Annotated in this window: 100 protein-coding genes and 1 tRNA gene (1 of these 101 running past the window's edge); 31 read left to right on the top strand and 70 right to left on the bottom strand. The window is 61.5% G+C overall.

All coding sequences use genetic code 11. The features are described from left to right. Positions 1 to 876 carry the 3' portion of a D-amino acid dehydrogenase gene (locus QRN36_RS09175; RefSeq protein WP_285423770.1) on the top strand. It extends 381 nt beyond the left edge of the window, so only the last 876 of its 1,257 coding nucleotides appear in the window; its start codon lies off the left edge, out of view; its stop codon occupies positions 874 to 876. Between the two features lie 192 nt (positions 877 to 1,068). Next, the gene (locus QRN36_RS09170) at positions 1,069 to 1,743 is read left to right on the top strand and encodes a DUF3313 domain-containing protein (protein WP_285423769.1); all 675 of its coding nucleotides are present in this window, start codon (positions 1,069 to 1,071) and stop codon (positions 1,741 to 1,743) included. Between the two features lie 30 nt (positions 1,744 to 1,773). On the opposite strand, the gene QRN36_RS09165 is transcribed toward QRN36_RS09170, so the two are convergent. Together QRN36_RS09165 and QRN36_RS09160 are read right to left on the bottom strand one after the other, a co-directional pair. Further along, positions 1,774 to 2,550: a carboxymuconolactone decarboxylase family protein gene (locus QRN36_RS09165; protein WP_285423768.1), complete on the bottom strand. Its 777-nt coding sequence runs from the start codon at positions 2,548 to 2,550 to the stop codon at positions 1,774 to 1,776. A gap of 105 nt (positions 2,551 to 2,655) precedes the next feature. Then, the gene (locus QRN36_RS09160; RefSeq protein ID WP_285423767.1) at positions 2,656 to 3,639 is read right to left on the bottom strand and encodes an aldo/keto reductase; all 984 of its coding nucleotides are present in this window, start codon (positions 3,637 to 3,639) and stop codon (positions 2,656 to 2,658) included. 98 nt (positions 3,640 to 3,737) lie between these two features. Here QRN36_RS09160 and QRN36_RS09155 point away from each other — a divergent pair, with 98 nt between their 5' ends. After that, positions 3,738 to 4,646, top strand: coding sequence for a LysR family transcriptional regulator (locus tag QRN36_RS09155; protein WP_285423766.1), 909 nt, complete (start codon positions 3,738 to 3,740; stop codon positions 4,644 to 4,646). Positions 4,647 to 4,651: 5 nt separating this feature from the next. Here QRN36_RS09155 and QRN36_RS09150 read toward each other — a convergent pair whose 3' ends face one another. Further along, positions 4,652 to 5,080 carry a cupin domain-containing protein gene (locus QRN36_RS09150; protein WP_285423765.1) on the bottom strand — a complete coding sequence of 143 codons (429 nt, stop codon included), beginning with the start codon at positions 5,078 to 5,080 and terminating at the stop codon, positions 4,652 to 4,654. A 139-nt stretch (positions 5,081 to 5,219) separates the two neighbouring features. Between QRN36_RS09150 and QRN36_RS09145 the strand changes: the two genes are divergently transcribed. Further along, complete coding sequence (locus QRN36_RS09145; RefSeq protein WP_285423764.1) at positions 5,220 to 6,113, top strand: LysR substrate-binding domain-containing protein; 894 nt, start codon at positions 5,220 to 5,222, stop codon at positions 6,111 to 6,113. 11 nt (positions 6,114 to 6,124) lie between these two features. Here the strand turns inward: QRN36_RS09145 and QRN36_RS09140 are convergent, their stop codons facing one another. From QRN36_RS09140 to galB, 3 genes are read right to left on the bottom strand one after another with little or no spacing between them, the layout of a single operon-like run. Continuing rightward, entirely contained in the window at positions 6,125 to 7,210 is a 1,086-nt protein-coding gene (locus QRN36_RS09140; RefSeq protein ID WP_285423763.1) for a 4-oxalomesaconate tautomerase, read from the bottom strand. 3 nt (positions 7,211 to 7,213) lie between these two features. Beyond that, on the bottom strand, positions 7,214 to 7,930 hold the full coding sequence (locus tag QRN36_RS09135) for a 4-carboxy-4-hydroxy-2-oxoadipate aldolase/oxaloacetate decarboxylase (protein ID WP_285423762.1): 717 nt from the start codon (positions 7,928 to 7,930) through the stop codon (positions 7,214 to 7,216). Then, the gene (gene galB / locus QRN36_RS09130; RefSeq protein WP_285423761.1) at positions 7,927 to 8,667 is read right to left on the bottom strand and encodes a 4-oxalmesaconate hydratase; all 741 of its coding nucleotides are present in this window, start codon (positions 8,665 to 8,667) and stop codon (positions 7,927 to 7,929) included. Before galB ends, QRN36_RS09135 begins: the two co-directional genes overlap by 4 nt. A 123-nt stretch (positions 8,668 to 8,790) precedes the next feature. Between galB and QRN36_RS09125 the strand changes: the two genes are divergently transcribed. After that, a complete protein-coding gene (locus tag QRN36_RS09125) occupies positions 8,791 to 9,993 on the top strand; it encodes a LysR family transcriptional regulator (RefSeq protein ID WP_285423760.1) in 1,203 nt (400 codons plus the stop codon). On the opposite strand, the gene QRN36_RS09120 is transcribed toward QRN36_RS09125, so the two are convergent. The 4 genes from QRN36_RS09120 to QRN36_RS09105 all read right to left on the bottom strand — a co-directional run bounded on the left by QRN36_RS09120 (position 9,990) and on the right by QRN36_RS09105 (position 16,450). After that, positions 9,990 to 11,261, bottom strand: a complete 1,272-nt coding sequence (locus QRN36_RS09120) for a gallate dioxygenase (protein ID WP_285423759.1) — start codon at positions 11,259 to 11,261, stop codon at positions 9,990 to 9,992. The genes QRN36_RS09125 and QRN36_RS09120 overlap by 4 nt on opposite strands. Positions 11,262 to 11,297: 36 nt before the next feature. After that, positions 11,298 to 12,593, bottom strand: coding sequence for an MFS transporter (locus QRN36_RS09115; protein WP_285423758.1), 1,296 nt, complete (start codon positions 12,591 to 12,593; stop codon positions 11,298 to 11,300). A 206-nt stretch (positions 12,594 to 12,799) separates the two neighbouring features. Next, the gene (locus QRN36_RS09110) at positions 12,800 to 14,104 is read right to left on the bottom strand and encodes a site-specific integrase (protein ID WP_285423757.1); all 1,305 of its coding nucleotides are present in this window, start codon (positions 14,102 to 14,104) and stop codon (positions 12,800 to 12,802) included. Between the two features lie 1,644 nt (positions 14,105 to 15,748). Then, positions 15,749 to 16,450 (bottom strand): alpha/beta hydrolase, encoded by a 702-nt coding sequence (locus tag QRN36_RS09105; RefSeq protein WP_285424068.1) that lies wholly within the window; start codon positions 16,448 to 16,450, stop codon positions 15,749 to 15,751. A gap of 931 nt (positions 16,451 to 17,381) precedes the next feature. Here QRN36_RS09105 and QRN36_RS27550 point away from each other — a divergent pair. The 4 genes from QRN36_RS27550 (at position 17,382) to QRN36_RS09085 (ending at position 21,510) form a co-directional block, all read left to right on the top strand. After that, positions 17,382 to 17,753, top strand: a complete 372-nt coding sequence (locus QRN36_RS27550) for a chorismate mutase (RefSeq protein WP_373568722.1) — start codon at positions 17,382 to 17,384, stop codon at positions 17,751 to 17,753. 315 nt (positions 17,754 to 18,068) lie between these two features. Further along, positions 18,069 to 18,710, top strand: a complete 642-nt coding sequence (locus QRN36_RS09095; RefSeq protein ID WP_285423755.1) for a hypothetical protein — start codon at positions 18,069 to 18,071, stop codon at positions 18,708 to 18,710. Between the two features lie 237 nt (positions 18,711 to 18,947). After that, positions 18,948 to 20,171, top strand: a complete 1,224-nt coding sequence (locus QRN36_RS09090; RefSeq protein WP_285423754.1) for a styrene monooxygenase/indole monooxygenase family protein — start codon at positions 18,948 to 18,950, stop codon at positions 20,169 to 20,171. A gap of 349 nt (positions 20,172 to 20,520) precedes the next feature. After that, complete coding sequence (locus QRN36_RS09085) at positions 20,521 to 21,510, top strand: M10 family metallopeptidase C-terminal domain-containing protein (protein WP_285423753.1); 990 nt, start codon at positions 20,521 to 20,523, stop codon at positions 21,508 to 21,510. 626 nt (positions 21,511 to 22,136) lie between these two features. Here QRN36_RS09085 and ggt (QRN36_RS09080) read toward each other — a convergent pair. From ggt (QRN36_RS09080) to QRN36_RS09010, 15 genes are all read right to left on the bottom strand, one after another. Then, positions 22,137 to 23,759, bottom strand: coding sequence for a gamma-glutamyltransferase (gene ggt, locus QRN36_RS09080; protein ID WP_285423752.1), 1,623 nt, complete (start codon positions 23,757 to 23,759; stop codon positions 22,137 to 22,139). Positions 23,760 to 23,770: 11 nt separating this feature from the next. Next, entirely contained in the window at positions 23,771 to 24,547 is a 777-nt protein-coding gene (locus QRN36_RS09075; RefSeq protein ID WP_285423751.1) for an ABC transporter permease, read from the bottom strand. Beyond that, entirely contained in the window at positions 24,540 to 25,298 is a 759-nt protein-coding gene (locus tag QRN36_RS09070) for an ABC transporter ATP-binding protein (RefSeq protein ID WP_285423750.1), read from the bottom strand. Before QRN36_RS09070 ends, QRN36_RS09075 begins: the two co-directional genes overlap by 8 nt. Next, positions 25,295 to 26,602 carry an acyl-CoA thioesterase/bile acid-CoA:amino acid N-acyltransferase family protein gene (locus QRN36_RS09065; RefSeq protein WP_285423749.1) on the bottom strand — a complete coding sequence of 436 codons (1,308 nt, stop codon included), beginning with the start codon at positions 26,600 to 26,602 and terminating at the stop codon, positions 25,295 to 25,297. Before QRN36_RS09065 ends, QRN36_RS09070 begins: the two co-directional genes overlap by 4 nt. Next, positions 26,599 to 27,660 (bottom strand): ABC transporter substrate-binding protein, encoded by a 1,062-nt coding sequence (locus QRN36_RS09060; RefSeq protein ID WP_285423748.1) that lies wholly within the window; start codon positions 27,658 to 27,660, stop codon positions 26,599 to 26,601. Before QRN36_RS09060 ends, QRN36_RS09065 begins: the two co-directional genes overlap by 4 nt. A 25-nt stretch (positions 27,661 to 27,685) precedes the next feature. Beyond that, the gene (locus QRN36_RS09055; protein WP_285423747.1) at positions 27,686 to 29,227 is read right to left on the bottom strand and encodes a class I adenylate-forming enzyme family protein; all 1,542 of its coding nucleotides are present in this window, start codon (positions 29,225 to 29,227) and stop codon (positions 27,686 to 27,688) included. Then, positions 29,224 to 30,012, bottom strand: a complete 789-nt coding sequence (locus QRN36_RS09050; RefSeq protein ID WP_285423746.1) for a VOC family protein — start codon at positions 30,010 to 30,012, stop codon at positions 29,224 to 29,226. The genes QRN36_RS09055 and QRN36_RS09050 overlap by 4 nt, the downstream gene beginning before the upstream one ends. 3 nt (positions 30,013 to 30,015) lie before the next feature. Further along, on the bottom strand, positions 30,016 to 30,438 hold the full coding sequence (locus QRN36_RS09045) for a PaaI family thioesterase (RefSeq protein ID WP_285423745.1): 423 nt from the start codon (positions 30,436 to 30,438) through the stop codon (positions 30,016 to 30,018). Positions 30,439 to 30,525: 87 nt separating this feature from the next. Further along, entirely contained in the window at positions 30,526 to 31,542 is a 1,017-nt protein-coding gene (locus QRN36_RS09040) for a zinc-binding dehydrogenase (RefSeq protein WP_285423744.1), read from the bottom strand. 17 nt (positions 31,543 to 31,559) lie between these two features. Then, positions 31,560 to 32,543, bottom strand: a complete 984-nt coding sequence (locus tag QRN36_RS09035; RefSeq protein ID WP_285423743.1) for an ABC transporter substrate-binding protein — start codon at positions 32,541 to 32,543, stop codon at positions 31,560 to 31,562. A gap of 18 nt (positions 32,544 to 32,561) precedes the next feature. After that, positions 32,562 to 33,332: an ABC transporter permease gene (locus tag QRN36_RS09030; protein WP_285423742.1), complete on the bottom strand. Its 771-nt coding sequence runs from the start codon at positions 33,330 to 33,332 to the stop codon at positions 32,562 to 32,564. 1 nt (position 33,333) lies between these two features. Beyond that, entirely contained in the window at positions 33,334 to 34,095 is a 762-nt protein-coding gene (locus tag QRN36_RS09025) for an ABC transporter ATP-binding protein (RefSeq protein WP_285423741.1), read from the bottom strand. Next, a complete protein-coding gene (locus QRN36_RS09020; RefSeq protein ID WP_285423740.1) occupies positions 34,092 to 34,820 on the bottom strand; it encodes a GntR family transcriptional regulator in 729 nt (242 codons plus the stop codon). Before QRN36_RS09020 ends, QRN36_RS09025 begins: the two co-directional genes overlap by 4 nt. A gap of 575 nt (positions 34,821 to 35,395) precedes the next feature. Next, entirely contained in the window at positions 35,396 to 35,947 is a 552-nt protein-coding gene (locus QRN36_RS09015) for a cupin (protein WP_373568729.1), read from the bottom strand. A gap of 78 nt (positions 35,948 to 36,025) precedes the next feature. Further along, positions 36,026 to 36,364 carry a hypothetical protein gene (locus QRN36_RS09010; protein ID WP_285423739.1) on the bottom strand — a complete coding sequence of 113 codons (339 nt, stop codon included), beginning with the start codon at positions 36,362 to 36,364 and terminating at the stop codon, positions 36,026 to 36,028. Between the two features lie 184 nt (positions 36,365 to 36,548). Between QRN36_RS09010 and QRN36_RS09005 the strand changes: the two genes are divergently transcribed. Beyond that, positions 36,549 to 38,279, top strand: a complete 1,731-nt coding sequence (locus tag QRN36_RS09005) for a PAS domain-containing hybrid sensor histidine kinase/response regulator (RefSeq protein WP_285423738.1) — start codon at positions 36,549 to 36,551, stop codon at positions 38,277 to 38,279. Positions 38,280 to 38,283: 4 nt separating this feature from the next. Here QRN36_RS09005 and QRN36_RS09000 read toward each other — a convergent pair whose 3' ends face one another. Next, a complete protein-coding gene (locus QRN36_RS09000; protein ID WP_285423737.1) occupies positions 38,284 to 39,288 on the bottom strand; it encodes a DNA-binding protein in 1,005 nt (334 codons plus the stop codon). A 216-nt stretch (positions 39,289 to 39,504) separates the two neighbouring features. Here QRN36_RS09000 and QRN36_RS08995 point away from each other — a divergent pair, with 216 nt between their 5' ends. After that, positions 39,505 to 41,367: an alpha/beta fold hydrolase gene (locus QRN36_RS08995; RefSeq protein ID WP_285423736.1), complete on the top strand. Its 1,863-nt coding sequence runs from the start codon at positions 39,505 to 39,507 to the stop codon at positions 41,365 to 41,367. Between the two features lie 149 nt (positions 41,368 to 41,516). Here QRN36_RS08995 and QRN36_RS08990 read toward each other — a convergent pair whose 3' ends face one another. Together QRN36_RS08990 and QRN36_RS08985 are read right to left on the bottom strand one after the other, a co-directional pair. Beyond that, positions 41,517 to 41,996 (bottom strand): nuclear transport factor 2 family protein, encoded by a 480-nt coding sequence (locus QRN36_RS08990; protein ID WP_285423735.1) that lies wholly within the window; start codon positions 41,994 to 41,996, stop codon positions 41,517 to 41,519. A 58-nt stretch (positions 41,997 to 42,054) separates the two neighbouring features. Further along, complete coding sequence (locus QRN36_RS08985) at positions 42,055 to 42,813, bottom strand: SDR family NAD(P)-dependent oxidoreductase (protein WP_285423734.1); 759 nt, start codon at positions 42,811 to 42,813, stop codon at positions 42,055 to 42,057. A 195-nt stretch (positions 42,814 to 43,008) separates the two neighbouring features. Between QRN36_RS08985 and QRN36_RS08980 the strand changes: the two genes are divergently transcribed. Beyond that, on the top strand, positions 43,009 to 43,608 hold the full coding sequence (locus QRN36_RS08980) for a TetR/AcrR family transcriptional regulator (protein ID WP_285423733.1): 600 nt from the start codon (positions 43,009 to 43,011) through the stop codon (positions 43,606 to 43,608). Between the two features lie 48 nt (positions 43,609 to 43,656). Then, positions 43,657 to 45,096: an MFS transporter gene (locus QRN36_RS08975; protein WP_285423732.1), complete on the top strand. Its 1,440-nt coding sequence runs from the start codon at positions 43,657 to 43,659 to the stop codon at positions 45,094 to 45,096. A gap of 45 nt (positions 45,097 to 45,141) precedes the next feature. On the opposite strand, the gene QRN36_RS08970 is transcribed toward QRN36_RS08975, so the two are convergent. Beyond that, a complete protein-coding gene (locus QRN36_RS08970) occupies positions 45,142 to 45,993 on the bottom strand; it encodes a LysR family transcriptional regulator (protein WP_285423731.1) in 852 nt (283 codons plus the stop codon). 437 nt (positions 45,994 to 46,430) lie between these two features. Between QRN36_RS08970 and QRN36_RS08965 the strand changes: the two genes are divergently transcribed. Further along, positions 46,431 to 46,811 carry a RidA family protein gene (locus tag QRN36_RS08965; RefSeq protein WP_285423730.1) on the top strand — a complete coding sequence of 127 codons (381 nt, stop codon included), beginning with the start codon at positions 46,431 to 46,433 and terminating at the stop codon, positions 46,809 to 46,811. A gap of 123 nt (positions 46,812 to 46,934) precedes the next feature. After that, the gene (locus tag QRN36_RS08960; protein WP_285424066.1) at positions 46,935 to 48,929 is read left to right on the top strand and encodes a U32 family peptidase; all 1,995 of its coding nucleotides are present in this window, start codon (positions 46,935 to 46,937) and stop codon (positions 48,927 to 48,929) included. Between the two features lie 94 nt (positions 48,930 to 49,023). Here the strand turns inward: QRN36_RS08960 and QRN36_RS08955 are convergent, their stop codons facing one another. Continuing rightward, entirely contained in the window at positions 49,024 to 49,353 is a 330-nt protein-coding gene (locus QRN36_RS08955) for a hypothetical protein (RefSeq protein ID WP_285423729.1), read from the bottom strand. A 295-nt stretch (positions 49,354 to 49,648) separates the two neighbouring features. On the opposite strand from QRN36_RS08955, the gene pcsA reads away from it, so the two are divergent. Beyond that, positions 49,649 to 50,368, top strand: coding sequence for a phosphatidylcholine synthase (pcsA, locus tag QRN36_RS08950; protein ID WP_285423728.1), 720 nt, complete (start codon positions 49,649 to 49,651; stop codon positions 50,366 to 50,368). Positions 50,369 to 50,443: 75 nt separating this feature from the next. Here pcsA and QRN36_RS08945 read toward each other — a convergent pair whose 3' ends face one another. After that, entirely contained in the window at positions 50,444 to 50,905 is a 462-nt protein-coding gene (locus QRN36_RS08945) for an Lrp/AsnC family transcriptional regulator (protein ID WP_285423727.1), read from the bottom strand. Between the two features lie 209 nt (positions 50,906 to 51,114). Between QRN36_RS08945 and QRN36_RS08940 the strand changes: the two genes are divergently transcribed. Beyond that, entirely contained in the window at positions 51,115 to 52,275 is a 1,161-nt protein-coding gene (locus QRN36_RS08940; RefSeq protein ID WP_285423726.1) for a cysteine desulfurase family protein, read from the top strand. A gap of 86 nt (positions 52,276 to 52,361) precedes the next feature. On the opposite strand, the gene QRN36_RS08935 is transcribed toward QRN36_RS08940, so the two are convergent. Next, positions 52,362 to 53,084 carry a hypothetical protein gene (locus QRN36_RS08935; RefSeq protein ID WP_285423725.1) on the bottom strand — a complete coding sequence of 241 codons (723 nt, stop codon included), beginning with the start codon at positions 53,082 to 53,084 and terminating at the stop codon, positions 52,362 to 52,364. Further along, positions 53,077 to 53,694: a hypothetical protein gene (locus tag QRN36_RS08930; RefSeq protein ID WP_285423724.1), complete on the bottom strand. Its 618-nt coding sequence runs from the start codon at positions 53,692 to 53,694 to the stop codon at positions 53,077 to 53,079. The genes QRN36_RS08935 and QRN36_RS08930 overlap by 8 nt, the downstream gene beginning before the upstream one ends. A gap of 183 nt (positions 53,695 to 53,877) precedes the next feature. Here QRN36_RS08930 and QRN36_RS08925 point away from each other — a divergent pair, with 183 nt between their 5' ends. Then, complete coding sequence (locus QRN36_RS08925) at positions 53,878 to 55,023, top strand: MalY/PatB family protein (RefSeq protein WP_285423723.1); 1,146 nt, start codon at positions 53,878 to 53,880, stop codon at positions 55,021 to 55,023. A 36-nt stretch (positions 55,024 to 55,059) separates the two neighbouring features. Here QRN36_RS08925 and ggt (QRN36_RS08920) read toward each other — a convergent pair whose 3' ends face one another. The 10 genes from ggt (QRN36_RS08920) to QRN36_RS08875 all read right to left on the bottom strand — a co-directional run bounded on the left by ggt (QRN36_RS08920) (position 55,060) and on the right by QRN36_RS08875 (position 68,496). Further along, positions 55,060 to 56,784: a gamma-glutamyltransferase gene (gene ggt, locus QRN36_RS08920; RefSeq protein ID WP_285423722.1), complete on the bottom strand. Its 1,725-nt coding sequence runs from the start codon at positions 56,782 to 56,784 to the stop codon at positions 55,060 to 55,062. Positions 56,785 to 57,105: 321 nt separating this feature from the next. Next, positions 57,106 to 57,792 carry a TIGR04211 family SH3 domain-containing protein gene (locus QRN36_RS08915; protein ID WP_285423721.1) on the bottom strand — a complete coding sequence of 229 codons (687 nt, stop codon included), beginning with the start codon at positions 57,790 to 57,792 and terminating at the stop codon, positions 57,106 to 57,108. Positions 57,793 to 58,118: 326 nt separating this feature from the next. After that, a tRNA-Sec gene (locus tag QRN36_RS08910) sits at positions 58,119 to 58,214 on the bottom strand. Positions 58,215 to 58,222: 8 nt separating this feature from the next. Next, the gene (selB, locus tag QRN36_RS08905) at positions 58,223 to 60,157 is read right to left on the bottom strand and encodes a selenocysteine-specific translation elongation factor (RefSeq protein ID WP_285423720.1); all 1,935 of its coding nucleotides are present in this window, start codon (positions 60,155 to 60,157) and stop codon (positions 58,223 to 58,225) included. After that, on the bottom strand, positions 60,154 to 61,584 hold the full coding sequence (selA, locus tag QRN36_RS08900; RefSeq protein WP_285423719.1) for an L-seryl-tRNA(Sec) selenium transferase: 1,431 nt from the start codon (positions 61,582 to 61,584) through the stop codon (positions 60,154 to 60,156). Before selA ends, selB begins: the two co-directional genes overlap by 4 nt. Positions 61,585 to 61,665: 81 nt before the next feature. After that, positions 61,666 to 62,595 carry a formate dehydrogenase accessory protein FdhE gene (fdhE, locus tag QRN36_RS08895; RefSeq protein WP_285423718.1) on the bottom strand — a complete coding sequence of 310 codons (930 nt, stop codon included), beginning with the start codon at positions 62,593 to 62,595 and terminating at the stop codon, positions 61,666 to 61,668. A gap of 4 nt (positions 62,596 to 62,599) precedes the next feature. After that, the gene (locus QRN36_RS08890) at positions 62,600 to 63,280 is read right to left on the bottom strand and encodes a formate dehydrogenase subunit gamma (protein ID WP_285423717.1); all 681 of its coding nucleotides are present in this window, start codon (positions 63,278 to 63,280) and stop codon (positions 62,600 to 62,602) included. Further along, positions 63,277 to 64,239: a formate dehydrogenase subunit beta gene (fdxH, locus tag QRN36_RS08885; protein ID WP_285423716.1), complete on the bottom strand. Its 963-nt coding sequence runs from the start codon at positions 64,237 to 64,239 to the stop codon at positions 63,277 to 63,279. Before fdxH ends, QRN36_RS08890 begins: the two co-directional genes overlap by 4 nt. Continuing rightward, on the bottom strand, positions 64,240 to 67,305 hold the full coding sequence (gene fdnG / locus QRN36_RS08880; RefSeq protein WP_285423715.1) for a formate dehydrogenase-N subunit alpha: 3,066 nt from the start codon (positions 67,303 to 67,305) through the stop codon (positions 64,240 to 64,242). Between the two features lie 156 nt (positions 67,306 to 67,461). Then, complete coding sequence (locus QRN36_RS08875) at positions 67,462 to 68,496, bottom strand: UV damage endonuclease UvsE (RefSeq protein WP_285423714.1); 1,035 nt, start codon at positions 68,494 to 68,496, stop codon at positions 67,462 to 67,464. A gap of 203 nt (positions 68,497 to 68,699) precedes the next feature. Here QRN36_RS08875 and QRN36_RS08870 point away from each other — a divergent pair, with 203 nt between their 5' ends. The 4 genes from QRN36_RS08870 (at position 68,700) to QRN36_RS08855 (ending at position 71,884) form a co-directional block, all read left to right on the top strand. Then, a complete protein-coding gene (locus QRN36_RS08870) occupies positions 68,700 to 69,764 on the top strand; it encodes a sensor histidine kinase (RefSeq protein WP_285423713.1) in 1,065 nt (354 codons plus the stop codon). Positions 69,765 to 69,926: 162 nt separating this feature from the next. After that, complete coding sequence (locus tag QRN36_RS08865; RefSeq protein WP_285423712.1) at positions 69,927 to 70,898, top strand: GlxA family transcriptional regulator; 972 nt, start codon at positions 69,927 to 69,929, stop codon at positions 70,896 to 70,898. Between the two features lie 103 nt (positions 70,899 to 71,001). Continuing rightward, a complete protein-coding gene (gene msrA, locus QRN36_RS08860; RefSeq protein WP_285423711.1) occupies positions 71,002 to 71,508 on the top strand; it encodes a peptide-methionine (S)-S-oxide reductase MsrA in 507 nt (168 codons plus the stop codon). 136 nt (positions 71,509 to 71,644) lie between these two features. Continuing rightward, complete coding sequence (locus tag QRN36_RS08855) at positions 71,645 to 71,884, top strand: hypothetical protein (protein ID WP_285423710.1); 240 nt, start codon at positions 71,645 to 71,647, stop codon at positions 71,882 to 71,884. Positions 71,885 to 72,188: 304 nt separating this feature from the next. Here QRN36_RS08855 and QRN36_RS08850 read toward each other — a convergent pair whose 3' ends face one another. The 3 genes from QRN36_RS08850 to QRN36_RS08840 are packed head-to-tail and all read right to left on the bottom strand — an operon-like array spanning position 72,189 to position 78,123. Beyond that, positions 72,189 to 73,748, bottom strand: coding sequence for an efflux transporter outer membrane subunit (locus QRN36_RS08850; protein WP_285423709.1), 1,560 nt, complete (start codon positions 73,746 to 73,748; stop codon positions 72,189 to 72,191). Continuing rightward, positions 73,748 to 76,879, bottom strand: a complete 3,132-nt coding sequence (locus QRN36_RS08845; protein WP_285423708.1) for an efflux RND transporter permease subunit — start codon at positions 76,877 to 76,879, stop codon at positions 73,748 to 73,750. The genes QRN36_RS08850 and QRN36_RS08845 overlap by 1 nt, the downstream gene beginning before the upstream one ends. Positions 76,880 to 76,884: 5 nt before the next feature. Next, positions 76,885 to 78,123, bottom strand: coding sequence for an efflux RND transporter periplasmic adaptor subunit (locus QRN36_RS08840; protein WP_285423707.1), 1,239 nt, complete (start codon positions 78,121 to 78,123; stop codon positions 76,885 to 76,887). Positions 78,124 to 78,490: 367 nt separating this feature from the next. On the opposite strand from QRN36_RS08840, the gene QRN36_RS08835 reads away from it, so the two are divergent. Beyond that, positions 78,491 to 79,069 (top strand): TetR/AcrR family transcriptional regulator, encoded by a 579-nt coding sequence (locus QRN36_RS08835; protein ID WP_285423706.1) that lies wholly within the window; start codon positions 78,491 to 78,493, stop codon positions 79,067 to 79,069. A 411-nt stretch (positions 79,070 to 79,480) separates the two neighbouring features. Here the strand turns inward: QRN36_RS08835 and QRN36_RS08830 are convergent, their stop codons facing one another. The 19 genes from QRN36_RS08830 to QRN36_RS08740 form a co-directional block, all read right to left on the bottom strand. Next, positions 79,481 to 81,415, bottom strand: coding sequence for a PAS domain-containing sensor histidine kinase (locus QRN36_RS08830; RefSeq protein ID WP_285423705.1), 1,935 nt, complete (start codon positions 81,413 to 81,415; stop codon positions 79,481 to 79,483). 128 nt (positions 81,416 to 81,543) lie between these two features. Next, entirely contained in the window at positions 81,544 to 81,906 is a 363-nt protein-coding gene (locus QRN36_RS08825; RefSeq protein WP_285423704.1) for a response regulator transcription factor, read from the bottom strand. A 27-nt stretch (positions 81,907 to 81,933) separates the two neighbouring features. Beyond that, positions 81,934 to 83,382, bottom strand: coding sequence for an ATPase domain-containing protein (locus tag QRN36_RS08820; protein ID WP_342655805.1), 1,449 nt, complete (start codon positions 83,380 to 83,382; stop codon positions 81,934 to 81,936). Positions 83,383 to 83,555: 173 nt separating this feature from the next. Continuing rightward, positions 83,556 to 83,753 carry a hypothetical protein gene (locus QRN36_RS08815; RefSeq protein WP_285423703.1) on the bottom strand — a complete coding sequence of 66 codons (198 nt, stop codon included), beginning with the start codon at positions 83,751 to 83,753 and terminating at the stop codon, positions 83,556 to 83,558. Positions 83,754 to 83,848: 95 nt separating this feature from the next. After that, entirely contained in the window at positions 83,849 to 85,096 is a 1,248-nt protein-coding gene (locus QRN36_RS08810) for an aspartate aminotransferase family protein (RefSeq protein ID WP_285423702.1), read from the bottom strand. Positions 85,097 to 85,211: 115 nt separating this feature from the next. Further along, the gene (locus tag QRN36_RS08805; protein WP_373568721.1) at positions 85,212 to 86,837 is read right to left on the bottom strand and encodes an ArnT family glycosyltransferase; all 1,626 of its coding nucleotides are present in this window, start codon (positions 86,835 to 86,837) and stop codon (positions 85,212 to 85,214) included. A 494-nt stretch (positions 86,838 to 87,331) separates the two neighbouring features. Beyond that, positions 87,332 to 88,642 (bottom strand): HAMP domain-containing sensor histidine kinase, encoded by a 1,311-nt coding sequence (locus QRN36_RS08800; RefSeq protein WP_285423701.1) that lies wholly within the window; start codon positions 88,640 to 88,642, stop codon positions 87,332 to 87,334. A gap of 125 nt (positions 88,643 to 88,767) precedes the next feature. Beyond that, positions 88,768 to 89,988: an MFS transporter gene (locus tag QRN36_RS08795; RefSeq protein ID WP_285423700.1), complete on the bottom strand. Its 1,221-nt coding sequence runs from the start codon at positions 89,986 to 89,988 to the stop codon at positions 88,768 to 88,770. 187 nt (positions 89,989 to 90,175) lie between these two features. Next, entirely contained in the window at positions 90,176 to 90,565 is a 390-nt protein-coding gene (gene pcaC, locus QRN36_RS08790; protein ID WP_285423699.1) for a 4-carboxymuconolactone decarboxylase, read from the bottom strand. A 19-nt stretch (positions 90,566 to 90,584) separates the two neighbouring features. Further along, positions 90,585 to 91,949 carry a 3-carboxy-cis,cis-muconate cycloisomerase gene (locus QRN36_RS08785; protein ID WP_285423698.1) on the bottom strand — a complete coding sequence of 455 codons (1,365 nt, stop codon included), beginning with the start codon at positions 91,947 to 91,949 and terminating at the stop codon, positions 90,585 to 90,587. A 105-nt stretch (positions 91,950 to 92,054) separates the two neighbouring features. Beyond that, positions 92,055 to 92,657 carry a protocatechuate 3,4-dioxygenase subunit alpha gene (gene pcaG, locus QRN36_RS08780; RefSeq protein WP_285423697.1) on the bottom strand — a complete coding sequence of 201 codons (603 nt, stop codon included), beginning with the start codon at positions 92,655 to 92,657 and terminating at the stop codon, positions 92,055 to 92,057. 13 nt (positions 92,658 to 92,670) lie between these two features. Further along, positions 92,671 to 93,390 (bottom strand): protocatechuate 3,4-dioxygenase subunit beta, encoded by a 720-nt coding sequence (pcaH, locus tag QRN36_RS08775; protein ID WP_285423696.1) that lies wholly within the window; start codon positions 93,388 to 93,390, stop codon positions 92,671 to 92,673. A 134-nt stretch (positions 93,391 to 93,524) separates the two neighbouring features. Further along, positions 93,525 to 94,448 (bottom strand): pca operon transcription factor PcaQ, encoded by a 924-nt coding sequence (gene pcaQ / locus QRN36_RS08770; RefSeq protein ID WP_285423695.1) that lies wholly within the window; start codon positions 94,446 to 94,448, stop codon positions 93,525 to 93,527. 91 nt (positions 94,449 to 94,539) lie between these two features. Next, positions 94,540 to 96,756, bottom strand: coding sequence for an ATP-binding protein (locus tag QRN36_RS08765; RefSeq protein WP_285423694.1), 2,217 nt, complete (start codon positions 96,754 to 96,756; stop codon positions 94,540 to 94,542). Then, on the bottom strand, positions 96,743 to 97,312 hold the full coding sequence (locus QRN36_RS08760) for a biliverdin-producing heme oxygenase (protein ID WP_285424063.1): 570 nt from the start codon (positions 97,310 to 97,312) through the stop codon (positions 96,743 to 96,745). The genes QRN36_RS08765 and QRN36_RS08760 overlap by 14 nt, the downstream gene beginning before the upstream one ends. Positions 97,313 to 97,518: 206 nt before the next feature. After that, positions 97,519 to 99,144: an NADP-dependent glyceraldehyde-3-phosphate dehydrogenase gene (locus QRN36_RS08755; RefSeq protein ID WP_285423693.1), complete on the bottom strand. Its 1,626-nt coding sequence runs from the start codon at positions 99,142 to 99,144 to the stop codon at positions 97,519 to 97,521. Between the two features lie 157 nt (positions 99,145 to 99,301). Then, a complete protein-coding gene (locus QRN36_RS08750; RefSeq protein WP_285423692.1) occupies positions 99,302 to 100,426 on the bottom strand; it encodes a diguanylate cyclase in 1,125 nt (374 codons plus the stop codon). 203 nt (positions 100,427 to 100,629) lie between these two features. Beyond that, positions 100,630 to 101,385, bottom strand: a complete 756-nt coding sequence (locus tag QRN36_RS08745) for a DUF72 domain-containing protein (protein ID WP_285423691.1) — start codon at positions 101,383 to 101,385, stop codon at positions 100,630 to 100,632. Beyond that, complete coding sequence (locus QRN36_RS08740; protein ID WP_285423690.1) at positions 101,382 to 101,813, bottom strand: DNA methylase; 432 nt, start codon at positions 101,811 to 101,813, stop codon at positions 101,382 to 101,384. Before QRN36_RS08740 ends, QRN36_RS08745 begins: the two co-directional genes overlap by 4 nt. A 202-nt stretch (positions 101,814 to 102,015) precedes the next feature. On the opposite strand from QRN36_RS08740, the gene QRN36_RS08735 reads away from it, so the two are divergent. Beyond that, positions 102,016 to 103,755 (top strand): dipeptidase, encoded by a 1,740-nt coding sequence (locus tag QRN36_RS08735; protein ID WP_285423689.1) that lies wholly within the window; start codon positions 102,016 to 102,018, stop codon positions 103,753 to 103,755. A gap of 80 nt (positions 103,756 to 103,835) precedes the next feature. Here the strand turns inward: QRN36_RS08735 and QRN36_RS08730 are convergent, their stop codons facing one another. The 3 genes from QRN36_RS08730 to gcvA form a co-directional block, all read right to left on the bottom strand. Beyond that, on the bottom strand, positions 103,836 to 104,375 hold the full coding sequence (locus QRN36_RS08730) for a thioredoxin (RefSeq protein WP_285423688.1): 540 nt from the start codon (positions 104,373 to 104,375) through the stop codon (positions 103,836 to 103,838). Positions 104,376 to 104,650: 275 nt separating this feature from the next. After that, on the bottom strand, positions 104,651 to 105,478 hold the full coding sequence (locus QRN36_RS08725; protein WP_285423687.1) for a DMT family transporter: 828 nt from the start codon (positions 105,476 to 105,478) through the stop codon (positions 104,651 to 104,653). 67 nt (positions 105,479 to 105,545) lie between these two features. Further along, a complete protein-coding gene (gene gcvA / locus QRN36_RS08720) occupies positions 105,546 to 106,460 on the bottom strand; it encodes a transcriptional regulator GcvA (RefSeq protein WP_285423686.1) in 915 nt (304 codons plus the stop codon). A gap of 249 nt (positions 106,461 to 106,709) precedes the next feature. On the opposite strand from gcvA, the gene QRN36_RS08715 reads away from it, so the two are divergent. Both QRN36_RS08715 and QRN36_RS08710 read left to right on the top strand, forming a co-directional pair. Next, positions 106,710 to 107,597, top strand: coding sequence for an alpha/beta fold hydrolase (locus QRN36_RS08715; protein ID WP_285423685.1), 888 nt, complete (start codon positions 106,710 to 106,712; stop codon positions 107,595 to 107,597). A gap of 288 nt (positions 107,598 to 107,885) precedes the next feature. Next, the gene (locus tag QRN36_RS08710; protein WP_285423684.1) at positions 107,886 to 108,755 is read left to right on the top strand and encodes an oxaloacetate decarboxylase; all 870 of its coding nucleotides are present in this window, start codon (positions 107,886 to 107,888) and stop codon (positions 108,753 to 108,755) included. Positions 108,756 to 108,794: 39 nt separating this feature from the next. Here QRN36_RS08710 and QRN36_RS08705 read toward each other — a convergent pair whose 3' ends face one another. Continuing rightward, positions 108,795 to 109,046 (bottom strand): hypothetical protein, encoded by a 252-nt coding sequence (locus tag QRN36_RS08705; protein WP_285423683.1) that lies wholly within the window; start codon positions 109,044 to 109,046, stop codon positions 108,795 to 108,797. A 257-nt stretch (positions 109,047 to 109,303) separates the two neighbouring features. Between QRN36_RS08705 and QRN36_RS08700 the strand changes: the two genes are divergently transcribed. Continuing rightward, positions 109,304 to 111,823 carry a PAS domain-containing protein gene (locus QRN36_RS08700; protein ID WP_373568720.1) on the top strand — a complete coding sequence of 840 codons (2,520 nt, stop codon included), beginning with the start codon at positions 109,304 to 109,306 and terminating at the stop codon, positions 111,821 to 111,823. Between the two features lie 51 nt (positions 111,824 to 111,874). Here QRN36_RS08700 and QRN36_RS08695 read toward each other — a convergent pair whose 3' ends face one another. Next, positions 111,875 to 112,324 (bottom strand): hypothetical protein, encoded by a 450-nt coding sequence (locus tag QRN36_RS08695; RefSeq protein ID WP_285423682.1) that lies wholly within the window; start codon positions 112,322 to 112,324, stop codon positions 111,875 to 111,877. Between the two features lie 98 nt (positions 112,325 to 112,422). Between QRN36_RS08695 and QRN36_RS08690 the strand changes: the two genes are divergently transcribed. The 4 genes from QRN36_RS08690 (at position 112,423) to QRN36_RS08675 (ending at position 114,858) form a co-directional block, all read left to right on the top strand. After that, a complete protein-coding gene (locus QRN36_RS08690; RefSeq protein ID WP_285423681.1) occupies positions 112,423 to 112,722 on the top strand; it encodes a hypothetical protein in 300 nt (99 codons plus the stop codon). Continuing rightward, positions 112,715 to 112,987 (top strand): hypothetical protein, encoded by a 273-nt coding sequence (locus QRN36_RS08685; RefSeq protein ID WP_285423680.1) that lies wholly within the window; start codon positions 112,715 to 112,717, stop codon positions 112,985 to 112,987. Before QRN36_RS08690 ends, QRN36_RS08685 begins: the two co-directional genes overlap by 8 nt. Positions 112,988 to 113,140: 153 nt before the next feature. Then, positions 113,141 to 113,569, top strand: a complete 429-nt coding sequence (locus QRN36_RS08680; protein ID WP_285423679.1) for a DUF2231 domain-containing protein — start codon at positions 113,141 to 113,143, stop codon at positions 113,567 to 113,569. Next, positions 113,566 to 114,858 carry a sorbosone dehydrogenase family protein gene (locus QRN36_RS08675; RefSeq protein ID WP_285423678.1) on the top strand — a complete coding sequence of 431 codons (1,293 nt, stop codon included), beginning with the start codon at positions 113,566 to 113,568 and terminating at the stop codon, positions 114,856 to 114,858. Before QRN36_RS08680 ends, QRN36_RS08675 begins: the two co-directional genes overlap by 4 nt. Positions 114,859 to 115,343 lie beyond the last annotated feature (485 nt).

Here is a 115,343-nt window from a genome sequence, read left to right as displayed (position 1 = left end):
TCGTTGAATTTCGACCTGGGCCGAGGCGGGTTTCTGGAAATTTTCAAAGGACCCGGTGCACGGGCCAGCGCCGAGTCGTTCGCCACGCTGCTTGAACGCATGGGCGCTCGCGTCAGACGGCTCGACCGCCTGGCGTGCGTCACGCTTGAGCCTTCGCTGCTACCGATCGAGTCGAGCATCGAAGTGGGACTCTGGCTGGAGAACGATTGCTGGGGCGATGCGCACCTGTTCACTCGCGAAATCGCCAGAGTCGCGGCGGATCAAGGCGTGCGCTTCGAATACGGCAGCGAGGTCACCGGCCTGGAGGTCAGGAACGGTAAAATCACCGGGGTGAAGCTTGCTCACGGGCGTATCGAGGCCGAGCGGGTCATCGTGTGTGGCGGGGCGGCGTCGCCGGCGCTGCTTGCACCGTGCGGCGTGAAGATCTCGGTGGCACCGGTCAAGGGTTACTCGCTCACGCTCAATCGCGATGAAGTGGGTGTCGCGCCGACGCGGCCTATCGTCGATGACCACGAGCACATTTGCGTCACGCCGCTGGGCGACCGGCTGCGAGTGGCCGGCACGGTGGAGTTCGCAGGCAATGACCGCACGCTTCGGGCGTCGCGGGTGGCCAATCTGAAACAGGCCTTGCGCAACCTGTACCCGCAGATCAGTCTGCCGGCCGAGGTCAATGCCTGGTGCGGCATGCGCCCGATGACGGTGGATGGCCTGCCGTATATCGACGCGACGCCGATCGAAAACCTGTTCGTCAATACCGGCCATGGCGCATTGGGATGGACGCTGGCCTGCGCCAGTGCCGAACGGGTGACGCAACTGGTGACAGGCACCTACGCCCCGCATGTCGGCGCTTTCAAATTGAATCGACGGCTTATCTGACTCGCCAGACCTGATCGGGGTGCTACGGTCTGCTCAACTCGATCAGTCACGCAGAGGTGAGTCGAACACTGGCGATGCGCATTCTGCGTCTATGCTTGAGCGGCACCCCAATGGTCGCGCCGCCTGACTCGACATCACGCGCCCCGCAGGCCACAGCAGCCTCATAACAACACCCGAACAGGGAGTCACGCGATGAAAACGCCGTTGCTCGTCACGCTGTTTTGCTGTGCCACTTTCGCGTTGACCGGGTGCTCCAGCGCCCGCGTCGATCCCAGCCAGTATTCCGGATTCCTCAAGGATTACAGCCGTCTCAAGCCCACCGAAAGTGCCAGCGGTGCGCCTGTCATGCGCTGGATCGATCCGGACGTGAAGCTTGAGAAATACACCCGCGTGTACATCGAACCGAGCCAGTTTTACCCCAAACCACAGCCCACGGCGGTGATCTCGGCGCAGACGCTGCAGTCGATCACCGGCTACTTCGACACCGCTCTGCGCCGCGAGCTGGGGCAGAACATGACCCTGGCGCAAGGCCCCGGTCCCGAGACGCTCATCGTTAGGCCGGCCATCACTGCGGTCTCCACCCATAACGAGGGGCTGAAACCTTATGAGGTCGTGCCGATCGCGCTGGTGGCGGCGGCTGTCAACACGGCCGCGGGTGGGCGCGACCAGAGCGTGGAAATTGCCACGGAAGCGGCTTTCCTGGATTCGGACACCAACAGTGTGCTGGCGCAGGTGGTGCGCAAGGGCAGTGGCAAATCGCTGGAAAACGACAAGGCGCAACTGACGCTGGACGACGTCAAGCCGGTGCTCGACGGTTGGGCCAGAGACATGCGACTGGCTTACGAGAAGTTGAAGAGCAAGCACTAGCGACCGGGTCAGCGGCCGCCGCGAGGCCGATCAGGTCGCGCCGCGTGAGGCGAACACCTCCTTGAGCACGGGTACCGCTGACATCGCTTTCGGCCAGCCCACATAAAACGCCAGGTGGGTGACCACTTCACCGGCCTGTTCGCGGGTCAGGCCGCTGTCCATCGCACGGTTGAGGTGAAAGGTCAGTTGCGCGGACTGATTCTGACTGATCAGCGCCGCGACGGTGATCAGGCTTCGATCTCGCGGCGCGAGGTCCGTCCGGCGCCACAGATCGCCGAACAGCACGTCATTGGTGTATCGGGCCAGTTCAGGCGCGGTGCTGCCTGTTGCCTCGTCAACCGCAGCCCGGCGTCTGGTTTCGCTCTGTGCGTCCAATTGCAGCGGTTCGCTGGGGGGAGGGGTGATCTGCGCAGGATCCAGGCCGCGTTCGGCAAACACCTGCCGGGCAACGCCGACGGCCGACATCGCGTTCGGCCATCCGCTGTAGAACGCCAGGTGGGTGATCAGCGCGCCGATTTCACTGGGCTTTACGCCGTTGTCCAGCGCCAGTCTGATGTGCCCGGTCATTTGCGCAGTCTGGCCACTGGCGACCAGCGCGGCCATGGTGATCAGACTGCGATCACGCGGCACCAGCGCCGGACGCTTCCACACTTCGCCGAACAGCAGCTCAGTGGTGTAAGCGTACAGCTGCGGCGTGACCTCGAGGACGTCCGGAGAGGGCTTGGGATCAGGGCGCGGCTTGCCTTCTTCGGCGCCGACCAGCGCGGAAAAGAACACAGTCGCCAGGGCAGTGGTCATTCGTTTCATGAGCGTCGTTCCTTTATGGCGCGCAGCACGCGCCGGTAGCGCGTGAATAAAAGATGGATCGGCGGGCGCCCTTCGCGTGGAAGAGGGCGGCGCCCGCCACAGGTGTCAGCGGTTCACGTTTTGTTGAAGATGCGCCGGATAACGGTCGCCGACGACATCGATGGCCTTGAGCGCAGATTCAATGGCATGCAGATCCGTCGCCGTCAGATCGATGGCCGCCGCGCCGTTGTTTTCCTCCAGACGGTGCAACTTGGTCGTGCCGGGGATCGGGACAATCCAGGGTTTTTGCGCCAACAGCCAGGCGATGGCGATCTGAGCGCGTGTCGCCCCCTTGCTGTCTGCCAGCGTGCCCAGCACCTCGACCAGCCCGGCGTTGGCCTTGCGGTTCTCTTCGCTGAAACGCGGCACGACATGGCGGAAGTCGTCCTGAGCAAAAGTGGTGCTGGCATCGATGGCGCCAGTGAGAAAGCCCTTGCCGAGCGGACTGAAGGGTACGAAGCCGATACCCAGCTCATCCAGCAGCGGCAGGATTTGCTTTTCCGGTTCACGCCACCACAACGAGTATTCGCTCTGCAGCGCCGCCACCGGTTGCACGGCGTGGGCGCGGCGGATCGAGTCGACACCGGCCTCGGAAAGCCCGAAGTGCTTGACCTTGCCCTCGGCGATCAGGTCTTTGACGGTACCGGCAACGTCTTCCATCGGCACGCCAGGGTCGACCCGGTGCTGATAAAACAGGTCGATGCGGTCCGTCTTCAGGCGTTTGAGCGAGGCCTCGGCGACTGCGCGAATGTTCTCCGGACGGCTGTCGAGGCCTTGTGGCACCTCGCCGTTCTTGAAGCCGAATTTGGTGGCGATCACAACCTGATCGCGAAACGGCGCCAGTGCTTCACCGAGCAAGGCTTCGTTGGTGAAAGGCCCATAGGCTTCAGCGCTGTCGAAAAATGTCACGCCTTGTTCAAACGCGGCGCGGATCAGGCGGATAGCCGCCGATCGTTCCATGGCGGGGCCGTACGCGAAGCTCATGCCCATACAGCCGAGGCCGATGGCCGATACGTCGAGTCCCGTGTTGCCGAGTGCGCGATGTTGCATGTGTGGTCTCCTGTTTCGGGGTTATATGCACCTTAAGTTGATGTACGATGCTCAACAATCCAGCGAGCGCTGCATGACCCGATGAGGAATATTCACCAATGATTCGTGCTGATCTGCCCGAACTGACCGCCTTCATCGCTATCGCGGAAAACCACAGTTTCACCGGCGCCGCTCGCCTGCTGGGTGTATCGCCCTCAGCGCTCAGCCATGCCATGCGCAATCTCGAAGCGCGGCTGGAAATGCGCCTGTTCAATCGCACCACGCGCTCGGTGGCGCTGACCGAGGCTGGCGAGCAGTTGCTCAAAGGCGTGCGTCCGCTGCTCCACGAGCTGGCCGACGTGGTCAATGAAGTCACGTCAACGCGCAACATGCCGTCAGGCTCGATCAAGATCAGCGCGTCCGAGTCCTCGATCAAATTGCTGGTGCGTCACGTTGTGCCGGGCTTCCTCAAGCAGTACCCGCAGATTCACATTGAGTTCGTCGCCGATAGCCGGCTGGTGGACATCGTGGGCGACGGCTTCGATGCCGGCGTGCGGGTGTTCGATGACGTCCCCAAAGACATGATTGCGATCCGCTTCGGTCAGGACATCCGCTTTGCTGCGGTCGCCTCACCGGAGTACCTGCGCGACCATCCGCCGCCGCAGGTGCCCCACGACCTCAAGGCACACCGTTGCATCCGCTTTCGCTTCGCCAGCGGCGCAGTGTTCCGCTGGGACTTCGAGTACCTGGGGCAGGCCACCAGTTTCGACGCCGACGGGCCGCTGACTCTGGACAACATCATCGTGATGGTCGAGGCCGCGCTGGGCGGTATCGGCATCGCCTGGGTGCCGCTGGCGCAGGTTGCTGACCTGCTCGAGCAAGGACGCCTTGTGCATCTGCTCCCCGAGTGGGGCCCGGTCTATCCGGGTGTCTGCCTGTACTATCCCGCCAATCGCCATCCACCGCTGGCCTTGCGCCTGTTCGCCGACGCGGTGCGCGCGTGGGCCAGTCAGCCGCTGGCGCCTTGAGCTTTTCAGTCGGTGACGAGCTCACCGGCCAGGTACTGTTCATCCGTCACCGCTTCCATCCAGTCAGTGTTTTTGCCGTCGATGGTCTCCGTTACTGCGACGTGCGACATCGCCGTGGTAGCGGCCGCGCCGTGCCAGTGCCGTTTCCCGCACGCGCAGGTGATGACGTCGCCGGCACGGATTTCGGTCCGCGGCCCGCCTTCGCATTGAGTCCAGCCTACGCCTGTCAGCACCACCAGCACTTGTCCGGCAGGGTGGGCATGCCAGTGCGAGCGTGCCGAGGGTTCGAAAGTGACGACAGCGCCTGTCGCCCGGCCCGGCGCTTCGAGCTGAAAGGCGTTGTCGATGCGGACATTGCCGGTGAACCACGCCTCGGGTCCTTTGACGGACGCTTTGGTTCCACTGCGAACGATGGTCTGGGCTGTGGCTGTCATGAGTGCTCCTTTTTAAATGAAGACGGTACGGTCCAATCGCCGGACCTGTATGAGGTGAAACCGATAGAGCCACAGTACGGCGTGGGCAACTCGAGCACTAGATGGCAAAATGTGCATACACTTATGCATGGGTGGATAAATGAACATCCCCGATCTGAATAATCTGGTCGCACTGCTGACCGTTGCACGCGAGCAGAGCTTCACCCGGGCGGCCGCCCGACTGGGCGTTTCGCAATCCTCGCTGAGCCGCACGGTCACGGCGCTGGAGCAGGAATTGGGCCTGCTGTTGCTCACTCGGACCACGCGCAGCGTCTCGGCGACCGAAGCGGGCCAGCGTCTTCTGGATTCGATCGGCCCCAGGCTTGATGAAATTGCCGCGGAACTGCAGGCCGTCGCCGAGCTGCGCGAACGTCCTGTCGGCACGGTGAGAATTTCGGCCACCGACTACGCCGCCAATCAGTACGTCTGGCCCAGGCTTCAATCGTTGCTGAATGAGTACCCTGAGTTACGTGTCGAGCTGATCAATGATTACAGCCTGACCAACATTGTCGCCGAGCGTTACGACGTCGGTGTGCGACTGGGTGATCAGGTGGAAAAGGACATGATTGCGGTGCGTATCGCGCCTGACGAAACCATGTCCGTGGTGGGCGCGCCTTCCTACCTTCGCGACAGGTCAGCGCCGCAAACGCCACACGACCTGACCGCGCACAACTGCATCAACCTGCGGCTGCCCACGCGCGACACGCTGATGGCCTGGGAACTGCACAAGGGGCGCAAGCAGATCGAGGTGAAGGTGAGCGGGCAACTGGTGTTCAACAATGCGTATCAGATGCTCGACGCGGCGAAAAAAGGCTTCGGCCTGGCGTATCTGCCCAAGGCGCTGGTCGAGCCTGAGGTGCAGGCCGGCCACCTGCGCCGGGTCCTTGAAGACTGGTCGCCGACTTTCACCGGCCACCATGCCTATTACGCGAGCCGGCGCCAGTCGTCACTGGCGGTGCGTCTGGTGATCGCGGCATTGCGTGGCGAAGGGTGATCCTGGCGGGATCACTGCTGCGGCAAGTCGAACGCCGACCGGCGAACGAACACGTGGCCATCGAACAATAAGCGCGCCGTTCGCACCAGACCGCAGCTTGCGAGCCGGCCGTTATCCAGGCGCAGACGCACACTGAATTCGCCCGTTGGGTGCTCGACCGACAGGTGCTGTTCATCGTGACCGGTCGTGTGGGCGATTCCGGCAGCGACAGTGCCCTGGATGAGGCAGGCGGACGCGACGCTGACGGCGGCGAAAACGCCGATAGACACATGGCATTTATGAGGGATGAAACTGCGACTGCTGATCGATCCGCCAGCGACAGGAGGCGATATCAGCACCATTTTCGGCACTGTGCGGTCAGTGACATCACCCAGATTCATCCGCGCACCTGCCTCGAGCCGAATGGCCTCGATGCGACCTTTCAGTTCAGCGTCAGCATCCAGAGACGCAACGCTTTCGTACCCGCTACAGCCCAGATCGGTCGCACGGATCAGCACCACCGGCATGCCGTTATCGATGCAGGTGACGTCCACGCCGTCCAGTCGATCGACAACGTTGCCGGTGGGGAGCAGGGTGCCGCAACTGGACCCGGCAATGTCATCGAATTCAATAATGACCGGGGCTGCAGTCCCCGGGACCCCATCGATCCTGCTGTCACCGTCGTAGTTCACCGCATTGTCCGGGGTCTGGATGATCGCGGTCGCGGTCTGGCGGGTGTTCTCCATGAAAATCCGCACCGAGGTGTGCGCCCCTTGAATGGCGACCAGCCCACGCTCGATGGCGAACGGGCCGACGCCAGCCAGAATGTTGCCGCAGTTCTGCCCGTAATCGACCCGTGCTTCGGCCACCGCCACCTGGGCGAACAGATAATCGACGTCCACGCCCGGTCGACTGGAGCGCCGGATGATCGCCACTTTGCTGGTCAGTGAATCCGCGCCGCCGATTCCATCGATCTGACGCACGTCGGGAGATCCCATGGCAGCCAGCAGCACACGGTCGCGCGACGAGGCGTCACTGGGCAAGTCTTCGGCCAGGAAATAAGCGCCTTTGGACGTGCCGCCGCGGATGAGCAGGCAGGGAATACGGGCGTGCGCCATCCATCAGTCCTCCAGTTGCTCGACACGGTCGACATAGCGCAGGCCTTTCTCGGCCAGCCTCCCGCGCATGTTGTAGATATCCAGACCGAGTTCACCCGTAGCCAGACGCAGGCGCTTTTGCTCTTCGAGATCGGCCCGTTTGCGGCTGCTGTCGATGACGTGCGGCAGCTCTTCGCGGCGTACGACGACCACTCCGTCGTCGTCGGCGAGCACCACGTCGCCCGGATTGACCAGTTGCCCGGCGCAGATCACCGGGATGTTTACCGATCCCAACGTCTCCTTGATCGTGCCCTGAGCGTGAATGGCGCGGGACCAGACGTGAAAGCCCATTTCACGCAATGTCCGGGTGTCGCGAACGCCTGCGTCGATGATCAGCCCCCGGACGCCGCGCGCCTGGAGCGAGGTCGCAAGCAGGTCTCCGAAGAAACCGTCAGTGCAAGGGGAACTCGGCGCCACCACCAGAACATCGCCCGGCTGGCACAGCTCGACGGCGACATGGAACATCCAGTTATCGCCGGGAGCGACCAGCACCGTTACGGCCGATCCACTCATGGCGATATCCCGCTGAACCGGCCGGATATCGCACGCGAGCAGGCCTTTGCGTCCTTGCGCTTCATGCACCGTGGCCACGCCATAGCGGGTCAGTTCATCGATAAGTGTGGGATCGGCGCGCTCGATGTTCCGCACAGCGATGCCGGTCTTGCCTGTCAGGTTGCTCATCCCAGATTCTCCGTTACGCGTGGGAAGATACTTTGATAGCCCTCGCCGTAGATGATGTCCTTGCTGGCGGTGATGCCGATGTTGCGCTTGGCCTGAACGCCGCGCTGCAAAGCCACTCGGGTGTAGTACTCCCACAGGTGCTCCTGGCCGGCCATGCACTGGATCGCTGCGTATTTTTTGTCCCACACCGACGTGATGTCCAGCAACACGTCGGGTTTCCACTCGCATTGCTCCGGCTGGTGCGGCTCGAAGCTGTAGACCGGAGGCGCGCCGACGATTTTCTCGCCGGGCCTGTACCCCTCGGCCTGGGCAATGATCCGCGCTTCTTGCGTCAGATGGATCGCCAGTGGATGGTCGTAGTTGTATGGGTCTTTGAGCGAGTGGCTCAGGACGAACTCGGGCTGGACCTTGCGAAATACATCGGCCAGACGGAAGAGGGTGTCTGTGTCGGCTCGCATCGGATAGTCGCCGATGTCGAAGAACTCGACGGTCGCGCCAAGGATGTCGGCTGCCGCTTGCGCTTCATCCCGCCGGGCGGCTTTGACCTTGTTTTCTGTCATCTCGGCGCCTTTGCGCCAGAGCTTGGCCGACTCGCCGCGTTCGCCGAAGGACAAGCACACGATGTGCACCGCATAACCTTGTGAGGCGTGCAGCGCGATGGCGCCCCCGGCGCGCCAGACGAAGTCGGCGGAGTGGGCGCTGACAACCAGCGCGGATTTTTGCAGTGGATGACTCATGACGGGCAGGCTCCCTTATTGACGTCACTCGATGCTGACAGGCTTGCCAAGAGCGGACTAATGCGTAAGTCTGGCAGACCCATACGTTTTGTTTATGGGGCCCTGTCCAGACGCGAGGCGGCGATGCCGGAAACAGCTCTTCCACACCTGATGCAGATTCGCGCTTTTATCCGCATCGCCGATGAGGGCAGCGTGTCACGGGCTTGCGACGGGCTGCTGCGTGCCCAGTCGGTCGTCACCCGCGCGATTCGCGACCTGGAACAGAGCCTCACGGTGCCGCTTTTTGAACGGCACGCCAGCGGCATGCTGCTCACGCCCTACGGCAAAGCCATCTTGCCGCGTGCGCGAAGGGTCATGGCTGAGCTGGAGTCGATCCCGACGTTGATCGGCCACGCGCCTCATGAGCCGCTTTACCTTCTCAATACCCGGCGTTTGCAGATATTCGTGAAGCTGTGCGAAACGCAGCACATGCAGACGGTAGCGCGCTCATTCAATCTCACGCAGCCGGCCATCAGCGCTGCACTGAAGATGCTCGAAAACGGCGCCGGTAAATCGTTGTTCGAAAGAACCGCCCGAGGCCTGCGGCCGACACGGGCCAGCACTGAAATCCTCTATCCGATACGCCGCGCCTTGAACGATCTGCGCCACATCCGGGCTGATGTGGCCAGCATCAAGGGCTCGCTGCAAGGCCTGGTCACAGTGGGCGCGCTGCCTTTGGGACGCACGCGCATTCTGCCGCAGGCTTTCGTTCGGCTGTTGGCCGACCATCCCGGTGTGCGGATCGCCACCAACGAAAGCCCGTTCAATTTGCTGGCACTGGAGTTACGCGCCGGCGATGTGGATTTCGTGTTTGGCGCGCTGCGAGGGCAGGATTACGCCAGCGACCTGCATGGAGAAAAGCTGGTGACCGAGGAAATGGTGATCCTCGCCGGCCGTGGGCACCCCTGGCTGGACCGGCCGGTCGGCCTGGATGATCTGGCCGGCGCAAGATGGGTATTGCCGCGTGCTGACACGCCGGCCAGACTGTTGCTGGACAGCCATTTCGCAGCGTTGGGCCGAAAAGCGCCCGAGCCTGTCGTCGAGACAGGTGATATGGCGATTATCAGAGGGCTGCTCATGCGTTCGGACATGCTCGCGATCGTTTCCGAACACCAACTGGAGTACGAGATCGCTTCTGGTGAACTGCAACGGCTGGATCTGCCGTTGCAGGACACCCACCGCGCCATCGGCCTCATATACCGAACCAACGGTCTGCATTCCCCGGCCGCAGAAGCGCTGATCAAGAAAATCCGCGAAGTGACGCAAGAAGTTATGGACGGCGATTAAGCAGTTGTGTCGGCCTGCTTTCCTGCCACCGAGTACGTGACCTGCTGGTTGCGGGTTTCCTGGAACTCTTCCAGGGTCATTCCTTTCATCGCCGAATAGATATGCAGATTGGAAACACCGACGACAGCCCCGAGTTTTTCCAGCAGAAAGAAAATGACGCCGTACTGGATCAAACCCCGCCAGTCGCGCGTTTGCAGCAGGTGCTGTTCTTCCTCCGTTAATTGATGCGCATCATAAAGTGGCTGAGGCGCCTGCAGGAATCGGGCGCGCCAGGCTGGATCGATAAGGTTGTGCAGGAACCGGTTCAGCCGATAGCCCTTGTGACTTCTCTCCAGCGTGAACGGGTAGGTGCCCGCCAGTTTTTCCACACCTGCCAGTTGATGATTGACGTGATCGCGGTGACGTTGCAGGACATCCACGGGCACTTCGCGAGACTGATTTTCCAGAAGCAGCGTCGCGATCCCGGTCATGGAGGGCAAGTAGTAATCCTGATGCAGGACGCTGACGTTGGCGGACAACGCTCCACGCATGATGAGCCAAGTGATGACCTCCGAGCCTTCCATGCCGCCCAGCATGGCGTATTCGGCCAGGGTGATCTCGGTCAGGCGCTCGGGATCGTTCACGAGCAGATCGACGAATTGCGCGTCCCATTCAGGGTTATTGAAACCGCAGCGTTCGCCGTGAACCTGATGCGACACGCCGCCGGTTGCGACGATCGCGACATTCAGGTCCTCCGGGTAGCTTTCGATGGCTCGGCGCAGTGCTTTGCCCAGGTTGTAGCATCGCTTCGCCGAGGGTATCGGGAACTGCAGCACGCCCACTTGCAGCGGGACGACGTCGACCGGCCAGCCTTCTTTGAACGGCATGAGCGCGGACATGGGCGAAAACAGGCCATGGTCCACCGGTTTGTCGCGAAAGAATGACATGTCGAATTCGTCAGCCATCAGACTGTTGCCAATGTGCCGCGACAGAGCGGCGTGACCGCCAATGGCCGGAAGGTCGCGCTTGCCACCGCCTTCATCGGCCACGTCATAGTGATCATCTACTCCCAGGGCAAAAGCGGAATAGTGGTCGAAAAAAAACGAGGTGACGTGGTCATTGAAAATGTAGAAAAGCACGTCCGGCTTGCGCTCGATCAACCAGTTTCTGATGGGCTTGAAACTCTCGAATATCGGCGCCCATGCCGCTTCTTCCTGCTTGTCATGATCGACGGCAAAGCCGATGGTCGGCGTATGTGAGACGGCCAGACCGCCGATGATTCGAGCCATTTCAGGCCTCCATGAGTGAATGTCGATGAAATGCGTTCAACTGGTACGGCCATACGTTTCGTTTATGCCATCGCCAGCGTGCGGAGTTTCTGCCAAGACAGCATCCACCGCCGTCAGGTCCGCACCGGTCGCATTCGGCAGACACAGCGCCGCCAGAAAACCGATCAGGTACGAGCCTATTGCGAATGAGCCCATCGCCACTGGCAAGCTCATATGAACCGAAGCAAAACCCACTGCGGCCGGCATGATCGAGCCGAAACCACGGCCAAAGCTCGTGCAGAATCCGGCGCCGTTGGCACGCATGCGGGTGGGATAAAGCTCAGAGAACGCCAATGGCAGGCCCGAGGCCAGGCCTCCCTGGAACGCGCCGAGCAGTAATCCCAATGCCAGGATGATGTTCAGATGAACGTCGGCGAACATGTAGACCGATACCACAACGGCCTGGCAGACCAGAAACAGCATGAAGGCGCGCCCCCGACCGATCCGGTCGCTGAGCAAACCATAAACGAAGGGCCCGATCAGCGAGCCGATGATGTTCACCGCCAGATAGCCTGACGTGGACGCGATGGGCAGGTTCAGCACCGTACGCATGTAGGTCGGCAACCAGGTGATCATGATGTAGGCACCGCCAAAAATGCCGCTGGCGAGCACAGTGCTGATGAGGGTGACTCGACGGTGCTCCGCAGCAAAGATGGCTTTAAGGTCGATGCCTTTGCTGCTTTTCCGGCTTTGATTGAATGCGGCCGACTCAGGCACCAGGCGGCGAATAAACCATATCAGCAGGGCGGGAAGCAGGCCGATGGCGAAGAAGGCACGCCAGGCGACGTCATCCGGCAGGAAGTTGAACAATACCGGCATGGTTGCAAGCGAAATCGCATAGCCCACGGCATACCCGCTCTGCACAGAAGCAGCAACGCGGCCGCGTAGTGCTGGCTTGATCGCCTCACTGATCAGCACCGCACCGACGACTGCTTCACCGCCGTACCCGATGCCTTGCAGAAAACGCACCGGCAAGAAGCTCCAGAATCCGGTGCAGAACGCGCCCATGCAGGTGAAGACCGCCACCCAGAGCACCGTGCCCTGCATCACCTTGATCCGGCCGTAACGGTCGGCCAGCATACCGGCACCCCATCCGCCCAAGGCGCTGCCGATAAGTGAAACGGAGCCCAGAAGGCCAGCGTCCGACTTGCTCAGACTGAGCACCGTCATCAACACAGGCATCATCAGCGCGAAGATGGTCGCGTCCATCGAGTCGAGAGTGAATCCGCCGAAACATGCCCAATAGGTACGTTTCTCGGTGGACGTCAGATCGGAATACCAACCCAGTCGCATGTGTCGATCCTTATTTTTATGGCAATAAGGAGGAGGGTAAACGGTCGCAGCCGCAGACTCGGCTTGAATGTTTTATCGAGCGAGCCGTTCTATTTATAGGCGGCCGCGAAAGGCTATGCTCGCCGACTCATCCAGACCTGGCGGGAACCGCTCTGATGAGCGTTACCCAGGACCAGGCCAGTTCGCGCAAACGTGTGATCCGCTGATCAGCTGCGTTCTTTCATCGGCAATCGTTTTATTGAATAGGCGCGCTTCTCGTCTTCGGAGTTGTAATAGACGTTCTGTGTCGTGCTGAGACTGTTATGGCGCAGGTCGACCTGCAAGTCCTTCATGTCCCGATGAGGCGCGTCAAACGTTGCGGACGTGTGCCTCAGCCAGTGCAGCGATGCTGCGCGCAAGCGTGCGACGTCTTCGTCCGACCAGCCTTCGGCCTGCATTCGCTGCAGAGCGCGGTCGAAAACCTCTTGGAGCAGCAGCCTGACATGTCGGTCGGACAGCCCGGCGCGGCCTTGCCGGGTCGTGATCAGAGGCGTGGATTCCCTGAAGCCGGGCAGGGGAGACAGCCCCAGGTGCGTGCGCCAGCGCTTGAGGTAGTGTTCGACATAGTCGTCCCGCACGCTGATTTTCCCGGCTTTGTTGCCTTTACCGACCACGTGGTACCACCAGTTTCCGGCGCCATCCTGACGAATATCGCCCATGCTCGGCGTCCAGTTGTCCCGTCCGACCAGGTCTGAAACCCGCAGATACATGGCGAAAATCGTCGCAACGATGAACAGCGTTCGTTCATACCTGGCATCCTGCCCGGCCAGTTGTTCAGCGGTCTCCAGCACAAAATCCCATTGCAGCGAGGTCAGAATGCGGGTGTCCTGATCACCCGTTGTGCGCTGCTTGTATTTGCTCTTCTGCTTGACCGCCCTGAATGGATTGTGCTCACAGAACCCTTCATCGATGGCGTGCTGAAAGAAGCTGCCGCAGACGGCAAAGACCTGCGCGATCGAGCCTTGTGCGGGTTTGTACAGTTCCTGCAGGAGAGGGCGGTTCTCCTCTGCGGCGCGCTTGCGTTCTTCCTTCGACGCCGACTGATTGAATGGCCGCCAGTCGGCATTGAGCGTGTAAGTGTCCGTGGCCAGCTTTTTACGCGCACCCACTCGGATAAAGCGGGATTTGACGACAGGCCCGATCCAGGCAGGATCCGGAGCGAGGCAGAACTCCAGGAAACTCTCGGCATGCGTACGGCGCATCTCAAGCAGGGGAGTCCTGGCTTTGATCAACGTCCACAACAGAAGCCGCTCGACGTGAGTACGATAGGAATTGAAGGTTGACTCATTGCCGGCATAGGATTTCAGGAAACTTCTGACGGCTCGATAACTTTCAACGGCCTGAATCTCGGCAGGAAAGGCTGCTAGATAGTCAGTGATGGAAGGCAGCTCCTGTTTCAATGAACTGAAGTTGAGTTCACTGAATCGGGAATAGGTTTCAAATAACGGGTGCGGAAAAGTTGGCGCAGGCATGGGAGTCGTTTGAATGAACAGTGAAGATGATTGATATGATCCGCTGTAAAAGACCCAAATGCAATATCCGGGTCTGATGATTATCGGATATTACATTTATGGATAGTGGCATACTTTTCAGGAACATCGTCATACGCCGAATTAAATGTTAGAACGGCAATAATCGAGTTGGTTGCTCGGCAGGTAATCGCTGGATGTCTGCGTCTATTGCAGTGTAGCGCTGATTCTCTAGAGGGCTCAAGCCCTTTGTTTATGGAGGTTTCAGGCGGTTTGGCGGAGGTGTTGAGGTGTTGAGGTGTTGAGGTGTAATCCTGCCGGGTCCAGTCATTATTGCTGATAGATACGCTGAACGCTTTTTTCTAGAGTTCGAGTTATTGACTCGGCTTTTGCGGCTCGTGATGCATTGGTGGTCGTTTGAACAGTTTGTTGGTTTTGTATTGAAACTGAGGCGACGGATCTGAGATTTGCACAGATATCACTTGGTTGCTTATGCAGAGTTAATGGGTCATGCAGCGATTGCGGATTGAATGAACAGCCTGATTGCTTTGAGGTTCGTACGCGCAGTGTGGGAATGTGGTTGGTGTAGATTGTGATTATGCAGCGGCCGGTTCGGTTAAGGATCGCTCGCAGTTACAGAGAGCAGCAGGAGAAAGTTGTGATAATCGTGACAGGGTCAAAGGAGTCAGCAGTCGAGGGTTTGTAAAGACTGGTCATGGTGACAGCCTGGAAGCGACTCGGGACGATGCCAGCTTTTGAAAAGCGCTGCCCGTGTGTCCGGCACTGACATATGCTGTTACGCATAATGTATATTATGTTAAATCAAGCATTTGGGTCCGATATCCTTATCCCCGTTCTCACCAGCTCCCGAAAGCCAGACTTCGCTGAATTGACCATACTCTCTCGAACCTACCCGTTACGCTCCATGCCTCCAGCACCTTCCAGCTTCGTAACCCCGCCATCGCTGATTACCCGGTTTGAACACCATAACGCTGCAGCCCGAAACCTGTCTCAAATCTCACCGTCCGGTCATCCATCGCTCTCGGTTCACGACTGAAGTTACGACGCTCCACTGAACTCAACTGAACCTGTGATCACTGAGGCGCGCGTAACAGCGTTTGGTAATCGCGGATCCTGCTGAATATGTCAGAGCGCTGATGCGAATCCAAAACCAGGTGGCGAGGATTCTCTTGCGTGAGGATATGCAAATCAGTGTAGAAAACCGCTATTCGATACCTTAATGGCAGTGACTATAAGTTTCGAATATCGGATTAATGCTCAGCATAAGGCGAGCTAGAGTCGGATAATCTACAACACAGCAGCACGGTACGCTTTCGATCACGGCCCCAAGCCCCCTTCTCTCCCGTGTATTCGCTGATACAGAATCAAGCACCGGCGGATGTACAACGCGTTGAGCGCCTCGTATTTCGGCTTCTCAACCCGCTCAGCCAAAGCGCCGTCCATTGAGTAAGTGAGCGCTCAGTCGACCTTGCGTGCCGACGACAAGAAATCGTGCACGGCAACCCATGCGACTGACCTCTGTCTCAGCCGCAATAATGATCTCTCATGCAGAGGCCAGAGTCAGAATATTTGACTTCAGCATGCAAGCTCCTCGGTACACGTCCGGCGCTAAGAGTGTTGTACTGATCAGTGCCGATCAGCCTCACTGGCTGCTTCTTCGATTAGATCGGCAATCTCGCGGGGATGGGAAATCAGAGACACATGGCTGGCAGCCAGTTCAATCGTATGGGCATTCATGCGCTTAGCCATGAACCGTTGCAGTTCAGGGTTGATGGTTCGGTCCTGCGTTGATACGGCATACCAGCTGGGTTTGCTCTGCCACGCAGCCGCATCAGTCTTGGCGGTGGCGATGGCCTTAGCGAAAGGTTGCTGGACTGAGAAGAATACGTTGGCTTCCTGCTTGGGCAAGTCCCCGGCGAAGTCTTGCAGGAAGGCTTGCTGGGACAACACACCAAAACCGTCAGCAGACCACTGGAGCCCCTTCGCAGCAGGGGCTGGGGGAAATTTAGCGGCCAAGGCTGGATAGTCTTCCCCGGCTTCCGGGGCACGAGCAGCGACATATACTAGCCCTTTGACTTTTGGGTCTACGCCAGCCTGGCTGATGACCATACCACCGTAGGAGTGAGCGACGAGAATCGTCGGGCCATCCTGCAGGGCCAGTGTGCGCTTGACGGCGTCCACGTCGGCCTCGAGCGATGTTGTGGGATTTTGCACGGCTGTCACCTGATATCCCTTGGCTTGCAGCAATGGAATGACCTTTGCCCAGCTTGATCCGTCGGCATACAGGCCATGCACCAGCACAATATTCTTGACCCCGAGCACCGCAATGGTGCCGTTGTCGGGCGCTTTCTCTGCCGCCGAAACGTTGAGCGAAAGCACTATGGCCAACAGGGTTGAACAGGCTACGACATGCTTTTTCATCGTGAACTCCATTTTAATTGAGACGCTCAGCGCCAGTGATTGATGTTGTGTCAGTTGCAAGTTCTGTCGTGCAGGCCACTCAGCCATAGCGGCGGCGGGCCTGCGTCGCCACGGCTTGTTGCCAGCACTGACTGACAAGCGTCTGTACAACTCAACTTCGGTGGCAAAGTGGTGGTGAATACTGGTTCGTTGAATCCTCACAAACTCGGAGATGCCGAAGTCACCGAAACCGCGATAGTTGGCCGCGATGATTAGTAGGCGATCACAGTGAAGCATTTCACAACAAGCATTAAGTAAATTTCCACAATTGACCCTACCTTCTAGTAGGGTGCCAGTCAAGATTTCATCCTATAAGGTTCACGCCTGATGGCAACGGCCGTGCTTTGAAACGGATGGGGCCTTGACTCGCAGTGAATGGCTGAAGTGCTGAATGATGCGGGCTTCCCCAGGGAAAGAAATGACCAGGATCGTAACTGTGTGCTTGAGTTGCGAACGTGCGGCCGACATCGTTGCTGCCGCAGCCGAAACACCTGTTTCTCGAGTCCACTCATGCCATTGCTCGTACAAATTTGTACGTTGGGATTGCAGCGATGGCAGTCCCGCAGCGATCCACTCATCCTCATAATGGTCCGAACACACCTCCCCGCTGCGCTCAAGGAAACGAACGAGCATGGCAGATGCTTTTGCATTAAAGCCTACCTTCTAGTAGGTTAAAAAGCGCCCGGGATCTGGCCTGCTCGATGATTCACTGCTGACAGCCGTGAGAACTGCGGCCAGAAGCCGACTCTCACAGTTCGGTTACGAAAATCGATCTGTTAACAAGGACTAAGTGAGGACCATGCAGGGACTTCAAAAAGTACAGCTTAAGAGAGGACATTTCGTGGACACACCAGACGTCGGCACCCAGCTTTCGACATTCCGAAAGACCATCGACAATATTGACGCCGCATTGATCCATATGCTCGCCGAGCGCTTTCGTTGCACTGACCAGGTTGGAGTGCTCAAGGCAAAACATCAACTGCCGGCGGTTGATAAGGGACGTGAACGCCGTCAATACGAACGGCTTACCCGTCTGGCTGAGGAAGCCAATCTCGATTCTGGCTTCGTTGAAAAACTGATGGAATTCGTGATTAGTGAGGTGGTACAGCGCCACCGTCAAATAGCCGCCGTCGAGCAAACCACGAGTACCAATCAGGCTAACACTCCCTAGTTCACCTGATTTGAGACTCGACTGAATTCTCCAAAAAATGTGCAGGCCATTAAACCTTTGCACCCATTGCTTTTCCGCAGATGCGCGAGGAAAAAAACATTTTCCATGATGAAGGTTTTGATGAGAGCAGCGCTGCTTCTCCTGACTTTCACCGGCCTGCCCTCTTTGGCTGATCCAGTATTGCCAAAGCTCGCCAAGAACAGACCGCACGAGATGGCACTGATTCGAGGCTCCGGAGAAGCTATCCAACTCTAAACATTCCGCTACCGCTGCAGCACGGTGATAGCTTTCAATCACGTCGATAAGGTGAAGTAGATGAATTGGCCATCTCTCAATGAGATCCGCATGTTCACGACGCTCCCGACTGGCTACAGCTGGGATTTGTTGAGGCTTGAAGAGATCGACAGCGCTATATCTTTCTTTAAAACATGGTTTCCTTCCATCTCTGCCGGGATGGGTAGCTCCTTCATGGACGAATCGTTCTATAAAGAAAAAGCCCTAGGCGCTGACCGCAGCACCACCTCAATCCTTGCCTTGGTCGTTCGCCACAGCGATGAAATCGTCGCCATCGCTACATGGGAAAAGATCGACGGCGCAGACGTCATCTTCGGCCGGGTTGGTGCGGTCGCCCGCCCGCATCGACAATCCAGTCTGGCAGTAGCCGCCCAGGAGCTTGGCGAAAAGATGGGCAGACACATGGGCGCAGGGTTGATCTACGGCATGGCGACTACCAGGACTCCCTATATGCAACAAGCTCTGGAACGGGCCGGTTACAAAGCGGTGGGTATAATGCCTGGATTCGATCTTGAAGAAACCGAGCCGGGCACCCTCCTTCGCATCTATGAAGTCATTTATGTCAAGCAGCTCGCACCAGCAGATGCCTTTCTTGTGCCTTTGAAGCAGAACTTCACTCCTACTGTCGCTAGGCTTTACGCAGAGATTTTCGAGGAGAGTTAAAAAGTTTCAATGTTCAATGATTTGTTCGTCACTTGCGAATATCCCCAGAGCAAATAGTCTGAGTCTAGAGTGGGTCAGGCTGGTAGCCAGCCTTCAGGCGCAGTGAACTCAGGTTTCGGAAAATAGTTGGCGCATGGAACGTGGTTGTAAAGGTTGACATGGTTTGAGGCCATGAAGGCCAGGCAAACACGTAATGCGTAAGGGCTTGATATAAGGCGTGCGTCGAGGAGATGAAATATGAGGAAAATACTGATTGTCGGAGCCGGCCAGTCTGGACTTTTATTAGCGCTCGGGCTGCAGTCGGCTGGCTATTCAGTGACGTTAATTACAAATCGGACTGCTGCCGAGATCAGAGATGGAAACATTCTTTCAACGCAGTGCCTTTTTGGTGCCTCGCTGAGCCATGAGCAGAATCAGGGTCTGGATTTTTGGTCAGAGGTCGCACCGAAGATTACTGGAATCGGTGTTTCCGTCGGTGACGGCCATGGAGGACGGGCAGTGAATTGGGTTGGCAGCCTGGATCGTGCTGCACAGTCTGTCGATCAGCGCTTGAAGATGTCTCAATGGCTTGCCTTATTTGCGGAGAGAGGTGGGAATGTTGTCATTCGGGAAGTCACCCGGGAAATATTATGCAAGTTCGCCCGTGATTATGATTTGACCTTAGTGGCATCTGGCAGAGGCGAATTATCTACACTGTTTAGACGTGACGAAACTCGATCAAGATTCAGTACAGCTCAAAGATCACTCGCTGCAGCTTATGTTCACGGGATGACCCCGAGCGCAGATGAGGGATTGGAGGCTGTGCGGTGTAACTTGATACCCGGAGTTGGCGAGCTGTTTGTGATGCCCTGCCATACGATTACAGGAAGTTGCGATATTCTTTTGTGGGAAGCCGTCCCGGGCGGACCCCTGAACTCGTTCTCCAAGAATATTACTGCTAGCCAGCATCTCCAGCATACGCTGGCGCTGATGAAACGTTTTACACCTTGGGAGTACGATCGCTCGAAAAACGTGCAACTGACAGATGCTAATGCCACGTTAACCGGATCGGTCACTCCAGCCGTCCGACAACCGGTAGCTGAGATTGAATCAGGACTGTTCGTATCAGCAATCGCCGACGCTGCCGTTACCAACGATCCGATCACCGGCCAAGGCGCAAATAATGCCGTTAAATGCGCGCAGATTTATTTGGAAGCTGTCATCCGGCAAGGCGATAAAGATTTTGACGCTGAATTTATGCAATGTACCTTTGAACGTTACTGGGGAGCTGTGGCCCCTTCTGTAAAGTGGACCAATGCTATGCTGACACCGCCCCCAGCACACGTTTCAGAGCTGTTGCTAGCAGCTGGCAATGAAACACGCATCGCTGACCGTTTTGCCAACAGCTTTGACAACCCCTCAGATTTAGAAAATTGGTTCTTCGATCCTGTCAAGTTTCATCAGTATTTGAGAAGCCTCTAAGCGCTTATGAGGTTAAACAACTGTGGGGGTGTGACATTTCACTTGCGCCCGCATATTTGTAGCCCGAAGCTCGCAACCTGTGAACGTGCTCCGGTAAATGCGCCCAAAGACCCGTCGACGGTGCCGTCGATGCAGAACGTTACCGTATTGAATGGTTTCACCAGATCGGTCGAGCCAAGTCAGAATGCTTCATGCAGAACCTGCAGACCTACCCTTCATCGGCGCGCGCGCCCTCTGTCAAATGACAAGGGATTTACGCGGTCTGACTCATGTTTGAAACAGTGGGTGAACGGTGCGCAAATCAAGTGGCATCGTGAGCGTCCCTGGAATCTCAACCATTGGAGTCACCATGAGCCTAGCTAAACCTGCAGCGACTGATACCAATACGCTTTCTGTAGTCGGGACTGACGGTCCAGATGTACTCGATGGCACTGCCATTGGCGAGACCATTCATGGCGCAGGCGGCGATGATCGCCTCAACGGCGGCGGCGGCGGTGACCACCTGTACGGTGACGATGGCGATGATGTCATCTCAGGTGGCCTGGGTCGCGACACGCTTTCTGGAGGGGCGGGAGCCGACACCTTCGTTTTTTCCAATATCAGCGAGAGTCATGAAGGCGGCGGCATGAGCTTTTCCGACCTGATCCTGGATTTCTCAAGCGATGACCGCATCGATGTGTCCGCCTTGGGATTCACCGGATTAGGCAATGGCCATGATCATACGCTGAGAGTTGAAGTCAACGACGCCGGCACCCGCACCTACCTCAAGTCCTACGCATACGACGAAGGCGGTGATCGCTTTCAGCTGTCTTTCGAAGGGGATGTCAGCCAGTACCTCACTCAAGATCACATCATCGGTAACGGCACGGACGACGTGATCAGCAGCGGCCCAGGCGCCAATACCCTCACGGGCGGCGCGGGTGCTGACACTTTTGTTTACGACCACCTTAATGACAGCTATCAACGGGACGGCCTTAGCCAGTCCGACTTGATCCTTGATTTTACAGCCGAGGACCGCATCGATTTGTCTGCCTTGGAATTTACGGGGTTAGGCAACGGCCATGACCATACGCTGAGGGTCGAGGTTGATGCTGCCGGCGCCCGTACCTACCTGAAGTCTTATGACGCTGACGAAAGCGGCAGCCGCTTTCAAGTGTCATTCGAGGGCGATGTCAGCCAATACCTTAAGAGCGACGGCATCGTTTTTGCCCCCAATGCATCCACTGCCGCGACAGCTTCAAGCGACCCGACAACACTGCCAGCCCCTGACCTGGCGGACGATGCGATGACCTTCCAGTTACTCGGCATGGCAGAGCAAACTCATTCTGGCATAGGCTGATCTGCGCGCGTCTTTTCAAGCGGCGTAGTCAAGCGAGGGCTGCCCTGATACCGCGGTGGCCTTCTGCTGACAGCACTTGCATCCATGGGCCACGCGACTTGAGTAGCAGGTACCGGCCGACTTTATGGCAAGTCGCCGCAAATTCTGGACCGCTGCCGCAAGGGCAAATTTACAGTTGCCCCATTCAGGCCACAGAGTACTCAGCCATCCAGTGTCAGCATGCTCTCGAATTAGGCAAACCTGTTTCGCGGCGAATCGAGGTGCTGCATGAGAAGCGGCCGCTGACTGCAGCAGTGATCCGGCTTTCGGCTCCCAATCGCACAAGCGTTCAACTCTGACTTTCCAAAGAGCAAGCTGGCTCAGCGAACGGGCGTAGCGGCTGACGTACAGGCGTTCGGGCTTGAGGGTGTCCTCTACCAGACGCTGGGCCCGGGCCAGCAGCTCGGCGAATTCGCGCAGGGCCTGAGGCCACAAGTCGGCCAACGACTCGCGGCGCAAAGCTAAACGGGGCTAAAGGCTCAATCGTCGACGCATGGAGCCTTTGAACTCTCGGCTATAAGCCAGAAGCGGAACACTCCCAAGATCACCTGCATGTTTTCCCGGAGATCTGGGAATCTCTCCAGACGCTAGAAGCCCGCCGCGTGACCATCTCGCCGGCTGTCGCTGGCAGCGACGTAACCGTGGTCGGCATCCTCTGACAAACGCCAGATGAACTGCCCCGAGCCAAAGTCCATGTAGGGGTCTTCGACGGATTTGAGTCGATGCCCCCGGCTCGCCAACCCTTCGACGGCCTGAACGTTCATGGTCGCTTCCAGGTCCACGGAGTAGTCCTGGTTTACCTTCCAGCGTGGCGCATCGCAGGCGGCCTGAGGCTGCTGCTGGTAGTCGAGCATGCGCACCAGCGTCTGCACGTGGCCCTGAGGCTGCATGTCGCCGCCCATTACCCCGAAACTCATCTGCGGCACGCCGTCTTTGGTCAGAAATGCGGGGATAATCGTGTGGAACGGTTTTTTGCCGGGGGCGACGACGTTGGCCGATGCCGGATCGCTGGAGAAACCTGCCCCGCGATTTTGCAGGCTGATGCCGTAGCCGGGTACCACGATGCCGGAGCCAAAGCCCATGTAGTTGGACTGGATGAACGACACCATCATGCCGTTTTCATCGGCGGCTGACAGGTAAACCGTCCCCCCGGACCTGGGCATCCCGTGTTCTGGGTGCGTGGATTTTGCCCGGTCGATCAGACGCGCCCTGCTCGCCAGATACGCAGGGTCGAGCATCTGCTCAGGCGTGACCTCCATGCTGCTCGGGTCCGCGACATAGCGATAGACATCGGCGAACGCCAGCTTCATGGCCTCGATCTGCAGGTGCTGGGACTGAGCCGAATCCACTGGCAGCGACGCCAGGTCGAAATGCTCCAGAATACCGAGCGCGATCAAGGCAGCGATGCCCTGGCCGTTCGGTGGAATCTCATGCACCTCATGGCCACGGTAGCGTTGTGAGATCGGCTTGACCCACTCAGGCTGATAGCCGCGCAAATCCTCCAGCGTCAACGACCCGCCGGTTTGTCTTGCGTAGTCCACGATCGCTTCGGCGATCTCGCCCTCGTAAAAGGCACGGCCTCCCTGCCGACCTAGAATGCGCAACGTCCGTGCGGCATCCTTGAAGACGAATTTCTCACCGGTTTTCGGCGCGCGTCCACCGGGCATGAAGGTGTCGGCAAAGCCAGGTTGGTCGTGCAGCGCCGGGATGGCGGCGGCCCATTTGTGCGCCACGATGGGCGCCAGGGTGATGCCACGCTCGGCGATTTCGGCGGCAGGCTCAAGCACGTCGGCAAATGGCAGCTTGCCAAAGCGCTCGTGCAGCGCGGCCCAGCCGGCCACTGCACCGGGAATGGTCACCGCATCCCAGCCCCGCACCGGGCGCTTGGCGTGACCCTGCCCGTCTTCACCATAGCGTTTGCGAAAGTGATTCAGGTCCCACGCCGTGGGTGCATGACCCGAAGCATTGAGGCCATGCAGTTGCTGGCCGTCCCAGACCAGGGCGAAGGCATCGCTGCCCAACCCGCATGAAACCGGCTCGACCACCGTCAGCGCCGCAGCGGCGGCAATCGCGGCATCCACAGCGTTGCCCCCGGCCAACAGAATGCGCACGCCCGCCTGGGCGGCAATGGGATGAGATGTGGATACCACGTTGCGTGCGAACAACGGAATGCGGGTAGTGGGATACGGATTCTGCCAATTGAAAGTCATGAAGTTCTCCATTAACGCTTGGTGTGTCGAGCCGCACCGGGCTCCCAGAAAATGACTCGCCGTTGCAGCCAGCGCATCGTTTGCGCCCCGCACAGCCCGATCAAGGCCAGCAGCACCACGCCGGCAAACATGGTGGACAGGCTCATGCTGACTGAGCTTGAGGCGATCATGTAACCGAGCCCCCGCTGGGCTGAAAGGAACTCGCCCACCACCGCGCCGATAAGCGCCAGCGAGACGCCAATCTGCAAACCGGCAAAGATTTCACCCGCCGCCGAGGGCAGTTTCACGTGGATCAGCAGGTACAGGCGTGAGGCCGAAAACGAGCGGCAAGCGTCCAGCAGTTCGGCATCGGTACGGCGAATGCCATTGACCGTATTGACGAACAAAGGAAAGAAGCAGACCAGCGCCACCAGCACGATTTTCGAGGCCATGCCAAAGCCGAACCACACCAGGATGATGGGCCCCAGCGCGACCTTGGGTGTGGCCTGCAAGCCGATGAGCAGCGGATAAACGAAGCGCTCGAAGGTTTGCGACTCGGCCAGCAGCGCACCCAGTGCCACAGCCAGCAGGCAGCCGATCAGGTAACCGCTGAGCATTTCGCCCAAGGTGGCGCCGATGTGGGGCCACAGACTGCCGCTGGCAAAACCGCTGGCCAGCGCATCGAATACGGCCGAGGGCGGAGGCAGCACGTAATCGGGGATGGCGAGCACGCTGACCGCCACGCCCCAGACCAGAACCAGCAGCGTCAGGCTGATGAGTGGGTACAGCACCGAAAGCACTTTATTCATGGCTGAAATGCCTGCGCAGGTGTTGGCACAGCGCCGTGAAGTCGGGTTGCGCCAGGGTGTCCAGGGTCCGCGGACGGGCCAGGGGGATGAGCAGTTCGTCGATGATTCGCCCAGGACGTGCCGACATCACCAGCACCCGATCGGCGAGGAACACAGCCTCCTGAATGCTGTGGGTGATGAACAGCACCGACTTGCGCTGTTGACTCCAGATACGTTGCAACTCCAGCGTCAGGGACTCCCGGGACAACGCATCCAGCGCGGCAAAAGGCTCATCCATCAGCAGCAGATCAGGATCGTGCAGGAGCATTCGGGCTATGCCGACACGCTGCTGCATGCCGCCGGACAATTCGAAGGGGTAGTCATCGGCGAACGCGGCAAGGCCCACCAGTTCGAGCAACTGCCTGGCGCGCTCGACACTGGGCTGGCTCGGCAGACCCAATGTGCGCGCTGGCAGCAGTACGTTGTCCAGCACGGTTTTCCACGGCAGCAGATTGGGTTTCTGAAACACCACGCCGGTGTGCGGACTTGGCCCATTGACGGCGCCGCCCGCCAACTCGATGTGGCCGCTGGACGCAGCCAGGAGCCCTGCCGCCAGCTTGAGCACCGTCGACTTGCCACAGCCGGATGGCCCCAGCAAGGCCACGAATTCACCGGGCCGGATGGTCAGTTCCACGGCTGCCAGTGCCTGGATTTCGCCCCGGCGCGTGGCATAGGTCAGGCCGACATCATGTAACGCCAAGGCAGCACTCATGACTCACGTCCTTTGGCGGCGACCGCAGCCTCAAGAAACCCCAACACCCTGCTCCAGCTCAGTCGATTGGCGCGGGCGTTGTCCTGCGCGCTGCCGCCGCTGCTGATGACCACGCCCGCCACCGGATGCAGCCGGGCGATGACCGTGGTCGGGACACAGGGGAAACCGATCGCGTGCCCCGCGCCTTCGTTGCGCACATGCTCCACCGGCCATGGATGGTTGGCCGCCTTGAGGTCAGCGACGATGCGTGCGCTGTACGCAGTCGACGGCCAGAACCCGTCATCGGTGCCGGAAATCAGCAGAACGGGACCGGCGATGTGCTCCACCGCAATCCTGGCCGCCACGACGAACTCGGCACTGCCCTCCACGGCACTGAACGCCGGTGCCTGACGAATCGCCGCGCCTGGCGCAGGCGGGGTGTCGAATGCCGTCCAGTCCGCGCTCGGGTTGTCGCGCCAGACATTGCGAAGGGGTTTGCCCTGCCACGTCCAGGCATCGGCATCACGAGGCTGATCAGGCCGCCCGGCACGCAGGGTGCCGTGGACCACCGCGCTGGGCACATAGCCGATGACCGCCGACACCCGCTTGGGAAAATAGGCGCCCAGCAGCAATGCCAGCTCGCCTCCGCGCGACAAGCCTGCCACGGCGATAAAGCCATGTTTGGGGTTAAGCGTCTGCGCCACCCACTCAAGGGCCGTCTGGAAATACTCAAGTGGTGTATCGGAAATATGCTCAGGCCGCCCCGGGGCCTTGAAATACCCCAGCGCCAGCCCCTGATAACCGTGAGCGGCGTACAGTGCGGCGCGCTGCTCCGGGGTGCCGCCGCCTGAGCCATTGAGCACAATCACCACCGGATGCGGGCCGTCTGCGACAGGGGTGAACAGCGTGCCCGAAAGGTTCTGCTCACGGATTTCCCGACGCCTCACGCCTTCTGCCATAAAACGCTGCACGAAAACTGTCGATGCCTGGCTGCCGGACGCGTCCTCCAGTTCCAAAGTGATCGGCAATGGCGCGACGCCGTCGGTGTGTGACGCAATGACGGGCTCGCTCAGCGGCCTGAGCGCCCACACGCAGCCCATGCCGTCGGCGATGCTCCAGTCCCCTGCTACTGGCGCCTGCTGCTCAAGATCGAGCAAGCCGTCGCCCGCTATCCGAAACTCAGCGCGACTGCGCCAGACACTGCCGTCCGGATGCGCCAGCGTCGTGGTCAGCGTCGCAATGCCCGGCGTCAGGCCTGATGCGCGGATGCGCCTTGGCTGGTCGATCAGGCCGTCGACGATATCGATGTCCAGACGCAGGCTCATTGGGCGGCCTCCGCCTTCTGACGCAGGGCTGCCTTGTCAAAATCACTGAACGAGGCGACGAATTCATTCGAGAAAATCCGCTCCACTGGCACGTCCGCAGTGGGGAACTCACCGGTCCTGGCCATGGCCGCGATGGCCTGACGAATCACCTGCAGATCATATTGGCCAGGCGTGCGCGGGCTACCATCGGCGCGGTACAAGGTGCGTTGCAGGCGACGACTCAGCAGGGTCTTGGCATCTTCCAGGCCCTTGCCCTGCGCGTCGGCAGGCTTGCTCTCGGGGTGCTGCCGCCAGAACGCCTGAACGCAGAAACCCGGATTGACCTCGCAGACGAATTGCGCCTCGGTGTACGCACGACCAAAGCGGCGGATCAGGTCGGGGTTGTCCTTGAACGTGTCTTCATGGGCAATGAACCCGTTGCCAGGGTTTTCCTGAAACACGGAGGGGTAAGCGATGCGCCGAATCGCCGTGCCTGACAGCTCAAGCATGTCGTCCCAGCTGTTGTTGAAATTCAGCGCGTCGACCTGCTTGCTGCGCAGCGCCTGAAACCCTGCACCCAACGCCCCCACGGCAACGAACTCGACGTTTTCACCCGGCGAGAGCCCAGCGACTTTCAGCGCAGCGCGACTGTTGGGCAAGGTGCCCCAGGTGAGCGCACCGACGCCGATCTTCTTGTCTTTCAAATCGGCCAGGGTCTTGATCGGCGAGTCGGCCAGCACGGCGTATTCCAGGGTCTGGCTGGGCACACCATTGTAGAAATAGCGCACCGGCAGCGGGTTCTTGCCGTTGAAATAGCTGGAGATCACCGGCTCCGCCACGGGGAAACCAAAGGTCACGCGCTTGCTGGCCACCTGGGGCAACAAAGCACCAGCCCCTTGAAAGACCACGACGTTGACCGCCAGGCCTTGCGCCTTGAACAGCCCCAGTTCCTCAGCCGCCGCAAAGGGCGCGCCATCATGAACGGCGGGCGGAATGGCCAGCGCGACGGTCACGTCGTCGAGTGCGTGGGCTGAGGTGGCGCACGTCAATGCAAGTGGCAGCAGATATAAATGACGCATGGTGGGTTCCTGACCTGGACAATTATTAAAGGTTTTCCGGGTGGCTGTTTTCCGGGGTGCGCTCTTGCAGGCGCCGGTTGGCGTCCAGCAGCAAGGCCGGTCGATCGATCTTGTTGGTGGTGGCCAGCGGCAGTGCATCGACGAACCAGATGCGCCGTGGATGCTGATAAGCCGGGGCGTGTTCGAGGGTGAAGTCTTTGAGCTGTTGTTCGCAGGCTTGAGCAGCGCGTCTGAGGACCACGAAGGCCATGGGTTTGAAGCCCTTGATGGCATCCTCCACAGGCACGACGCACGCCTGCTGGACGGCGGGATGACGTTCGAGCAGCTTCTCGATTTCGCCGGGGTAGATGTTCTCGCCACCACTGACGAACATGTCATCGCGACGGCCGACAAAGGTGTAGAACCCCTCGGCATCACGGCGGAACACATCGCCGGTGATGTAAAAGCCATCGTCAGTGAACGGATCGCGCAGGTCAGGCCGGTTGTGGTAACCGGACATCAAGCCGGGGCTTTTCAGCTCCAGCACACCTTCATCGGCCACAGCGCCCGAGTTGTCGCGCAACCGCAGTTGCACCTGGGGATGGGCATGCCCGACAGACAGCGCAGGGCTCGGCAGCCCCGCAGGATGGGGCCCGAACACCACCGGACCGCCTTCGGTGGTGCCGTAGGCGTTGATCACTCGGGCATTGGGCAGCAGCTGAGTAATCTGTTCCAGCAGGCTCGCGCTCACCGGCGCCGAACCCATTCTGACCACCCGCACTGAACTCAGATCGGCACGCGCCAGACGCGCCTGCTCACGGAGCATCATGGCGATCATCGGCGGTACCGCCGTCAGCCAGGTGCAGCGATAGCGCTCGATGGCCTCGATGTAATCCTGCGCGATGAACTGCGGCAACAACACAGCCGTCGCGCCACTGGCCAGGGTCAACAGCGCCAGGGCCAGGGCATTCATGTGGTACAGCGGCGCGGCGATCAACGCGCGCTCATTGGCCAGTGGCGTTGCTTGAAGTCGGGTGCGCACCACCCAGAGGTGCGCGGCATGGCTCAACACGACACCCTTGGGTTTGCCAGTGGAACCGGAGGTGTAGAGGATCATCGCCGGCTCATCGGCGGTCGGCGCGAACGACACGAACGCCCCCGGGTCGACGAACTGGTTCAGACCGGCTTGCAGGCCGCCGTCCAGCAGCACCCGCTCAACGTCTGTCGGGGCCTGCTCAGCGCGAGCCGAATCGCAAAAAAGCAGCCGTGCGCCACTGTCGGCGACCACATATTCGATTAACGCCTTGGGAAATCGGTAGTTGACCGGCACCGCCACCAGGCCAGCGCGCATGATGCCCAATACCACCGCGATGTACTCAACGGAGTTCGCGGCCAGAATGGCGATGCGCTCGCCCTGTTCATAACCTCGCGCACTCAAGCCTCGGGCAGTCGCATTGGCCAGGTCATTGAGCTGATCGAAGCGATATGGGGATTCGTACAGCCCGCCATCCAGGCCGATGAACGCCAGGCGATCGCTTGGACTATGTGGCCCGACCACATCCCCCAGGTTGCAAATAGCGTCATTCATGGGATGAACTCAAGCAAAGTGTCGAACGCCGCAATGGCGATCACCACCCGGCCGCTTTCGTACACATGTTGCAGACCCAGATCCGCTGCGCGCCGGGCCATGCCTGGCAGATCGGCGCCGCGCAGGGTGATGGCTGCGAATCGCTCCTCCCGTGCACTGAGCGATTGCGCGAGCTCGCCAAAACGCGCCCGCAGCGCCGTGGCATCGACGAACTCCAAGGTAAAGCGCTCGTCAAAACGGCCCAGCCTTGCGTATTGCTCACGCGCCTTTTGCGGTGTGGCACTGACGATGGTCATCCCTGCCACTGCCGTGCTGCCATTGGCGTGGCCCAGCCATTGCGGGCGCCAGACCAGTTCAGGAGTTTCGTGATGACAGAAGTACACGCGCCCGGCGGCGAACTGCCCAGGCACCAGGCGTACAGTACCGAAACGCGCATCGCGCACCGCACCGTCGAGCTCCACCGGCCGGGAAAAATGCTGCACCGGCTGCACCAGAAAACCCTGGCGTACCAGTTCGGCGTGGGTCGCCTTGGGATCGGCACTGCTGATCACCAGACCGTCGATGCCCCGTGGGCTATCGAGCACTTCCTGGCGTAACGTGTCGGTGCCCGAAGGCAAGCCGATCAGCTCCAGATAACCTTCGGCAAACATCATCAGATGATTGATCGAGCCCAACGAATGATGCCCGCGCGGGGTCAAGGTGAAGCCCAACTGCGTGAAAAGCGTCGCAGCGGCATCCATGTCGAAACGGGTGTTGATGACCAGATGGTCCAGTGCGGCGCTCATCGCTCAGGCCTTCGGCGCAGGCGTGGAGTAGACACCACGGCCACTGGCGACCAGATGGCCGTCAATGTCGAACACCTGCGCTTCAGCAACAGAAAACTGCTTGCCGAACTTGATCACCTTGCCGCTGGCGCGAAGGTCGCCTTTGGCGGGGCGGTGATAATCGACGCGCAGGTCGATGGTTGGCACACCCTTGCCGGTTTTCGACACCAGCGCCCAGTCAGCGGTGAGGTCGACCAGCGCTGCGAGAATACCGCCGTGGGTATAGCCACCTTCGACGTTGACCACCCACTCTTCACGCCAGGTGGCGCTGAGCTCGATGCTGCCCTCGCCCACCTCCAGCACTTGCAGGCCGAGCCATTGGTGGTAAGGACCCTTGAGCAAACGGGCTTGAATGTCTGCAGCGGTAGGCAGCGTAGTGTCGGTCATGACATGTTCCTTGGATAACGGCAAAAAGATGAACCGGGCCGCTCGGCGCAAAACGCGTACGACCCGGTCGCAGAGAGGATCAGCAGATCAAGGCGTGACGACGACCTTGCCCAGCACTTCACGATCACGGATCAAGGCCAGGCCTTCGGCGGCCTGTTCCAGCGGCAGGACGCGGTCGATGATCGGATCGATCTTGCCTTCGGCAATCAGGTCGAGCAGGCCCACCAGATTGTCTTCGTAGAAACTGTTGGAGCCTTTGATGTTCAGCTCGAAGCTCCACACGTAGCGCAGGTCTTCCTTCGGGTCGTGGCCCGCTGTCGCGCCACACACCAGCAAGGTGCCGCCGCGTTTGATGCACTTGAGTGACGGCAGCCAGGTGTCGCCGCCGGTAAAGTTGATCACCACATCGACGCCACCTTCGTGGGTGCGGCGCTGCGGTTTGCCGTATTTGCCGATCGCCCATTTGGAGAAGTCGGTGTCGCGGTAATTGATCACGTGATCCGCGCCAAGGGCCTTGAGCCGTTCGCCCTTCTCGTCGCTGCCCGCGCAGGCGATGACTTCAGCGCCCAACAGCTTGGCGAGAATCACGCAGGCGGTACCCACGCCACCGCTGGCGCCCAGGATCAACACGCGGTCCCCCGCCTTGACGGTGTTGTGAGTGATCAACATGCGGTGGGCGGTGCCATAGGCAACGGGCAGCGCTGCGGCCTGTTCGAAGCTCACGGCTGCGGGCAGGCGGATCAGCTGGCGAGCATCGACCAGCGCGTATTCGGCCATGCCACCGTCGACCATTTCACCCATCAGCCCGACATCAGGCTTGAGCGGGTTGATCAGTACGCGATCGCCGACCTCCCAGCCCTCGACGCCTTCGCCGATTTCACGAATGGTGCCTGCCAGATCCAGACCGATCACCACCGGCAGCGGCACCTTGATGCCCGGCATGCCGTTGACGGTAAACACGTCGTGGTAATTGAACGAGGATGCCCCCACGCGGATCAGCACATGCCCTGCACTGACTGCCGGGACCGGCTTGTCAGCGACCACGTGCAACCGGTCAAGGCCGCCGTGTTCATCGAGTACCAGGGCTTTCATTGTTTTGCTCACAGTCGTTGTCTCCGTGATTACTTGAGGTTCTTGGATTGGGCGTAGGGTTCGGTGGTAAACAGGTCAGGCTTGAGTTCGCCCTTGATCAGGCCGGCATCGGTAAACACCTGATGCTCGCGGCGCAGGGTCTCCAGGTCTTGCGGCTCGAAAGACAGCCGGTTCATGGCGCTCCATTGGCCGACGTAGACCCGTGCGTCGTTTTCCGGCAGGTTGGCGCTTTTCTTCAGGATCGCGACCACTTCATCAGGGTGGGCGTCACCCCAGGCCAGGGTGTCGCGCAGTGCAGCGATAACCCGCGCAACGGTCTGCGGCTGGCTGTCGGCGAGCTTGGCGCTGACGGTGCCAACGCCGATGTAGGGCACCGCATCAGACTGGGTCAGGGTTTTCCACTCCTCGGCAAAACTGCCCAGGCGGCGCAGCTTCAGTTCATCCCCCAACTGCGCGACCGTCACCGAGCGCAACGCGGCGGCATCGACCTGTTTCTGCGCGAGGAACTGCGCCAGGCGCGCCTCATTGCCTCCCACCAGCGAGAAGTCATTGGCCTTGATCCGGTGATTGCCTTCCAGCACCGCGCTGGCGATCACAGCCACTGACGAGCCCGCCGGGGACATGCCAACCTTTTTGCCTTTGAGTTCGTCGATCGACTGGATGGGCGAGTCTGCTGGGACAACGAATTGCACATCCGCAGGCTGGGTGGCCGCGAAGATCTTGATCGGCACGCCTTCTGCCGCCGAGCTGAACACCCCGGCCAGAGGCGCCCCGAACGCCAGGTCGATGGAACCTGCGGCCAATGCGCGGATGGGGGCGTTGACATCAGGGAAGTGCACGAACTCCGCTTCCACCCCTCGTTTGGCGAGGAAATCCTTGGCTTCCAGCACGGAGCCGTAGCCCAGGCTGACGCCGCTGGTCCAGTAACCGATTCGCACTTTGTCCGCCGAATGGGCAGCGACGGGCAGCACAGCACTCGCAGCCAGGGCCGCGGCAATGATCAATTTACGCATGGGGTGAAACCTTATGGGTTAGAGACTGTGGGTTTTCCAGCGAAACAGCCGACGCTCGAGGGGTTTGAGCACTCCGGCTTCAAGCAGCAACATCAACGCGACCAGCAACACCGTCCAGGCAAAGACTTGATCGCTCTGCACCAGATCTGCGGCTTGGCGCAGGCGATAACCGATGCCGTCCGAGGCACCCAGGGTCTCGGCCACCAGCGACACCCGCCAGCCAAAACCGAACGCCAGACGCGCACCGGAAAAAAAGTACGGCAGGATGCTGGGCAAGGAAATCTTCAGCAGGATCTGCAGCCGCGACATCCGAAATGAACGGGCCAGTTCAACGTACTGTCGCTCCACGGTCTGCGCGCCCTGCCAGACATTGGTGAGGATCAGCGGCATGGCCGTCATGAACACCACGAACACCGTGGTCGCGTCGGAAATACCGAACCAGATGATCGCGAAAATCGCCCAGATCGCTGACGACACCGTGTTGAAAACGGCCAGCAGTGGCTCGAAGAATCGGGCCAGTACTCGGCTCGTGCCCAGCGCCAGGCCCAGCGGTGTGCCCACGGCCACGGCCAGCAGGAACCCGCTGAACACCCGGCCCATGGTCGCGCCAACGTCGTGCAAAAAAGTATCGCTGTGTAATAGCGCGCCAAGGGCGGTGAACACCTTCTGCGGCCCTGGCAGTACGAACGACGGCACCTTGCCCGCCGCGTACCACCAGAGCACCGCGAAGATGGCGACGAGGACGAGGCGTTGCAGGAGCAGACCGGAGTAGCGTTTTGCGTGATCCATGTCACAGCTCCAGACGCAGTTGGCGAACGCGTTCGGTGACCGCGGCATCGGTGGGAATGCGCGGTCGCGGCAATGACAGTGACTTGACCGCTCGGATGCGACCGGGGCGCGGCTCCAGCACGATGATCCGGTCGGCCAGTACCACTGCTTCTTCCACGTCATGGGTGACAAAAATGACGGTCATGCCGCTAAGTGCGTGCAGGCGCAGCAGTTCGTCATGCATCTGACTGCGGGTGTGTGGGTCGAGCTTGGAGAAAGGCTCATCCATCAACAGAATTCGCGGCTGCACCACCAGACTGCGAGCCAGGGCCACGCGGCTGCGCATGCCGCCTGAAAGTTGGTGCGGCCAGGCGTTGGCGAACGCCTCTAGACCGACCAGTCGCAGCACTTGCTCGACACGCTGGTGGCGTTGCTGGCCACTCAATGAAGTGGCTTCCAGACCGAACGCGACGTTAGCCTGAACGCTGCGCCAAGGCAGCAAGCGGTCCTCCTGGAACATATAGGCGATGCGTTGCCAATCGCTGAACCGCTCTGCCGCGGTGCCATCGATGGTCAGGCTGCCATGATCCGGTTTGAGCAGGCCCGAGGCGACGTTGAGCAACGTGCTTTTGCCGCAGCCAGAGGTGCCCAGCAGCGCGACAATTTCCCCAGGCGCAACCTCGAACGAAATGTCACGCAGCACTTCCAGAGCACCGAACTGCTGGCGGATGCCGCTCAGGCTGATCGCTGCGACCTTGTGTTGCACTTTGGCGGCGGCATTCATCGGGCGAACCTCGCGGCAAGCATTGGTAACGAGGCACCGGTTTCGCTCAGGCTGGCGTAGACCTTTTCCAGGGTCATGGCCTGAAAGGTTTCAATGTGACGGCGGGCGATCAGCTCGACCTTCCTGGCATCGCCCTCTTCGAACGCGGCGATCATCGCGTTATGGTCATGCTTGATCTCGGGCTTGGTGCCTTGCACGTTGAAACCCAATGCTACGAGCCGACTCATCTCGTCCATCAGGCTGGACAGGGTGCGCAACAGCCGGTCGTTGCCGGTCGCCTGGGCGATCTCCAGATGGAACGCTTTGTTGGCGTCCATGAACACGTCGATCTGATCGGGCAACGGCACCAGATGCTTGACCCGGCAGGCGGCCTCCAACACTTTCAAGCGCTCGATGTCGATTCGACCGACCGCGAGCCTGGCCGCCAGCGGTTCGAGCTGGACGCGCAGGGTGAATACCTCTTCGACGTCTTTGACGGTGATCGGCGCGACCTGATAGCCCTTGCGCGGGCGTGAGGTCACCAGGTTTTCGTGGGACAGTCGGGTCAAGGCTATGCGGCAGCTGCTCTTGCCGATGTCATAGGTTTCCATCAAGCCGGGTTCGGTGAAGGTGACGCCTGGCATCAAGCGGCAGGAAAGAATATCTCGCCGAATACGCGCATAAGCGGAGTCGCCCTGACTGGCGGAGTCAAAAACGGCAGCCGGGGCGGCGCAGGACAACGACATTGCGAACCTCACTGAATGCGTGTGGGCAGCTCACAGAGTCTGTCTGTGCGGCTTACCGAAGGCCGCTAAAGTAGAGCAAATGAAGTGAATTCCGAACGAATTGTTTCCGCTATACATATGTCGCGAATGCATAATGTAGGCATCCTACGGTTATGATTTTTCATATAGCGTCATATCGACAGCCTCCTGTGTTGGTGGCCTTGTTCGATAACAATGGCGCTGATCAGACCGTGGCGCACGCGGGCTCTGGAAAAGAGCCGCACGATGCCCATCCAGCAGCTATGGCTCTATGCCTGACAGCAACCTCAAAGCGACGTTCGGCTATATGGCCCAGCAACTTGAAGCCTTGAGGATCACATGTTGACCAGGCGTCCATTGTTGAACTGATGGTCGCTCAGGATGGCCGATACCTGCCCGCAGACAGCCCTCACCTTGATATCAGCACGGTGATTGCCACTGCGCCCGCCAACCATTTGAAATGGGACGTTTCGGTGACCCTACCGGAACTGGCGGTGCAAAATTGAATACTTGCAGCCCCGACTGTCGAGCTCATTACACTCGCCTGGAGACGGCGGTCACCTCCGCCAGTACTTGCTTACACCGCCTTTGTCACCCAGCACTGGATCGGACTGCGGAAACGGCAAGCGCGCGATCTGTTCGATCTGTGCAGGCGTGGCCGGCTCACGGTTGATGTCGCCCTCTTGCCCGGGCGGATACGCGCCGACCACCATGAAGTCATCACTGGACCCGAGGTTGCGGTGCCCCGTCCCTGCGGGCAGCAACAGCACATCCCCGGCTTTGACATCGATCACGTGACCCTCCGGCCCGCCCAACATCAAGCGCGCATGACCGGCATAGACACCCAGCACTTCGTGACCATGAGTATGATAATGGTGGTAAGTAAACACCCCATAACGCCATTGCGGCGGCCAATCGTTGGCCGCAAAGGTGCGCTCGAACAACGACGCAGGATCGCTACCAGTCACTTGCAGTGCGCCCGGATAAATCAGCACAGGCAACGTCGGATTGTTGGGAATGCCGCCATTGGGCTTCAGCATCAGCGTCTGTAAGGGAGACGCAGCGAAAACAGGCTTCATCATCAAGGCTCCAATACCAAGCAGAGTCATTAAAGTCAGTCTATTGAACTGACGTCGGGCCAGCGTCATGGTTCGAACTCCTGTCGGTTGGAAGACGTGCTCAACGTCTCAGGCTGGATATGGATGGGCTGCAAACGCCTTGCGCAATAGACTGACCACCTGGGCAATGGTCCGGCCAGGGATCGTCGGTGGATGCGTCCGTTCGCCGAACTCACGCCAGATGAACAACGTCAGTTCCGCGCCATCCGTGCGAGTTTCAGATTTTGCCGGGTTGGCGAACATCTCCAGCGATCGGTAGCGGGAGTCCGCCCAAAACTGCTGCTCCAACCAGTCGTAGACAGGAATCAAGTGGAAGTGGATGGGATAACCCGCAGAGTGCCCGTAGCGGCTGATGTAGAGCCGTTCGGGCGCAAGCGTCTGCACCATCAGCGACTGAGCGCGCGCCAATAGCTACTCGCCTGGTTATCGACCTCGCCGTCGTTGTGATAGCCATTGCTGACGTACCCCTCAGACCTGCCGCCCATGCCATCAACAGCACCCCGTCTACCCAGCTCACAGCGACTACAGACCAACCAAGTGGATATGAGATACTCCGCAGCCCGACCACAACCTCGCACGCTAAGGTCTGCGCATGTCCTACGGCACTCCCCAAGACCTGGTTCTTGATCTCGCGCTGGCCTCACTGCTTGACGATCAAGTCCGTGATGGGCATTACGCTACCGTCGCGGATGCTCGGCGTGCCGTTTCGCGGATTATGCAGGCGTCCAACGCCACCGATCGTGACGTGCTGGCTGAGGCCGTGGCTGAGTCGGCGCTTCACGATTCCATGGATTTCGCGCGCCTGGCCCTGTCCGCTGTGAGCGGCGTCGGGGTCTGGACCTATGAAATATCCACTGACTGCTTCTACTGCGATGCGGGAATCAGCGAGCTGTACGGAATAGATCCGGTGCAGGCGGCAACGGGAATCAAGCGTCAGGACTTTCTTGCGAACGTGCATCCGGACGACCTTCTCGCCCTGCGCAAGACCATGGCTGGCGGTCTGGTCGACAGCGGTGACCTTGAGCTGGAATACCGCATCGTGCATCCCGACGGCGGCGTGCGGTGGGTTCTGTCCCGTGGTCACACGTATTTCAGCACCGCCGGCGAGCCGATTCGTCGTACCGGTGTCGGTATTGAAATGACGGCCCAGCGATTGTTGGAGCAACAGCTCAGGCAGAGTCAGAAAATGGAAGCAGTCGGCCAACTCACAGGCGGACTCGCCCACGACTTCAACAACATGCTCGCCGGCGTGATGGGCAGCCTGGACATGCTCAGGGCGCGGATCGAGCAGGGTCGGATAGATGAAACGGCACGCTACCTTGATGCCGCGCAAGGCGCTTCTCGTCGGGCCGCCGCGCTGACTCACCGTCTGCTGGCATTTTCACGCCGGCAAACGCTGGCGCCCACGTTCACGAATCTAAGTGTTCTTGCCAACGGCATGCTCGATCTCATTCGAAGCACCGTGGGCCCCTCGGTTGACGTCGAGATTCACAGCGAGCCAACGCAATGGCTGAGCCTGGTGGACCCCAATCAGCTGGAAAACGCCCTGCTCAATCTGTGTATCAATGCGCGGGATGCGATGGCGTCAGTGGGTACGCTGACCATCCGCACGGGCACCTGTGTTTTGAACATGGCGGCTGCGGCTGACCGTGACCTGCCCGCCGGCGACTACAACGTCCTGAGTGTCAGCGACAACGGCAGCGGCATGAGCGACGAGGTCATCGCCCACGCTTTCGAGCCTTTCTTCACCACCAAGCCAATGGGCGAAGGGACTGGACTCGGGCTTTCCATGATTCATGGATTCGTGCGCCAGTCAGGTGGCAACATCCACATCGAGTCGACTCTGGGGCTGGGCACCACGATGACCCTTTTGCTGCCTCGTTCACTGACAGACAGCGTCGCGCAGGACGTGCCCCACGCCCCGTTGCGTCAGACACCGAACGACCGCAAAGCGACCGTGCTGGTGATTGAAGATGACGCCATCATCCGAATGCTGATCACCGACGCGCTGAAAGACCTGAAATACGACGTCTATGACGCCGATGACGGCCCAAAAGGCTTGCAGTGGGTTCAGTCCGGGCAGCACTTCGACCTGCTGATCACCGACGTCGGACTGCGAGGCGGTATCAATGGCCGTCAGGTGGCCGACGCTGCGAGGTCGCTGCGTCCAGACCTCACGGTTCTTTTTATCACCGGCTACGTTCAAGACGCGCTCAGCTGGGAGAGCATGCTCGAACCGGGCATGCACTTGATGACCAAACCCTTTCAGATCGACGAGCTGACGCGCCGGGTCGCCCGCTTCGTGGCTGACATCGCCGGGTGATCATTCAAGCCGCGGGTTCATCTCCGGCCGCGCCTTCGCCCGTCTCATCCAAAGTTCTTGCAAACAGGCTCTGTACCTCATCGAGTCGCCTAACCAGATCGGCTTCGCGATGAGTTGCCAGCGCGGCGGCGAGGGTGAGCGCCTTGATCTCTTCCCGAAGCTGCACGGCCTGGTCTTGGTGATGCTCAATGATCGCTGACGCTTTCGCCTCGCTGAGCGTGAGCTTTTGAACCTGCGTGCTCAGTGAGTCAACGTGTTTGCCCTGCGCGCGCGATGCTTCGGCTTGCTGGCGAGCTTCACTCAGCAAACGCTCGTTGTCGCGGTTCAGGCGGGTCAGCTCGTCTTGCTTGATTGTCTGCGCCTGTTGCAACTCACGGAGTTCAAGCTGTAATTGCTGCAACTGCCCTTCATGCCGATGCGCTTCCTGATCGCGCTGCTCTTCGACGGCATCGCGATAATGCTGCAGCGCATCCCGCGCATGCACATGCTTCTCTTCCAGCGAACGAATCTGTTCGTCCTTGTCCAGCACGCGCACTTCAAGGTCAGCGCAGTGTTGGCTCAGCCTCGCATTTCGGGTGATCTCGGTCTGCAGACTGGAATGACACGTGTGCAGCTCGGAGGTCTGCGCCTGCAGCGCCACGTGCTGACTGTCGTACTGGCGTTGCAGCGTGGCCAGTTCACTCTGGGTCGCGGCAAGCCTGGCTTCCAGCGCCTGACGCTGCGCATCGAATTCGGCCTGAGCCAGAACGACCGCCTGCCCACCCTCTTCCACCAGCCGCGCCAGCAAGCGGCTGACAAATGTTGAAAGCTCCTCGCTCAAGCGCTCCGTCGACCCTTGTGGTCGCGGATCGGCGCTGTCGATTTCGCGCAGATAGCGATGAATCGTGGTTTTCGAGCCGGTATTGCCCAGCTCAACCCGTACCGCATCGATACTCGGATGCTCACCCCGCGCGATGATCGACTGCCGCGCCTTGTGCACGATTGTCTTATCGATTCCGCCACGTGCCATGTTCGTTATCTCGATTACGTACTGTGGTACGTATCATAGTGGTATGTAATGGTGGTGTCGAATTCTATAACTCTACAGCAACGGTCGCTTCAGCCCCTTCGCTGCCCCCCGTACAAAAGTGAACGGCCGGGGTGCAGCAATGGCAGTCCCGCCGCAGTTCCCCGCCTCGCATACTGAATTCCACATGCGACTTCAACTCACAGTGAGGGACTCAACATGCATATTGGTTTCATCGGGACAGGCAGCATGGGCCGAGCAATCATTCCACTGCTGATCAAGGCGGGTTACCGCGTCAGCGCCTGGAATCGCAGCCGTGACGCCTTGGCGAATCTGCAGGGCGTAAACGCGCTGGACTCACCGTCCGAGGCGTTCCAGGGCGATGTGGCGATCAGCATGCTGGCCGATGATCGCGCCGTTAACGACGTGCTGCTTGCTTCAGGGGCGCTGCAGCGCGCGGATCAGCGATGCATTCACATCGTCATGTCCACCCTCTCGCCGCAGCTCATGGAAACGTTACAAGCACACCATGACGAATTGGGCATCCCGTTGATCGCTGCGCCGGTGTTCGGCGTACCCGCGGTGGCCGCCCGTGGAGAGATGAACATCATGGTCGCGGGGCCACAGTCCGCTATCACGAAGGTCCAGCCGATCCTTGACGTATTGGGTAAGAAAACCTGGCCTCTGGGCACGCAGCCCGTTCAGGCATGCATCGCGAAAATCGCGGGCAACATGATGATCACGCAGGCCATCCAGTCCCTCGGCGAAGCCAGCTCGCTCGCCGAGCGTCACGGGCTGCCCAAGGCTACGTTCATTGAGCTGATGACGCAGACCCTGTTCGCCAGCCCCAGTTATCAGCGCTATGGGCAGAACATCGTCAACGGCACGTTCGAACCGGGCTTCAAGATGTCTCTGGGTCTGAAGGACATCAACCTGGCCGTCGATGCTGCTCATTGCAAAAATCTGGAACTCCCGGCTGCCGACGCGGTGCGATCAAAGATGACGGCGGCCGTGGCGCGCGGCTTCGGGGACAAGGATTGGTCCATGTTCGCACTGGAATCCGTCACTCGCTCAGCGCAGGCATCTGATCAGCCGTGGCTGACAGCCCCTGTGACACGCTCCCGCCGCGGCCACTTCTGGGTCACCGGGGCTCGCGTCACTCAGAACGGCAGGCAATACCAGAAAGGCCCCATGTATGTCGCTTGGCAAGCGCCGGAATTCGTCACTCAGCCCTACCCCGTCGTCCTCGTCCACGGCGGCACCCTGCAAGGCACCGAATGGCTGGATACGCCCGATGGTCGACCTGGCTGGGCCCAGCGATTTGTAGAAGCGGGCTTCGTGGTGTTCTGCGTGGACAGGCCTGGCCATGGCCGCTCGCCGTATCATCCGGACATACTGGGGCCGATGGGCCCTGCCTTCTCTTATGAACGTGCCCGCGAAGTCTATTTCCCGGAAGGCGGCGCTGAGAGCCAATGGCCATTCGCGCCGGACGACGATGAAGCTTTCGACGGGTTCATGGCCGGTTACGGCCCGATGCCGGCCGACCTGGCCGCTTCGCAGACTCTGGACGCGGATCGCTTGTCCCAGCTGCTGGACAGGATCGGCAAAGCCATCATCGTGACCCATTCCGCTTCCGGACCCAGTGGCTGGTTGATCGCCGATCGCCGACCGGATTCAGTGGCGGCCATCGTGGCGGTAGAGCCCATGGGCCCGGTATTTGGCCACACGCCTGGAATCGGAACCCTGGAATGGGGCCTGACGGCGGCGCCGATCGCGTTCGACCCACCGCGGGAAACGCCCGATCAGGTACGCACGGCCGACCCTGCCACCCTGAAAGTGCCCGCATTGACGGGCATGCCGGTGGCCCTGGTGACGGGCGAAACGTCAACGTTCGCCTCGTTCGCCGCCAGCATCGTTCCCTTTCTACAAACAGCAGGTGCACAGGTGGACCACCTGGACCTGCCGGCCCTGGGCATTCATGGAAACGGGCACGGGTTGTTGTATGAGCGCAACAGCGACGAGTCATTCGAGGTTGTCGCGCAATGGCTGGCCAGGACAGTGAGCGCGCCAGGCCCGGCGTGAGCATGTGAGGTCTGCTGGTCCCGAGAATGTTCAGCTCATTCATCAAGGAACTGAAAGCGGTGATCAACCTGTGCTTGATCACCGCTTGTTCGCATGGCTAGGGCCGATGCGCTTGCCGAAGCGATTCTGACCCAGGAACTGCTTCTGGCTTACGTGGGCTGCGATGCGAAAGGTTCGCTGCCCGCAACGGGCGTCCAGTTTTTCAGGGGGGTCAGGTAGTGGAGCTCGAAGTGCCTCGACGCGAATGCCCACTTCCCTGCCCGGCGTTCGAACGTGTCGTGATACAGCCCGCTGACTTGTACGGGGCCTTTCTCGACGTCGTAAAACACGCAGTCCGCCGCGACTGTCCCTGTCGCGTTGTCGCCGTCGATCTGGATCAGAGGGTTGGCCATCCAGTGGTGCATGTGCGGCATTTGCCGCCAGCTGTTTTCTGCCATCAGCAAAATGTCGTCGCGGCTTGAGGCGCTGCCGAAACCTGGCAAATCAAGGGTGGAATCGGCGTGCCAGATGCTCTGCAGAAGCGCCTTGTCCAGGCGATCGAATGCGTTTGCGTAGGCAGAAATCAGGGTTTCGATGGCCGCGCGACTTTCCAGCGCGTCCAGTCGAGCGAGCAGCTGTTCGGTGTTCATGACGTTATCCTCCTGGGAATCACCCTGTCTCTGAGGGCTGCGGACAGCACGGTGGATTTCAGATTTGCGACAGACCGCCGTCGACCATCAACTCGACGCCGTTCACATAGCGCGCGTCGTCGGACGCCAGGAACAGCGCGCAAGAAGCGATTTCTTCCGGTTGAGCCATGTAGCCCAAGGGCGTGATTTGCTCCACGTGCTTGCGCAGCTCTGCGATGTCGCTTTCGCTCATCCCCAGGCCGTTGTCCATCAGCGGGGTGCGCGTGAACCCAGGGCTGAGCACATTCGCGCGGATTTTGCGGCCTTTGAGTTCATTGGCCCACGTGCGCGCGAAAGAGCGCACGGCGGCTTTCGAAGCGTTATAGAGGCTCAGCCCTTCCATGCCGTTGCTGGAGCAGATCGAGGCGGTCAGGACAATGGACGATCCGTCCTTCATCAATGGCAGCAGGGTCTGAACGGTGAAGAAGACGCCTTTCACGTTGATGTCGAACATCGTGTAGTAAGCGGCCTCGCTGGTCTCGCCCAGCGGATTTTTTTCGCAGATGCCTGCGTTGGCAAACACCGCGTCCACCCGATCGCCTTGCTCCTCGATGACCGCCTGGAGCGCATCGAGATCAGCTTGACGGGACACGTCGGAAATCACCGCCACGGCTTTGTCGCCCAGCTTCTCGACCGCAGCGTTCAGGGTGCCTGCAGAGCGGCCTGTGATGTAAACGCGTTTGGCGCCCTCGGCAATCAGCCCCTGAGCAATGGCCAATCCAATGCCGGTGGATGCGCCTGTCACGACGGCGACCTGATTCGAAAATTTTCCTGACATCTCTGACTCCTCACGTGTTGTCTGCGTGGATCGATTGAAACCACGGTGACCCATTCTGGAAGTCGATGAACGCCGACGGTACTGCCAGAAATGCACGCGGGTCGTTCATTTTTGTGCGGCCTGAAGCCGCAAAAAATCCTTTAGATTGGAACTGACCGGTTCTTGACCTGAGCCGGTATTCAGGAGCGCTGATCAATGACTCATGCATCCGGACCCGGGCGTCCACGGCAGTTTTCACTGGACGATGCTGCCCGCAGCGCGATGAACGTATTTTGGGATCGTGGGTATGAAGGTGCATCGCTGCCGGACCTGATCGAAGGCACCGGGTTATCGCGGGGAAGCTTGTACAAAGCCTTTGGCGACAAGAAAGGCCTGCTCCTGGCGGCCCTCGATATCTACACCTCGCAAGCCTTGAAAGTGACGGCAGAGATGCTGTCCCGGCCCGGCACCGCCAGGCAGGCGATCCACGACTCCATGCTGCGCCACGCCCGCGCCTCTTCAGGCCAGGAAGGACGACGAGGCTGCATGCTGGTTGCAGTGGCGAACGAACTGGTTGCGCAAGAGCCCGAGGTTGCGCAGCGAATTGCCCGCATGCTCCACCGCACTCAACAGCTGTACGCCAGCGCGATCATCCGTGGGCAAGCGGCCGGGGAGTTGGAAGAAGGCGACGAACAGGCGATGGCATATTTCCTGGTCTGTCAGATCGAGGGCATGCGGGTGCTCGGCAAGACCGGTGCAACTGAGGCAGACATGATCGCGCTGGTCGAGCGCTCCATGCGTCTACTCAACAGCTGATCAACCGTTAATCCATCTGGAACCGAACGGTTTCTTCAAGGACTTCTTATGTCTCTTACCATGACTCATAACGCTGATATCACACACGATCCAAAACGCTGGTTCATGTTCGTCATCCTGCTGGTCGGCGCGTTCCTGCCGCCACTGGACTTCTTCATCGTCAACGTCGCCCTGCCGTCGATTCAGGGTGATCTGGGCACTGGCTCTTCCGCGCAACAGCTGGTGATCTCTTCGTACGCGACGCTGTATGCCGTCACACTGATCACTGGCGGGCGGTTGGGTGATCTTTACGGTCGCGGGCGCATGTTCTTTCTGGGGCTGGTCGGCTTCGCGGCGGCATCACTGCTCTGCGGGCTGGCGACGTCGCCGTGGATGTTGATCGCCGGGCGGGCTCTGCAAGGCATAACCGCGGCGGTGATGGCGCCTCAGGCGCTCGCGTCGGTGCAGGCGATTTTTCCTGAATCCGAAAAGCCGCTGGCGTTGAGCATCTACGGCGCCGTGTTCGGGCTGGCCTCGGTGATTGGTCAGGCACTGGGCGGCATTCTTATTTCCCTCAACGTAATGTGGATGGGATGGCGAGCGATCTTTCTGGTCAACCTGCCCATTGCATTGCTGGTCGTGGTGTTCGGGATCCCGGTGTTCAAGGAAACCCGCGCGGCGCACGCCAGCAAGCTGGACCTCTGCGGCACGGCCCTGTCGATGCTCACACTTGGCGCACTGATCGTGCCCCTGATCGAAGGGCGCGAAGCCGGCTGGCCGCTGTGGGCCTGGCTGTTCCTTGCAGCAGCCCCCGTGCTGGCCTGGCTGTTCTTGCAGTACGAACGCCGTTTGCATCGCGCCGGCGGGACACCTCTGCTCAATCCCGCCGCGTTGAAGGCGCCTGGCCTGGGCCGAGCCCTGATGGTCGCCCTGTGCTTTTACGCGATCGGCGTGTTCTTCCTGTTGTTTTCGATTTATCTGCAGAGCGCCCTGCACGCAACCGCGCTGCACGCGGGCCTCGTTTTCCTGCCTTTTGGCGCGGGCTTTCTGTTGGGGCCGCTGTCGACCGGGCCGTTCAAACGCCTTGTCGGCGCGTACGTCAACCCTGTAGGCATGGCGCTGGAGGTCATCGGATTCCTGGCGCTGGCGTGGCTTGTGACGGCGACGCCTACTGACGCTGCGCCGTCCGCCTCGCTGTTGGCTGTCATTCTGTTTGTGATCGGATTCGGCCAGGGCCTGGCGCTGCCAACGCTGATGCGAATGGTCACGGGAAGAGTGGCGCCAGCCTACTCCGGGATGATTGCAGGGATCACCAGCGCCTCATTGCAGATCAGCACTTCGCTGAGCGTCGCGGTGATCGGCGGAGTGTTCTACAGCCTGTTGGGAACACACTCGGACGCGTCAGCGATCACCCACGCCTTCAGCGTTTCCATTCTGTGTATCGCGGCCTTTCTGGCGCTGGGCGCGGGGTTGAGTTTCACCCTCCTGCGACAGCCTGCCGCCGCGTAAAAGACTGCAGCGCCGCGCCGTTGTCCAGCAAGGGTCAGCGCTCGGTCATTCGGAACCGATCATGTTCGACGCCAGGTCAGCCAGCGCGCGGAGCCTGTCCATGTTGCGCATGTCCTGGTGATAGCCCATCCAGATATCGCGACCGGGTGGCGGCTCGTCCGGGTCCAGCAACCGAATGCCCGGGATTCGATCGCCGAGCGGGCGCGGCAGCACCGCCACGCCCAGGCCACTTGCACACATCTGGGCCTGCACCGTGCGGCTGCTGCTGGTGAACACGGTGCGGGCCAGCGGATAGCGCTGTTGCAACCAATGCACGTCAGGATAGTGGGCCTGGGCGACGTTCATGGTAATCAGGCCCAGGCCTTCACCGTCGGGCTGTGGCGCAGGCCCCTCCTCACTCGTGTACAAGCCGTAGTGCATGGTGGTCAGCTTGCGATGAACGATGTCAGGTTCGGTGAAAGGCACGATACGAAAGGCGATGTCCGCATCACGGCGGGCCAGATCGAACAACCGATGCCCCGGGATGACTTCGGGCATGATCAACGGGTAGCGTCGCGTCAACTCACACAGCACCGGCGCCAGGACGTATCCGGCGAACCACTCTGCGGACGAGATGCGCAAAAGCCCCTCAGGCTGGTCCCTGTCACCCGCCAGGCGGCGCTCGATCGACAGCGCGCTCTGCTCCATCTCCTCTGCCAGACCGAGAATCCGTTCCCCGGTGTCAGTCAGCACCAGCCCTTGCGCCGTGCGTAAAAACAGCGGTTGCCCGCTTGTCTGTTCCAGCACCTGCAAGCGACGGCCGACGGTGGGATGACTCACACCCAACTGCCTCGCCGCCTCGCCCAATGATCTGCTGCGGGCCACTGCCAGAAAGACCCGCATATCACTCCAGTCCATTGACCCGCCCTTTATAAAGAAGAGCGACGAGGTTGCAGCATCGGCACGCACGTAGCAAGACCTCTTCCGGCGTTCGGGATCGTGCGAAGCTTCGGTCAGCGGCCGGGATGAATAACGATCCACTGTCTCGCGTCAGTGGTTTGCGAGGGATTGTTTCCGGATCGGGAAGAGTGAATTGCAGAATGTTAGCTGGCTAACGTTCTGAACGCCTGCTACTTTTTCAAACGTTAAATCCGCCGATTTAACGCCCCCCCTGAGCCGTCTTTGCGTCCGAGATAACGCGAAGGCGGCTTTTTTTTGCCCGGTGCCGTTCACGCCGTGCCACCTTCCCTCCCTTTTCACGGCCGAGTGCGACATCATGTCGGACGGGCCGACACGCTTGATCGCGTCATTCATCGCCCTTTATCGCCCTTCATTACTACGAGCTGGATATCTACATGGCACACCAAGACCTCACTTTCCTGCCCGATCCCGATGCGGATTCGATTTCCTCGGACGTCGCCGGTTTTGGCGGCCTGCTGGTTTCGACCCAGGTTCCAACCCGCGCTGACGGCAGTCTCGAGCTGGGCGGTATTACCGAACAGAGCGAATGCACGCTGCAGGCGCTGAAGGTTGCGCTCGAGCGCGCCGGCAGCTCGATGGACCGCGTCATGCACCTGACGATTTACCTTACCGACATGGCGGACCGTGCCGCTTTCAACGAGGTGTATCAGCGTTTCTTCGCCAAACCCTGGCCCGTTCGCGCAGCGGTCGGCGTCGCCGCGCTGGCGGTTGAAGGCATGCGTGTGGAAGTGACGGCGATGGCCGCCAAGGCCTGACAAGCCGGTCGCCTGGTGGCCCGACGGCCTTTCGGGCCGCCATCGGGCAGTCGACGGGTGCCGGTCGGGCGTTTCGCCGCTACAATGCGCGCCTTGACCGTGACCATGTCGACTAAAAAAATTATGTCCTTGCCCAAACATCACTTGGAATTGCTGAGTCCCGCCCGCGACGTCGCCATCGCCCGCGAGGCCATCCTGCATGGCGCCGATGCCATTTACATCGGCGGCCCGAGCTTCGGCGCTCGCCATAATGCCTGCAACGAAGTCGGTGAAATCGCTGATCTGGTGGAATTCGCCCGCCGTTACCACGCCCGGGTTTTCACCACCCTCAACACGATCTTGCACGACAACGAACTCGAACCTGCGCGCAAGCTGATTCACCAGCTCTACGACGCCGGGGTCGACGCGCTGATCGTTCAGGACCTGGGCGTCATGGAGCTGGACATCCCGCCGATCGAGCTGCATGCCAGTACGCAGACCGACATCCGCACCCTGGAGCGCGCCCGTTTTCTGGATCAGGCCGGGTTTTCCCAGCTCGTCCTGGCCCGCGAGCTGAACCTGAAAGAGATTCGCGCCATCGCCGATGAAACCGACGCGGCCATCGAATTCTTCATTCATGGCGCGCTGTGTGTCGCGTTTTCCGGGCAATGCAACATCTCTCACGCGCAGACCGGCCGCAGTGCCAACCGTGGAGATTGCTCTCAGGCCTGCCGCTTGCCTTACACGCTCAAAGACGATCAAGGCCGTGTGGTGGCGTATGAAAAGCACCTGTTGTCGATGAAGGACAATAACCAGAGCGCCAACCTCAGCGCACTGGTCGATGCAGGCGTACGTTCGTTCAAGATCGAAGGCCGCTACAAAGACATGGGCTATGTGAAAAACATCACGGCCTATTATCGTCAGCGTCTGGACGACATCCTCGAGGACCGTCCGGAGATGGCCAGAGCGTCCAGCGGTCGCACGGCGCACTTTTTCGTGCCGGACCCGGACAAGACATTCCATCGCGGCAGCACCGATTACTTCGTCAGCGACCGCAAGATCGACATCGGCGCTTTCGATTCACCGACGTTCACCGGGCTTGAAGTCGGCATCGTTGAAAAGGTCGGCAAGCGCGATCTGCAAGTCGTCACCCATGAGCCGCTGTCCAACGGCGACGGCCTGAACGTGCTGGTCAAGCGCGAAGTGGTGGGTTTCCGCGCCAACATCGCCGAGCTCAAGGGTGAGTTCGAAGAAGACGGTGCGAAGCGTTATCGGTATCGCGTCGAACCCAACGAAATGCCCAAAGGCCTGCAGCTGCGCCCCAACCATCCGCTCAGTCGCAACCTGGATCACAACTGGCAGCAGGCATTGCAGAAGACCTCGGCCGAGCGCCGCATTGGCGTGGCCTGGGTGGCCCGGCTGCGCGAAGAGCGCCTGCAGTTGACCGCCACCAGCGAGGAAGGCGTCAGCGCGTCGGTCGAGCTCAACGGCCCGTTCGGCCTGGCGAACAAGCCGGAACAGGCGCTTGAACAATTGCACGATCTGCTGGGCCAGCTCGGCACCACTGAGTATCACGCCACAGCGATCGAGCTGGACGCACCGCAGGCGTGGTTCATTCCCAATTCACAGCTCAAGGCGCTGCGTCGGGAGGTCATCGAAGCATTGACCGCTGCGCGCATCAAGGCGCACCCGCGCGGTGCCCGCAAGGCTGAAACCACGCCACCGCCGGTGTACCCGGAGGCGCATCTGTCGTTCCTGGCCAACGTGTACAACCAGAAAGCCCGGGATTTTTACCACCGTCACGGCGTCAAGCTGATCGATGCGGCGTATGAGGCCCATGAGGAAACAGGCGAAGTGCCGGTGATGATCACCAAACACTGCCTGCGCTTCTCCTTCAACCTGTGCCCCAAGCAGGCCAAAGGGGTGACGGGCGTGCGAACCAAAGTGGCGCCGATGCAGCTGGTTCATGGCGACGAAGTGCTGACCTTGAAGTTCGACTGCAAACCCTGCGAGATGCACGTCATCGGCAAGATGAAAGGACACATCCTCGACCTGCCTCAGCCTGGCAGCGTGGTTCAGGTGGTCGGGCACATCAGCCCGGAAGACCTGATGAAAACCATCCCTCGCGCGCCTCATTGAGGCGCCGCCGGACGAGAGGCGGATGCGTCCGCCCTCGCCCGTCTGATTTCCCGCAATCGCAACATCCTGGGAGCACAGTGCCTCCGGGATGTTTTCAACGACGCGCCAGTTCGTGCTTGATGCAGCCCTCGTAATAGACCTGTCTGACGCTCTCGGGACGCAGTCGCGAGGCGCTGTCGTAGGTTTGCTCGGCAATACCCAACGCGCTCATGCGCATCCACTGCTGGGAAAAATGCTGCGCCTGAATCTTTTTGCGCGCGCCGTACAGGGTCAGGCCTGACAGTTTGTACTGTTGCGCGGTACCCGCCATGCCGGCTCCCCAGGTGCAAATATCACGCTCGTTCTTGCTCAGATCCCGCGCCGATGCCACGCCGGAGATGGCCGCGAGGGCCCATAACGTCAGAACAAACCTGATACTCTGCATGCGAATCCTTTCCTAAGCGACTGAAAACAGGAGGATTCTGCAGGGACATTTATCTGCTGGGGGCCAGCATAGTGCCTTCTTTACCGCGCAGCCGACCAATGACACTCGCGCTTCCCCAAATGCGTGACGAAGCTTCACAATGGAGTCACGAATGCCCGCGCGCCCTGCTACCTTGTAGGGGATGGGGCTGAACCTTATCGGCCGATGTCCGGTCGATAGTTGCACCTCTGGCCAGGGTCGCCCGGTGACTGCGCCGATGACCGCCCCGGCCAGCTTATTTCCAGAAGGACCGTCCATGATTCCAATTCAACGTATCGCCTGGCTCAAAGCATGGGGCGCCCATGGTTTTACGGCCACTGGTGTGGTGCTCGCTTTCCTGGCGACGATCGCCCTTTTCGACAATCAGCCCAAGGCTTGCTTGCTGTGGCTGGGCATCGCGTTGATCGTCGACGGCGTTGACGGGTCCATCGCGCGAAAGCTCAACGTGCAGTCGGTGCTGCCGCATTTCGACGGCTCGGTGCTGGATCTGGTCATTGATTACCTGACCTACGTGTTCATCCCCGCCCTGTTCATCTACCGTTACATTCCGCTGCCCGAATACACGCTGCTGCTGACGACCTCGATCATTCTGGTGTCGTCGCTGTTCTGCTTCTGCAACGTGGAAATGAAGAGCAAGGACAATTACTTCCAGGGCTTTCCCGCCGCCTGGAACGTCGTTGCGCTGTGTGTCTACATCCTCTCGCCGGCGCCATGGCTGACCTTCATCACCGTGATCTGCCTGGCGTTGCTGACGGTCACGCGCATGAAATTCCTGCACCCGTTTCGCGTGCGCCGCTTCATGCCGATCAACATTGCCGTGACCAGCGTGTGGTTCCTGTGCAGCTTTCTGCTGGTCATCAACCATCCCTACAACGGCTCATTCACTCTGACGGTCTGGCTGGTGATGTCGGCGTATTTCCTGGGTATCTGCATCTGGCGCACGTCAATGGAGTGGATCGATAAATCCCGCGTCTGAATGCCCTGCGCGCTGCGCCCGGCCATAAAAAACAGCGATCCCCGGATCGCTGTTTTTTTTGCCCGTACGGTGCTCTCAACCGGCGTAGGTCAGCGGCAACCGGGTGGTGGATTTGATTTGTTCCATGGCGAAACTGGAGCTGATGTCGGTGATGCCCGAGAGCTGGATCAGCCGTTTGTACACGGCATCGTAGCCGGCGATATCGGGCACTACGATGCGCAACATGTAGTCGGTGTCGCCCGCCATCCGGTAGCACTCGACGACTTCGGGCAATGTCGCGATCAGGTCATGAAACTGCTCCAGCCATAGAGCGTTGTGCTGATTGGTGCGAATCGCGGCGAACACCGTGACGGCGACGTTCAACTGACCGGCGTCGAGCAACGCCACCCGGCCGCGAATCATGCCCTGCTCCTCCAGCTTCTGCACCCGGCGCCAGCATGCGGTGCTGCCCAGCCCGATGTTGTCGGCGATCTCGGCAATGGGCCGCGTGCAGTCGCTCTGCAAGATACTCAGAATCGCTTGATCGAATTTATCCATTGGGAGTGGGCACGGTCGTCAGTGGTGGAGGATGGCTGATCGTTCATCATAGTGCGCCAAGGCTGCTCAGTGAAATGATATTCCGAGGCAACCTGCACGGGGAGAAAAATATTCTAAAGAAAGGGCAAATCTCGGGGCAGTAATCAATTTTTTTTCGCCTGCACGCCAGTACCATTTTCTGCATTACGGACAGCGCGGATTTCAGCCCTATGACGACCTTACCTTGTTACTTCGATTACGCAGCCACTACTCCCGTCGACGATCGGGTCATCCAGGCGATGGTGGCCTGCCTCGGCCGCGAGGGCACCTTCGGCAATCCGGCCTCCAGCTCCCATGCTTACGGCAATCAGGCACGTCAGGCGGTTGAACTGGCGCGCCGTCAGGTGGCTGAACTGGTCGGCTGCACGGCGGACTCGGTGATCTGGACCTCGGGCGCCACCGAATCCAACAATCTGGCGATCAAGGGCATCGCCTCTAACGCATCCAATGGTCATCGCCGCCACCTGATCACCAGCCGCATCGAACACAAGGCCGTCATCGACACAGTGCATCAGCTCGAACTCGCCGGTTATCCGGTGACCTGGCTGGAACCGGACAGCCAGGGCCTGATCAGCCCGGACGCGGTGCGGCAGGCGTTGCGCGAAGACACCCTGCTGGTTTCACTTATGCTGGTGAACAACGAATTGGGCATCGTCACCGACATCGACAGCATCGGCCATATCGTTCGCCAGCACGGCGCGCTCTTTCACGTCGACGCTGCGCAAGGTGCGGGCAAATTGAGCATTGATCTGAATGCGCTGCCGGTGGACCTGATGTCCTTTTCCGCACACAAGATCTATGGCCCCAAAGGCATCGGCGCGCTTTACATCGGCGCTCGCGCGCAGCCGCTGCTCGAAGCGCAGATCCACGGCGGCGGCCACGAGCAAGGCTATCGCTCGGGCACGCTGGCGACTCATCAGATTGTCGGTATGGGTGCCGCTTACGCCCTGGCCAGCGCTGAAATGGATGACGAAGTCGAGCGCATCAGCGCGCTGTCTGCGCAATTGCTGGACGGCCTGCTAGGGCTGCCGGGCGTGAGCCTCAATGGCGACGCTCATGCGCGCATTCCCCACACGCTGAACATTTGCGTCGACAGCCCAGGCTTCAACGCCGCGAGTCTGGCCAGTGATCTGGCCGTTTCATCGACGTCGGCTTGCAACTCGGCCAGCAGCGCCGTTTCCCACGTGCTGCTTGCCCTCGGCCTGACAGCCGCGCAAGCGGGCAGCAGCCTGCGTCTGAGCCTGGGCCGCTACACCCAGGCCAGTGACGTAGAAAAAGCCATCGCAGTGATTGCCACGCGCCTGAGCGCACCCGCAACCACCTTCTGGTGATCGATGTAACCTCTGAGCGTTACTTTTGCTGATGTAGCGTTCAGAGGTTACTTAACGTCCATCCCACTTAACTTTCAATGCTCCAGTCAGCCGCTGGAGAGTCGCAGCACGGCGAGACCAATGGCGATGCTGGAGGTGAAGCTGACAAGCGTTCCCAGCAGCACATACTCGCTGAGCGAGCGCTGGCGGGCGTCCTTGATGTCATTGAAGCGCAAGATGCTTTTTGCAGTGAGCAGAAACCCGATCGCTTCCCACTGCTCCAGCAGCACGAACGTCAGGATCAGTGTGCGTTCCAGATAACCGATCCACGTACCGGCCTGCTTGAGCGAGTCTTCGTCCTTGCCCTTCACGAGGAACGGCGTCAGCACCGCACCGATTAGAATCGACGACGGGCGCCACACCAGAATGTAAGCCAGCAGCACCAAGAGGTTATGCGACGTGATCAGCGCCCTGGCGCCCTGCAGCGCCCAATGCCAATAGCCTTCAGCACTCAGCCAGATCAGCGTCAACGCCAGCCATTGCAGGACGAACTGCAGGGCCACGGCGAAACCGGACGCCAACCTGCCGGTCACTTCGCGGCTGACGCCCCAGATCAGCGCAAAGGCAGCGCCGGCACCCACTGCAGGCAACGGCAGACGATCGAAGGCATAGACGATCGCGGCAACCAGTACGCCCTGACACATGGCCAGGGCCAGCTTTAACACCGGCGTAAAAGCCGCGGCTCTGTGACCACGCCAGGCTGAAATCCCGTAGTCCAGCAACACAGTGCTCAGTATCAGCACAAGCAATACGATGGCCGGATCACGCATCTGCAACCTCCGACACCCATTGCCTGGCGCAACTCAAGTACCGGTCCAGCAGCCGCGCCTGACCTCGTTGTAAGGCCTTGGTGACAGCGACCCGCGACTTGCCGAGTGCGTCTGCGATGCTCTGCTGGTCGCCACCGCCCAGCAGGTGCGCCTGGTAGGCCTGAGATTCAACGACGGTCCACTTGTCGAGAATGGCGGCCACGAATTCCGTCACCAGCCCCGTGCAGCGCAGCAAGGTCGGGTCGTCGCTGAACACGCCTAACGTCAGTTTTTTCATGCCGTCCAGGCCCTGGCCAGACAGCACGAACGCCTCGCCGTACTGCTTGCCCTCACCCGAAGCGCCGATACCCACGGCGATCCGCGCGTCCCAGCGTTCACCCGCAGGGCTCAGTGCGATAAGCCCGGCACGGATGGCCAGTGCGCAGTCGAAGGCTTGAGACGGCTGATCGAGCACCACCTGAAACCCGTCGCCACGATAGGTTTCGACGCTCGAAGCATAACGTTGGGTGACGGCGTCAAGCACCCGTTTCAGGGCCTCCAGATAAGCCTGGGTGTCGGCCACGTCCTGGGAGTGCATGAGATCGCCCGTCAAAACCGCTTTGATGGTCATCAGTCATTCCGTTGCAAAGTGTCTGCCCCCACTATAGGCCAAATCGAGCCATGTAACCTTAAAAGGTTACTAAACGGTATGTAACCATTAAAGGTTACATTTCAGCGTGCGCGGCGCAACGCTTAAGTCGTCTGCCGTTGTCTGGCACAATCGCCGATTATTTCCGGCAAGACAGGCAAGACCATGGATCTGAACAGCGTGTTCCAGCGCTTGAACACCGGCAGCAAAAAATGGAGTCAGTACCCCGAGGACGTGCTGCCCATGTGGGTGGCCGACATGGATTTCCCTGTCGCCGAGCCGATCGTACAAGCGCTGAAAAACCGCCTCGAGCACCCGCTGCTGGGTTACTCCGTGGCGCAAGACAGCCTGCGCCAGACGCTGGTCGACCATCTGGCCCGGCGTTACCACTGGCAGATCCAGCCTGAGGATCTGGTCTTTCTTCCCGGCGTCGAACCGGGCGTGAACATGGCCCTCAACGCCCTGGTGCCGGCAGGCAGCGGCGTGCTGGTGCAGACGCCCAACTATTCGCCGCTGCTGCACGCACCCGCCCACTGGAAACTGCCCCGTGTCGACTTGCCGTTCCATGCCGACGCCCGTGGCGAATACCACACCGACCTCGACGCTCTGGAACAGGCACTGCCCAAAACTCGCGCGCTGCTGTTGAGCAATCCGCACAATCCGCTGGGCAAGGTGTTCGACCGCGACGAGTTACAGGCCATCGGCCAGGCCTGCGTGCGCCACGACGTGCTGATCATCTCTGACGAAATTCACGCCAACATTCTGTTCGACGGTCGCCAGCACACGCCGATGGCGGCGCTCAGCGAAGACATCGCGGCGCGCAGCGTGACGTTGATGTCGGCGAGCAAGGCCTGGAACATCGCCGGCCTGAAAACCGCCTTCGCCGTCATCCAGAACGCCGGGTTGCGCCAGCGATTCAATGCGGGCCGCCTGGGTCTGGTGGACAGCGTCAACGCGCTGGGCCTGGAGGCAACGGAAGTGGCCTACCGCGACGGCGCGCCGTGGCTGGCGGAGGTCATGGCGTACCTGCAGGGCAATCGGGATTACCTGGCCGACGCCATCAACTCCCGCTTCCCGGGCATCCGCATGCACCTGCCGCAAAGCACGTATCTGGCCTGGCTGGATTGTTCGGGCCTGGGGCTCGAACACCCGCAAAGGTTCTTCCTCGAACACGCCAGAGTCGCGCTCAGCGACGGCCTGGAGTTTGGCGACGACTGCGGACAGTTCGTGCGGCTGAATTTCGGCTGCCCGCGGCCGATGCTCGAAGAAGGTCTGGCGAGAATGGAACGCAGCCTGCGTGAGCGCCGCTGAACGAAGCCGCGGCGTCGTTCAGCGGCGTCATTGCCCTCAATAACCCAGGGACAGACCGGTATTGCGGCGTGGATCGTTGGCGCCGTAGAACCGGTTGTTACCGACCGGCTGGCCGCCCAGCGAAGGCGCGCCGACCAGAATCGCCGCCAGATGGTTGGCGTCCTGAGGGCCTGCGAACGTGTGGCCCCAGCTTTCGAGAATCTTGCGGGTGTCAGGACTCACGGCGAAGTTTTCCAGGTTGGTGGTCTCCGGCATCCACTGCTGATGGAAACGCGGCGCGTCCACCGCCTCCTGAATGTTCATGCCGTAGTCGATGACGTTGAGCATGGTCAGCAAGGTGGCCGTGATGATCCGACTGCCCCCCGGCGTGCCGACGACCATCACCGCCTTGCCGTCTTTGGTGACGATGGTCGGACTCATCGATGACAGCGGCGTCTTGCCCGGCGCAATGGCGTTCGCTTCCCCCTGAATCAAACCGTACATGTTCGGCACGCCGACCTTGGAAGTGAAGTCGTCCATTTCATCGTTGAGGATCACCCCGGTCTTGCTCGCCATCACGCCAGCGCCGAACCAGTCGTTGAGCGTGTAGGTGACCGAGACCGCGTTGCCCCACTTGTCGACGATGGAATAGTGCGTCGTGTTATTGCCTTCATGGGGCGCGACGCCCGGTTTGATCGCCTGCGAAACGCCGGCCTTCTGCGGCTCGATGGCGGCACGCAGCTTCGCCGCATAATCGCGGTCGAGCAGATGACTGATCGGGTTCTTCACGAAGTCCGGGTCACCCAGATAGCTGTTGCGGTCCACGTAGGCATGCCGCATCGCTTCGATCTGATAATGCAGGCCCTGGGCCGAGTGATAGCCCAGCTCCTGCATCGGATAGCCTTCGAGGATGTTCATGATCTCGCAGATCACCACGCCGCCTGAACTGGGTGGCGGCGCCGAGACAACGTGGTAGCCGCGGTAGTCGCACTCGATGGGCGCCAGCTCCCGGGTTTTATATTTATCCAGGTCGGCCTGAGTGATGATGCCCTTGCCCGCCTGGCTCGAATCGACGATGGCTTTCGCGACCCAGCCCTTGTAGAAACCATCGGTGCCCTTGAGGGAAATTTCCTTGAGGGTTTTCGCCAGGTCTTTCTGCACCAGCCTGGCGCCGACCTGCAGCGGTTGGCCCTTGCTCAGAAAGATAGGGCTCAGGTCTTTGTCGGCCTTGAACTGGTCGGTGGCCGTGTTCAGCAGATCGACGTCGCCCTGCTCCAGCGCAAAGCCGTTTTCCGCCAGCTTGATGGCCGGTGCGATGATCTCGGCGCGCTTTTTCGTGCCGTATTTGTTCAGCGCCATCTCCATGCCGGAGACCGTACCCGGTACGCCCACCGCCAGATGGCCCTTGGCGCTGAGGTCGGGAACGACATTGCCGTCCTTGTCCAGATACATGTTGGCGGTGGCGGCCAGCGGCGCCTTTTCGCGGAAGTCGAGGAAGGTCTTGCGCCCGTCCGCCAGCTGAATGGTCATGAAACCACCGCCGCCCAGGTTGCCGGCTGCGGGGTAGACCACGGCCAGGGCATAGCCGACGGCGACGGCTGCGTCCACCGCGTTGCCCCCGGATTTGAGGACGTCGACACCGACGTGGGTGGCCAGGTGTTGCGCCGTCACGACCATGCCGTTTTCGGCAGCGGCAGGCGCAACGGAGGCCGCGTAGGAACAGGAAACGCCAAAGGTAAAGGCCGTCGCAATCAGCGATCGGGCGAAGGGTTCGAACTTCATGAACAGACTCTCTTGTTGTTGTGATAAAGCCGTGTGAAACGGATGTCATGGCGGCGTCAGTGGCGGCTTGCCACGGCGTTGCCCGGCATCTCTGCGTGCATGGAAGCGCTTAAAACACGGCTGCGAATTTTGATTGCCACTGCATCAAAGTAGCGCCTGTCGCAGAACTTACTAGTCACAACCTGGAGAATTTCACGAAAGCAGCCACGACACGCCGCGGCTCGCGGCCTCGAACGCGTGCATGCAGGATCGCCGCCAGGGAGGCCGACGCACAAAGCGTCGCCCTCCTCATTCAGCGGCGTGGCTGCGTCAAACGTTGCTTCAGAACCAGCGATCGTTGCGCTTACGACCCCGGGTCAGCGCCGGAAGGATCAGGCCCAGCAAGAGACCGGCCCCGGCAATGCTGCCGCCGTAGACCATGTAACGCATCAGGACCTGATTGTTCTCATCGCCGAGCTTGGCCTGGGTCGAGCGCAGTTCGGATTGCGCATCGGTGAGCTGCGCATTGAGGTCCTTGCTGCGGGCCTCCAGCTCATCGACCAGTTTTTTCCGCGAATCGAGGGTTTCCTGCATGCCCTGGACCTTGGTTTTCCAGTCGTCATCGATGGTTTTCAGCTGCGCACTCAGGTCAGCGACCTGTTGCGTCAGCTGCGGCAGACGCTCGGCCTGGCCGGGGACTTCCTGCAGATCCGCCGACGGAATCCATACGCTGTCGCCTGAGCCACCGCGCACCTGGCTGTAATCGCCCTGGGTATTGAGCAGCTCGACTTTCTGTCCGGACTTCAGCGTACCGACGATGCGATAGCCGTCGGTGGGACCGCTGCGTACGTAGGTGCTCAGGGTGTCGCTGACCCAGCGATCCTTGCTGGCGGTTTCGGCGTGCGCCTGGGAGGCGAGCGTCAGGGCGAACAAGGTTCCCGTCAGGCCGGCGCTGAGCAAACGGCGTCGAGCGCCCGGCAAGGAAGATGGCAACGGGAAAGTAGCGGAAACTGGACGAAATAGAGACATGGGAGATCTTCGACAAATAAAAAAAGAACGGCCGGATGGTCGGGCCGCGTGCAATGGACAAACGCCTGGCGTGCAGCGAAGGCAATGCGCTGCAACAGCGAAAGAAGGCAACCGGGCGTGCACGCACCTGCAGAACCGTCGGCGTCTCAAGACCCGACGAGCAGCGCGCGCAGTGGTCAACAGACCGTACAAATGGTTTCAGGTTCACTGCAGCGGGGTGACGTTCGTCCGGAGAACGGCCGCAAAGCGAGGGGATCGCCTGGGTCACCTGCAGCATCAGCGCCCGGAATGTCCCGCAGCAGCGGCGGTGTCATGGGGCGCATGAATGGCGGAAGGCAGCGGGAGTCGAACCTGCCCGGGAACGGCTGCCGTCCCCAACCGGGTTTGAAGCCCGGCCGCGCCACCGGGCGCGATTGCCTTCCATGATCGATCAGAACGCATCGTCCTGCGCAGCACTGGACTGCGCCAGCGCGTTGTCCGGCCGAATCCGGCGCTGGTCGCCGATTCGCCGGGTGAAGCCGATGCGATCGAAAAACTCGAGAATCTGGATACTGCGCTTGCGGCCAATACCCAGGCTGTCCCTGAACGCTGCGGCCTGAATCACCGGTTCACGCTCCGACTGCCGCAACAGCATAGCGGCCATTGTTTCAATTGTGGACTGGCAATAGAAAAGATCGCGCACCACCTGATGCGCCTGACCGATCCGCCCCAGTTTGCGCAGCAACAGGCGCACCTGCGCCTCGCCCTGCCCGGTCGCCTGCGCCAGATCGCGCACCCACGGCGGGTCGAAACCGCCCTGCTCCATCATCGGCAGGATCTGCTGCCAGAGCGCGGCGTCCTCGTCGTTGAGCTGCACGCGATGATCCGGCAAATGCAGCCATGGCCCGCTGCTGGCGACGCTGCCGCTGGCGAGCGCCTCGTCCAGCAGTGCGATGAAAGCGGGACGCTCCAGCGGCAGCGCACTGAAACGTCGAAGGCGGTCGCGGTCCGGGCCCAACTGGTCGGGCTCGGCCTGGTGAAACCTGTCCAGATGCTCCAGCAGCAGGCCGTGCAACGCCTGCCAGCGCATGTCGCTGAACAGCAACTGACCCTGCCGGGTGGTGATGACCCGAATACCGGCCGGCAATTGCCAGGTCGATCGCAGTCGGTTGAACTGGCGCTCGAGCTCCTGCGGATCAAGGCCGGTCTGGCTGCTGGCCATCCATTCGGTCAGCGCCTGCTCCAGGCCGTCGGCGCGGGCAAGGATTTGCAGCTGGCCCAGCCGTTCTGCGCTGCGCCGCTGACGGGATGGCGCAAACGGATCAAGAACCCGGCCGCCGCCCAGCGTGCGCTGCGCGCTCTGGTCGCGCAGCACTAGTCGATCGCCGTGCACCGCATGAACAGGCGCATTGAGCAGCAATTGCGCGAGCATCCGCTGTCCCGGCGCCACGCTGCTGCCTTCGAGCAGCGCCACGCGTGCGGTGACATCCTGTGTGCCGAGGTGCACGTGCACCGGGCTGAAATGCTCGAAGGCGCGGGTCTCGCTGCTCAGCAGGTGCAACGTGATGTCGATGCGTTGCGTCGGTGCGAACAGCCATTCGGGCAACAGCCAGTCGCCTCGGTGGATCTGCTCCAGCGATAACTTTTCGGCGCTCAGATTGAGCGCCACACGTTGACCGGCGCGGGCGTGGGCGGCGGCCTGATTCTGCGCATGCAGGCCGCGCACGCGGACGCTCTTGCCTTGCTGACCGAGCAGCAAGGTGTCGCCCACCGCCACGTGCCCGGCAAGCGCCGTTCCGGTGACGACGATGCCCGCGCCGGCAACGCTGAACGCCCGGTCGACATCGAGACGAAAGCCGCCACGGTCGCTGCGTTCAAGCACCTTGTCGGCCGCGTCGAGCAGGATTGCGCGCAACGCATCGACACCCTCGCCGGTGAGACTCGACACACGATACTGCGCAGCCTGTGCGTACGGGCCGGAGGCGAGCAACTCATCGATCTGCGCGCTCACTTGCTCGATGCGGGAGGCGTCGACCCTGTCACATTTACTGATGACCACAAGCAAACCGGGGATGCCGAGCAGTTCGACGATCGCCAGATGCTCGCGGGTTTGCGGCATGACGCCGTCGTCAGCGGCCACCACGAGCAGCACAAGGTCGATGCCCTGCGCCCCGGCCAGCATGTTGTGGATGAAACGTTCGTGCCCGGGGACATCGATGAATCCGGTCAGGCCGGCTCCCGGCGCAAGCTCGGCGTACAGATAGCCCAGATCGATGGTGATGCCACGCTCGCGTTCCTCGCGCCGTCGATCACCCGCCTGACCGGTGAGCGCTTCGAGCAACGCGGTTTTGCCGTGATCGATATGCCCGGCGGTGCCGACAATCATGTTGCCGGTTCCTCCCAGCGCAGCTGCGGCAACTGGGCGATCCAGGCGGCTTCATCATCCAGCTGGCGCAGGTCCAGCCACAGCGCATCGTCATCGATGCGACCCAGCACCGGAATCGGCAGACCGCGCAGTGCCGCCTCGAGTGCATGCAGGCGACGGCCTCGTTGCTTTTTCGAGACGATCGGTCGTAAACACAACGATGCGCTCGGCAGGCGCGCCACCGGCTGGCTGCCGCTGCCGATCATCCCCAGGCTAGGCTGCACCAGCACGCCCCAACTCTCGCCCAGAGCCCGCGCAAGCAATGGCCGCAGGCGCTCGGCCTGCGCGAGGATTTCGCCCTGTGGCCGGGTCAGCAGCCGCAGGCTCGGCAGGCGCGCCGCCAGGCGATCCGGGTCGCGGTACAGACTGAGCACAGCTTCCAGCGCGGCAAGGGTGAGTTTGTCGACGCGCAGCGCACGTTTGAGCGGGTTCTTCTTGATTCGGGCGATCAGCGCCTTGTCTCCGACAATCAGACCGGCTTGCGGGCCGCCAAGCAATTTGTCGCCGCTGAAGGTGACGATGTCCGCGCCTTCGGCCAGCGTCTGCCGGACCGTGGGCTCGGGTGGAAGGCCCCAGCGCGTCAGGTCGAGCAGACTGCCGCTGCCCAGGTCCTCGAGCAGCGGCAAGGCGTGGCGATGGGCGATTTGCGCCAGCTCGCCGGTCGGCACGCTGGCGGTGAAGCCCTGAATGCTGTAATTGCTGGTGTGTACGCGCATCAGCAGCCCGGTGCGCGGGTTGATCGCCGCTTCATAGTCTTTGGCGTGAGTGCGGTTGGTGGTGCCGATCTCGTGCAGTCTGACGCCAGCCCGCGCCATGATGTCGGGAATGCGGAACGCTCCGCCGATCTCGATCAGTTCGCCCCGGGAAATGATGCCTTCTTTGCGCGCGCCCAGACTGTTCAATGCCAGCAGCACCGCCGCGGCATTGTTGTTGACCACCGTGACGGCCTCGGCACCGGTGAGTTCGCGGATCAGGCCTTCGATGAGGTCGTCCCGATCGCCGCGCTTGCCGGTGTCCAGGTCGAATTCGAGGTTGAGCGGATAACGCGCAGCGGTCTGCATGGCCTCGATGGCTTCCTCCGGCAGCAGCGCACGCCCCAGATTGGTGTGCAGCACGGTGCCGGTGAGGTTGAAGACGCGACGCACGTTGCTGCGGTGCTGCATCACCAGCCGTTCCGAGGCCCGGCCTATCAGCACGTCGGCGCTGGTTTCCACCGCGTCGACCTGACCCAGACGCGCAGATTCACGCACGTCGTCGAGTAACTGGCGCAGCGTCGCCAGCACCGCATCGCGGCCGTAGCGGTCGATCAGAGGGTGGCACGCGGGATGACGCAAAAGGCTGTCGACGGAAGGAAGACGCGGCGGGAGCGAAGCGAGGTGTTCAGCCATTCAGTGACTCCGTAACAGGCCGTTGCTGCCGATGCCAGGCCAGAAGCCGTGAGCGCGAACGATGGAGTGTAGACGCGGTTTTCACGCTTCCCCAGGCGCCAGCATCAAGTTGGGCGCGATACGCTGGACGCCGTCCAGGTCCAGGCGCATGTCCAGCATCAGGCTCGACAAGTCTGCCGACAGCGCCTCGGCCTGCGCATCGTTCTCCAGATAAATATGCTTGAGGTAGCTGTTGCAGCCAGGGCACACCTCCGCGCGCAACGGAGCTTTGTCGGCGGCCACGCGATCATCGTCCAGGCTTACGTATTTCAGGCCCTTGCTCTGTTCGCAGTACACGCATTTGACCCGCACGACATGCCATTCGCAGGCGCACAGCGAGCACACCAGATAGCGCAGCCCGGTGTACTTGCCGCGATGGCGAATGACACCGGCCATGGCGGGCGAACCACATGCCGGGCATTGGTTCAGGCTGTCGCAGGGCTTCAGGTTGTCGGTGGGCAGCGTCAGCAGCCATTGGCTCCAGGCCGCCTGCAGGGCCGCGCCGAGGAACGGCACCAGCGCTGCGGGAAGTCCTGCGTACTGGCCGCCGAGCAGCGAAATCGCCCAGACCTTGAGCTGGCCTTCATCGGCGTCGCGCAACCGGTCCAGCGCCTGGCCGACCTGGTCATTCGCAGGCTGGAAGCGCTGCAGCAGCGCCTGTAGATACACCTGCCAATGCACCTCGCGCACCAGACTGTCGGCGGCCAGCGGCGGCAGGCCGTGCTGTCGGCACAGGTCAAGGCGCTGATTGTCGGGTGTCCAGTGTTGCGGGGGCTGATCCAGCAGGCTCTGCTGCACCCGACACAGACTGGCGATCAGGCGCAGGTAATCGGCCATCGGGTTGCCGGCCGCAAGCGACTCCAGGCGCTCGGCACGCAAGGCGAACAGGTTGTCAGGCGGCAAGTGCAGGAACGGCAGGACGAAGCTGCCGCCCTGCGCCTGGATTTCCTCGGGTTCGAGAATCTGACTCAAGACTTCATCCTTTTCGGCGGGTAGGTGGAGCGGCCTGCGTCGGTGGCGATTGCTTGTCGACGACCTGGCGATACCACAACTCGTGGTGCTTCCTGGCCCATCGGCGACTGACCCAGCCATGCAACATCGCGCCGACCGAGCCCTTGATCCAGATACCCGCGTAAATATGCACGATGATGCTGACGATCAGTATGAAACCGGCCAAGGCGTGGATCAGCGCACCCAAGCGAATCACGGTGATGTCGAAATACTCGCTGAACCAGGCGCGCCAGATCACGATGCCACTGAGCAACAGCGCCAGCATGCACAGCAACAACGTCCAGAACAACAGCTTCTGTCCGGGGTTGTACTTGCCCACCGGCGGCACGCCCTCCTCCTCGTTCTGCATCACCCGACCGATGCGCTTGAGCCACAGACGATCATTGGCGATGAACAGGTTGGCACGCCAGAAGCGAATCACCAGGCCGAAGAAAAACACGAACATCGCCACACCCATGAACGGGTGCAGGATGCGCGTCCACGGGCCGCCGCCGAACAGATGGGTGAGCCAGAACATCGCCGGATGAAACAGCGCAAGGCCGGACAGCCCGGCCATGAAGAACAGAATCGCCACCAGCCAGTGGTTGGTCCGCTCGTTGGCGTTGTAACGCAGAAGGGTCTTTCCGGGTTCACGGTTGTCGCTCATGGCCGTTGCTCCCCTTCAGGTCCCGGGCGTTTCGGATCGTAGACGTGCACCGCCGGATCGACCTCGTGCACGCTGGCGTCACCTGTGGGGTCGGCAGGATGGGCGTCCTCCTCGTGCTCTTCGCGTTGCGGCCCGATCCTCACGTAGTGGAAGAACCCGGCCAGCACGGCCAGGCACATCGCCAGCAGACCCAAGGGTTTGGTCACGCCTTTCCAGAGCCCGACCAGTGGACTGATCTCCGGGTTCTGCGGCAGTCCCGCGTACAGCTTGGGGTTGTCGGCGTGGTGCAGCACGTACATCACATGGGTGCCGCCCACGCCCGCAGGATCGTACAGGCCGGCATTCTCGAAACCGCGGGATTTCAGGTCGACCACGCGTTCGGCGGCGTGCACTTTCATGTCCTCCTTGGTGCCGAAGACGATTGCGCCGGTCGGGCAGGTCTTCACGCACGCAGGCTCTAGCCCTACCGACACCCGGTCCGAACACAGCGTGCATTTGTACGCTTTGTGGTCTTTCTGGGAGATGCGCGGGATGTCGAACGGGCAACCGGTGATGCAATAGCCACAGCCGATGCAGTGGTCCTGGTTGAAATCGACGATGCCGTTGGCGTGCTTGATGATGGCGCCGGGGCTCGGGCACGCCTTGAGGCAGCCGGGATCGGCGCAGTGCATGCAGCCGTCCTTGCGGATCAGCCACTCCAGGTCGTTGTCGGCGGTCTCATGCTCGGTGAAGCGCATCAGGGTCCAGGTCTGCGCGCTCAGGTCCTGCGGGTTGTCGTACGTGCCGTGGTTGTGACCAACCTCGTCGCGCAGCTCGTTCCACTCCGAACACGCGACCTGGCAGGCCTTGCAGCCAATGCATTTGGTGGTGTCGATCAGCTTGGCGACTTCGTCCAGCTGGCGGATCGAAGACGGCACCGTGGTGGTGGCTGAACGGGCAATGATGTCTTGAATGGCCATTCAGATTTTCTCCACGTTGACCAGGAACGACTTGGATTCCGGGGTCTGCGAATTGCCGTCACCCAGGAACGGCACCAGCGTGTTGGCCAGATAGCCATTGCGCGTCGTACCGGTGAAGCCCCAGTGAATCGGAATGCCGACCTGATGCACCACCTGGTTGTTGACCTGCAGCGGACGAATCCGCTTGGTCACCACCGCCACCGCCTCGATGAACCCGCGCTTGCAGCTGACCCGGACCCGATCGCCCGCGACAATGCCTTTTTCTTTGGCCAACGCCTCACCGATCTCGACGAACTGCTCCGGTTGGGCAATCGCGTTGAGCCGGCAATGTTTACTCCAATAATGGAAGTGCTCGGTGAGCCGGTAGCTGGTGCCTGCGTACGGGAAGTCCTTGGCGACGCCCAGCGAATCCCACACCGAATCGAAGATGCGCCCGGCCGGATTGCTGGTCGCCTTCTTGTTGTTCGGGTGCAGCGGGTTGATCCCGATGGGGGTCTCGAACGGCTCGTAGTGTTCAGGGAATGGCCCTTCGTTCATCTTGTCGACGGCGAAGAACCGCGCCACGCCTTCGGGGTTCATGATGAACGGGTTCATCCCCGCTTCCGGCGCCGAGGTCACGGCGAAGTCCGGCACGTCGGTACCGGTCCAGACCCTGCCGTTCCACCAGATGACGCGTTTCTTCGGGTCCCACGGCTTGCCCTGCGGATCGGCTGAGGCGCGGTTGTAGAGAATGCGCCGATTGCTCGGCCACGCCCATGCCCAGCCCTGATGCTGATGCATGGCATACGGGTCACTGTTGTCGCGGCGGGCCATCTGATTGCCAGCCTCGGTCCAGCTGCCGCAGAAAATCCAGCACCCGGACGCCGTGCTGCCGTCGTCCTTGAGCTGCGCGAAGCCGGCCAGTTGCGTGCCGCCCTTGACCGCTGCCCCCAATGGATCGATGTAATCCAGGGTGGCGGCGCCGTTGATCTCCTTGGCGATTTCCTCCGGCGACGGCTCTTCGGCGACTTTGTAGGGCCAACTGAGTTTGAGCAACGGCTCTGCGTAGGCGCCGCCCTCTTGCTCGTAGCGCTTGCGCAGGCGAATGAACAGCTCGCTCATGATGCGGATGTCGGTGATCGCCTCGCCAGGTCCTTCGGCCCCTTTGAAGTGCCATTGCAACCAGCGACTGCTGTTGACCAGCGAGCCGTCCTCCTCGGCAAAGCAGGTCGTGGGCAGGCGAATGACTTCCGTCTGGATGTCTTCGGTCACTACGTCGTTATACGGGCCTACCTTCTGCCAGAACTCGGATGTCTCGGTGGCGAGCGGGTCCATGATCACCAGCCACTTCAACCGCGCCAGCGCTTTCATCACCCGGTTTTTGTCCGGCAGCGCCGCAATCGGGTTGAAGCCCTGACATATGTAGCCGTTGACATGGCCGTGGCCCATCATGTCGAACATCTTGAGGATGTCGTAGCTGGCGGCATCCAGCTTGGGCAGGTAGTCGTAGCACCATTTGTTTTCCGCGGTGGCGTTGGCGCCGTACCAGGACTTCATCAGGCTGACGTGGAACTTGCTGTAGTTCTGCCAGTAGGACAACTGCCCCGGCCGCAGCGGTTTCTGCGTGCGTTTGGCGATGAACGCGTCGTAGTCCTGCTCGCCATCCTGAGCCAGGGTCAGATAGCCCGGTAGCGAGTTGGACAACAGGCCCAGGTCGGTCAGCCCCTGAATGTTGGAGTGACCGCGCAACGCATTGACGCCGCCACCGGCCATGCCGACGTTACCCAGCAGCAATTGCACCATCGCGGCGCTGCGGATGATCTGCGCGCCGATGGAGTGCTGGGTCCAGCCCAGTGCGTAGAGGATCGTCATGGTCTTGCCCGGCACCGAGCACGTGGCGATCTCTTCCCAGATCTTCATCATCCTGTCCTGCGGCATACCGCAGGTGAGGCTGGCGATTTCCGGGGTGTAACGGCTGTAATGCTGTTTCATCAACTGGTAGACGCAGCGCGGATCCTGCAGCGTCGGATCGACCTTGGCGAAACCGTCCTCGCCCAGCTCGTAGCCCCAGCCGGATTTATCGCTGTACACCCGTTTTTCGGCGTCATAGCCGCTGAAAATTCCGTCTTCGAAGCCATAGCCAGCTTTGACGATGAACGACACGTCAGTGTAATTGCGCACGTATTCGTGCTGGATCTTGTCCTGCGTCAGCAAGTAGTTGATCAGCCCGCCCATGAAGGCGATGTCGCTGCCGGTGCGGATCGGTGCGTAATAGTCGGCCACGGACGCGGTTCGCGTGAAGCGTGGATCGACCACGATCAGTCGCGCCTGGTTGTGCGCCTTGGCTTCGGTCACCCATTTGAAACCGCAAGGGTGCGCTTCTGCTGCGTTGCCACCCATCACCAGGATCAGATTCGCGTTGGCGATATCGGTCCAGGTATTGGTCATGGCACCACGGCCGTACGTCGGGGCAAGACTTGCCACCGTCGGGCCGTGTCAGACACGCGCCTGGTTATCGAACCCCAGCATGCCGGTTGCACGAACGACCTTGTGGGTCAGATAACCCGCCTCATTGGACGCCGCCGAGGCCGCAAGAAACCCGGTGGTGAGCCAGCGGTTGACGGTTTCGCCCTTGGCGTTCTTCTCGATGAAGTTGGCATCGCGGTCAGCCTTCATCAGGTCAGCGACACGATCGAGCGCCTCGTCCCAGGAAATCCGGGTCCACTCGTTGCTGCCCGGTTTGCGGATCTGCGGGTACTTGAGGCGGCCGGGACTGTGAATGAAGTCCAGCAGGCCGGCGCCTTTGGGGCACAAGGTGCCGCGATTGACCGGATGGTCGGCGTCACCTTCGATATGAATGATGTTCTGCGCGACGTTTTTTGCCGCGTCCCCCTGGCTGTACATGATCAAGCCACAACCCACCGAGCAATACGGGCAGGTGTTGCGGGTTTCATGGGTGTGAGCGAGTTTGAAATGGCGTATCTGCTCGGCGAAAGCAGGCGTCGGGGCCATGCCCAACGCTGCCAGGCTCGAGCCTCCAAGACCGACAGCGGCGACCTTGAAAAACTGCCGACGGTTGAGATCCATCGTGCACTCCTGATCAGGTAATTCCCGGTACGTTGCCGGAAGTCGATTCATCACGGCGTCAGCGGTTTCCCGTCGACTCCAGAAACTCTAGACCAGATTGCCAGTGCCGCCATGAAATCGTGCGGCAGTGCTCGGAGTAAGGCATTGGATGACCCGTCAGGCCAGATAACGGCGGTAGAAGTCCTCCGCGGCAAGGTTTTTGTCCTTGGCCTCGAACATGATGTCAAAGCGGTCGAGAAAACTCAGGGCGTAGGTGTTGGTCCACGCGTTCCACATCCGCGCGCTGTGTCCGTAAAGATCGCGCTTGCCGACCTTTTCGAGCAACGCATCCATTTCAAGCTTCTGGTCGGCGCTGAACCCGGCCTGTTGCAGGGATTCCGGCGGCTGGGAGTAATGCATGACCGGCCGCACGCCGCGCCAGCTGTCGATGATCCGCTGAACCCGTGGATCGTCGGTGGCGATGTAGCGGTTTTCATTGATCCAGCAGTGATGAATATCGAGCACCACGGGCGCCAGGTCGGCCAGTTCCAGGCAAGCGTCGACGCCATAGACCTTTTCCTCGTTCTCGAAGGTGATGCAGTTGCGCGCCACCTCGGAGAGACGTGGCCAGACGGCGCGAACGCCCTCGCTGCCCAGTCGCCCGGCGATGTGCACATTGCATTTGAAGTCCTGAAACCGTACGCCGTAGCCCATCATGCGGATCATGTCGGCGTGGTACTCGAACTCGGCGATGCTGTTTTCCACGACATCCGGGCGGTCCGAGCCCAGCACGCAAAACTGTCCGGGATGAAACGACAGCCGGATGTCCGATTCCCGCGCCAGCGCACCGATGGCAGCGAAGCGTGTGCGCAGGTTGTCCATGACCGCTGGCTGACGGTAGAACTCGACCACGCGAGGATGACTGTAGAACGGCAACAGATCGCTGCTCAGCCTCAACATTCGCAGCGTCGCTGGCAATTGGGCCACATGCGCCAGCAGACGCAGTTGCGCGTCCAGATTGTGCTCGACGATTTCCAGCAGCTTCTCCCAGGCAATCTCGCGGGTCACGCTGTCCATCCAGCGCAGTGTGGTGGTGCGAGGATTCAGGCCGCCTTCCAGCGCTTTGAGTTCTTTGGCCGACAGTGCCTGCCCCGGCACGTTGCGCCCGGCGTGACGAAACTGGCAGGCAAAACCGATTCGGGGCCCCGACATGAACGCTTCCCTTTTTCTGACCGTCATCACAGGCAGACCCTCGCCACGCGTGCTTAGTTGCGGCTTTTTTCGGCCAGGTGGGGACCATGACGGACATCGGGGTGTTCATTTCTGCCAAACCGCCCCCGGTCGCGTTGTGCTTGAAAACTGCTGCGTATACTGCGGTTGCAATGATGAAAAGGCTGCAAACCGCAGGGGGCACGATGCTGGAAGAACGACACGCTCAGATCCACACCGATACGCCGTCCGCCAGCGATTCGACCCTCAAACGCCTGCTTGAGCGGGCATGGTCCGCTGATGTGGCGGCGCCAGAGCGCAATGATCGGGTGTATCGACTCGCGATCGATCCGCACACCGGCCAGCAGGCTGTAATCACCAGCGTCCCGACGATGCCTCCGGTCCCCTGCCAGCGGCTGGCGATGCTGGAATTGTCGACGCCGAAGATGGACGTCGGCGATTCCCTCATCGACACCTATCCGCGCGCCGTCGAAAAGATCCGCCTCGAGCCCGCTGGTGCCGCGACGGTCGCCAGCGCGACCGCCCAGGCGGACCTCGCCCGCTCGCTGCACGACAAGATGATGGCCGAGCTGAGCGCCTCGATTGCCCACGAAATCTGTCAGCCGCTGATGGGCATTGTCGCCAACGCCGCCGCAAGTCTGCGCTGGTTGCAGCGTGACACGCCCAATGTCGAGGAAGCGGTCGCCGGCCTCAAGGACATCCGCGCCGGCTGTGAGCGCGTGGCCAGCATCGTCAAATCCCTGGGCGCGCTGGCCCGCCAGGCGCCTTTGCACCAGCAACTGTTCAAGGTCGATGACGCCATCGGTGAGGCGACCGCCATCGCGACGCCAGCCTTGGCCAGGCATCAGGTCCGGCTGGAGCTGTCACTGGCGGCGACGCGCTTTGTCTTCGCCGACCCGGTGCAGCTTCAGCAGCTGTTGCTCAATCTGATCACCAACGCGCTGGAGGCCATGGCCGAATCCCTTGTCGATGGCCGACTGCTGCGGATTTCATCCTGTGACGTGGCCGACGGCATCGAGGTTTGCGTCGATGACAATGGCCCCGGCATCCCTGGCGATCAGCACGAACGGATTTTCACAGCGTTTCACACGACCAAGCCGGGCGGTCTGGGGATCGGTCTGGCAGTCTGCCGGTCAGTGATCGATGCCCATAGAGGCAGCCTGTTCGTGGAAACATCGGAAATGGCCGGCGCTCGGCTGCGTTTTCGTCTGCCTGCATGCTGTGATGGCCGCCCGCAGCCGGCGCTGTAGCGACCGCCGACCCGGAACCTGCATCCGTCGCGCCCTTCATGGCTCAGCCCTTTCACAAACATTCACACGATCATGCGTGCAATCCCCTAGAATGCCGTCTGTATTCAGGCAATGGCCCGACGCTGCGCTGGCAGCTCCGGGTGAAGGAAAGGCGATTGACGCATGCGGGAATCTGCGCACAAAACCGTGGTAATGGTCCTGTTCAATGACATGTTGATGCTCGATGTCACAGGGCCGATGGATGTTTTCTCGATTTCCAATCGCTTGCTCCCCGAGGGCCAACACTACCGGCTGCTGACCGTGGCCGAGCATCAGACCCTAGTGCGCAGTTCGTGCGGGCTGAAAGTCCAGGCCGATATGACGCTCAAGGATCTGCCTGCGGGCACTGACCTGCTGCTGGTGCCCGGCGGACCTGGCGCGTACGGCGTTGGCCATCCGGGCCTGACGGCGTGGTTGCCGACGGCGGTCAAGGGCGCGCGGCGTTTCGGCGCGATCTGTACCGGCGCATTTCTGCTGGGCGATGCCGGATTGCTGGACGGCTACCGCTGCACCACGCACTGGAACTATGTCGAGCGCCTGGCGCAGCGCAATCCCGGTTCGCGGGTCGAGACCGAGCAGATTTATGTCATTGATCGCAACCTGATCACCTCAGGCGGCATCACTGCCGGCATCGACATGGCGCTGGCGGTGGTCGCGGAAGATCACGGCAAGGACATCGCGCTGGAAGTGGCCAAGGTCTTGCTGGTGGTGATGAAGCGTCAGGGCGGGCAGACGCCTTACGGGCCGTTGCTGGCCGCCGTGCCTCGCGATGACACCGCCATCGCCAGGGTGCAGGCCTACGTCGTCGACCACATCGAGGAGCCGTTCACGGTCCAGCGCATGGCGGAACTGGCGGCGATGAGCGCGCGCAACTTCGCCAGGGCCTTTCAGCGCGAAGTCAGCCTGACGCCGATGCAATACGTGCTCAACGCGCGCATCGATCATTCGCGAAAACTGCTGGAAGGCAGCGATCTGCCGCTCAAGGTCGTGGCCTGTCGGTGCGGGTTCGGCAGTGCCCGGCACATGCGCAAGGCGTTCAGCGAACGCATTGGCCTGACACCCAATCAGTACCGGCAACAGTTCGGCGGCGACTGATTCGGCGGCGCGAGGTCTGCGCGGGTGCACTTGCACGCGTCGCCGGGGCGCGAGCACACTGATCGGCATTCACCGTAAAGATCATCGACGAGAAGGATTGAACATGACCACGCACACTGAAACCGCCCTGCTCGCCGGCGGCTGCTTCTGGGGCATGCAGGATTTGCTGCGCCGCTACCCGGGCGTCCTCTCCACCCGAGTCGGCTACTCCGGCGGCGACGTCCCGAACGCTACCTACCGAAATCACGGCACCCACGCCGAAGCCATCGAAATCGTCTTCGACCCGGCCCTCATCAGCTATCGGAAAATTCTGGAGTTCTTCTTCCAGATCCATGACCCGTCGACCGCCAACCGTCAGGGCAACGACATCGGCCTGAGCTATCGCTCGGCCATTTTCTACCTCAACGACGAGCAGAAAGCCGTCGCCGAAGACACCGTGGCCGATGTTGACGCCTCGGGGCTGTGGCCGGGCAAAGTCGTCACGGAAATCGCCCCCGCCGGGCCGTTCTGGGAAGCAGAGCCCGAACATCAGGACTACCTGGAGCGCATCCCCAACGGCTACACCTGTCACTTCGTTCGCCGCGACTGGGTGCTACCGTCCCGGAAGTGATTTCAACGTCTGGCGTTGAGGGCTGACTCCTGAGTCGGTCTTCAAACCCGATTGAACCAGCGCCTGTCACTGAAAAAAAGCCGAACTCCCGCCGGGCACTCACCTCCAACGTGAGTAGCCCAACGAGGACAAGGCAATGAGCAACGATCGAACCATCAGCCCCGACACCCGCAGACCGCAGCCCGATGCCCCGCCCGTCGACAGTTCCGGCAAGCCGGTGAATGTCGTCGAGCGGGACCTCGCCGACCGCGACGATGACACCCGCGCCGTCGATGAAGTCATCACGCCCAGCTCCACCCGCACCAAGGAGCAGGACGTCGAAGAACTCAACAAGAAAACCGCGGAGATCGAGCGTAAAGTCGCGGACGGCAACTGATCTGGCGCGCGTACGTCAGATCCCACGTTAACGCCTGCCGGACCTGTTTTCCGGGGCCGGCATTGGCCGGGAAGGCGACTGCAAGACGCAGCAAGAGCATCGAATGTAACGCTCCTTTCCCGGCTGAAGCCGGTCCTACCGGTTTGCATACATATTCCCTCCTTGATCCAGCCAGACACGCTGTAGGACCGGCTTTAGCCGGGAATGCGGCTGCAAGACGCGGCAAAAGCGTCGAATGTGTCGCCCTATTCCCGGCTGAACCGACCCAGCATAGTCCTGCCTTAGGCTTAAATTGCCGTCACGCTCAGCGTTGGCTGGTGGTGACGCCCGGGCCCTGCCAGCCGCCGCCCATTGCCCGGTACAGCGTCACGGCAGCACGCGAAGAGTCCGCTTCTGTGCTGTTCAGGCTGTCACTGGCGGTGAGCAACTCCCGGTTGGCATCGAGCACGTCGGTCAGGGGGATCGCCCCCGACTTGTAGGCGGTCTCGGACAGGTCCCTGGCCCGCGTCAGCGCGCTGACCTCGCCGGCCAGTTCCTCTCGGCGCTGTTCGGTCTGGGACAACGACACCAAAGCGTTCTCGACATCCTCGCAGGCCCTCAACACTGACTGGCGATACTGCGCAAGCGCCTCGGCGTTGGCACCCTTGGCCTGGGCAACCTCGGCGTCGATCTTGCCGAAGTCGAACAACCGCCAACGCACCAGTCCGCCGATCGAGGGCTGAAATGCACGCTCGGTGAACATGTGCCGACCGGTGATGCTTTCGTAGCCCAACGCGCCTGACAGCGACACTTTCGGGTAGTAGTCGGCAATGGCTTCGCCGATCCGCTCATTGGACGCCGCCAGTCGGCGCTCGGCGGCGATGATGTCCGGGCGTCGGCGCAACACGTCAGCCGGTGCGAGGCTGTCCTTGATCGCTGGCAGTGACGGGATCTGCGAGGCCGTGGCCAGTTCCGTCGCCGAACGGCCCGGCTGTTTGCCCATCAGCACGTCGAGGCGATTGAATTGCGCCTCCAGCGCGATGCGCAGCAACGGCACGGTCGCCCGCGCCTGCTTCAACAGCGCCTGGGCCTGAGCCACTTCGCGCTCATCGACATCGCCCAGGCGCCGCCGGACCTGCACCAGATCGAGCAAATGCGCGTCGGTGCTGATCTGGTCGGCGGCCACCGCCAACCTCGCCTGGTACCCGCGGATCTGCACATAGGCGTCCGCGGCTTCGGCGACCACCGAGATCCGCGTGCCCAGATGAGCCGCCTCTGCGGCCTGAGCCTCGGCTTCGGCGGCAGACGCACCGCGCCGAAGACCACCCGCCAGGTCGATCTCCCAGCTGGCAGAGGCGCCGGCGGTGAGGTCTTTCTGATTGCGCTCGTAGCCCGGCAAGTTGCGGCCCAGCGACCCCAGCGGACTTTGCAGGCTCTGCCGCTGCTTGCTAGCCGAGCCGACGAAATCCACCGTCGGATACAACTCGGCGCCCGCCGCGCTCGCCACGGCACGGGCCTGTTCGACCCGCGCCAGCGAAGCCACCAGATCCAGGTTTTGCGCCAGCACCTGATCGACGATGCTCACCAGTTGCGGATCGTCGAAGCCGTACCACCAGGTCGCCAGATTCTGCACAGCGGCGGGATCGGCGTTGCCCTCTGTGCCCTGGTTGTGGAACGGCACCAGCGCGGTGTTCGGCGCTTGGTAATCAGGGCCCACCATGCAGCCCGACAACGCGGCGCTCATCAACACCAGAGCGATGACGGCAGGCAGGACCGCCCGTCGCGGCCCGAATTCTTGCGCGCCGCGACCGGCTGCGGTCATGGCCGGGTGTTTATTCAGCGTCTCGCCCACAAGGCGCGCGCTGAAAGAAAGCTTGCTGGACATCAACGCCTCCCGTGGAAGTATTTGCGGATGAAAATGTAGAACGCCGGGGTGAACAACAGACCGAAACAGGTCACGCCAAGCATCCCGAAGAACACCGTGGTGCCCAGCGACTGACGCATTTCCGCGCCCGCGCCGGTGGCGACGGTCAGCGGCGCCACGCCGAGAATGAACGCCAGCGAAGTCATCAGAATCGGTCGCAGTCGCGTGCGGGCGGCATGCACCGCCGCGTCCACCGCTGTCGAACCGTCGTCCTGTTTCTGCTTGGCGAACTCGACGATGAGAATTGCGTTCTTCGCCGCCAGACCGATCAGCACGATGAAGCCGATCTGCGCCAGGATATCGATGGGCATGCCCCGGAAGATCAGCCCGCTGATCGCCGCCAGAATGCACATCGGCACGATCAGCACGATGGCCACCGGCAAGCGCCAGCTTTCGTACTGCGCCACCAGAACCAGGAACACGAACAGCGCTGCCGCGGCGAACACCAACAGCGTCGGCGTGCCCTTTTGTTGCTGCTGGTAAGCAAGCTCGGTCCATTCGAAGCCGATGCCTTTGGGCAGGACTTTCTCGGCCAGTTGCTCCATTTTGAGCAGTGCCGTGCCCGTCGCGACCCCGGGTGCTGCCGCGCCCTGGACTTCTGCCGCCGGGTACAGGTTGTAACGCGGCACTCGGTACGGAATGGTGTTGTGTTCGATGTCGGCCACCGTACCCACCGGCACCATCTGGCCGCTATCGTTGCGCACCTTCAAGCGGGTGATGTCTTCCGGCGTGCCGCGAAACCGGGCATCGGCCTGGGCGACCACTTGATAAGTGCGGCCCAGATAGTTGAAGTCGTTGACGTACTGCGAGCCCAGATACACCTGCAGCGTCGAGAACACGTCAGTGGGCTTGAGCCCGACTTTTTCGGCCTTGACCCGATCGATGTTGGCGAAGATCGACGGCGAACCGGCATTGAACAGCGTGAACATGCCGACGAAGTCAGGGTCTTTGCGCGCTTCGGCCACCAGCTTGTTGGCCGCCTCGGCAAGAGCCTTGGAGCCCAGTCCGGCGCGGTCTTCGAGCATCAGCTTGAACCCGCCGGAGCTGCCCAGGCCTTGCACCGGTGGCGGCGGAATGGTCAACACGTAGGCGTCCTTGATCACCGACAGGCGCTTGCGCAGATCCGCCAGCACGGATTGCGCGGTGAGTCCGGGCATGTCGTGGTTGTACAAGGACGGCAGACCGGTGAACACCGTTCCCGCATTGGAGGCGACGGTCGAGGTGGTGGCATCCAGCCCTACGAACGGCGCGATGTGCTCGATCCCTGGCGTCTGCAGCGCGATGTCCATGACCTGGCGCACGACTTTTTCCGTGCGATCCAGCGACGCACCCGGCGGCAACTGCACGATGGTGATCAGATAGCCCTGGTCCTGCTCCGGAATGAAGCCGGTCGGCGTGCTGTGAAACTCGACGCCGGTCAGGGCGATCAGGCCGACGTAGACCAGCATGACCAGTCCGAGCACTCGGGCCAGACGCCGGGTGACGTTGCCGTAACCGTGGGAGAGCCTGTCGAAACCGCGGTTGAAACGGCCGAACGAGGCGTCCATGAAGCGCTTGACGCCTTTGAACCGACCGTTGTCATGCCCCTTGTGCTTGAACAGCACCGCACACAGCGCCGGGCTCAAGGTCAGCGACACCACGCAGGAAATGATCGTCGACGCCGCGATGGTCACCGCAAACTGCCTGAAGAACAGTCCGGAAATACCACTCAGAAAAGCCGCAGGCACGAACACCGCACACAGCGTCAATGCGATCGACAGCAGCGCACCGCCGACTTCGTCCATCGTGTGGTGCGCCGCCGCCACCGGGGTCATGCCTTCGTGAATGTTGCGCTCGATGTTCTCCACCACGACGATCGCGTCATCGACCACGATCCCCACCGCCAGCACGAGGCCGAACAGCGACAGGTTGTTGAGGGAGATCCCGCACAGGTACAGCACGGTGAACGCGCCCAGCAACGAAATCGGGATGGCCACCACCGGTATGATCGTGGCCCGCCAGTTCTGCAGGAACAGGAACACCACCAGCACCACCAGCAGGATGGCCTCGAAGATGGTGGTGATGACTTCATCCACGGACTTGCCGATGAAGATCGTCGGGTCATAAATGATCGAGTACGCCACCCCGGACGGAAACTCCTTCTTCAGGTTTTCCATGGCGCCGAGCACGGCATGGTCGACGTCCAGCGAGTTGGCGCCCGGCTGCGCGTAAATCAGCAGTGTCGCGGCGTCCTTCTTGTCCATGAACGCCGTGGAGCCATAGTCCACCGCGCCGACCTCGACCCGGCCGATGTCGCCGATCCGGGTGACGCGGCCCGATGGATCGGTCTTGACCACGATGCGCTCGAACTCTTCGGGGCTGGACAGCCGCCCCAAGGCTTCGATGTTCAATTGATACGCTTCGGCGGTGCGGGTTGGCGGCTGGTTCAGCACACCGGCCGAGACCTGCAGGTTCTGTTGGCGCAGAACGGCCAGCACTTCACTGGCGCTCAGGTCATAGGCCGCCACTTTGTCCGGGTCGAGCCAGATACGCATGGCGTACTCGCGTCCACCCTGAAACTGCACGTCGCCGACGCCGGGAATCCGCGCCAGCACATCCTTGATGTGCAGCGTGGCGTAGTTGGACAGGTAGAGCGTGTCCTTGGTGCTGTCGTCCGAGAACAGGTGCACAGCCAGCAGAATGCTCGGCGTCGCTTTACGCACCTGAACCCCAAGCCGCTGCACGTCTTCGGGCAGACGCGAAATGGTGTTCTGCACCCGGTTCTGCGTCAGGTTCTGCGCGACGTTGAGGTCGGTGCCGATGCGAAACGTCACAGTGATCGTCAGCTTGCCGTCGCCGGTGGACTGACTGCTCATGTAAATCATGTTCTCGACACCGTTGATCTGCTGCTCAAGCGGTGTCGCCACGGTCTTGGAAATGGTTTCCGCCGACGCGCCGGGGTACGAAGTCGTGACCTGCACCGTTGGCGGGACGATCTCCGGGTATTGCGCGACGGGAAGGACGAACAGCGCGCCCAGACCGATCAGCGTGATGAAACAACTGACGACCACGGCGAAGCGCGGGCGATCGATGAAAAAGTGGGCTATCCGCATGTCGTCTAGTCCTTGGCCTGGTCGTTGTCGGGGGTGATTTCCCCGTCTCGGGCGTTGACCTTCGCCCCCGGCGCGGCGAACGGCAGACCGCCGATCATCACCCGGTCGTTGGCCGTCAGGCCCGACTTGACCACCCGAAGCCCTGCGCGCATGTCGCCGACTTCCACCTGCTTGGGCACGACCGCGCCGTCATCGGCCACGGTCATCACGATGAAGTGCGACTGATCGGGCAGCACGGCGGCATCCGGCACCAGCAAGGTCGGGCCTGGCGCTGCGGCGACCACGCGCAGTCTGGCGAACTCGCCCGGTGTCAGGACGCCGTCCGGATTGTTCACCGTCGCCCGGGCGTGAATCGTGCCGCTGGCGCGATTGAGCGCGTTATCGATGAAGTCCAGATTGCCGGAGGTCGAGTAGTGTTGCCCGCCGCTGGCCGCAATCTGCACCTGCTCCGGCGCATCGCCCGAACGACGTGCCTTGTATTGCTTGTACTGCTGGTAATCGGACTCGCTCATGTCGAAGTCCAGGTAGACCGGATCCTGGGAAACGATGGTCGCCAGCAGTGTGGTCGGGCTGATCGCTGCGCGGCTGCCGGCGATGAGGTTGCCGACGGACACCTGATGATTGCCGATGCGCCCGGTGAACGGCGCGAGGATCTGGCAGTGATCGAGGTCGAACTGGGCGTCGCGGATCTGCGCGTTGGCATCCGCCACCGCCGCTTGCGCTTCTTGCCAGTCGGACTTGCGCAGTTCCATGTTCTGCACGGAGCCCGCCTGATTACGCGCCAGCTCATCGGCCCGGTTGAATTCGCTCTTGGCGTAGGCCAGTCGTGCGCTTGCCCGTTGCAACTGCGCGTTGGCCTGGGCCAGGCGGATCTCGTAAGGCACGCGATCGATGCTGAACAGCAGCGCGCCTTTCTTGACCAGTTGTCCGTCTTTGAAGTGAATCCCGATCAGCGTGCCGCCAACCTGGGCGCGCAGCTCGACGCGGTCGACCGCCGAAAACTGGCCGAGAAACGACAGCCTGCTGTCGAGGTCCTTCACCAGTGGCCGGCTGACCACCACTTCGGCCAGCGGCGGCGCATCGGCCGCAACCGCGCGCTCGCGCTCACCGTCAACCAGAAACACACCCGCGCCGACGGCAGCCGCCAGCAACCCGGCCCCTACCACCGCTCTTGTCATGTTGCGTTTAGCCGTGGGCGTAGCATCGTCCGCCGACGATCCGCCATTGCTCTGTACCGAATTCACCCTCACCCCCTGGCTTGAACTTGAACAACATGAAGGCCCTCATACAAGAGCGCCCCGCTTGCCCGACCTGTGCCGTCGGCCGTCGCCCGCAGAATGACCCGCAGGCTGAGCCCGGACAGATGGATTTCGTCCTGATAACGTTTTGATGCTACGTATCATCAATATCGATGTAAACATGATGACTGTAATCATTACTATCATTCGTTTTGATTCAGGAAGGGTCAGTCACTGTGTTAAACCGGCGCGCACCGCGCTTTGTGGGCTGTAAATTCGGGTGCAGCGAGAGAGGCAGTGCCGGGGTGTCTCGTTTCGGCGCAGGACAGCCAACCGCGCGTATACTCACGCCGCCACGCATCAAGAGGTCGTTATGAAAGTCACCAAGGAACAACGCTTACTGAACAAGGAGAAGATTCTCACCGCCGCATCCCGCCTCTACCGCGAGCACGGCATTGACGGAATCGGCATCGGCGAGCTTTCCAAATCGGTGGGCCTGACCCACGGCGGTTTCTACCGGCAGTTCCCCGACGGCAAAGAGCAACTGGTGGCCGAAGCGATCCGCCGCACGTTCGATGAATACTTCGTGCAGTGGGAAGCGAGCACCCGCGTTTTCGAAATCGTGCAGAGCTACGTGACGGCCGAGCATCGCGACAGCAAACTCGACTGCTGCCCGGTTCCGACGCTGGCGGCGGATGTGTCACGCATGGGCGGCGTGGTCAGCCAGACCTACACCCAGGGCATCGAGCGCTTGCTGCACATGCTGATGGAGAAAAAAGGCGACTTGCCGGACGGGACGTCTCGTGAGCGCGCGATGCAGATCCTCGCCTCCATTTCCGGCGCGATGATGCTCGCCAGGGCCTGTAATGACACCGCACTGACCGATGAGATCATGGCGGCGGTGATCAACCAGTGGCGCGGTCTCGAAGATCCGGCTGGGCAATCCGCCTGACCTGGGCTTCAGTGCATCCTGCGTTATCAGGCAACGCATCGGTGGATGCAGTTCGTCAGCCACAGCGCATGCACCGGTTTTACTGCTGCTGCGCAGCAGATCGCCGGCAAGCGCGCTCTTACAGGCCTGTATGTCCATAAAGCTCAGCATGCACTCTCGGCGGATAACGGTGGGAGCGTGGCTTGTCCCGCGATCTGCCGCGCAGCGGCAGCAAAACCGGGCACCTTGGTTGATTCAGATATATATCATTCTCAGGATTGGCTGCCGGTCCCCGGCAGTTCGCGGGACAAGCCACGCTCCTACGGCCTATGGCCAGAATCAGCAACAGAACGTTCCCCTCAGATCGCGCGCGCCTACGGCCTATGGCCAGAATCAGAAACAGATCGCGCAACAAGGCAGCGGTTCGTCCGTTCAGGGCCGGCTGATGGAGGCGATCGCCCGGGCCAGTTCCAGCTGATTGAAGGGCTTGGGCAGTCGTTGCGTGGTGACGGTGGTCAGCGTCGGGTTGTCGGTGAAGCCCGACGCGATGATGACCGGAAGCGCGGGATCGAGGCGGGCAATGTGCTGGGCCAGTTCGGTGCCGGTCATGTTCGGCATGATGTGGTCGGTGATCACCAGGTCCAGGTCGACATGGTCGCTTATGGCCGTCAGTGCCTCGTCGCCGCTGTTGGCCGTGACCACCTGATGACCGAGGTCCTCGATCATCGCCTTGGTGCTCATCAGCACCAGCGGATCGTCATCCACGAACAGCACTTTGAGCGGCATTGCGCGTGCCTCATCGGCGGACGCCCCTTCATTCCAAGGCACCGACTGCTCGGGCGCGGCCACCGAGACGGGCAGCCACAGCTCAGCCGTCGTTCCGCTGCCGGCGGTGCTGCTCAGCACCAGTTTGCCGCCGGACTGCGCGGCCAGCCCGTGCACCATCGACAGCCCCAGGCCCGTGCCCTTGCCCAGCCCCTTGGTGGTGAAAAACGGCTCCATGGCGCGCTGCAGCGTGGCTTCATCCATGCCGCTGCCGGTGTCGGACACCGATATGCAGACGAACTCCTCCAGCCGCATTGCGCCCGCCAGACGCGGCAACGACGTTTCCCGGGCCGACACCACCACGCTGCCGCCGTCGGGCATGGCGTCCCGCGCGTTGATCATCAGATTCATGATCGCCATTTCCAGCTGCCCGGCGTCGACGAAGACCGGCTTCAGGCGCAGCGGGAAGCGGGTTTCCACGGCGATATTGGCGCCCAGTGACGTACCCAGCAGCTCTGACATGCCACGGATCAGGTTGCCGACGTCGACAGCCCTCGGGGTGAGTTCCTGTCTGCGCGCGAAGGCCAGCATCCGCTGCGTCAACGACGAGCCGCGCTGTGCTGCAGCCATCGCGTTGTCCAACAGCGAGACCGATTTCGGATCGTCCACCAGGCGTTTCTTGACGATGCCCAGACTGCCGAGGATCACCGTCAGCAGGTTATTGAAGTCATGGGCGATACCACCGGTGAGCTGGCCGATGGATTCCATCTTCTGGGATTGATACAGCGCTTCGCGGGTTTCCTTCAGCGTGGTCTGAGCCTGGACCGCCTCGGTGATGTCGCGGGTGATCTTGGCGAAACCGATGAATTGCCCGTCGTCGTCGCGGATCGGGTCGATGACTACGTGCGCCAGGAAACGCGTGCCGTCCTTGCGCACTCGCCAGCCCTGCCCCTCGAACCGCCCTTCGCTGCGCGCGGTCTGCAACGCGTGTTGGGGCCTTCCGGCGTCGGCATCGACCGGCTCGAAGAACAGCGAGAAATGCTGGCCGATCGCTTCGGCGGGGCTGTAACCCTTGATCCGCTCGGCGCCGGCGTTCCAGGTGGTGATGATGCCCGTCGGATCGAGCATGTACAGCGCGTAATCGGTGACGCCTTGAACCAGCAGGCTGAACTGCCGTTCACTGTTGCGCAATGCCTCTTGCGCCAGCCTGCGCTCGGTCAGGTCGCGGGTGACCTTGGCGTAGCCGATCAGCGAGCCATCGGGGGCATGAATCGGGTCGATCACCACCAGCGCCCACAGCCGCGTGCCGTCTTTTCTGACACGCCAACCCTCACCCTCAAAGCGTCCGGACGTGGCGGCGATCTGCAGCGCTCTGCCGGGCAAGCCCGCCAGACGATCTTCTTCGGTGTAGAACAACGAGAACGACCGACCGACGATCTCGGCTTCTTCGTACTGCTTGATCCGCCGTGCGCCGGAGTTCCAGCTGCGTACGATCCCGTCGGTGTCGATCATGTAGATGGCATAGTCGATGACGGCATCGACCAGCAAACGGTAGCGATTATCTTGTGTGAGCAATCCTTGGGAGGATTCGGCTGGTTGCATGGTCGCCTCGGGCGCGGAGTTTCGGGCTGCGCAATATGGATAAATCCGCCGGTAGATCATCGCCCATGTGCAACAAGGGCACGGCTCAGCGCCCGGCGGCGGCTTGATGCAGAGACGCCTCGCAGCGATCAATCCGGTCTGAGGACGGACTTCACGGCGGCGATGACCGACTGGATGTCGAACGGCTTGTCGAAAACCCTGACAAACAGGTCCGGGCGCTCCATCCCCAAATGCGCCTGAGCGCCACTCATCAGCATGACCGGCACATTGCCCAACGTCTTGTGCGCACGAATCGCCTCCACCAGCTCGATGCCATTCATGCCCGGCATCATGTAGTCGGTGATGACCAACTGCGGTTTCTCCCGGTCCAGAATGCTCAGCGCCTTCTGGCCGCTGCCCGCCGTGACAGTCAGATACCCCTCGTCTTCCAGCGCGTAACTCAGTATGTCGGCGATCAGGTATTCATCGTCGACAATCAGTATCGTGGTCATAAGGTCCCCCGCCCGCTCAAGCGATCATCAGCTTGAGGACGACCGAGAGGTGGACGCACTGTCTCTGCCGTCAGGGCCATGCAAACCAACCTTGTTAACGTTCATTCCCTGAGCACCGAGGGCAAGTTCGAGTATCGACGGGTCATAGGCGTTGTCGCGGATCTTCAGAATCGACAGCTGACGGGTGATCTGCATCGGCTCCTGCGCGAAGCGAATCAACAGCAGGTTGTCGACAATGCCCGACAAGTCCGGCGCCGGCGCGTCGATTTCGTTGCCCAGCAGGCTGCGCACTTCCCAAGACGCCAGCACAGTAACGCCTCTGGCGCGCAGCTCACCCATCAACGCGGTGAACAGGTCCAGAATGCGCGACTTGTCGGCGGCCGCGCGGGCCATGCCGCCCAGGCTGTCGATGAACAGGCGCTTGATCGACTTCTGCTCGACGAGTCGCAGCAGATCGATCGCCAGTTTGTCGACCATCTCGGTAGTGACCGACCGCCAGACAACGTGCAACGCACCGGACTGTTCCATCGTTTCGAGATTCAGCCCGAATGCGGCAGCCTTGAGCCGAAGCCGTTGGGGCGATTCATAGAAGCCGAACAGCATGCCCGGAGCTTCCGGGGTCGACTGGCCGAGGAAGTTCAGACCGAATGAAGTCTTGCCGGCGCCCGACGGGCCGAGAAGCAAGGTCACGGACGAGCCGACCAGACCGCCGCCGATCATCGGATCGAGGGTCGGCAGGCCGCTGGGGACGATCGAGAGGTGATCGCTGTCACGCAGGGCCGAGCAGGTGACCGTACTTTCGAGGCGCGGATACACCACCAGACCGTCCTCGGTGATTTCGCACTCGTGAGACCCGGAAATCGCCCCACTGCCGCGGGTCTTGCGCAACTTGATGCGGCGCACGGAGCGGTTGCCGACCAACTCCTCGCCCAACTCCACAACGCCGTCCACCATGGTGTGCTCAGGGCTGCCGTCGTCCAGTTGCGAGCTGGTCAGGAAGAACACCGTGCAACCGGCAAACGCAGCGTGGCCTTGCAGTTCGGAGATGAAGCGCTTGGTGTTTAGCGCCGACTCGGCTTTGGAGCGCGCATTGAGCAGGCCGTCGAGGATCATCACCGTGGACTTCTGGCGAACGATCTCCCGGCGCAGCAGCTTGACAACCTCTTCCAGGCCATCGTTTTCCATGGTGTCGAAGGCGCTGACGAACTGAATCTGATCGCCGATCTTGTCCTTGTCGAAAAAGCTCAGTGTCGACAGAAACTGGAACAGCCGCTCATGAGGCTCGGCAAGCAGCGTAGCGAACAGGACGCGACCGCCATTGTTGGCGTGGTGGAAACCGATCTGGTTGGCCAGAATGGTTTTGCCGGAACCCGGGCGTCCCTGGATGATGTAAGAGGATCCCGAAACGAATCCGCCTTTTAGCAGCTCATCCAGTCCTTCAATTCCGCTATGAAGGCGTTTTAGCTGGTTCAAAATGTGCTTCCTCCGCTGAAGGGTCAGCGTAGTGAATGGTGCGGCTGGAACGCGCGTTTAAAGTGCGCATTCTTCCGTGTTTGAGGAAGCTTTCCAAGCTCAATCATCAACGCGGCGGCAACTGGCGGGAATAAACGCCTGCAAGGCGAGCGATGCGTGACGTCTTCAGGGCGTCTTCAGGGCGTTTCGGGCTTGATTGGCGTAACAGGCGCTTCTTCGACGCAGCCCGCCGTTTCCGCCCGGGACTGCTCGCTGCGGCGCTCCGGGTCGTCCGGCTTGATCGGTGCGGACAGCGGATACTCGGGCGTGTCATCGACGCCCTGGACCGGGTCGTTGCTGGCGTCGTCGGCGGGTAGCGGTCGTTTGCTGGTCATCGCGATGGGGTCCGTGGAGTGGATGCAGTCGTTTGAGGGCGACTGCACAGACACGTGCTGTTTATCGGACCAGTGGGCGCAGCGGACGCGTTGCCTCATTCGAGTTCAGCCAGGCACTGCTCTAGAATGTCCAGGCCTTCGTTGAGCACGTCCAGTTCGATCGTCAACGGCGCGAGCAGGCGAACGATGTGCCGGGATTTGCCGCTGGGCATGAGTAACAGCCCGCGACGTCTCGCGGATTCCAACAATTGCGCCATCTGCGCGGTCCCAGGCTTGCCATCGGCTGACAATTCGATGCCGCGCATGGCGCCCACGCCGGTCAAACGCCCCAGAAACGCAGACACACCCTGTGCTTTCCATCGGTCATAACGCGCCTGTACCACCGTGGCCTGCTGCTCGCCCCACTGCGCCAGGTTGGCGTCACTCATCTCATCCAGCGTCGCAAGGCCTGCGGCGCACGCGATCGGGTTGCCGGAATAAGTCCCGCCCAGTCCGCCCTTCGGCAGCGTGTCCATCAGCGCCTTGCGACCCACCACGGCGCCCAACGGTACGCCGCCGGCGATGCTCTTGCCGAGCAACAGCAGATCCGGTTCGATTCCCAGTCGACTGAACGCAAAGCGCTGACCGGTGCGACCGAAACCGGACTGGATTTCATCTATGATCAGGACGATGCCTTTTTCGTCGCACAGCCTGCGCAGCGCCTGAGCGAATTCGACGTCCAGCGCCAGGAAGCCGCCCTCGCCCTGCACGGGTTCGATGATGAAACAAGCGACCTCGTCGACGTCAATTTCGACGCTGAACAGCCGCTCCATGGCCTTGAGCGCATCGGCCGTGGACACGCCGTTGTCCACGCTCGGATACGGCAAGTGATAAACAGCGCCGGGCAGCACGCCGACTTTCTGTTTATAGGGCGCCACTTTGCCGTTGAGGTTGAGCGTCGCCAGGGTTCGACCGTGAAACGCACCGTCGAACGCGATCACTGCCGATTTGCCGGTGTAACCACGGACGATCTTCAGCGCATTTTCAGCCGCCTCCGCGCCGCTGTTGGTGAGCATGCCGCTGACCGGATAACTCACCGGGACGAACGCGGCGAGGCGCTCGATGAACTGCTGGTAAGGCACGTGGGGCGCGGCATTGAACGCGTAATGGGTCATGCGTTGCGCCTGTTCGCAGATGGCGCTGACGATGCGCGGGTTGCAATGGCCCAGATTCAGCACGCCGATGCCCCCCACGAAGTCAATGTAGCGCTTGCCGTCGACGTCCCAGACTTCGGCATTCTTGCCATGGGTCAGACTGACGGGATGAACCACGGAAATGGAATTGCTGACAGCGGGAAAAGCCATGTTCGATCGTCCTGGGAACGGTGGAAATGCCGCTATCTAAGCGATCTGCGGCCGTCCTCGACAAGCGAAATAAAGGCAACGGGTCATTCCGCAAATTCCTGATGTCCGCCGTGCTTCATCGGGCCGGCAGGCGCAGCAGAACGTAGTCTTCCTTGTCGAAGCGGCCGCTGAGCACCACCGGCAACCTTCCCAGACGCGTGCCCTGCAGTTGCTGGAAGTCGGCATTGCTCATCACCACATCGGCCGCGCCGGGCAAGGCTTCCAGCTCCGCCGGGGTCAAGGTGAACAGCGGTTGCAGGTCTTCATCGACGTTGACCATGAACTTGATGCCTTTGCCATCCTTGCCCATGCCGTGCAGGACAAGCGGGGCGTTGTCCGACCGCGTGGCCTGGCGCACCGCCGCGGTGAACTGGCGCGTGTCGTAGAGGTTACGCTCAGCCTTCTCGAACGCACCGATGTAGCTCAGCCAGACCGCGAGCACCGCGCAGGCCGGTAACCCATAGAGTCGCAGGCGCGGGCGCATCAGCAGCGGCAGCGCCACCAACTGCAGCAGGCCCAGCGCGATCAGCAGCGGTCCGGTGTCACCCAGCGCTTCGGGAAAACGCGGTCGAATCAGCAGCAGGCCGACCATCAGCGCGCCGGGAATGAAGCAGCAGAGCGTCAGAATCAGCCCGCGCAGCCACCAGAAACAGCGTCCGCTGCGGGCGTGAAACGGATACGCGGCAATGATTGCCGCCGGGGGCAGCATCGGCAGCAGGAACCGGGCTTTTTTTGCGGACGGAATCGACAGACCGATCATCACCGTCAAGCCGGCGATGGCACACAGGTACAGCAAGTGCAGCGCCGCGTTTTTCTGTCTGCGCGCGGTGAGACCCACTGCCAGCAGGACCACGATCGCCAGCGGATAGGCCAGCGCGTAGTTACCCAGTGAGCGGCTGAAATACCAGAAGGCCGGACCGCTGCCGTCGCCGGCGTCCAGGCGTGCAGTGATCTGAGTGCGAACCACTTCGGCCAGCAATGCTTGACCGCCAGCGAGTCGGGCCAGCAGCAACAGGGTCATGGTGCACAGCGCCAGCAACGCCACTGCCACCAACGCCGACACCCACGCCTGGCGCCCGTTGCGGTTGAACAGGTGATAACTGCACAGCACGGCAGCGGGGACAATTAGACCGATCGGTCCACGAATGAGAAATCCCAGCACCAACAGCCCGTAAATCAGCCAGAGTCGACGCGCAGAGGAAAAGTGGTCTGCGGCGTAGGCCAGATAAAATACGGCGAAGGTGATGCTGGCCAGCATCTGCTCCAGCGACACGGCGCGGGTTTCGGTGATGAAGGTGTTGGTCAGCAAAAGCAGCGCGATGCTCAGCCACGCCCAGCGCCGGGAGTACGGCGCGAGCAGCCGGTACATCAGGCCCACCATGATGGCCGATGCCACGCAGGTGGGCAGCCACGCGCTGAAGCTGGTCACCTCCCCCAGCGGCAGCGAGCAGAGGTAAATAAGCCAGGTGGAAAAACCGGTGTAATCGGGATACGGCACGCCGTAGGTGGTCGGGAAGACGCTGGGGCCATGACGCAGCATTTCCTGAGCGAACAGTACGAATCGCGAATCGAAGCCGACGATTGCCAGGTGTCCGCTGGCCACGACGAACAGCACCAGGGCCAGACCGCCGGCGCTCCAGGCCTGGCGTCTGGCGCGGGCCGGGGTAACGCCGGAAAGGAACTCGGACGCTAGGGATGTCAACGGTGTCTCCTCTCGTCAGCACGAAGCGCGCTCTGCAACGACAGACAGAAGCGTAGCTGCGTTCCAGAGCCACACATCGCCAGCCGCATGAACGGACCGTCTGAAGGCCCAGTTGCCGCGACATGACGGGGCGCCCATGCCGGCCTCTTCCCGGCTGAGGCCGGTCCTACACCGCATTCATTGGGTACATCGCAGTCCACACCGTATTCCCGGTTACACCGCGCGCCGCCCCGCAATCGCGGGCACGCCGCGCATAACCGTAGGACCGGCTTTAGCCGGGAAGGCGTCAGGTGTCCTGCCACAGATATAATGGCGATCAAACCGGCCTCTTCCCGGCTGAAGCCGGTCCTACACCGCATTCTTCGGGTACATCGCAGTCCTACAACGCTTTTTCCAGGTGCGCCGCGCAACCGTAGGACAGGCTTTAGCCGGGAAGGCGTCAGGTGTTGCGACACAGATATGATGGCGTTCAAACCGGCCTTTTGCAGCAAGCCTCACGCCGCACCGACCGCCAATCCTGCCTCTTGCAGCGTGACGGTAAAGCAGCAGCCTCCCGATGGCCGGCTCGCCAGCGACACCTGCCAGTGCTGGTTGGCGCAGATCCGCTGCACCAGCGAAAGCCCCAGGCCCAGGCCCTCCCCGCGCTGTTCGTCGCCGCGCACGAACGGCTGGAACATCGCTTGCTGTTTTTCCAGCGGGATGCCGATGCCGCTGTCTTCCACACTGAAACCGTCGTCCCGCAAGGTCAGGCGGATGAACCCTTGATCGGTGTAGTGCCAGGCATTACGCAGCAGATTGCCCATGACCGAGCGCAGCAGCGGCGCGTTGTAGGTCTCCTGGCTGAGGGCCTCGTGAGTGCGACCTTTGGCCTGGACAATGAACGTCAGGCCTTTTTCTTCGATCGGCCGCCGCCAGGTTTCGGCCAGTTCGTCGGCGATCTGCTCAAGGCCGGCCTTCTGCCCCTGAGGCGCATTCTTGCCCTCGGTGCGGGCAAGCAGCAGGAAGGTTTCGACCAGTTGATTCATGCCCGCCGTGGCCTTGCTGATGCGCTGCACCTGAGCGCGTGAGCGTTCGTCCAGTTGCGGATAATCCATCAACAGCTCGCACGACGTCGCCAGCACCATCAAGGGCGTGCGCAACTCGTGGCTGACGTCGCTGGTGAAGAGCTTCTCCCGGCCAAGGGCCTCGCGCAGCCGCCCAAGGGTTTCGTCGAAGGATTTGGCCAGCGCGCCAACCTCGTCGTTGGCATAGTCACCCGCCAGGACCGGAGCGAGTTCGAGGAGCTGATCGCGATGGCGAACCTGGCCGGCCAGACGCGACACCGGCGCCATCACTCGGGAGGCCAGCAGGCGTCCCAGCAGAATGGCCAGCAGGACGCTGAGCACGAAGCCGATCAGCACGACCCCGAACAGAATCCGCTCGCGCTTTTCGAATTTGCGTTGATCGCGCAGCAGCACGTAGCGGCGCTCGCCCACGGTCGTGACCATGGCGTAATAAGCCCGCTTGCCGCGATAGAACTCCTGAAAACCAGGCTGCAGGCCTTTCAGGTCGTCACTCATGGCAACGTCGCCGACGCCATCGTCGGCGTAGAACAGCTCGCCCTTCTCAGGCCGGTGCCGCCAGTCGTCGATGCTGTCCTGAGCCAGGATCCGGTGCAGGTTGCCGCCCAGGCTGATGATCGTCAGGCGTTTCTCGACCACGTGAACGGTGGCAATGATGCCGACGGCGAAAACACCGGCGACCAGGGTGCTCATCAGCGCGAATACGATGACGATCCGCTGTTTGAGACTGTGTTTGATGTCCATGAGGGTCCGTGCATGGCGGTACTCGTATCTTGGGGCAGCGCCCCGCCGCCGCCGATTATCCGCCAGGCCATGTCATGGTTTTGTCAACGAACGGTGCTGTCCCGCCGCGGCTCGACGATTTCTGGTCAGTCGGCAACCGCCGCCGGCGGCATCAGCCACATTGCCATTGCGCACCCGGCCATCAGCAGCGACGTCACCACGAAGACCACGGGCATGCCGAAATGCCCGCCCAGATAGCCGCCGGTGAGCGGGCCGAGGACTTGGCCGACGTACTGGCTGGACGTCGAGTAACCGAGCATGCGCCCCGCCACCGCGTCAGGTACCGAATGGCGGATGATCGCGGCAATGCAGGGCAACAGCCCGCCCAGCGCGATGCCCATGAGAAAGCGCAACACCACCAGTTGCCACTCGTTGCTGACCAATGCCTGTGGAATCAGCAGGATCGCTGCGGCGCTGAGACAACCGATCACCACTTTCCAGTGCCCCACCCGGTCGGCCAGCTTGCCGATCCGCGACGCCGACAAAATGCTGGCCAACGCCGTCGCCGACATCACCACGCCTGCCATCAGCGTGACGTTTGCCGTGTGCAGTTGAGTCAGGTACACCGTGATGATCGGCTCGATGGACATGATTGAAAACATCACCAGACTTGCCACCACGTACATGATGATCACTGGCTTCTTGTCCGGGATCAGCTCCCAGGCGCGGATCGTCACAGGCTTCGCTGAATCGGCAGCGCGCTTGGGACGCGGCGCTTCCTTCATGAGGAACGCAGTGGCGAGGAAGGCCAGAAATATCACGCCGCCCGCCAGGAAGAAGGTATTACGAATGCCGATCAACGGCGGCATCAGCCCGCCGATCAGCGGCCCGGTCAGGTTGCCCGCCATGATCCCGGAAGCCAGCATGCCCAGCGCCCAGCCGGAGCGCTCTTTCGGCGTCTGCGTGGCGACCAGAATCGTTGCTCCGGAGGCATACCCGCCGAGCAGCCCCGCAAGCAGGCGCAAGCCCACCAGTTGATAGATGTTTTCCGCCAGGCCGATCAGCGACATGGCAACCGCCATGCCCAGGCTGGCGCGAATCAGCATCAATTTGCGACCGTAGCGGTCGCCCAGTCTGCCCCACAACGGCGCGGTGCAGGCGGCGCTGAGGAAGGTTGCCCCAAACGCCACGCCCGACCACTGCACAATCGCCGCAGGGTCACTGACACCCAGGTGCTCGACGTACAAAGGCAGAAACGGCAGCAACAGCGTCATCGCGACGATGGTGGTAAAAGCCCCCAGCACGCAGACGGCCAGATTTCGTTTCCAGTGCTGCTCGACGATGGATGTTGGCGGCTGGGCTGTCATGACGACTCCACGGTAGACGGAATCCGCCTACGGTAGAGCCCTGCAAGCCATAAATAAAATTCATGTTTTTTATACGCTGGATTCCAGCGAGGAATGACGCAGCCTTGTCACCCATCGGACTGCCTGATGCTCCTTCGTGGAAGCGCAACGCCGTGTCGGCGTGCGCCTCGCTTGGGAGGTCAACACATTAGAGCGATTCGACGCCCAGTTCATCCCAGACCGCTTCGGCCAGGTGAAACGATGCGTTGGCAGCCGGAATCCCGCAGTAAATCGCGCTTTGCATCAATACCTCTTTGATTTCGTCGCGGCTGACCCCGTTGTTTTTCGCGGCGCGCAGGTGCAGGCGCAGTTCACCCTCGCGATTCATGCCGATCAGCATCGCGATGGTGATCAGGCTGCGGGTGTGACGCGACAAGCCCGGCCGGGTCCAGATATCGCCCCAGGCGTGACGCGTGATCATTTCCTGAAACTCGCCATTGAAGGGCGTGATGTTTTCCAGGCTGCCTTGCACATGGGCTTCACCCAATACCGCCCGGCGCACGCTCAGGCCTTCTTGGTAACGTTGATTTTCGTCCATTTGGGTTCCAGTCATCTGTTTAACGGAGATTGAACGCCTGATGATCAGCCACCGCGCGCTTGACCCAGCGTCTGGATTGACCCAGGTATTGCGCAGGGTTGAGCAGGTTGTCCAGCGCCTGTGACGAAAGCTGCGCGGTGACCTGTGGCTCGGCGCCGAGCACGTCACGCAGGTGCACGTTCTGGTCCACTGCCCGGCGACAGCATTGTTCGATCAGGTGATGGGCGGCGTCACGGCCGATGCGTTGCGCGAGGGCGATGCTGACCGCTTCTGCCAGCACCAGCCCTTTGCTCAGGTCAAGGTTGTGCAGCATGCGGACGGCGTCGACCTCCAGATCAGGAATCACCGCCAGTGCCTGCTGCAGCGCACCGGACACCAGGCAGCAGAGTTGCGGCAGGGTTTCCCATTCAGCGTGCCACAGGCCCAGGCTGCGTTCGTGCTCCTGCGGCATAACACTGAACATGGTCGCGATCAGACCCGGCGCGCGGGTCGCCGCTGCGATCATCACCGCGGCGCCGACGGGGTTGCGTTTGTGCGGCATGGTCGATGAACCACCCTTGCCCGCCGCCGCAGGCTCGAACACCTCACCGGCTTCGGTCTGCATCAGCAGGCTGATGTCGCGACCCAATTTACCCAGACTCCCGGCGATCAGCCCCAACACACTGGCGAATTCCACCAGGCGATCGCGCTGGGTGTGCCAGGGCTGATCCGGCAGGCCGAGCTTCAACTCGCGGGCCAGCGCCTCGGCCACCGGAAAGGCCATTTCTCCTAGTGCCGCCAGACTGCCCGAGGCACCGCCGAACTGCACGCACAGCAGGCGCGGTTTGATCTCGTTCAAGCGTTGCCGATGCCGGGTGATCGCCCCCAGCCAGCCGGCGATCTTCGCCCCCAGCGTCACCGGCGTCGCCTGTTGCAGCCAGGTCCGTCCGGACATCGGCACAGCCGCATGACGCTGCGCCTGCTGCGCCAGAGCGTCGGCCAACAGGCTCAGATCTTTTTCCAGCAGCGTCACCGCCGCTCGCAGTTGCAGGACCAGGCCGCTGTCCATCACGTCCTGGCTGGTGGCGCCCAGATGAACGTAGCGCTCGGCGCTGGGGTTGCGGCCGGCAATCTGTTGTCCCAGCGCTTTTACCAGCGGGATGGCCGAATTGCCGGCGTTGCCGATCGCCTCGGCGAGTGCATCGAAGTCATACAGGCGCGCGTCGCAGGCCGCAACGATGTCCGCCACTGCATCGCCGGGAATGACGCCCAGCCCGGCCTGAGCGCGGGCCAGCGCGGCTTCGAAATCCAGCATGCCCTGCACGCGGCCCTGATCGGAAAAAATGTCGCGCATGCGCGCCTGAGTGAAGTAACGGTCAAAAAGCTGGTTGCCCGGTCTGTTCAAAGTACTGCTCCTGGCTGGTCGTCCCAACGGAAATCCTCGTCAAACCGGCCCCGTGGTCACCGGTGTAATCACTGTGATTGCGCCTGGGTTCACCGGGGCCCCGCGTCAGAAATCGAAGAACACCGTTTCGTCTTCGCCCTGAACGCGGATGTCGAAACGATAGGCCAGTTTTCCGTCTACGGCGCAGCGTCTGGCGATCAGGGTCTGGCGTCGCTGAGGCTGCTCGATCAGATTGAGCACCGGATCCAGCGCGTTGCCTTCGGCCTCATCATCGAAATACAGACGCGTCTGCAGGTGGATATTGATGCCACGGGCGAACAGCGACACGTTGATGTGCGGCGCCATCGGCACACCCGCCGCATTGAGCACGACACCCGGCTTGACCGTCCTGACCAGCCATTCGCCCTCGTCAGTGGTGGCGGTCCGGCCGAAACAGTTGAAGTCTTTACTCAAGTCATAGGCGGTGTCGTAGAACCCGTCGGCGTTGGCTTGCCAGAACTCCAGAAACGAATCGCGAATCAGGTGGCCGTTACCGTCGTAGACATGGCCCAGCAGGATGATGTGCTCGCCGGACGCACCGGGCCTGGCCATCTCGTTCCAGATTTCCTGTTCACGCGGTGGATTGCCCGCCGCTTCGAGGGCCAGGCCGATGTGCACGTAGGGTCCGGCAGTCTGAGACGGGGTTTCAGGCAGGATTTCAACAGGCATGACTGGCCTCCTCTCAGGCGTTTTCAAAGTGCGTTTTGCGCTGACCGCGCAGGACAATGTCAAACCGGTATGCCAGGCAATCCATCGGATTGGCCATGCTCATGTCCAGTCTGGCAATCAGGCTCTGCACCGCTTCGGCACTGGCAATCGACTTGACGATGGGGCACATCGCAATGAGCGGATCGCCCTCGAAATACAGTTGCGTGATCAGCCGCGTGGCGATGGACGGGCCGCTGATGGAGAAATGAATGTGCGCCGGACGCCAGTCGTTGGGGCCGTTGCGCCACGGGTAAGGGCCTGGCTTGACGGTGCGAAAGCGGTAATGACCGTCGCGGTCGGTGAGGCAGCGACCCACGCCGCCGAAATTGGGGTCCAGCGGCGCAAGGTAAGCGTCCTTCTTGTGACGGTAGCGCCCCCCGGCGTTGGCCTGCCACATTTCAACTAACGTGTGCGGTACCGGCTTGCCGTATTGGTCGATCACACGCCCTGCGACAATGATCCGCTCGCCGATGGGCAGACCGCCATGGTTGAAATTCAGCAGCAAGTCATCGTCGTGACGACCGAGTTGCAAGTGAGAGAAGTCGGGACCGCTGGTCTCCGAAATCGACTGGCCGATGCTGACCAGTGCCTGGCGAGGGGAACGCAGAATCGAAGTCTTGTAGTCCGGCGTGAGGGCTTTGGGGTGCCAGTTGCGATCGCGTATGGCAAAGCGGCTGTCGTGGGCATCGGACATGCCGGTCTCCTTTTTGTCGTTTTTAGAAGGCTGCGCTTGTGGCCACGGCGACCTGAAGCAAGCGATGGGCGCAGTCTGGCGCGCCGGGAGCCTTGGCAAAACTGAAAAAAAAGACCGCATCCATAACCAAATGGTTATGGATGTTCGCCGTCACGATAGGCCGCACCCACTTCGCGCAGCGTCTCCACGCACCACTGCGCAGCGATGGACAGAGGCAACGCCGGGTTGCTGCACAGTCCGACCGAGCCGCCGGGTTCACGGATGCCCAGCTCGAGCTCGGCCAGTTGCCCATCAGCCAGGTCCTGACGAACCGCGTCCAGCGGCGCGATCCACACCGCGTCGCTGCACTGCACGTAGCGACGGCTCAACGTCAATGACAAGGTTTCCAGACGCTGGCGCGGCGGCGTGATGCCGTGCTGTACGAACAGGCTGTCGGCGAATTTGCGGATGGTCGTGCCGGCCAGCGGCAGGACCAGCGGGAAATCTTCGAGCCTGGCGCCCTCGCCCTTGAGCAGCGGATGGTCGGCGCGCACTACCAGGGTCATCGACTCGCTGTACAGGTGCTCGAAGCTCAGACCGAGTATCTGCGGGCTGTCGGTCATGCGCCCGACCACAAGGTCCAGCTCGGCGAGACGCAGTTGCGACAGCAGGTAGGCGCTTGGCCCGGTGACGACGCTGATCACCAGCGCCGGATGACGGGCGTGCAGGCGACGGATCACCTCCGGCACCAGCACGCTTTCAACCGTCGACAGCACCCCCAGGCGCACCGCCACCGGCTCATGCTCGCGGGCGCGCAGGCTGTTCACCCCTTCGCGCAGCGCCTGCACGCTGGGGCCCGCGTAGCGCATGAACGCAACGCCCGCCTCGGTCAGCGCGGCACCGCTTTTACTGCGCACGAACAGGCTGGCGGACAGCAGCGTTTCCAGCTCCTTGAGGGTTTTCGACAGCGCCGGCTGACTGATCGCAAGCTTGCCCGAGGCCTTGGCCAGACTGCCCTGACGGGCGACCTCGAGAAAACACAGCAGATGTCGGAATTTGATGCGGGTGTCGATGTTCACGGCAGGGTCGGCCTGGAGTGGCAACGGGCAAAGAACTCGCGACTTTCCCGCACCCGGCGCGCCGACGCAACCGCAGGACGCAGCAAGCGGCTCATGGCGCCAGCGGCACGGTAAAGCGGAATTCGCTGCCCACGCCAGGCTCGCTGCTGGCGGTCAACTCACCACCATGGGCCTTCACGATCCCCTTGGAGATATACAGCCCAAGCCCCGTGCCGCTTGGATTGCCTTCGCGAATACGCCAGTAGCGCTCGAAGACGTGGGGCAACTGATCGGCAGCGATGCCGTCTCCGGAGTCGACCACGCTGATGACGACTAGGTCGCCTTCGACGCTGGCTGTCACGCTGATCGTGCCCTCCTTTGGCGTGAATTTGATGGCATTACCCACCAGATTCGACAGCACCTGAAATATCCGCTCGGGGTCGGCGAACATCTTCAGGTGAGGTTCGCCGGTGAAGCTCAGGTCGATGAACTTGTTCAGCGCCAACGGCGTCAGCAACGTCCAGGCGTCCTCGAAAAACTGACTGACTTCCAGCGCCTGGGGCTCGATCGAGTAACGTCCGGCTTCGATCTTCGAGGTGTCCAGCAGGTCTTCGAGCAGATTGGTCATGCGCGCCGTGGCACGCTGCAAGGTGTCGACGGCGGAAATGAGCCGCTTCGACGACGGGCTGACGTCGGCCGCCACCACGCGCTGCATCATGCCGCATTGCATGACGATCACCGTCAGGGGGCTGCGCAGGTCGTGGGACACCACCGCAACCAGCTCATCGCGAGCGCGCACTGCATCCTTTTCTCGCAGCACCTGACGGGACAGATCCGCTTCCAGCGCCGAGCGGCGCAGATCGGAAACGGCGTACAGGTCGCCGACGCTCCAGGCCTGCGCAGTGCCCTCGACCTGCTGTTTCCAGACGTTGAAGGATTCTCTTGGTTGCAAACGGTCGCCGACCAGGTGTTTGGCAGTCTCCGGGTTGCCGCTCCAGCTCACGCTGTCGATGACTTCCGGGCGAAACCACAGCACGCCGTTGTCGACCGGCTTGGGCAGGCTGATCGCGAGCAGGCCGCTGGCAATGCGCTGGTAGGCACCGGCTTCTGGCAGCATGGCGCTCAGGCTCGAGGTTTCGACCACTGAGGACGCCTGCAACTGGACCCATTTGAGCAGTGCGTCGACCTGCTCGACCGATGGGCAGCGGCCGAACAGGTGCGCCTCGCCCTCGACGATCACGGCGACGCCCGAGGCTTCGGCCAGGGCCATGAGGGCCTCGGGATGCGCGATCAAGCCGTTGTAGACATCGCCGTCGGCCTCACGCATGGCCGCGGCGAGGGATTGCAACAGGTTTTCCTTGGCCTGACGCTGCAACTGCGCCTGGCGTTCTTCGAGCATGCTGATCTGCATCGACAGCACCTGGCCGATGGTCTGACAGGCGGCGCGCAGCGCATGCGGGACTTGCAGCGGCTGGCGGTTGCCGCAGCTGATCAGTCCCCAGAGCTTATGGTCCTTGAGCAGCGAGATGCTCATGGAAGAACGCACGCCCATGTTGCGCATGTAATGGCAGTGGATCGGCGACACGCTGCGCAGCACCGCGTAACTCATGTCCAGTGGCTGCAGGGTGTCCGGACGCAGTGCCGGGACCATCGGCGCCGGGACATAACTGGCGTCAGGAATGATGCGCAGCCAGTTGAGCCGGTACAGGTCGCGGGCTTGTTCGGGGATATCGCTGGCCGGGAAGAACAGCCCTTCGTAGGCGTCCAGCTCGGGGGTGGCCGACTCGGCGATGACCTGGCCGTGGCCCTGTTCCTGAAAACGGTAGATCAGCACGCGGTCGTAACCGGTCAGCGCACGGATTTCGTTGACGCTGATCTCGTACAGCGCCTCCAGCGTACTGGCGGTCTGCAGCCGGCGCAGGGTGCGGGTCAGGTGCAAGTCCAGCGATGGCCTGTGCGTCTGGCCCGGCACGGGCTCAAGTTCAATGAACACGACACCGTCGTGGCGATGCAGCAGGCCATCCAGTTGCAGGGCACCGCACACCAGCGCGAGCGGATTGACGTCCTCGAGGTGCCCGTTTGACAGCGCCTCGCGTATCAACCCGGCCTGATCGTCACCCAACCATCGCGACAATGGCTGGCCCGCCACGACATCCGCCGCAAGCCCCAGCACCTGCTGGGCATTGGCGCTGGCCTGCTGGACGGTCCAGTGCTGCTCCTCGACCGTCAACAGCACGCCGTGGGGCTGGATCGCGCCGGGAATGCGAATCGGCTCGTCGGCGCAGGTGTTCAGCAGCGCGCGGACATCTTGCGGATTATCGGGCGTCATGCAGTACTCCTGCGCGTTCGAGCCAGCGTTCGAAACAGCTGAATGTGGTGCACGCCGCGTCCACGACCTGCAGGTTGTGCGCCGGGTGATCGAACTCCGCCAGACGCTTGAGAAATGCTTTCCACAGCCGGCCGGTGTCCCGGCCATAGACATCGAGAAATTCGCCGCCGGTGTCGGCGTCGATCGCCAGCTTGTCGGCGACGATGCGACGCAGCACCTGACCACCAAGGGTAGCGCCTTCCATCACGTACATCGTGCCGAGCAAATGAGCGGTGCTGTCGATGAGTGGGAGATCAGCGCAGACAGGCAGCGCTTCAATCGCGCCAGCGCTGAGGCCCAAGGCGCGAAGGTCTTTCGTCAGTGCGGGCGTCTTTTGTCGCTCAGTCAGCTTGAACAAGCCGCTGTCGAACGCCTCGACGCGTTTCTCCAGTGTGAGATGAAAACCGTAATACGCCTGCATCAGCCGGCGGTAGGTGACAAGGTCGAAGTCGGCGCGCAGAAAAGGTAGCCTGGCTTCCAGTGCGCGGTGTTGAGCCCCGGTTGCACTGCGCAACATCGTCAGGACTTCAGGGACGCTCGCGGCGCGAACGGGTTGCAGCTCGGGGGTGACATCAACCAAGGCCGGTGTTGTCCTTCAGGATCCGGGGAACAGGCTTGGAGTATCAGCCTTCGTGCACCCGCCGACAAGTTGATATCGGTGACAAGCGCGACCCCGCCGCCGAAAAGCCGACGGGGCGTGCCGAGAGGCGAAACGACTGCAGGTCAGAAAATGTAGTCGGTGGTCAGGAAGCTCGATTCCCGGTTATGGATGATGTCGCTGATCAAGGCCTTGTTGCTCTCCTGGAACTTGGTCGCGACCAATGTGCGGATGGAGAAGACCCGCAGCGCGTCATGAACCGACAAGGTGCCTTCGGCGGAGTTTTTACGGCCGTTGAACGGGAAGCTGTCCGGGCCGCGCTGGCACTGGGCGTTGATGTTGATGCGGCCGACCTGATTGGCGAATGCGTCGACCAGACGACCGACCTGCTTGGGATCGTTGCCGAAGATACTCAGCTGCTGGCCGAAGTCCGAATCCAGCACGTATTCGATCACGCTGTCCAAGTCGCTGTAGGCAACCACGGGCACCACCGGACCGAACTGCTCTTCGTGATAAACGCGCATCTGCGGGGTGACCGGGTACAGCACTGCCGGATAGAAGAACTGCTCGTGGGTCGTGCCGCCGCCTTCGTTGACCACTTTAGCGCCTTTGCTGACGGCGTCATCGACCAGCCCTTGCAGGTAATCGGTCTTGCCCGGCTCAGGCAGCGGGGTCAACGAAACGCCCGCTTCCCACGGCATGCCAGGCTTGAGCTGGGCCAGTTTTTCTTCGAATTTTTCGAGAAAACTGCCGACGACGTTCTCATGCACGAAGAGAATTTTCAGCGCGGTGCAGCGCTGCCCGTTGAACGACAGGGAGCCGGTGATCGCTTCGGCAACCGCGTTGTCCAGATTGACGTCCGGCAGCACGATGCCCGGGTTCTTGGCGTCCAGACCCAGCGCGGCGCGCAGGCGGTGCGGCTTGGGGTGCAGCTTTTTCAGGGCGCTGGCGGCCTTGTTGGTGCCGATGAACGCGAACACGTCGATCTTGCCACTGGCCATCAGGGCGCTGACGGTTTCGCGACCACTGCCGTAGATCACGTTGATCACGCCGGCCGGGAAGCTGTCGCGGAAGGCTTCCAGCAGAGGACGAATCAGCAGCACGCCGAACTTGGCTGGCTTGAAGACCACGGTGTTACCCATGATCAACGCCGGAATCAGTGTGGTGAACGTCTCGTTCAACGGATAGTTGTAAGGACCCATGCACAGGGTAACGCCCAGCGGCACGCGGCGGATCTGCCCGAGGGTGTCCTGCTCCAGCTCGAAGCGGCTCGAGCGGCGGTCCAGTTCTTTCAAGGCGTTGATGGTGTCGACGATGTAGTCGCAGGTGCGGTCGAACTCTTTCTGCGAGTCCTTGAGGTTCTTGCCGATTTCCCACATCAGCAGCGTGACCACGGCATCGCGCTGCTCGCGCATCAGCTTGAGGAAGGTTTCGACGTGATGAATACGGTCAGCCACGCGCATCGTCGGCCACGCGCCCTGCCCCCGGTCGTAGGCTTTGACGGCGGCGTCCAGCGCGGTCATCGCGGTGTCGGCGTCCATCAACGGCGTGCTGCCCAGCACCACCGACTCAAGGCCTGCGTCCGTCTTCAACGACACCGGACTGAGCACCGGCGCCAATGGCCCTTGCCACTGACGCAGCTCGCCGTTGACCAGATAATCGCGCTGCTCGATGGCAGGACCGGCACGAAACTGTTCGGGGATGTCTTCGGCGCGCGGGTACAGGTTGTCCAGGCGGTTTTGCAGGGTCATCTCTCTTTACCTCTTCCAGTCGGTCATCGTGCAAACAGACCGACACTACGCCACAGCCGCACGGGAATGAAAAGAGTTGCAAGAAATGTCACGCGCGAGTGACACGAAGCGCCGGGCTGAAACGATTAGGCCGCCCACCCGGCTGAGCGGTGCGGCACTAGGCCACCGCCGTCTGGTTGCGGCCTTGTGCCTTGGCCTGAAACAACGCCCGGTCAGCGTGGCCAAGCAGTGCGTGAACGTCCCGCTCAGCATCGCTCAACGACGCGACGCCGAGGCTGGCGGTGATGCCGCCGTGATGGTCGCACGCAATCGCGGCGATATCCCGGCGCAGTTTTTCGGCGATGGCGTGGGCGACGTCCGGCGACGTGTCCGTCAGCAGCAACGCAAACTCCTCGCCGCCCAGCCGGCCGCAGACATCGGCCTCGCGCACCGAATCGCAGATGACCGCGCCGATCTGGCGCAACACCTGATCACCGGCCTGATGGCCGTAGCGGTCGTTGATCTGTTTGAAATGGTCGATGTCCAGCATCAGCGCGCACAACGGCAGGCGGTTGCGCCAGCAGTGGTCGTAGGCGCGTTCAGCGTGATGAAAGAACGCACGACGGTTTTTCAGCCCGGTCAGCTCGTCAGTCTGCGCAGCATGGGTGGCAATGCGGTGGGCGTGTTCCATTTCGCGGGTCAGGCGAAAGGCCTTCTCCATTGCAAACGAAAGCTTGCGCGTCGCGCTGGCGACGAACGATGCGAACACCAGCGAAGCGAACGCCATCCCGACCTGAGTAGCCTCAGGCTGGAACAGCAACCACGCCGAGCATGGCAGCAACACCAGCGCGATCGCCACCAGGGTCATCGAGCGATAGGCCGAGTAACAGGCCACCGCACTGACCGACATTCCGACCGTGAACAGCAACACCAGCGTCTGCGTGAGCAGGTCACCCGGCTGCATCAATGCCAGTGCCCCGCCGCCCCAGATGCCGGCCGACAGCACCAGCGTGATCCAATAAGTGGTTTCCCAGCGCTGCGGCGTGCGCCCGGCCTCGGCGCAGCGAAAATAGGTGATCAGCATGATCAGGCGTAAGGAGGTCGAGCCACCGAGCAGCGCCAGCCAGCCGATGATCAGGCCGTGGGCGGCACGGTCCCAGCACAGCCAGGACAACATCAGCGCCGCGAGCAGACTGCCGAAAACCGAGAAAAAACTCTGACGAAACAACAGCTGCAAACGATCGGTTCGCACCTGGGCCCGTATCTGGACGTCGCGCTCATGTTGAAACTCGAGGAGGTACATCTGCTCCGCCCGGCCCGCCAAGATGACATGGGCCTAATTGTGGCACCGTGCTACTGCGGCGCACAACTCGCTTGCCTGGGATTTGCAAGAAATCGGATCCGCATCGGCTTTTTTACGACGAAAGGGTCGCCGGCATCTCGCCAGAGGCTCTAGTTCGGGCAATGCAGCGCGATGGACGATTGCACTCGAGGCGTCCTGACCCGTCAAGACGTGCCGATGCGACGATCCAGAATCGCTCTGAGCCTCAAGGCGTTCGCGGTGGCGGCTCCGCTGGCGGTATTGTCGAAAATGCACCATGCCTGTCTACCCGCCAGGGCGCTGGACAGCAAATCGTCAGCCAGGCGTTGCAGATAGGCCTCGTCGTAAGGGCTGTGATAAATGCGCGGCGCGCCGTGCAAGCGCCAGTAGTCCAGGCCGATATCCAGCTCCGCCTGACCCAACGGGGCGGCGTCATTGCTGATGCGCGACGGGTCGACTGCCGCTTGGGTAATGCCATGGGCCGCGAGCATCGGCGCGGCCTGAACCCAGGACTCATGCCGGGGTTCGAGCACCAGCGGACCACGATAACGCTCACGCAGTTGTGTGAAAAATGCCTCGGCCACCGATGCATCGCATGCCAGCTTCGGCGGCAGTTGCAGCAGCAGGCACCCCAACCGTTCACCCAGCGCCATGCACTGACCCAGAAACTCATCCAGCGGCTGTTCGCACTGCTGCAGCCGTCGCTCATGGGAAATCAGCTTCGGTATTTTCACCGAAAACCGAAACGCCGGCGGGACCGACTCAGCCCAGCGCCGGTAAGTCTGCGGCCGATGAGGCCGGTTGAACGAGCTGTTGATTTCCACCGCGTTCAGCCGCAACGCGTAGCGCTGCAGGTGCGTGCCGTCAGCGGGGAACGCCGGCGCGTGCTCGCGGCCGATGCTCCAGCCCGCGCAGCCGACGAATACCGTGGCGATGCTCAATACAGCACCTTCGCCGCTTCACGCATGAATATCTCCACGGTCTTGGGGCCGATGCCCTCCAACGCCTGCAAGCGTTTTTCGAAGTCCTCGCGGCTGTCACTGACCTCCCGGATGCGCCCGACCTTGCCGCCGTACTCGTCATTGAGCCGGGCGGCCAGCGCCAGCAGGCGCTCGGCGGTGGTTTCGTCGTATCGCACGTAATTGGCCTCGCCCAGCATTTTCACCAGCTCGCGATGGCTGCAATGGGCGAGCTTGCGCGGCGTGTCACGCTGGTGTTTGTCGACGATGACGCGGTAGGCCTGCTCTGCAATCTGCGCCTGAATCCGCTTGCCCATCAGAAAGCTTGCCAGCAGCCATTTGAACAGCGCGTCTTCATGGGCGCCGGCCAGGTCGATGTTCAAGTCATGTGCGGTGATGGTTTTGTTCATGTCGTCCTCCCGATCTTCGCTAGACCCTGGGCCTGCCGACGGAATTCAACGGCTTTTTCATATCTGCGTCGCTTTTGCCGCTGGGTGCGACACATCCTGCATCAGGTATTTCAACGACGTCGTTCGAAATGTTAGGTTGCGAACGATTCTGATCGAGCGATCAGCTATTTCAATCGACTGCAGCAAAGGAATGCCCCACGCAATGAACGTTCAATTCAAGCGCCTGGCTTCGGCCGCTCTGGTGCTCGCCAGCCTGTCCTGCTTCGCCACCACGGCGTCCGCCACCCTCAGCGCGCAACAGAGCGCAGACATCCTGACTCGCTTCAACGACACGTCGGTCAAGGATTTCCGACACTTTCTCGATCGTCTGGGCAAGAGTGATCTTGCGAAAACCGACGATCTGACCCCGACCATCAGCGCTTATCTCGCCAACAAGCCGCTTTCCGCGCAGCAGCAGAATGATGTTTATCGCCTGCTGGGGCTCTACACGCGGGTCAAATACGGCAGCGCTGCGACGCAGACCCTGCGCGAGCTGGTGGAAATCCCGACCTTCCAGACGCAAGGCCTCGCCCAGCACGACAATCCGGCGTTCATCAAGATCGCCGCAAAAATCGAGAGCCTGGCCAAGGCGTTCGATTTGAAGTTTCGCAACGTCGACAATCGCGTCTATGAAATCTCCCTCGACGGCAGCGGCAAGGAACTGGTCGGCATTCATGCCCATGCCGACGTGGTGCCCGTGACGCCGGAGAACTGGGTGCTGCAGGACGGCACCCGACTGGACCCGTTCAAGGTCACGCAGATCGGCGATCGCATGTACGGCCGAGGCACCGAAGACGACAAGAACGGCATCGTCGTCGCGCTCTACGCGATGAAGACCATCAAAGAGGAACACCTGCCGCTGGCGCGCAACTTCAAACTGCTGATCGACACCACCGAAGAAACCTCCGGGGATGCCATTCCGTATTATTTCGAGCGCAACCCGACGCCTGAGTACAACCTGGCACTGGATGGCAGTTACCCGGTGGTGATCGCGGAAAAAGGCTACGGCACGGTGATGGCGAGCTTCCCGCGCAAACCGGCGACGGGCAGCGGCGCAGAAATCACGACGATGACCGGCGGCATGGCCACCAACCAGATCCCGTCCCGCTCGGTGGCCACGTTCGTGACCGACACGCCCGCCGAGCTTGCTGCCAGCCTGCAGAAGGCAGGCGCCGAATACGTGGCGCAGAACGGCGGTAACTTCCAGGTGGACGCCAAGGTGGCGGGCAAGGACGTCAGCCTGTCGGTGACGGGCGTGTCGGCGCACTCCTCGGAGCCTCAGTCGGGCGTCAACCCGGTCGCGCGGATGCTCGGCTTCATCAACAGTCTGAACGGCAAGGTCGCCCTCAAGCACAACTACGTCACCGACGCCGCGCAGTATGCCGCCGACAACTGGGGCCTGGACTATCTGGGCAACAGACTGGGCGTCGCGTTTTCCGATGACTTCATGGGGCCGCTGACGGCCTCGCTGACCTATGTCGCCCTGGATGACCAGGCCTTCAAGCTCGCGGTCAACCTGCGCGTACCCAAGGGCAAGTCGCCTGAGACGCTCAAGCAGGAAATCGCCGGAAAAATCGACGCATGGAGCGCCAAAACCCACATCGCGGCGACCTTCGATTACAAGATCGCCGAGCCGATGTATCGCAATCCAGAGGGAGAATGGGTCAAGGCGTTGCTCGCTGTCGCCAGCGAAAACCTGGGCATGGCGCACACGTTCGGGACCTCGGCGGGCGCAACGTCGGTGCATGAATTGCCCAACGGCGTGCAGTTCGGTCTGGCTCGTCCGGATGTCAAATACACCGGGCACACCGACGCCGAATTCAAGACCACCGAGCAGTTCCTGCTGGATCTGCAGATCGTGACCGAGATGCTGGGTCGCGTGGGCCAACTGCCGAAACTCTGACCGCTGACTGCGAACCCGCTGTGCGGCGGGTTCGCAGCCTTCATCGGGCAGCTACCGCGTTATTCAACATCCCTTTCGGGTCAAGCCAGTCGCGCTACCCAGTCTGCCACCGGATCGCCGCTGGACAAGTCGGCTTGCACCAACCCGTCGATCATGAACGTTGGCGACACGTGGATGCCGTTCTGCCGCGCGTATTTGCAGTGCCACTTGATCGGCCCCTGTAACTGAGGGTCGGCGAATGCCTCGGCAAGTTTCACACCGCTGTACTGCTCGACACGGGCGATGATCTGGTTCGGTGTCGCGTCCATGTTCGGCCCGGCTGCGTGGTGCTCGAACTCGAACTCCTCACGATGCGCCGCCACGGCGGCCATGACCGCCTTGGCGTCTGCCTTGCCGCCCGGCAGCGTCGACGCCGTCAGAATGCAGCGCACGATGACGCCGGAAAACATGTGCCAGGGCTGAGACTGCAGGCGGATCTTCACCGTGATGTTGTCTTCGCCCGCCTGAGCGAGCAGTTCATCGAGCTTGTTGAACGCCTTGACCGAGAACGGACAGGTGGGCTCCAGGAACACTTCAAAGATACGAGGCCCGTGGCCCCAGGAAAGGTCGTCTGCTTGCATGGTTCATCCTGTTCGATGGGTGTTGCGCGAAGGCGGTCTGAGCATTGAACGCCGCGAGGCAGACCGCCTTCGACGAGCGGGTCATGAAACCGCCGGCCGGGCTCGCCAGACAGACCGTGGTGGCGGCCACATCAGCATGTCCGGCTGCCGAAACCGCGCAGCTTCGCGCTCGATAGTGCCCCATACGCGCCGGCATGGCGAATCCCTTGCGTTATTAAACGATCCCTATTGCCAAACCACCCCTATCGCCGGACCGAACGCGCGCAGTGCACCCATCAACCGATGATGATCGTGCCGGTGGCGATGACCACGCACGCCAGCAGTTTGCGCAGGTTCAGCGACTCGCCCAGAAAGAAGTATCCGATCAAGGCGGCGAACAGCACGCTGGTTTCGCGCAGCGCCGACACGGCGCCCATCGGCGCGCCGGACATGGCATAGATGACGATGCCGTAGGCCAGCAGCGAAACCAGTCCACCGACCGCTGCCGAGATCAGGCCGGGCCGCCAGGTGAACAGGCTGCGGGTGTCTCGCAAGGCGATATACACCACCGGCATCAGCACGCCCCACATCGCGCACATCCACACGGTATACGCCATGGGTGCACCGGACAGGCGTGCGCCTATGCCGTCGGTCACGCTGTACGCGGCGATGAAACAGCCCGTGCCCAAGGCGTACGGCAGGCTGGGCACGGCCAGTCGGCGACGCTTGAATGCCAGCGAGATGATGCCGGCGGACACCAGCCCGATGCCCGCCAGCGTGCTCGCGCTCACCGCCTCCCCGGCAAACGCCGCGGCACACAAGGTGATGAGAATGGGTGACGAACCGCGGGATACCGGGTAAGTCTGGCCCAGCTCTCCGACTTGATAGCTGCGCACCAGAAACAGGTTGTAGCCCACATGCAAGACTGCCGAGAGCCCGGCGTAGAACCAACTCGCCGAGGCTGGAGGCGGCAGCACCCACGCTGCGGCCGTGCTGGCGATCGCCACGGCGATGCACATGATCGTCATTGACCAGAGTCGGTCGGCACCGCCGCGCAGCAGCGCGTTCCAGCTGGCGTGCAGCAGCGCGGCGAAGAGAACCAGCAGGATGATGTGAATAGGCATGCCCCATCCTAGGCAAACCCGCCTGGCAACTGAAGCGAAGTCTCCTCATCGCCCCATGAGTAAACCCTCATGCATCTCTACCGTAACTCAGACCGGCCTTGGTCGATTCCTCCAGCAGCCAGTCGTGAAACCGGACGATGTGCGGCTGCGATTCAATGCCTTTGGGGCAGACGAAGTAATAACCGACCGGCGACGCGAACGGCACGTCGAACAGCCGGACCAGACGCCCATCGGCCAACTCTGCTTCCACGTGACCGCTGCGCGCCAGGGCGATGCCCTGACCGAGCAACGCCGCTTCGACGGTCATGTTGGTGTCGGCGAACCTGACGCATTCGTTCAGCGGCGAAATGCCCAGCCCGACTTGCTGAAACCAGACCTCCCACTTTGGCACCAGGTCGACTCCGTCGCGGGTCAGCAAGGGATAGCGCAGCAGCTCGGCGGGTGTGTGCGGTACGCCGAAGCGGTGCAACAGATCGGGGCTGGCCACCGGGAAAATCTGTTCCCGGAACATGAAGTCCGAATACAGCGCGGGGTAGTTGCCGTTGCCCAGGCGGATGGCGACATCGGCCTCGCCGGCAGAAAAGCGGATGGCCGTATCGGTGGTTTCCAGCGTTACCAGGATGTCCGGATGTTGCTGAGACAGGCCTGGCAACCGGGGCAGCAGCCATTTCAGCGCGAAGGAATACGTGGTGCTGACCTTCAACCTTACCCGGCCCTTCTCCTCCCTCAACTCCGAGAGCGTGGCCTCGAGGTTCATGAAAAACTCACGCACGATGGGCGCCAGCGCTGCACCTGCGGGCGTAAGACTCAAGGACTTGCCCCGCTCGAAGAGTTGCAGCCCCCAGAGGTCTTCGAGGTGACGGAGTTGATGGCTGACAGCGCTCTGCGTGACGTGCAGTTCCTGTGACGCGGAGGTAAAGGTGGCGTGCCGCGTGGCGACCTCGAAGGCGCGCAAGGTGGACGTGGGTGGCAGGTCTCTCATATCGGGTTCTCGGCAGCGACCGCGAAGGCGCGATGCATGAAGGGTGACTCATGATAAGGCAGCCGCCACGTTCATTCACAACGACCTCATCCGAGGGCTTCATCCGTCAGCGCGTGCGCATTCTTTCGCCAGACGGTGGTCACAGCGTTGTAGCGTTGGCCGGGCATTCTCTCGGCCGATACTGGCGCCTGAGCTGCACATCGATCCGTCAGCGCATCGCCTGCCCTGCATGAATGGAAAGGAGCAACCGTGAAAGAGATCCACGCTGGTGTGTTGAAAACGGCTTATCGGGACATCGGCCCCGAAGACGGCCAGGTTGTCGTGCTGCTGCACGGGTTTCCCTACGACATTCATGCTTACGACGACGTGGCCAAATCCTTGGCGCAAGCAGGCTGCCGCTGCATCGTGCCGTACCTGCGCGGCTACGGGCCTACGCAATTCATCGACACTCAAACCCTGCGCTCCGGCGAGCAAGCTGCGCTGGGCGCTGACCTGCTGGCGTTGCTCGATGCGCTGCAGATTCAGCGCGCTGTACTGGCCGGATACGACTGGGGCGGCCGCGCAGCCTGCGTCGTTGCTGCCCTGTGGCCGGAGCGCGTGATCGGTCTGGTGAGCGGCGACCCGGGCTACAACATTCAGGACATCTCGGCCGCCGACACGCCGGCATCGCCCGAGGCGGAGCGGCGTTTGTGGTATCAGTATTACCTTCACGGCGCGCGAGGCTACGCAGGACTTGCCGCCCATCGCGAGGCGTTCTGCCGTTTACTGTGGGCCTCCTGGTCACCGGACTGGTTGTTCAGCGATGCAACGTTTCAGGCGTCGGCCCAGTCATTTGCCAACCCGGATTTCGTTGATGTGGTCACTCACTCCTACCGTCATCGCTTCGGCCTGGTGGAAGGCGATCCGCGCTACGCCGAGATTGAGCGCGCCCTGGCGCAGCGCCCGCCTATTACGGTTCCGACCGTCATTTTGAGTGGCGGCAGCGATGGCGTGTCCTCCCGGCGCGATGATGCGGCGGCCAGGCGCGGCTTCGACGGCCCGGTCAGTCGACACGTATTGGCGGGGATCGGGCATAACGTGCCACAAGAAGCGCCGGCCGAATTCGCGCAGGCGATCATGAGTCTTCTCGAGCGGTGAGCCAGGCGCAGCAACAATCCCGGCAGGCATTTCACCTTGGGCAGGCGCCATTATATAAAGTGGGTCGGGGCTGAGGCCTTCATGCAATGGCCGCTGCCGACCTGCACTGGCGTCAAGCGTCACAGCCCTCGGACACGCTGCCTCTGCACCGCTTTGGAGCGCTATCTGTTTAGTGCATGGGCCATACCGAACCGTCATAATGTTTCATCTTTTTGCATGGTAGTCTCGCCGCACTTTTAGCTTGGCGTAGATCGTTATCTTCGATGATGGCCAGAAACAGGAAGCCTCATGTCCAGAATTTCCCACTCAGCTCTGCGCCGTAATTTCCGAGAACTCCTGGCCTCGAAGGCTTGTTTTGAGACGGCATCGGTATTTGATCCGATGTCTGCGCGAATCGCCGCCGACCTCGGCTTCGAAGTCGGCATTCTGGGCGGCTCGGTCGCCTCGCTGCAGGTTCTCGCAGCACCGGATTTCGCCCTGATCACCCTGAGCGAATTCGTCGAACAGGCAACCCGCATCGGCCGCGTCGCGCAGTTGCCTTTCATTGCCGACGCCGACCATGGCTACGGCAATGCCCTGAACGTCATGCGCACAGTGGAAGAGCTGGAGCGTGCAGGCGTTGCCGCGCTGACCATCGAAGACACCCTGTTGCCGGCGCAATACGGCCGCAAGTCGACCGACCTCATCACCATCGGCGAAGGCATCGGCAAGGTTCGCGCTGCGCTGGAGGCCCGCGTGGACCCTGAGCTGTCGATCATCGCCCGTACCAACGCAGGGGTACTGCCAGTCGAAGACATCATCGCGCGCACCAAGGCGTATGAAGACGCCGGCGCCGACGGCATCTGCATCGTCGGCATCAAGGACTTCACGCACCTGGAACAGATTTCGGAAAACCTGAGCGTCCCGCTGATGCTGGTGACCTATGGCAATCCGGAGCTCAACGATGCACAGCGTCTGGCCGATGCCGGCGTGCGCATCGTGGTCGCAGGCCATGCCGCCTACTTCGCGGCGATCAAAGCCACCTACGACAGCCTGCGCGCCCAGCGCCAGATCACCCGCAGCACCTCCAACCTGAGCGCGACGGAACTCACCCATACCTACACGCTGCCGGAAAGCTACGTGGCATGGGCCAAAGAGTTCATGAACGTCAAGGAATGAACCAGCGTCACCGCCCGTCTTGTCGGCGAGCGGTGAACATCATCGGTCGACAGCTGGCGTCGCGCCTTCCATCACCCTGATCTGCGTCAACCCTACCCGTTCGGCCTGCTGCAGGATTTCTTCGTGAGTCGCATCTGCGGCAGGCATCATCAGGCTGTTTTCTCCATCGCCGAAGTGCAACTCGAGCAAGTGCATCGCCGCCTCGTGCACAGGCAAGTGCGCCTGTTTGAGGTCGATGGCGAAGGTTCTCGGTTCGTCGTTGAACTGATATTCAAGGGTATAAACAGGCATGGCTCGTCCTCGGGGAATGGTGGGCGCAGTCATTATCCTGACTTGCCAGTCAATTTTTAGTTCAGCCGTTCTTGCCGCTCAGCTGGTGCTTCTACGTCGACTGCCGGTGAAAGCAGGACGCTAGTGCAAGTTTCAGCGCTTTCTGCTCTGATTGCGCCTGTGCGCTAACGACCGCAATCGGCAGCGAAATCATTTACGAGGCATGATCGGGGGCTGGTCTGAAACATCTGAGTCGAGAGCAACTGGAAGCTGAGGTCATGCGCTTGCGTGGCGCCCTGGAGCACGCGCAGGCTGGCAGTCCTTCGATGGTCAAGGCGTCGACCACTGACGATGCCGGCGTCGAAAGCGATACTGACATCGAAGATTCGCTGGTGCGCTACCGACTGGCGGCCAGAGCCACCAACGACGCCATCTGGGATTGGGACCTGGTCGGCGATCACGTGCTGTGGAATGAAGCGCTCGAACGCGCGTACGGCCACAGCCTGGCCTGCGTTGAGACCACTGGCCTTTGGTGGATCAGTCAGATCCACCCCCAGGACCGCGCTCGCATTCATGACTCGATTCATGCCGTCATCGACGGCACCGACACCGCCTGGACCGATGAATACCGCTTCCAGCGGGCGGACGGCTCCTACGCCGAGGTGCTGGATCGGGGGCATGTGATCCGCAACGCCGACGGTAAGGCCGTGCGCATGATCGGCGCGATGCTCGACCTCAGCCAGCGACGCAAGGCCGAAATTGCGCTGCGCCAGAGCGAGGAGCGTTTTCGCACGATCCTTGAAACCATCGAGGCAGCGTTCGCCATCGTCCAGGTCAAGTACGACGCGGAAGATCGGCCGATCGATTACCGCTTCGTCGAGGCCAACCCGGCCTTCGAACGTCAGGCCGGTGTCAACCTGCGCGGCAAGTGGGTCACGGAGTTTGCGCCGGACCTGGAAAGCTTCTGGTTTGAAACCTACGGCCACGTCGCCAAGACGGGCGAGCCTGCGAATTTCGAAAACTACGCGAGAAACTTCGAGCGCTGGTTCGACGTGCGCGCCGTTCGGGTCGGCAACCCTGCGGATCGGCAGATCGCGATCTTCTTCAGCGATGTCACCGAAAGGCGCCGCGCCCAGGAGCGCTTGCTGGAAAGCGAGGCGGTTGCCCGGGAAAACGTGGAACGGGTGCAGCTGGCACTCGCCGCCGGCGCGATCATCGGCACCTGGCATTGGCATCTGCCCACCGACCGTTTCACCGTCGACGAAGCGTTCGCCCGTGCGTTCGGACTGGATCCTGCGCTCGGCCGTGACGGCCTGAGTCTGGAACAGGTGATTGCCACCGTGCACGGCGAAGACCGCGACGGCCTGAAAGCCGCCATCGCCGAGGCGATCAGTCGGGGTGGCGCGTACGCGCATCAGTATCGGGTACGCCGTGCTGACGGCATCTATTACTGGATCGAGGCCAATGGTCGGGTCGAATGGGCGGAAGACGGCACGCCCTTGCGCTTTCCCGGCGTGCTCATCGACGTCGAGGAACGGCGCTCGGTCGAAGGCGAACGCGATCGTGCCACCGCCGCCTTGCGGGCGCTCAACGAAACCCTCGAGCAGCGCGTGATCGAGCGCACCGCAGAGCTCATGCAGGCAGAGGAGAAACTGCGCCAGTCGCAGAAAATGGAAGCGGTGGGCCAGTTGACCGGCGGAATCGCCCACGACTTCAACAACCTGCTGGCGGGCATTTCCGGCTCGCTGGAACTGACCAGCAATCGCATTCTTCAGGGGCGGCTCAACGACGTCGAGAAATACATTCTGGCCGCACAGGCCGCCACCCGGCGCGCTGCCGCCCTCACTCACCGCCTTCTTGCGTTCTCCCGTCGGCAGACCCTCGACCCGCGTCCCACCGATGTGAATACGCTGATGTTCGGCATCACCGAAATGGTTCAGCGCACCGTAGGGCCCGGCATTCAGGTTCAGACCATCGGTGCGCCGTCTCTGTGGCCGACGCTGGTCGATGCCGGGCAGTTGGAAAACGCCCTGTTGAATCTGTGCATCAATGCCCGCGATGCCATGCCGGACGGTGGCACCATCACCATCGAGACGTCGAATCAGTGGATGGACGATGACGCCGCCCGCGCCCATGACATCCCACAGGGCGAGTACATTTCGCTGTCGGTGAGGGACACCGGCATCGGCATGACTCCGGAGATCATGTCGAAAGCCTTCGATCCGTTTTTCACCACCAAGCCCATCGGTCAGGGCACCGGCCTGGGCCTTTCGATGATTTACGGCTTCGCCAAACAGTCCGGCGGGCAGGTGCGCGCGTATTCGCAAGTGGGCCACGGCACCACGATGTGTATTTATCTGCCGCGTTTCGACGGCAACGCGGTCAGCGACGAAACCGACGCCGGCAATCCGCAGGCGCCGATGTGCAGCGCCAGCGAAACGATTCTGGTGGTCGACGACGAGCCCACCGTGCGCATGTTGTTGATGGACGTTCTGCGTGATCTCGGCTACACGGTGCTGGAAGCCGCCGACAGCGTGGCCGGACTGGCGGCCCTGCGCTCCGACGTGCACATCGACCTGCTGATCACCGATGTCGGTTTGCCGGGCGGCATGAACGGACGGCAAATGGCAGACGCCGGACGCGAGGTGCGGCCTGAGCTCAAGACGCTGTTCATCACCGGTTATGCCGAAAATGCGGTCATCGGCAACGGCCATCTCGGGCCTGGCATGTGGGTGCTGACCAAACCCTTTGCGGTGGACGCATTGACGTCTCGCGTTCGGGAATTGATGAACGCCTGACGGCCACGCCGCCGGCCACGCCGCCGGTCGCTGCCCCGGCGATCATCGCCGTTAATGGCCTTCTTCGGGCTCGGCAGGCAATTCGGCGATCATTGGCCAGCGGTCATGCACCCATTCGTACGCTGGTGGCGGCGTTGTGGTGACGACGTAAACGCGGTGCTCTTCGGCTTCGCCGATCACCAGGCATTCCAGGCCGTACCCTTGGGTCATCTCGAACCAGTGGGAGACGCGCTCGGCGTCTTTTTCCATGTAACCGCTGACCAGCCCCAGCGCGCGTTGGGGGTGATACTTGTCCCACCCGCCTCGCTCGATGGTTTCGCGCTTGGCCCAGCCCCCCTGCGGCCCGTTGCCGGGCTGTTCCTTGCGCCGCCCCCACGCCACCCAGCCCAGTTCCGTGCCGTCTTCGAGCATCACCGGAAACGCTGCTTTCGGGTTGGGGAAGTACACCCTGACCGGCACGTACGCCCTGTTCTTGTCTTTCGCTTCGACTCCGCCGCACATAGCAATCACCCCGTCGGATTTTGGTTCATACAGCGTTGACCCGGAGAACGCCGTTTAGTTAACTGTATATAAATACAGTTATTCAGCAAAGGCCGGTCATGCAATTCGTCATCACACCCAGGCGCCGACAAGGCGTCGCGCTGCAGATGGTTCCTCCCAAGCGCACGACCGCGATTCAGGGGGAGCTGGTCATCATGAATCGCATCTGCGAGCAACTGAACCGGCATTCGAACGTCGCAAGCCTGCGGCCCATCTACGGGACGGGCCGCCTGCTGTTACCCGAGCTTTTCGACGCGACCTTGTCGGCGATGGCCCGTGAGGGATTCACCCTCAGCGGCATCGAGTTCGACGGTGAGCGGTGGTACGCGCAATCCTGGTGGTGTCGGCCGATTGATTAAGGGAGAACAAGGTGAAATGGGCAACGAGGACATCAGAAATCGCGAGCTGGAGCTCTGGAACATCCTGCTCAACCACGAGGGTCGCCGGGAGCTGGCGATTGATCACTGGAGCGGAGAACTCACCGGCCACGCCATGACCCTGGCCCGGCTTGAGGTCATCAGCGCAGAAGAACTGCAAGAGATGCTCGAATACGCCGACGCTGCTTACAGCCATGCCATCGAGCAAAGCCACACCCGCGAATGGGAACGCGGTAACAAGCGGTAAACGCAAGCGGGTACATGCCCGCTGCCGTCGTCGCCCTGGCATGGACGCAGGAAATTGCGTTGAACTTACGTGGCGCCGGCAAGATCCTTTTTATCGCGCTCGATGCATTCACGCTGAGGAACAGCGTTGAGCCGCCAACGAAAAGGAGCCGACATGACTGACACGACCTATCCGCCCTACCCGACCAGGCCTTCGCCGCTTCATGCCCTGCTGCTGGCCGGCGCCGTGCCGCTGTTTCTCGGCGGGCTGCTGAGTGACATCAGCTACTACGCGACCTATCAGATCCAGTGGAGCAACTTCGCCGCATGGCTGATTGCCGGCGCGCTGGTGTTCTGCGGGTTTGCCCTGCTGTTCGCGCTGATCAACCTCATTCGCGCCGACCACAAGGGCGGAAGGCCCACGGTGTATTTTCTGCTCTTGCTGGTCACCTTTGCATTGGGACTGGTCAATGCGTTCGAGCATGCCAAAGACGCCTGGGCCGTCATGCCGTCGGGCCTGGTGCTGTCGGTCATCGTCACTGTGCTCAGCGTGATTGCAGCATTCACCGGGCTTGGCGGCCTGCGCGCGGGAGGTGCACGATGAAACGTCTGTATCCATTGACTGCCCTGACCATGGCGCTGTTGCTCAGTGCATGCGGCAGCGAGAGCGACAGCACCCAGGCCCGCGGACCGGATCCGAAGATGCCGGATCCTCAGCGCGGGCTGCTGCCCAGCATGAAGATTGCCGAACCGGTGGCCTGGGGCGATCAGAAGCCGACCGTCCCGGACGGCTACAGCGTGACGGCCATCGCGACCGACCTGAAGATTCCCCGGCAGACCCTCGTGCTGCCCAACGGCGACATTCTGGTGGCCGAGGGTCGCGGCGGCAGTGCCGCGAAACTCAAGCCCAAGGATGTCATCGCCAGTTATATCAAGGCCGAAGGCAACACCAAGGTCAAAGGTGGCAATCGCCTGACCCTGCTGCGCGATGCAGACGGCGACGGCGTGTATGAACTGAACACAGTGTTCGCCGAGAACCTCAACGCGCCCTATGGCCTGGCGTACGCCAACGGCAAAATCTACGTGGCCAATCAGGACGCACTGGTGCGCTTCGATTACGCAGACGGCCAGACCAAGGCCACTGCCGCCCCGACGACCATTACCGAGCTGCCCTCGCAGATCAACCACCACTGGACCAAATCCCTGGCGATCAGTGAGGACGCGCGCTTCCTGTACGTGGGGATCGGCTCGAACAGCAACGTCACTGAGCGCGGCATGGAAGTCGAACTCGACCGCGCCCGGGTGTGGCAGATCGATGCGCAGACCGGGGCGCACAAACCGTACGCGACAGGCCTGCGCAACCCGACCGCCATGAAGGTGCAACCGGGCACCGGTCAGTTGTGGACCGTGGTCAACGAGCGTGATGAGCTGGGTCCGGACCTGGTTCCGGATTACCTGACCTCGGTGCGTGAAGGCGCCTTCTACGGCTGGCCTTACAGCTATTGGGGCCAGAACGTCGACACCCGCGCCCAGCCACAAAACCCGGACAAGGTCGCGTCCGCGATCAAACCCGACTACAGCCTGGGTTCGCACGTCGCAGCGCTGGGCGTCGACTTTTCCATCCCGGCAATGGGCGACAAGTTTGCCGACGGCGTGTTCGTCGGCCAGCACGGCAGCTGGAACCGCGACAACCCGGTCGGTTACAAGGTGGTCTTCGTGCCGTTCAACAACGGCCGCCCGGCGGGTGATCCCGTGGACTTCGCGACGGGCTTCCGGGGTAATGACGGCAAGACCCGCGGCCGCCCCGTGGGTGTCACGGTCGACCCGCGCGGTGCGCTGATCATCGCCGACGACCTGTCCAACACCGTATGGCGCGTGACCCGCAACAAATAACCCGTGGGCTGACCGACCGCGTCAGGCGTGGATGACTCGCAGGACCGGCCTCAGCCGGGAAGGCGTCGAGTGGCACACCGCTGAATCGATGGTGCCCACAATGGCCTCTTCCCGGCTGAAGCCGGTCCTACTTCGGCTGCGTCATGCCGGGATATCGCGGCTGAAGCCGGCACAGCCGATTAGCCACGTCGCGCCGCAATATTGCGGGTGAATACCTGGTAGGACCGGCTTTAGCCGGGAAGGCGTCGAGTGGCGCACCGCTGAATCGAGGGTGCCCACACCGGCCTCTTCCCGGCTGAAGCCGGTCCTACTGTTGGCTGCGTCATGCCGGGATATCGCGATTGAAGCCGGCACGGCCGATTAGCCACGTCGCGCGGCAATATTGCGGGTGAATACCTGGTAGGACCGGCTTTAGCCGGGAAGGCGTCGTGTGGCGCACCGCTGAATCGAGGGTGCCCACACCGGCCTCTTCCCGGCTGAAGCCG

It is taken from the genome of Pseudomonas sp. efr-133-TYG-103a (assembly GCF_030209235.1).
In the GTDB taxonomy this organism is placed as follows: domain Bacteria; phylum Pseudomonadota; class Gammaproteobacteria; order Pseudomonadales; family Pseudomonadaceae; genus Aquipseudomonas.
The sequence above is the reverse complement of the archived record's forward strand: the minus strand, read 5'-3'. Positions and strand labels throughout refer to the sequence as shown.

What these genes read in the sequence shown, in the direction of transcription:
- QRN36_RS09170 (WP_285423769.1), top strand. Translation starts at nt 1,069, where the DNA reads ATGAAAACGCCGTTGCTCGTCACGCTGTTTTGCTGTGCCACTTTCGCG.
- QRN36_RS09165 (WP_285423768.1), bottom strand. Translation starts at nt 2,550, where the DNA reads ATGAAACGAATGACCACTGCCCTGGCGACTGTGTTCTTTTCCGCGCTG.
- QRN36_RS09160 (WP_285423767.1), bottom strand. Translation starts at nt 3,639, where the DNA reads ATGCAACATCGCGCACTCGGCAACACGGGACTCGACGTATCGGCCATC.
- QRN36_RS09155 (WP_285423766.1), top strand. Translation starts at nt 3,738, where the DNA reads ATGATTCGTGCTGATCTGCCCGAACTGACCGCCTTCATCGCTATCGCG.
- QRN36_RS09150 (WP_285423765.1), bottom strand. Translation starts at nt 5,080, where the DNA reads ATGACAGCCACAGCCCAGACCATCGTTCGCAGTGGAACCAAAGCGTCC.
- QRN36_RS09145 (WP_285423764.1), top strand. Translation starts at nt 5,220, where the DNA reads ATGAACATCCCCGATCTGAATAATCTGGTCGCACTGCTGACCGTTGCA.
- QRN36_RS09140 (WP_285423763.1), bottom strand. Translation starts at nt 7,210, where the DNA reads ATGGCGCACGCCCGTATTCCCTGCCTGCTCATCCGCGGCGGCACGTCC.
- QRN36_RS09135 (WP_285423762.1), bottom strand. Translation starts at nt 7,930, where the DNA reads ATGAGCAACCTGACAGGCAAGACCGGCATCGCTGTGCGGAACATCGAG.
- galB (WP_285423761.1), bottom strand. Translation starts at nt 8,667, where the DNA reads ATGAGTCATCCACTGCAAAAATCCGCGCTGGTTGTCAGCGCCCACTCC.
- QRN36_RS09125 (WP_285423760.1), top strand. Translation starts at nt 8,791, where the DNA reads ATGCCGGAAACAGCTCTTCCACACCTGATGCAGATTCGCGCTTTTATC.
- QRN36_RS09120 (WP_285423759.1), bottom strand. Translation starts at nt 11,261, where the DNA reads ATGGCTCGAATCATCGGCGGTCTGGCCGTCTCACATACGCCGACCATC.
- QRN36_RS09115 (WP_285423758.1), bottom strand. Translation starts at nt 12,593, where the DNA reads ATGCGACTGGGTTGGTATTCCGATCTGACGTCCACCGAGAAACGTACC.
- QRN36_RS09110 (WP_285423757.1), bottom strand. Translation starts at nt 14,104, where the DNA reads ATGCCTGCGCCAACTTTTCCGCACCCGTTATTTGAAACCTATTCCCGA.
- QRN36_RS27550 (WP_373568722.1), top strand. Translation starts at nt 17,382, where the DNA reads ATGCAGGGACTTCAAAAAGTACAGCTTAAGAGAGGACATTTCGTGGAC.
- QRN36_RS09095 (WP_285423755.1), top strand. Translation starts at nt 18,069, where the DNA reads ATGAATTGGCCATCTCTCAATGAGATCCGCATGTTCACGACGCTCCCG.
- QRN36_RS09090 (WP_285423754.1), top strand. Translation starts at nt 18,948, where the DNA reads ATGAGGAAAATACTGATTGTCGGAGCCGGCCAGTCTGGACTTTTATTA.
- QRN36_RS09085 (WP_285423753.1), top strand. Translation starts at nt 20,521, where the DNA reads ATGAGCCTAGCTAAACCTGCAGCGACTGATACCAATACGCTTTCTGTA.
- ggt (WP_285423752.1), bottom strand. Translation starts at nt 23,759, where the DNA reads ATGACTTTCAATTGGCAGAATCCGTATCCCACTACCCGCATTCCGTTG.
- QRN36_RS09075 (WP_285423751.1), bottom strand. Translation starts at nt 24,547, where the DNA reads ATGAATAAAGTGCTTTCGGTGCTGTACCCACTCATCAGCCTGACGCTG.
- QRN36_RS09070 (WP_285423750.1), bottom strand. Translation starts at nt 25,298, where the DNA reads ATGAGTGCTGCCTTGGCGTTACATGATGTCGGCCTGACCTATGCCACG.
- QRN36_RS09065 (WP_285423749.1), bottom strand. Translation starts at nt 26,602, where the DNA reads ATGAGCCTGCGTCTGGACATCGATATCGTCGACGGCCTGATCGACCAG.
- QRN36_RS09060 (WP_285423748.1), bottom strand. Translation starts at nt 27,660, where the DNA reads ATGCGTCATTTATATCTGCTGCCACTTGCATTGACGTGCGCCACCTCA.
- QRN36_RS09055 (WP_285423747.1), bottom strand. Translation starts at nt 29,227, where the DNA reads ATGAATGACGCTATTTGCAACCTGGGGGATGTGGTCGGGCCACATAGT.
- QRN36_RS09050 (WP_285423746.1), bottom strand. Translation starts at nt 30,012, where the DNA reads ATGAGCGCCGCACTGGACCATCTGGTCATCAACACCCGTTTCGACATG.
- QRN36_RS09045 (WP_285423745.1), bottom strand. Translation starts at nt 30,438, where the DNA reads ATGACCGACACTACGCTGCCTACCGCTGCAGACATTCAAGCCCGTTTG.
- QRN36_RS09035 (WP_285423743.1), bottom strand. Translation starts at nt 32,543, where the DNA reads ATGCGTAAATTGATCATTGCCGCGGCCCTGGCTGCGAGTGCTGTGCTG.
- QRN36_RS09030 (WP_285423742.1), bottom strand. Translation starts at nt 33,332, where the DNA reads ATGGATCACGCAAAACGCTACTCCGGTCTGCTCCTGCAACGCCTCGTC.
- QRN36_RS09025 (WP_285423741.1), bottom strand. Translation starts at nt 34,095, where the DNA reads ATGAATGCCGCCGCCAAAGTGCAACACAAGGTCGCAGCGATCAGCCTG.
- QRN36_RS09020 (WP_285423740.1), bottom strand. Translation starts at nt 34,820, where the DNA reads ATGTCGTTGTCCTGCGCCGCCCCGGCTGCCGTTTTTGACTCCGCCAGT.
- QRN36_RS09015 (WP_373568729.1), bottom strand. Translation starts at nt 35,947, where the DNA reads ATGACTCTGCTTGGTATTGGAGCCTTGATGATGAAGCCTGTTTTCGCT.
- QRN36_RS09005 (WP_285423738.1), top strand. Translation starts at nt 36,549, where the DNA reads ATGTCCTACGGCACTCCCCAAGACCTGGTTCTTGATCTCGCGCTGGCC.
- QRN36_RS09000 (WP_285423737.1), bottom strand. Translation starts at nt 39,288, where the DNA reads ATGGCACGTGGCGGAATCGATAAGACAATCGTGCACAAGGCGCGGCAG.
- QRN36_RS08995 (WP_285423736.1), top strand. Translation starts at nt 39,505, where the DNA reads ATGCATATTGGTTTCATCGGGACAGGCAGCATGGGCCGAGCAATCATT.
- QRN36_RS08990 (WP_285423735.1), bottom strand. Translation starts at nt 41,996, where the DNA reads ATGAACACCGAACAGCTGCTCGCTCGACTGGACGCGCTGGAAAGTCGC.
- QRN36_RS08985 (WP_285423734.1), bottom strand. Translation starts at nt 42,813, where the DNA reads ATGTCAGGAAAATTTTCGAATCAGGTCGCCGTCGTGACAGGCGCATCC.
- QRN36_RS08980 (WP_285423733.1), top strand. Translation starts at nt 43,009, where the DNA reads ATGACTCATGCATCCGGACCCGGGCGTCCACGGCAGTTTTCACTGGAC.
- QRN36_RS08975 (WP_285423732.1), top strand. Translation starts at nt 43,657, where the DNA reads ATGTCTCTTACCATGACTCATAACGCTGATATCACACACGATCCAAAA.
- QRN36_RS08970 (WP_285423731.1), bottom strand. Translation starts at nt 45,993, where the DNA reads ATGGACTGGAGTGATATGCGGGTCTTTCTGGCAGTGGCCCGCAGCAGA.
- QRN36_RS08965 (WP_285423730.1), top strand. Translation starts at nt 46,431, where the DNA reads ATGGCACACCAAGACCTCACTTTCCTGCCCGATCCCGATGCGGATTCG.
- QRN36_RS08960 (WP_285424066.1), top strand. Translation starts at nt 46,935, where the DNA reads ATGTCCTTGCCCAAACATCACTTGGAATTGCTGAGTCCCGCCCGCGAC.
- QRN36_RS08955 (WP_285423729.1), bottom strand. Translation starts at nt 49,353, where the DNA reads ATGCAGAGTATCAGGTTTGTTCTGACGTTATGGGCCCTCGCGGCCATC.
- pcsA (WP_285423728.1), top strand. Translation starts at nt 49,649, where the DNA reads ATGATTCCAATTCAACGTATCGCCTGGCTCAAAGCATGGGGCGCCCAT.
- QRN36_RS08945 (WP_285423727.1), bottom strand. Translation starts at nt 50,905, where the DNA reads ATGGATAAATTCGATCAAGCGATTCTGAGTATCTTGCAGAGCGACTGC.
- QRN36_RS08940 (WP_285423726.1), top strand. Translation starts at nt 51,115, where the DNA reads ATGACGACCTTACCTTGTTACTTCGATTACGCAGCCACTACTCCCGTC.
- QRN36_RS08935 (WP_285423725.1), bottom strand. Translation starts at nt 53,084, where the DNA reads ATGCGTGATCCGGCCATCGTATTGCTTGTGCTGATACTGAGCACTGTG.
- QRN36_RS08930 (WP_285423724.1), bottom strand. Translation starts at nt 53,694, where the DNA reads ATGACCATCAAAGCGGTTTTGACGGGCGATCTCATGCACTCCCAGGAC.
- QRN36_RS08925 (WP_285423723.1), top strand. Translation starts at nt 53,878, where the DNA reads ATGGATCTGAACAGCGTGTTCCAGCGCTTGAACACCGGCAGCAAAAAA.
- ggt (WP_285423722.1), bottom strand. Translation starts at nt 56,784, where the DNA reads ATGAAGTTCGAACCCTTCGCCCGATCGCTGATTGCGACGGCCTTTACC.
- QRN36_RS08915 (WP_285423721.1), bottom strand. Translation starts at nt 57,792, where the DNA reads ATGTCTCTATTTCGTCCAGTTTCCGCTACTTTCCCGTTGCCATCTTCC.
- selB (WP_285423720.1), bottom strand. Translation starts at nt 60,157, where the DNA reads ATGATTGTCGGCACCGCCGGGCATATCGATCACGGCAAAACCGCGTTG.
- selA (WP_285423719.1), bottom strand. Translation starts at nt 61,584, where the DNA reads ATGGCTGAACACCTCGCTTCGCTCCCGCCGCGTCTTCCTTCCGTCGAC.
- QRN36_RS08890 (WP_285423717.1), bottom strand. Translation starts at nt 63,280, where the DNA reads ATGAGCGACAACCGTGAACCCGGAAAGACCCTTCTGCGTTACAACGCC.
- fdxH (WP_285423716.1), bottom strand. Translation starts at nt 64,239, where the DNA reads ATGGCCATTCAAGACATCATTGCCCGTTCAGCCACCACCACGGTGCCG.
- QRN36_RS08875 (WP_285423714.1), bottom strand. Translation starts at nt 68,496, where the DNA reads ATGTCGGGGCCCCGAATCGGTTTTGCCTGCCAGTTTCGTCACGCCGGG.
- QRN36_RS08870 (WP_285423713.1), top strand. Translation starts at nt 68,700, where the DNA reads ATGCTGGAAGAACGACACGCTCAGATCCACACCGATACGCCGTCCGCC.
- QRN36_RS08865 (WP_285423712.1), top strand. Translation starts at nt 69,927, where the DNA reads ATGCGGGAATCTGCGCACAAAACCGTGGTAATGGTCCTGTTCAATGAC.
- msrA (WP_285423711.1), top strand. Translation starts at nt 71,002, where the DNA reads ATGACCACGCACACTGAAACCGCCCTGCTCGCCGGCGGCTGCTTCTGG.
- QRN36_RS08855 (WP_285423710.1), top strand. Translation starts at nt 71,645, where the DNA reads ATGAGCAACGATCGAACCATCAGCCCCGACACCCGCAGACCGCAGCCC.
- QRN36_RS08850 (WP_285423709.1), bottom strand. Translation starts at nt 73,748, where the DNA reads ATGTCCAGCAAGCTTTCTTTCAGCGCGCGCCTTGTGGGCGAGACGCTG.
- QRN36_RS08845 (WP_285423708.1), bottom strand. Translation starts at nt 76,879, where the DNA reads ATGCGGATAGCCCACTTTTTCATCGATCGCCCGCGCTTCGCCGTGGTC.
- QRN36_RS08835 (WP_285423706.1), top strand. Translation starts at nt 78,491, where the DNA reads ATGAAAGTCACCAAGGAACAACGCTTACTGAACAAGGAGAAGATTCTC.
- QRN36_RS08830 (WP_285423705.1), bottom strand. Translation starts at nt 81,415, where the DNA reads ATGCAACCAGCCGAATCCTCCCAAGGATTGCTCACACAAGATAATCGC.
- QRN36_RS08825 (WP_285423704.1), bottom strand. Translation starts at nt 81,906, where the DNA reads ATGACCACGATACTGATTGTCGACGATGAATACCTGATCGCCGACATA.
- QRN36_RS08815 (WP_285423703.1), bottom strand. Translation starts at nt 83,753, where the DNA reads ATGACCAGCAAACGACCGCTACCCGCCGACGACGCCAGCAACGACCCG.
- QRN36_RS08810 (WP_285423702.1), bottom strand. Translation starts at nt 85,096, where the DNA reads ATGGCTTTTCCCGCTGTCAGCAATTCCATTTCCGTGGTTCATCCCGTC.
- QRN36_RS08800 (WP_285423701.1), bottom strand. Translation starts at nt 88,642, where the DNA reads ATGGACATCAAACACAGTCTCAAACAGCGGATCGTCATCGTATTCGCG.
- QRN36_RS08795 (WP_285423700.1), bottom strand. Translation starts at nt 89,988, where the DNA reads ATGACAGCCCAGCCGCCAACATCCATCGTCGAGCAGCACTGGAAACGA.
- pcaC (WP_285423699.1), bottom strand. Translation starts at nt 90,565, where the DNA reads ATGGACGAAAATCAACGTTACCAAGAAGGCCTGAGCGTGCGCCGGGCG.
- pcaG (WP_285423697.1), bottom strand. Translation starts at nt 92,657, where the DNA reads ATGCCTGTTGAAATCCTGCCTGAAACCCCGTCTCAGACTGCCGGACCC.
- pcaH (WP_285423696.1), bottom strand. Translation starts at nt 93,390, where the DNA reads ATGTCCGATGCCCACGACAGCCGCTTTGCCATACGCGATCGCAACTGG.
- QRN36_RS08765 (WP_285423694.1), bottom strand. Translation starts at nt 96,756, where the DNA reads ATGACGCCCGATAATCCGCAAGATGTCCGCGCGCTGCTGAACACCTGC.
- QRN36_RS08760 (WP_285424063.1), bottom strand. Translation starts at nt 97,312, where the DNA reads ATGTTGCGCAGTGCAACCGGGGCTCAACACCGCGCACTGGAAGCCAGG.
- QRN36_RS08755 (WP_285423693.1), bottom strand. Translation starts at nt 99,144, where the DNA reads ATGACCCTGCAAAACCGCCTGGACAACCTGTACCCGCGCGCCGAAGAC.
- QRN36_RS08750 (WP_285423692.1), bottom strand. Translation starts at nt 100,426, where the DNA reads ATGTACCTCCTCGAGTTTCAACATGAGCGCGACGTCCAGATACGGGCC.
- QRN36_RS08740 (WP_285423690.1), bottom strand. Translation starts at nt 101,813, where the DNA reads ATGAACAAAACCATCACCGCACATGACTTGAACATCGACCTGGCCGGC.
- QRN36_RS08735 (WP_285423689.1), top strand. Translation starts at nt 102,016, where the DNA reads ATGAACGTTCAATTCAAGCGCCTGGCTTCGGCCGCTCTGGTGCTCGCC.
- QRN36_RS08730 (WP_285423688.1), bottom strand. Translation starts at nt 104,375, where the DNA reads ATGCAAGCAGACGACCTTTCCTGGGGCCACGGGCCTCGTATCTTTGAA.
- QRN36_RS08725 (WP_285423687.1), bottom strand. Translation starts at nt 105,478, where the DNA reads ATGCCTATTCACATCATCCTGCTGGTTCTCTTCGCCGCGCTGCTGCAC.
- gcvA (WP_285423686.1), bottom strand. Translation starts at nt 106,460, where the DNA reads ATGAGAGACCTGCCACCCACGTCCACCTTGCGCGCCTTCGAGGTCGCC.
- QRN36_RS08710 (WP_285423684.1), top strand. Translation starts at nt 107,886, where the DNA reads ATGTCCAGAATTTCCCACTCAGCTCTGCGCCGTAATTTCCGAGAACTC.
- QRN36_RS08705 (WP_285423683.1), bottom strand. Translation starts at nt 109,046, where the DNA reads ATGCCTGTTTATACCCTTGAATATCAGTTCAACGACGAACCGAGAACC.
- QRN36_RS08700 (WP_373568720.1), top strand. Translation starts at nt 109,304, where the DNA reads ATGCGCTTGCGTGGCGCCCTGGAGCACGCGCAGGCTGGCAGTCCTTCG.
- QRN36_RS08695 (WP_285423682.1), bottom strand. Translation starts at nt 112,324, where the DNA reads ATGTGCGGCGGAGTCGAAGCGAAAGACAAGAACAGGGCGTACGTGCCG.
- QRN36_RS08690 (WP_285423681.1), top strand. Translation starts at nt 112,423, where the DNA reads ATGCAATTCGTCATCACACCCAGGCGCCGACAAGGCGTCGCGCTGCAG.
- QRN36_RS08680 (WP_285423679.1), top strand. Translation starts at nt 113,141, where the DNA reads ATGACTGACACGACCTATCCGCCCTACCCGACCAGGCCTTCGCCGCTT.
- QRN36_RS08675 (WP_285423678.1), top strand. Translation starts at nt 113,566, where the DNA reads ATGAAACGTCTGTATCCATTGACTGCCCTGACCATGGCGCTGTTGCTC.